This is a genomic window from Agathobaculum butyriciproducens, from assembly GCA_003096535.1.
GTDB classification, from domain to species: domain Bacteria; phylum Bacillota; class Clostridia; order Oscillospirales; family Butyricicoccaceae; genus Agathobaculum; species Agathobaculum butyriciproducens.
In genome coordinates this window covers 460,085-573,704 of the sequence record QEKJ01000001.1, presented here as the reverse complement: position 1 = coordinate 573,704, position 113,620 = coordinate 460,085, and the positions used below count along the sequence as shown (strand labels likewise).

Here is a 113,620-nt window from a genome sequence, read left to right as displayed (position 1 = left end):
AGGTTGATAGGTCAGGAGTGGAAGTGCAGTAATGTATGGAGCGGACTGATACTAATAGGCCGAGGGCTTGACCTTAAATGTTAGGTAACCTCGAAAGATAGCTTGCGAGTAGGATTGTTCAGTTTTGAGGGTGTAAATCTTCAAAAGTAGGTGTTAATGGTGACGAGGGTACACCTGTTCCCATTCCGAACACAGTAGTTAAGCTCGTTTACGGTGACAATACTTGGCTGGCGACGGCCCGGGAAGATAACTCAACGCCTACATCTAAGCAGCAACGAAAGTTGCTGCTTTTTCTTTTGCATAAAATGCAGGAGAATCTTTTCTTTTTCCCGATTTTCCTGTACAATAGAACTATCGAAAAATTTTTCGCCTGCTGTCGAAAAATCCACTGTTTCGTCGGCAGACCGATCAACGGAGGGAGAAATGTTATGTCGATTCAGGAAAACTGCCGTGTTGTAGAAAATACACGGCTGGGCGAGGGTCTGTATCTGATGGTGCTGGACGCGCCGGCAATCGTTAAACTGACGCAGTGCGGCCAGTTCGTCCACATTGCATGCGGTGAGGGGCATCTGCTGCGCCGCCCGATTTCGATCTGCACCTGGCAGGGCAGCCATCTGCGCATTGTTTTTCAGGTGAAGGGCGACGGCACGAAGTGGCTGAGCGAACGCAAGGTTGGCGATGTGCTCGACGTGCTTGGACCGCTCGGACACGGCTTTGACGTGCAGGCACTGGGCGACCGTCCGATTTTTATCGGCGGCGGCATTGGCGTACCGCCGATGCTTGGATGTGTTCGCACGGCAGCAGAAAAGGGTGCACAGCCTGCCGCAATCCTCGGTTTCCGCAACAAGGGTGCGGTGATCCTTGAGGGCGACTTCCGTGATGAATGCGAGACCTTTGTCACCACCGACGACGGCACCTACGCGCGTCACGGCTTTGTCACCGATGTGCTGAAGGAGCAGGTGGCAGGTGCGACCGGCGTGGCTGCCTGCGGTCCGAAGCCTATGCTGAAGGCGATTGCGGCGATTGCAAAGGAAGCCGGCGTGCCCTGTCAGGTTTCGATGGAGGAGCGCATGGGCTGCGGCATCGGTGCCTGTCTGGTGTGCGCGTGCGCGCTCAAGTCGGAAAACGGCGAAACCCGTTACGGTCATGTCTGCAAGGACGGTCCGGTGTTCAATGCTGAGGAGGTCGAGTGGTAATGGCAGATTTAAGAGTGAACTTTTGCGGTGTTGAGCTGAAAAACCCGATCACGACCGCATCCGGCACCTTTGGTTTCGGCCATGAGTACGGCGAATTTTTTGACCTGTCCCAGCTTGGCGGCATCGGCGTGAAGGGTCTGACACCGACCGAGCGTCTCGGCAATCCGGCGCCGCGCATCGCGGAGACCCCGCAGGGTATTCTCAACTGTGTCGGTCTGCAGAACCCGGGCATTGATCGTTTCATCGAGGAGCAGATTCCGTTCCTGCGCCAGTACGACACCAAAATTATCGCCAACGTCTCCGGCAACACGGTCGAGGAGTACGAGGGCATGGTCGAGAAGATTTCGGACGCGGATGTTGACCTCATCGAGATGAACATCTCCTGCCCGAACGTAAAATGCGGCGGCATGGCATTCGGCACCCAGCCGAAGATGGTCGAGGAGGTTGTTTCGGCAGCCAAGGCCAAGGCGAAGAAGCCGCTGATCGTCAAGCTGTCCCCGAATGTCACCGATATTGCGGAGATTGCACGCGCGGCGGAGTCCGCAGGTGCGGACGCGCTTTCGCTCATCAATACACTGCTCGGTATGCGCATTGATATCGAAAAGCGCAAGCCGATCCTGTCCAACGTAATGGGCGGTCTGTCCGGTCCGGCAGTGTTCCCGGTTGCGGTTCGCATGGTATATCAGGTGCGTAAGGCGGTTTCCGTGCCGATTCTCGGCATGGGCGGCATCCGAACCGGACGTGATATTGTCGAAATGATGCTTGCGGGCGCAGACGCGGTTGCCATGGGTACGGTGATGTTCAACGACCCGACCGCTCCGGTCAAGGCGCTTGCCGAGCTGAACGAGTGGCTGGATGCACACGGCGTGAAGTCTGTCACCGAGCTGTCCGGCGCGGTTGAGGTAGGCTGATGAGAACCACGGTCTACATCATCCGTCACGCTGAGGCAGAGGGCAATGTATACCGTCGGTGTCATGGTCAGTACAACGCGCTGCTGACCACGCGGGCATACAAGCAGCTGCCGTATCTGGCAAAGCGGTTTGAGAATGTGCCGCTTGCGGCGGTTTACTCGTCCGACCTGTTCCGCGCACGCGTAACGGCACAGGCTGTGGCAGAGCCGCATCATCTCTCGGTGGAGACCCGACCGGTGCTGCGCGAGATTGATATGGGAGACTGGGAGGACATTCCGTGGGCTGAGCTGCCGCACACATGGCCTGAGCAGTACGCGCTGTGGTGTGCCCATCCGTGGGAAGCAGCGCCGCCGCACGGCGAGACGGTCATGCAGGCCGGTCAGCGCATGCTGGACGGCGTGCGCGCAATTGTGCGCGAAAATGAGGGCAAAGAGGTCGCAGTAGTGACGCACGGCAGTGCGATTCGCGGCATGCTGACGATTGCACACGGCTTTGCACCCGAACAGATGGGCGAAATCGGCTGGGGTGACAACACCTGTGTTGCCAAGCTGGAATTTGACGAAAACGGCAATATCGACGTGGTTTACGAGAATGATGCCTCACATTTGCCGCAGGAATACTCCACGTTTGCGTCCATTGGCTGGACGAATACCAAGGGCATTCCGGCGTCGCCGCAGATCTGGTTCCGCCGCGCTGACCCAAAGAATCCACAGGATGTGGATAAAATTGTGGGATTCATGCGCGAGCTGCACAAGAATGCCTACGGCACGGATGCAAACCTCGATCCGGATGCGCTCATCCGCGATGTAGAGCGGGCACAGAAGGTTTCGCCGCGGGCGTGCACCTTCGGCTGTTTGGAAAGCGGCGAGGAAGTCGCGCTCGTTTACCTGAAAACCTGGTGGGAGGAGCAGCCGGAGATTGGTCTGGTCGGCGGCTTCTGCATTGCCGGTGACTACCGCGGCTGCGGTCTGAGCGGACAGATTCTCGGTCAGGCTATCAGTGTGTACCGTGCGCTCGGCAAGCGCGAGCTGTGTGCTCGTGTTGCCGAGAAAAACATGCGTGCACAGGGTTTTTATCATAAATTCGGTTTTCTGCAGCGCGGCGAGTACCGCGATGAGAACGGACTGCATTATCAGATGGTAAAGCCGATTTCGGTCGAATAAATAGGAAAAGCGCTCTGTTTTTGACAGAGCGCTTTTTGATTCGCAATGAGAAATTAGCAGTTGGTAATTGTATATGGCAGCGGAAAAGAAATCCCTTTCGGCTGCTTTTCGATTTTACAGCTTGAGCAGAACCGCACTGTATCGCGGCAGCGCAACCGTACACAGACTATCCTTGCGGGAGACGGCAAGCGTCTCTCCGGTGCCGCCGAACTCCGCGGCATTGCTGTCAAGCAGAATCGTAAACTTCGGCAGGGAAGTGGTGAATTCCTGTTCGCTGTCCGCGAAATTGCATAGGGCGAGCAGCGTTTCTCCGTTTGCGCGGCGCTCCATGCCGAATACGCAGGGCGCATCCGCATGATTTTCCGCCCACCGGAAATTATCCGGTGCATAATCTGCGTGCAGCGCGGGATTCTCCACATAAGTTTTGCACAGGCTGTGGAAAAATCGGTGGAACGGACGTTCTGCCAGTGCCCAGTCCAGTGTACCGGCTTCGCTCCATTCGTACAGCTGACCCAGCTCGTTGCCCATGAAATTCAGCTTTTTACCCGGATGCGTGAACATATACAGATACATCACACGCGCCTGCGCATACTTGTCGCATTCGTCCGCGCCCCACATTTTCTGCACGATTGCCGCCTTGCCGTGCACAACCTCGTCGTGCGAGAGCGGCAGCAGGTAGTGCTCGTTGGAAAAATAGTGCATCGACCAGAGCAGCTTGCCATGGTCGCGCGGACGCAGATCCGGCTGTGTTTGGCAGAACTCGAGCGTATCGTGCATCCAGCCGAGATCCCACTTGTAGTCGAAGCCCAAGCCGCCCTCGTCCACCGGACGGGTGACACCGGGATAGGCAGTCGAGTCCTCAGCGATGAGCAGAGCAGAGGGATGGCGGGCTTTCAGACCGCGGTTCATATTTTTGAGGAATTCGAGCGTGTCGCCGTTGACGCCGCGCGCGGGATCGCCCTGCCAGTAGATCAGGCGCGAGACCGCATCCATGCGCAGACCGTCAAAATGAAACTCAGTGAGCCAGTAATCGGCCGCAGACTGCAGAAAACAGCGTACTTCCCGTCTGGAATGAATGAAATTGTAGCTGCCCCATTCACTTTCGCCGACCGCGCTGTGCGGGTACTCGTACAGGTGCGTGCCGTCGTATTTCGCCAGACCGTAGGAGTCTACGGCAAAGTGTACCGGTACAAAATCCATGATCGCACCGATACCGGCATGATGCAGCTTGTCAATCAGCATTTTCAGCTGTGCCGGCGTGCCGTAGCGCGAGGTCGGAGCAAAAAATCCGGTGTTCTGGTAGCCCCAGGAGCCGTCAAACGGGTGCTCGGACAGCGGCAGAAACTCTACATGCGTGTAGCCGTTTTCCTGCAGATAGGGAATCAGTCGTCGGGCGATTTCATCGTAGGTGTACCAGCCGTTTGCGTCGTCCGGATTGCGTATCCACGAGCCGAGGTGCATCTCGTAGATATTAAGCGGTGCGTCCGGCGAAGCCGTGCGGCTGTTCATCCACGCTTCGTCTGTGAAGCGGTACTCCTCGAGGTCGGTGATGATCGAGCAGCAGGCAGGCCGCAGTTCCATTGCAAAGCCGTAGGGATCGCAGTGCTCGGTGACAGAGCCGTCCGGGCCGTAGATGCGGTATTTATAAAACTGGCCTGCGTGGGCGTTCGGCACAGAGACCGACCAGAAGCCGCTGCGGCCGTCCTGTACCAGATCGGTCTCGGTCCAGCCGTTGCACGCGCCGGTCAGCGTAATGCGGCTGGCATTGGGCGCAAAGGTACGGAAAACGACAGCGTTTTGCTCTATGTGAGCGCCAAACCAGCGATAGGCGTCGAAAATTTCGCCTGTGAAGAATTGGTGCTGATTCATGGAAGCACTTCCTTTCTTTTCCCCTAACGGGGGATGGTCGCTTGCGAAGTGAAAGAACTGCGGCGGTTTCGCCGGGGAAACCAAAAGGGTAGACACCTACGGTTTCTACCCTCTTGGGACTCCCGTTTCCCTTGGGGATAGCACGGCGAAAATTAGTGAACTGAGACTATAAGGACGCGACAGAGGATTTTCTCTACCGCAGGACGCGCTTTGCACGTCCATGTATCCGCATATTCGCAGTGTCGGATAGATTACTGCTACACATGTGGTATAATCAACGCAGAGTGCGGCATAACAGTGCCGCACAAATCTTTTGCGGGTTATTATAGACAGCACCTGCGCAGATAAATTGTATCTAACGGATAAATTCGTAGGTGCTGTCTATCACAACATGCTAACGAGTTGCGCGACACGGTTATCCCCCAGGGGACCTTCTCTTGCCCTTCGGGCAATTCACCTTGTGTCGCGCCTGCGTAGACTTTCCGACCTGTGTAGCAGTACGCTGTCTGTGAACTGCGAAAAGGCGGAGAAAGCCACGCAACGGTAACCCGACTGCCGTACCCCAATTTCGCAGCGGTCGCCGGTCTCCGGTTTGCGCCAGACCCTCCAAGGGAAAGCGGAAGATTCACAAGAAGGAGAAAACCGCAGGTTGTCTCCTTCTTGTGCCCTCGCCGGGCAGGCGAGTTAGGTTCGCTTCGCAAGCGACCACACGATACAGCGGCACAATCCAGATTTTATAAATTAAGTATAGAATACATACACGTTAAACGCAACCGTCAAAACTGTACAAAGTGTCCGTTAAATAAAAATGAACCAGCCCGCCGCTTCGCGGCTCTTATACTCGGGTGCGTCGAAGGACGCGGATTTCACTGAAAATAAAATGAACCGAATCCAAACTGGCTGCTCTTATATACAGACGCACCCAGGGAAAGGATAGAAAGTTATGAACGATAAAGAGCTTGTCAGCCGCATGCAGCACGGCGATATGCAGGCGTTCGATGAGCTGTACGAGCGCTACAAGGACGATGCATACCGCCTTGCGTGCCTGATCACCGGCAGCAGGACGGACGGCGAGGATCTGGCGCAGGAGGCCTTTGTCACCTGTGCACAGTCCATCAAATCCCTGCGGGACGGCAGCAAATTCCGGCCGTGGCTGCTCAGAACGCTGTCCCGCGCGGCATGGAAGTACTGCCGCAAAGCCAAACGGGAAACGCCGGTCTCAGAGTTTTTTGACGCAGGCGAGAGTGAAAGCGCACTGTCCGCCGTGCTGCGGACGGATGAGCAGCGCCGCCTGTATGCCGCACTCGATACGCTGGACGAAAAACGCCGCGTGACCGTGGTGCTGTATTACTTCGATGATCGCTCGGTGCGCGAGATCGCGCAGGCGACCGGCGTGACCGAGGGAACGGTGAAATCCCGCCTTTTTTCCGCTCGCCGTCATCTGCGGCAGGCGCTGACCGAAGAACGGAAGCCGAAGGAGGCTGCAAATCATGGATGAAATCAAAATGGAACGTGAAATCAAGGAAATGCTGCATCAGTGTGCAGATGAGCTGCATGCACCGGATTCGATGCAGGCGCGCGTCAAATTCGCACTGAACAATGCACCGGCACGCAAGCGTCATCTGTGGAGCAAACGCTTTGTGGCGGTTGCCGCTGTCGCTGCGATTGCGGTGACCGGCGCATTCGCAGCCGGCGGCATGGGCGGCATTTTCAGTAAGGGCTGGTCTGACCAGCGGCTGGATCTGTCGAGCACGCAGGCGCATCTGGCTGATGCCGGTGTAGCGCTCACGCTGCCGGACAAGATTGGCGAGTATACGTTCAGCTACGGCTCTGATGTGGATACCACGGCGCAGAACGACATGGGCGAGACCGAAAAAGTCAGCCAGGTGGACGCGACCTACACGAAGGATGGCGCGAAGCTGAATCTGTCCGCGCACAAGAGCTACACCGTGTTCACCGAGGACGAGATGGAGAATCCGGTTCCGGCAACGACTGCCGAGGTAAACGGTGTTACGCTGACCTATCGCAATGCCCATTATCGCTTCGTTCCGGACGACTACGAGAAGTCCGACGAGGAAAAGCAGCAGGAGAAGTCCGGCGAACTCGTTATCAGCTATTATGGCTCGGACGAGGTGGAGGATAAGATGTTCCAGTCCGTGCTCTGGGAGCAGGACGGCGCAACGTACCTCATCAGCGGCTATGATACCGGTCTGGATGCACAGACCATGTTCGATATGGCAGCTGAGCTTGTAAAGTAAATCACAGCAGACGAAATTTCACGAAAAAAGCATCGGAAACGCAGTTTCCGATGCTTTTTTATGCTTAGGGAGATGGTTTACTCCACCGAAATGATGTAGTAGTAAACCGGCTGACCGCCGTTGATGACGTTGATCTCCATCTCCTTATTTTCCTTGTGCAGCAGGTTCTCAACCTCAGCGGCCTGCTCCTCGGTAACGCCTTCGCCGAAGATAACGGTTGCAAACGCGCTGTCGTCGGATACCATCTCGCGCGCCAGCTTCTTGATGACCGAGGTTTCCTTGCCATTGGCGCACAGCTTGCCCTCGCACAGCGACAGATACTCACCCTGCTTGATCTTCTTGCCGTCAAACTCGCTGTCGCGGGCCGCGTAAGTCACCTGACCGCTGCGGACGTGCTTTGCCGCGTCCAGCATAGCAAGCGCCAGCTCGCTGTCCTGCTCGGCTTCCGGATCGACCGCCAGCATGGCCGAAATGCCCTGCGGGATGGTCTTGGTCGGTACGACGATCACCTTTTTCTCCTCGGAGAGATGAACCGCCTGCTCGGCAGCCATGATGATATTCTTGTTGTTCGGCAGCACGAAAACGATTTCTGCCGGAACGGCATCGACAGCGTGCAGAATGTCGTCGGTGGACGGGTTCATGGTCTGGCCACCCTGTACCACAACGTCTGCGCCGAGGTCGGTGAACAGGCTCTTGAGGCCCTCGCCGGCAGCAACGGCTACAAAGCCAAACTTCTTCTCTGCGGGGACGATCACGCGCTCCTTGGGCGCGTCCGCCGTGCCCTCGATGACCTTGGCGGTATGCTGCTCACGCATGTTTTCGATTTTAACGGTCAGCAGCGGACCGAATTTCAGGCCCTCCTCGAGCGCCTTGTTCGGCTGGTCGGTGTGAACGTGTACCTTGACGATATCATCATCCTCGACAACAACCAGCGAATCGCCGATCTCGTTCAGGATGGAGCGCAGACGAGCGACATTGCGTGCCTTGTCCTTGCGGGATGCGATGAACTCGGTGCAGTAGGTGAAGGTGATGTCCTCGTCGTTGATCGCAGCGAAGTCTGCGGTGGACTTGGTCGGCTCTGCCGCAACAGCACGTTCCTTGTGGATGCCGCGCAGCGCGTCCAACATGCCCTCGAAGATGGTGATAAAGCCGAAGCCACCGGCGTCAACCACGCCTGCCTTTTCGAGCACCGGATTCTGATGAACGGTTTCCTCAAGTGCGGTGTGGCCCTGCTCGATGATCGCTGCCAGAACCTGCTCTGCAGTGAGCGTCGGCTCGGCCTGACACAGCTCGACCGCGTGCTGTGCCGCAACGCGTGATACGGTCAGGATGGTGCCCTCAGCGGGCTTCATAACCGCCTTGTAGGCGGTGTCTACGCCCTCGCGCAGCGCAAGCGCGAGTGTGCGGCCGTCGGCCTCGTCGGTCTCGCGCAGCTTTTTCGCCATGCCGCGGAACAGCAGCGACAGGATAACACCCGAGTTGCCGCGCGCGCCGCGCAGCAGCGCGGAAGCGGTCGCATCCGCCGCTTTGGCGAGGGTCGGCTCGGCGAGCTTTTCCATCTCAGCCATTGCGGAACCCATCGTCATGGACATATTCGTGCCGGTATCGCCGTCCGGTACCGGGAATACGTTCAGTTCGTTTGCCTGTTCCTTCTTTTCTGCAATGGCGAGTGCGCCCTCGATCACCATGGACCGGTACAGCGCACCGTTGATTTTCTGATCTGCCATTTATCTAACTCTCCTAAAAGTAACCGCGCAGTTGCGCGTAATAAGATTTCGGTTTGCTTGCAAACCGTAACCGCATGACAGGATTTCCTTAGGGCAATCCGAGTCATTGGTTCCGTCCGCAGACGTCCGCGGTTGTACCGCGGTATTCAAACAGCGGCGTTATGCCGCAACAAAACCCGCGACATGAGCGTGGGTTTTGTTACTCCGACTCAGCGCCCTTGGGGCGTGTCGTTCGGGTATCGGAAGTCAGTTTCTACGGAACTGACTTCCGTATATAGGGGACTTGCGAAGTCCCCTATAGGTGTCAGTCCGCCTTGATGCTCTCTACATAGATATCGACGTTCTTTACGTCCACACCGGTCAGGCGCTCAACATGATAGCGTACCTCGCCGATGATAGAGCGGCAGACGGTGGCAATATTCACGCCGTGCTCGACTGCAATGTGCAGGTCGATGTTGACACCGCCGTCCACAGCCTCGGTGACCTTTACGCCGCGCGACTGGTTTTCCAGTCCGAGCAGGTGTGCCAGTCCGTCCGACATGGAGCGGATGGTCATGCCTTTGACACCGAAGCAGGAGGATGCTGCGTAACCGGCAATGCCGGCCAGCACCTCGTTGGTAATGTCGATATATCCGAGATCGGTCTTGATGGTCATATAAAAACCTCCCTGCGAGTTAAGGCAGAATGCGTCTGCCCCGCAATAATCAATACTTTTGCTGTTTATATGATATAACAAAATCATGTAAAATACAAGCAATGCGGTGATGAAACTGCGTTATTTTTCAACACGGCGGCAGAAAAATGGATAAATTGAAGAATAGTGTCGATTAACGCGGAAAATTCGTGCAGGTTAATGCAAACAAATGTTTGCTTATTGCAGCGGATTGCGGTATAATAAGGATAAAATTACGAACGTATGTTCCGACGGAAACAGCGAGGAGTGCCGAAAATGAAGAAGATTTCCGCCAAACAACAGCAGATACTGGATTATATAAGCAGTTATTCCCTTGAACACGGCTATCCGCCTTCGGTGCGTGAGATTGGTGCAGAGATGGGACTGCGGTCGCCGTCCACCGTGCATGCGCACCTGAAAAAGCTGCAGGAGGCCGGTTATCTGGAGCCGAATGAGCATAAATCGCGTGCGCTGACGCCGGTCAGCGGTCCTTCAATGGTGCCGCGCGTGCCGATTCTGGGCCGCGTCACCGCAGGTATGCCGATCCTCGCGGTAGAGGAGCATATCGGCTATGTGCCGTTCGAGCCGGCAGCGGGCGGCGGCGAGTATTACGCGCTGCGTATTCGCGGCGATTCGATGATCGGCGTGGGAATTATGGATGATGATCTGGTCATTATCCGGCAGGATATACAGGCGCGCAACGGCGATATCGTGATCGCGCTGCTCGAGGATGAGGCTACCTGCAAGACGCTCAACATCACGCCGGACGGCGTATGGCTCATGCCGGAGAATCCGGCGTATCCGCCGATCAACGGCACCGGGTGCCAGATTTTGGGCGTGGTCAAGGCGGTTTACCGCGAGTATTGAGAGCAGCCTTTTCCGGCACCGGCTGAGCGGGGGACGTGCGCTGACGCCGCGCGGGCGCACAAGAGGGTAGACAACCTACGGTTTTCCACCCTCTTGTGAATCACCCCTTTTCCCTTGGAGGGTCTGGCGCAGATTGCCGACATGTGACTGCTCCGAAAAAAGGGAACGGCAGAGGATTTTTTCTACCGTAGGGGAGCACAGTGTGCTCCCATGTCGAAACCTATACGCAGTGCCAGATACCGTTCTGCTACACATACGGGCTACTCTGCGCAGGGCGCGGCATGACAGTGCCGCGCAATTCGTGAGCGCGTTATGATAGATAGGGTCTGCGAAGATAAATTGTACCAAACGCTTAATTCGTAGGTGCCGTGCGTTACAACGCGCCAAAGAGTTGCGCAACACGGTCATGTTGCGCCTGCGTTGATTTAATCACATGTGTAGCAGAAAGGTATCTGACACTGCGAATGGGTTGAGAAATATACGGAAGAAAAAATCCTCTGCCGTACTCTTATTTTCGAAGCTGTCGCCGGTCTCTGGTCTGCGTCAGGCTATCAAATAAGGGAAAGGTAGGAGTTCAAAGAGGAAGGGAAACCGCAGGTGTCCCTTCCTTTTTGCCCACCGCCGTGGGTACGGCGTCGTCCTCGCCGCAGCGGCGGCGCATCCCTCGCTGAGGTTCAGCGAAAAACTCTCCGCCCCGTCAGGGCGAACCCGCTAACGCAGTTCGAGTACCCCGGCTTTCCGGTGCAGGAAAAAGCTGCCGCCCGTCAAGGGCGAACCGCCTGCGCGGTTCGTGCACCCCGTAAAGCGGGCGCTTTGCAAATCAAAATTCCCAAAGGAGAATCCCCATGCCATCGGTTGATGACAGCATCCAGTTCGTCAAGGGCATCGGCCCGAAAAAGGCGAAGTTGCTCGAAAAACTGCATATCCGCACGCTTCGTGACGCGCTCGAGACCTACCCGCGCGACTACGAGGACCGTACACACATCACGCCGATTGCGGAAATCGACATGGAGGACAAGTATGCTGTGCGCGCTGTGGTCGGCACCGAACCCAAGGTCAACCGTATCCGCAAGGGCCTGACGCTGGTCAAGTGCACGATTTACGACGAAACCGGCACGCTGAACGTCACCTATTTCAACAATCCGTATGCTGCAGCGCAGCTCCGCGTGGGACAGGAGTATGTGTTCTACGGCAAGGTGCAAGGATTCGGGCGCGGCCGCACAATGGTTTCCCCGCAGTCGGAGAAGGTCGCACCGGATGCTGACCACCCGGGACGCATCGTGCCGGTCTATCCGCTGACGGCGGGACTGACCCAGCGCGATCTCGAGCGTGTAACCGCTGCCGCGCTCGACACGCTGACCGGTGAATGGCCCGATCCGCTGCCCGAACTTTTGCGGGCGAAATACCGCCTGCCGGACGCAGTAGACGCACTTTCTGCAATTCACCGGCCGAAAACCAAGGACGATATGGCGCAGGCACGCCGACGTATGGTATTCGAGGAGCTGTTTTTGCTCTGCTGCGGTCTGCAGCAGCTGAAGGAGCGCCGAAAAGCGGATTCCGGCATTGTTTTTACCTCGAATGGATTGGATTCGTTCTTTGAAGCCCTGCCGTTTACGCCGACCGGTGCACAGCGGCGTGCGATTATGGAGATCGCGGCGGACTGTGCCTCCGGACGGCCGATGAACCGGCTGGTGCAGGGTGATGTCGGCTCGGGCAAGACAGTGGTAGCGGCCGGATTGTGTGCGCTGGCCGCGCAGAACGGCTGGCAGGCGGCTTTCATGGCGCCGACCGAAATCCTCGCCGCGCAGCACGCGGAGACGCTTGCACCTATGCTGGACAAGCTGGGCATCTCGTGCACGCTGCTCACCGGCTCGATGACTGCCGCGCAGAAACGTGCGGCACTGGCCGCCATCGAGACCGGTGCGGCGCAGGTGGTCGTGGGCACGCACGCGCTCATTCAGCAGGGTGTGCAGTTCCACCGGCTGGGTGCCGTTATCGCGGATGAGCAGCATCGGTTCGGTGTGGCGCAGCGTGCCGCGCTGAGCGCGAAAGGTGGCTCGCCGCATGTGCTCGTCATGTCGGCTACGCCGATTCCGCGCACGCTCGCACTCATCATGTACGGCGATCTGGATGTGTCCGTGCTGGACGAGATCCCGCCTGGAAGAAGTCCGGTTGAGACCTACGCCGTGGGCGAAAACATGCGCAAGCGTATTACTGCCTTCATTGATAAGCAGGTCGGTCTCGGCGGACAGGCTTACGTTGTGTGTCCGCTCATCGAGGACAGCGAAAATGCGGAAACAAAGCTGAAAAGCGCGGAGCAGCATGCAAAAGACCTGCAGAAGCTGCTTCCGCACCGGCGCGTGGCTGTACTGCACGGACGCATGAAAAACGCGGAAAAAGATCAGATCATGCGCGATTTTGCAGCGCAGAAATACGATATTCTGGTCGCAACAACGGTTATCGAGGTTGGTGTGGACGTGCCGAATGCCAATCTGATGGTGGTCGAGGACGCAGACCGGTTCGGTCTGTCGCAGCTGCACCAGCTGCGCGGACGTGTCGGCCGCGGTACACGGCAGTCGTACTGCGTGTTCTTCGGCGCGGACAAGGGACAGGTCGCGCGGGAGCGTCTGCGCATCCTGTGCAGGACCGGCGACGGTTTCGAGGTCGCACGCGCAGACCTCGCGCAGCGCGGTCCGGGTGACTTTTTCGGTCAGCGGCAGCACGGCCTGCCCGCACTGCACGTTGCGGATTTAGCGGCTGACCTTGCGCTCATGCAAAACGCCCGCGAGGAAGCGGAAGCGCTGCTGTCTGCCGATCCGACACTCGCCGGATATCCTATCCTGCTCGACCGTGTGCAGCGCATGTTCGCCGAACAAAATGATGAAGCGTTCAACTAAATAAAAAACAGGAGAGAACCTCGGTTCTCTCCTGTTTCAGTCTGTCAATAAAGTCCGGTTTCGCGGCAGTTATTTATACGGGTCATCCGGCTTGAGGTAGCAGCATTTCTTATACTTCTTGCCGCTGCCGCACGGGCACGGATCATTCGGGCCGGGCTTCTTGCCGGCACGCTTGGGCTCTGCCTTGACAGAACCGTCGGTTGCACCTGCTGCGCCGGTCTCCTTGGCTACCTGCTCACGCTTGGGTTCCTCGCGGGTGCGAACCTGTGCAAGGAAGATCATGCGGACGGTATCCTCACGGATGGAGTCGATCATCGCGTCAAACATATCAAAGCCTTCGCGCTTGTACTCGACAACCGGATCGTACTGACCGTATGCACGCAGGCCGATGCCGTTTCGCAGTTCGGTCATTGCATCGATGTGGTCCATCCACTTGCTGTCTACGTTCTTGAGCAGTACAACGCGCTCCAGCTCACGCATGATAGGCGAGCCGAGGGCCTGCTCCTTGGCTTCGTAGACCTTGTGCGCCTGATCGGACAGAATGTTGGTCAGCTGGTCAGCGGTCAGGTCATCGCACTCCTCAGGCGTGAAGGTGCAGTCCTCCGGACGCAGGAATACGCCGATGAACGGACGGCGCGCCTGTTCAACCATCTCGGTCGAAATCAGGTTATGCTCGCCGATGGCGGCATGAACCGCATGGGCGATTGTCTCGTCGATCATCTTGACGATGTTGTCCTTAACGTCCTTGCCCTCGAGCACCTGCAGACGCTGTGCGTAGATGGTCTGACGCTGGGTGTTCAGCACATCGTCATACTCAAGGACGTGCTTACGAACGCCGAAGTTGCGGGATTCGATCTTCTTCTGGGCATTTTCGATCGCGCCGGACAGAATCTTCTGGTCGATCGGCTCGTCATCGGCAATGCCGAGGGTGTCCATCATGTTCTGGATACGCTCGGAGCCGAACAGACGCATGAGGTCATCCTCCAGCGAAATGTAGAAGCTGGATTCGCCGGGGTCGCCCTGACGACCGGCACGGCCGCGCAGCTGGTTGTCGATTCGGCGGGATTCATGACGCTCGGTGCCGAGGATATACAGACCGCCTGCCGCACGAACCTTTTCGGCTGCCGCGTCGGTCTCGGTCTTGAACTGGCTGTACAGTTCCTCAAACTTGGCACGGATAGCGAGAACCTCCTGGTTGTCGGTGTCGGCATGGCCGTTTGCCTCGTAGATCATGTGGTCGATGTAGTCGTGCGCAACGCGCTCGTCCATCTCGCCCTTCTGCACACGGTCCTCGACCTCGTGACGGAGATACTTCTTAATTTCATCCAGCGCCATGGTCTCGGCGTTGCCGCCGAGCATGATATCGGTACCACGGCCTGCCATGTTGGTTGCAATGGTAACTGCGCCCGGCTTGCCGGCCTGTGCAACGATCTCTGCCTCGCGCTCGTGATACTTTGCGTTCAGGACGGTGTGCTTGATGCCCTTGGCCTTCAGGATCTTGCTCAGTTCCTCGGACTTTTCGATGGAAACCGTGCCGACCAGAATCGGCTGACCCTTTGCGTGGCACTGCTCAATGCGGGCAATGGTCGCCATGATCTTGCCGCGCTCGTTCTTGTAAACCGCATCCGGATTGTCCTTACGGGCGATCGGCTTGTTGGTCGGGATTTCGATAACATCCAGCTGATAGGTGTGGCGGAACTCCTCCTCCTCGGTCAGCGCGGTACCGGTCATGCCGGACAGCTTGCCGTAAAGACGGAAGTAGTTCTGGAAGGTGATGGTTGCCAGCGTCTTGCTCTCGTGCTCGACCTTTACGCCTTCCTTGGCCTCGATCGCCTGATGCAGACCCTCGTTGTAGCGGCGGCCGAACATCAGACGGCCGGTAAACTCATCAACAATGATGACCTGACCGTCACGGACAACGTAGTCTACGTCGCGCTGCATAACGCCGCGTGCCTTGATGGCCTGGTTGATGTGGTGCTGCAGCGTGGTATTCGCGGGATCGGACAGGTTTTCTACCTTAAAGTAAGCCTCGGCGCGCTTCTGACCGTGCGGGGTCAGCGTCGCGGTCTTGGCCTTTTCATCGACGATGTAATCGGCATCAATGTCGTCCTGCTCCTCCTTGGCATCCACTTCCTTGACGCGCAGGCAGGAAAGCTGAGCGGCAAAGCGGTCAGCAATCTCGTACAGCTGAGAGGACTTCTCGCCCTGACCGGAAATGATCAGCGGCGTACGCGCCTCATCAATCAGGATGGAGTCAACCTCATCGACGATGGCGAACGCATGGTCACGCTGAACCATTGCATTTTTGTAGATCGCCATGTTGTCGCGCAGGTAGTCGAAACCGAACTCATTGTTCGTGCCGTAGGTGATATCAGCGGCGTACATCGCCTTGCGGGCCTGCGGCGGAACCTCATGAATGACAAGACCGACCTTGAGACCGAGGAAGCGGTATACCTTGCCCATCCACTCACTGTCTCGCTTGGCGAGGTAGTCGTTGACGGTGACAATGTGTACGCCCTTGCCGGTCAGTGCGTTCAGATAAGCGGGAAGGGTAGCCACAAGGGTCTTGCCTTCACCGGTCTTCATTTCTGCGATACGGCCCTGATGCAGGACGATACCGCCGATGATCTGTACACGGTAATGACGCATACCGAGTACGCGCCATGCTGCTTCACGGCAGGTGGCAAATGCCTCCGGCAAAAGCTGGTCGAGCGTTTCGCCGTTCTGGTAGCGCTGCTTGAATTCGTCTGTCTTGGCGCGCAGCTCGTCGTCGGTCAGCTTTTTGAACTGCTCTTCGAGTGCGTCCACTTTATCCGCAATGGGGTAGATTTTTTTCAGCTCGTGCGACGAGTGCGTGCCGAAAATCTTGGTCAAAAAATTAGCCATTACTTTTCTTCAGCCTTTCAAAAGGGCGCAATAGCCCCATTTGTTACATATACGATAATATTATAGCATAAAGTGGACAGGATATAAATAAATTTTTTGTGAATAAGCAAATTGCTGATATTATAAAGCTGTTAAAGCGGCGGCTGTGGCGGCAAACACGGCGGCGGACGGGTCGTTTTCCCGTTCGGACAGGGGATGCCACAGGCGGTCAACACGCGCCATGCCGCCGGAAAGCCGGGTGTAGACTACCACCTGCTCCATGCCAAGCCGCACACCGGTCAGCCGCAGGTGCATCATGCAGCGGTTTTCGCTAAGATAGATGGGCTGGGTGCGGTGCAGTGCAACGTAGCCGCGCACGTTGGCCCAGCGGTAGATTTCGCTTTCGGCGAGGTCGTGGATGCTGCCGTGCTCACCGAGATGGACGGCGGTGCTGCTCAGCACCAGACTGCGGTCCACCGAGGTGACTTCGTCGTGACCGGTCAGCGGCCGTTCGTCCGCACCAAGCGTGCACAGCGCGATATTGTTGCGCAACGGGTAAAATCGCAGCGGAAGCGCGTTTATTTTAGCCGCTGCGGTGAAAACTGCTGTCTGCGTAAAAACTCCTCCGTTGCGGCGTGATTTTGCACGGATTTATCCACAGACTTGTGGACAATTAGATGACTCCATGCCGGTGCCGCGGAGTGTTATTGTATCACGCGGAATGCGCGGGATTTGTCAAAATGGAAATTTCAGCAAGCGGGATTTTCCGGGTGGAACCTTTTCAGCACCGACTGTGCGGGGATTCGCCGTCTGCGGACGGCGGGAACGTGCCGCGCCCCGCGGCGGGGCAAGAGGGTAGACACCAAGGTTTCTACCCTCTTAACTCCCACTTCCTTTTATTTCGTAGTCCGGCGCAGACCAGAGAACGGCGACCGCTTCGAAAAAGGGGAACGGCAGTCGGGTTACCACAGCGTGTCTTTCGTGAAATATTCGCAGTTCGCAGACAGCGTACTGCTACACATATCGCCTGCGCAGAGTAGCCGATATGTGTAGCAGTAGGGTAACCGAACTGCGAATAGGTAAAAGAAAAGGACGGACCCGAAGTAGGTCCGTCCTTATGAGAGGAAAAATCCTCTGTCGTTCCTCTTTTTCGAAGCGGTCGCCGGTCTCTGGTCTGCGCCAGACTAAGAAATAAAGGAAACGGGATTCACAAGGGTGGAAACCTTGGTGTCCATCCTTGTGCCCACCGCCGTGGGTACGGCGGTAACGCGAAGTGCGGTAAATTACATATTACCGCCCTTGCTGCCTTCCCACACGCCGGTAGCGAGTGCAGACAGGTATGCGTTGATAAAACCGTCAATATCGCCATCCATTACAGCGTTGATATTGGCGTTTTCAAAGCCGGTACGGGTATCCTTGGCAAGGGTATACGGCATGAAAACATAGGAGCGGATCTGGCTGCCCCATTCGATCTTCTGCTGAACGCCCTTAATGTCCGAGATTTTCTCGAGGTGCTCGCGCTCCTTGATCTCAACCAGCTTGGAACGCAGCATGCGCAGACAGTTCTCCTTATTCTGCAGCTGGCTTCGCTCGGTCTGGCAGGCTACAACAATGCCGGTTGCCTTGTGAATCAGTCGAACCGCAGACGAGGTCTTATTGATATGCTGACCGCCTGCACCGGACGAACGGTAAACCTGCATTTCGTAATCATCCGGCTTGATCTCAAAGTCCGTGGAGGTATCCGGAATGTCCGGAACGACCTCTACCGCCGAGAACGAGGTCTGACGGCGGCCGGATGCATCAAACGGAGAGATACGGACCAGACGGTGTACGCCGTTTTCACCCTTGAGGAAGCCGTAGGCGTTTTCGCCCTCAATGAGAATATCGGCGGACTTGATACCCGCGGTATCGCCATCCTGGTAGTCCATGATCTTATAGGTAAAGCCGTGACGCTCTGCCCAGCGGGTGTACATGCGGTACAGCATCGCGCACCAGTCCTGTGCCTCGGTGCCGCCGGCACCGGCGTGGAAGGATACGAGCGCGTTGTGGCTGTCGTACTCGCCGGTCAGCAGCGTGCGCAGCTTCTGCTCGGCAATGCCGTCCTCCAGCTCCTTGTAGCCGCTTTCCAGCTCCTCAAGCATGGATTCGTCGTTTTCTTCGATCGCCATTTCGCAGATGGTGAGCAGGTCATCGCACAGCTCGGTCATCTTGTTGTACGCTTCAACCTTGCCCTTGAGCGAGCCCATGCGGGAGACGATCTTCTGGCTCTCCTCCGGATTATCCCAGAAACCCGGCTGAGAGGACTTGATCTCCAGCTCCTCTACCTCACGCTTCGCCTGCTCCAGACCGAGCGAGGTGTACAGCTCCTCAAGCTCGGGCTTGAGGTTGTTCAGCTTGACCTTGTATTCCTCAAATTCCAGCATGAAAATGCTCCTTCACTTTCAGATTGTTCAAAATTTCAGTACCTTATAGTATATAGGTTCACGAGGGACTTGTAAAGATTTTTTCGTGAATTATAGCAGTTTAGATAAATAATGCAGCAAAAGTAACGTATACAGCGCGTAAAGAGCAAGGAAATTTTATGAAGCCATGCTAGGCGCATGGCGAATGAAATTGACGATGCTATTTGCGTGCTGTATGCGCGCACTTGTTGTAGTATTTGTCTGAACTGCTATAAGGGGCTGTCCCGTAAAGATTGTGTACATTTCCACAAGTTCGGCTTGACTAATCGCTTTTTTTCCCATATGATAGTTACTGTAAAAGGGAGTAGCTCACGCGAGAGCGCGTGGTCGGTGCCGACAAGCCCGATTGACGAAAAGTCAATCCGTACCGAGCCGTAAGCAGCAAGACTTTTACCGCAGTATGCGGTAAAAGTCTTTTTTTGTGCTCTGCAGCCGGAAATCGAGCGAAAACTCCCTCGTAAGCATGTACACTGTTGGGGACAAGGGCATTGCCGTGAAGGAGCGGTGCTGTCCGAGATTTTCCGGAAACGAAGGAGGAAACTGTATGCTGTCATTTGTATTTCTGGTGATCGGCTTTGCACTTATGATCTGGGGTGCGGATAAGTTTGTTGCGGGTGCATCCGCACTGGCGCGCAAGCTGGGCGTATCACCGCTGCTGATCGGTCTGACCATCGTTGCGTTCGGCACGTCCATGCCGGAGCTGGCGGTCAGTGTCACCGCGGCCCTGCGCGGTGCAAACGAGATTGCGGTCGGCAATGTTGTCGGCTCGAACATTTTTAATCTGCTGATGGTGGCTGGTCTGTCCGCCGCTGTCTGCCCGCTTGTGATGGATAAAACGCTGCTCCGCCGTGACTGGCCGCTGTCCATTCTCGCGGCTGTGCTGCTGCTGGGCGCCATCGCACCCGACCTGACCATCGCCCGCTGGGAAGGCGTTGTACTGCTGATTATATTCGCATTCATCCTGACATACCAGATTCGCACCGCACTGCAGAACCGCGAGCAGCTTGCTGCCGCAGCTGCAGAAGCCGAGGCCGAGGAAGCGGAAGCACCCATGTCCGCTGCGATGATCTGGGTGAATATCCTGCTCGGTCTGGCGTGCATCGTGATCGGCGGTCAGCTGGCCGTAAACGGCGCGACCGGCATTGCGCGTATGTTCGGCCTGAGTGAAACGCTCATCGGTCTGACCATTGTGGCCATGGGCACCAGCCTGCCTGAGCTTGTTACCTCCATCGTTGCTGCCCGCAAGGGTCAGAACGATATTGCGATGGGTAATGTTATCGGCTCAAACCTGTTTAATATTTTCCTCATTCTCGGCGTTTCGTCGGTCATCACGCCGATTCCGGTACAGGCGACCTCTATCGTTGACTGTCTGTTCCTGATTGCCATCAGCGCGGTATTTTATCTGCCGGCGCGCAAGGGCAAGCTCGGACGTGTGCCGGGTATCGCCATGGTAGCAACGTATGCTGTCTATACAGTGTATCTTATTATGCGATAATCTATCGCGGGTTTGCCGCACCCGCAGCTGGGGCGAAAAGGAAGGGACACCTGCGGTCAGTCTGTCAATAAAGTCCGTTTTCGCGATGCTGACGCTGCCGCGCGGCAGCGCACATGAAATAGTATTATTTGCGAAGCAAATGCATGAAAACCGGGGCGTGTACCTCGGTTTTCGTGCTTTCTGAAGTTATGCGTGCGAAACCTTTCGCATATGCCGCAGATAGACGATCAGCAGCGCTCCGCCGGTGAACACCCACGAGGCAACGTAAACGTCCATCAGCATCTCGAACGTGGGCACGAGACGGAAAACTGTCGCCATCCAGATGAGTCGGAATACAACTGTGCCGAGCACGGTGAAGATGGCAGGCTCGAGCGATTTGCCCATGCCGCGGAGCGCCGCGCTTTCGACCTCATAGGTGGCGGTGAGACCCTCGAGCGAGCAGACGTGCCGCATGCGGCTGATGGCAAACGCCGCGACGGCGCTGCTCGTGGTGTAAATGCTGACAAAAAAGTCGTCCCAGATCATGAATACCGCACTGAGAATCTCGGTAAACACCACGCCGAACAGCATGCAGTAACGGAAAATCTTTTTGCAGCGACTGAGGTCACCTGCGCCGTAGTTCTGGCTGGTGAAGGTGACAGCCGCCTGCGCGAAGGCGTTGGCAATATCGTAGGTGAAATACTCAAAATTCAGTGCGAGAGATGAACCTGCGATGGCATTTTCACCGAATGAGTTGATGCCGCTCTGGATAAATACGTTGGATATCGAGAAAATCGCACCCTGAATACCGGCGGGAATGCCGATCTGCAGAATGCGGAGGAGCGGCGTTTTTTCAATGTGCATACGTCGGAACCGGAACGCGAAATCGTCATTCCGGCGTGCAAGGTGGGTGAGCACCATACCTGCGCTCAGCACATTGGAGATAACGGTCGCGATCGCCACACCGGCCACACCAAGCTGCAGCGCAATGACGAGAAACAGGTTGAGGATGACATTCACCGTGCCGGAGATAAGCAGGTAGTACATGGGGCGGCGGCTGTCGCCGTAGCTGCGCAGAACGGCTGAGCCGAAGTTGTACACCAGCATGAACGGGATGCTCAAAAAGTAGATAAATATGTACAGCAGCGCCTGATCGAGCACGCTTTCCGGCGTGCCGGACAGCACGAGAATGGGCTTTGCCGTCAGCCAGCCGACAATCATCAGTCCTACGCCGAGCGCCGCGCCGAATGTGATAACAGTGTGCAGTGTGCGGTTGATCTCCTCGCGGTTGTTCTGCCCGATGAGCAGCGCGAGCACGGCATTCGGCCCGACCGACAGTCCGACGATCAGGTTGACAAAAATACCGACGAGCGCCACACAGCTGCCGACCGCCGCCAGCGCCGTATCACCCGCAAACCGGCCGACAACGGCCACATCTGCCGAGTTGAAAAGCTGCTGCAGAATGCTGCTGAACGCCAGCGGCAGCGCGAAAAGAATGAGTTTTCCGGCCAGACCGCCGTGCAGCATGTCCATCTCCTTGTGTTTTGTTTGTGCCATGAAACAGGATTCTCCTTGCATGAGGGTTACAGCATTATCTTATCATGCGGCGGACAGCGGCGCAATACGCGGGAAACGGATTTCATCATTGTAATTTTTCCTCGGAAATTGTATAATATTTTTGTATAGAAAAGCAATTTGCGTGCCGAATCTATCGTTTTGCGCCGCAGAGGAGGATAGAGGACATGAAATTTTTTGAAGCCGTGCCGGACGAGCTGTTTTCGCCGCTGGCGTCACCGAACCGTGCGCTGTACGCGGATGCACTCGATGTGCTGTACACGGCGTACCGCGAAAAGCTGAAGCTGCCCGAGGACATGCTGTATTCCATGCTGCGGAGCCGTCTCGAGCAGCAGCTGTCCGAGGCTACCTTCGAGGGCGAGGACATCGACGAGGATGAGCTGCGCGATATTTCCGGCCGTGCCCGTTTCCTCATCCGCAAGCTGGGCAGCAAGGGCTGGTTTGAAAAGGAGCGCGGCACAGACTTTCGGGAATACATTACGGTTCCGGGCTGCAGCAGCCGTCTGCTCGAGCTGTTCCACGCGCTGCGCGAGGACACGCCTGCACGCGGCTATTCGTATGTGTTCGGCACCTATTCCACGCTCAAGGTCGCGCATGAGTCGGACAACGTGTATGACAAAATGGCTGCTGTCTACGGCGCATATGACAACACGCGCGCGCTCATCAATCTGCTGCAGATGGTGTATCATAACGTCAAGCATTATTTCCAGATGCAGATCGACATGCACAATGTCGGGGAAGTGCTTGCATCGCACTTTGATGATTTCGGGCAGAAGGTGATGGAGGCGTACATCCGTCCGCTCAAGATCAAGGATTCCGTGCCGAAATACCGCATTTCCATCCAGAATGTATTAAACGACTGGGCGGAGAACGATGAACTGCTCATCGCCATGGCGAATGCCGCTTTGGCTGACCGCCGAGGCGACACGCCGGAGAACTGCCGCGCCGATCTTCTTCGCAAAATTTACTGGATACAGGAGTGCTACGACAATCTCGAGCGCGATTATCTGGATGAGATCGATGCACAGGTACGCCGCTACACGCGTGCGGCTACGCAGAAGATCGAAAACCTGACCAACCGAGATCAGAATATCCGCGGCAACCTGCACACGGTGCTGACCGCGCTGTCGCGCAACCGGCGTGCCGCCGATCTGGTGGACACGATTCAGCCGGTATTCCGGCTGTATGAGCAGACCTGCCTGTCCGAGAGCAGCCTGTGGTACCGCAAGCGTCCGGGCAAGCGGACAAAGGCCGCGCCTGTGCTCGTGCAGGAGACCGAAGCGGATACGGCAGCCGCCGCAAAGGCGGCTGCACTTTTGCGCTCGGAGTATGGCCGCGGCGCCATCGCAGCGTATGTGCAGGGCTGGCTCGGTGAAAGCGATGTGTGCCGCTCGGAGGATATTCCGCTCGAGAATGATAAGGACTATGTAATGAGCCTGCTGGCGGTGCTGACTGGCGGCGACCGCTCGGCGGATTTCACGGTGCAGGAGCTGGACGGCGAACGCCGGGAAAACGGCTATGCTATTCCGGAGCTGCAGATCAGCCGGAAGGAGAACAACGAATGAATTTGGAATTTCTGAATACCGCTACCGCAAAGGAGCTGGAGCAGTTCAAAGCGGTGTGCAATCAGCTGCTCAGCCGCACCTATGTGGTGCGCACGCTGTACCGTCCGGGCAGGGGACGGGTGAGCAACCCGGACTACACCTTTTTGTCCATTCATTATGAGTCCGTGCGCGAGTATCTCAGCCTGCTTGACTGGGATTTGCGGCGCGACGACATAAACGGCTACTTTTATGTGCTGAACACAGATGAAGCCAACCGGTGCATCCTGTCCAAGCGCGAGACCGCGATTCTGCTCGCTCTGCGCATGCTGTACGACGAAAGCCAGGAGCGCTTGGGACTCGAGCAGGACGCGCTCTGCAGCGTGCGCGAGGTGCTCGAAAAGATCGTGACCGACTACGCCATCCTGCCGGCTAAGCCGAATATGGAGGAGGTCAAGCGGGCGCTGACCGTGTTTGAAAACCACTCGATTCTGCAGCGCATCGAGGGAAAATTTAATCAGGCTGACTGCAGATTTGCCATCCTGCCGACCATTCAGACTGCCGTTTCGAGCGAACGATTGAATGAGGTCGCAGCCGTGCTGCGAAAGGAGGAGACCGCCGATGAAGAAACTGAAGAAGATTCTGCTGATTAACTGGTTGTATTTCAGCAAGGAGGTCATCGAGGTCGGTGATGTGAACTTTCTGACCGGCAAAAACGGCGCCGGCAAGTCCACGGTAATTGATGCGCTGCAGATCGTTCTGCTTGGTGAGACCAATGCGCGCAACTTCAATCTGGCGGCCAATGAGCGCTCACAGCGCACGCTGGACGGCTATCTGCGTGCCGATATGGACGAGAATAACCCGTATTCCCGCAGAGGCAAGGACTTTTCGACCTATATTGTCTGTGAATTTGAGGACGATGTGGAGCACAATAGTTTCGTGTGCGGCGTGATGTTCGATTGTCGCAGTGACGGCAGCAAGCACGATCATTTCTTTATCTATGTCGGAAAACTGCCGGAAAACTGCTTTGTCGAGGACGGCGAGGCGATGGATATTCACGACCTGCGCAAATTCCTCAAGCAGAATTTCTCTCGCGCCGAGGTGTACGATACCCAGTGGGAGTACCGCCGCAATATGCTCTCGCGGTGGAACGTGCACAACGAGCAGGTGCTCCGCATGATGAAAAAGGCGGTGTCGTTCCGCCCAATCGTGGATATTCAGCAGTTTATCACCGAAAATATCTGCGATATTCCGGATAAGCCGGATATCGAAGCCATGCAGCAGAACATCCGCAACTACAAGCGGCACGAGCAGCTGGCGCAGCAGCAGGAGGAAAAGCTGACCGCGCTGCAGGAGATCAGCACGCTGTACCGCGAAATGACGCGCTCGGTGGACCGCTGGCGCGTGCAGTCTTTCCTTGTGCAGTGGGCGCAGAAGGAGGACATGCAGGCGCAGATCGACAGCCGCGAGCAGGAAAAGCGAAACTGCCTGTCCGAGCTGACCGCGGCGGACACCGCGATTGAGGATTTGGCCGGGCAGGTGCAGGCGAAGGAGGAACGCCGCCGTCAGCTGGACCGCGATTATGCACAGAGCGACACCTATCAGGAGCGCGAGCGGCTGGGCAACCAGAAGCAGTCGCTGCTGACCGAGCAGAGCAAGCTGGTGCAGGAGATGGAGCGCGACGCACTTGAGATCAAGCGGGAGGCGCTGCGGCTGACGCACCTGTGCGAGACCGCGCTTGCATGGGACGCCGAGGAGGTGCTCATTCCAGTGCAGCAGGCGGCAGAGCAGGTGCAGCGTACCTACGCACGGCTGTCGAGCGGCGAATGCGCAATCTTCTCGCAGGAGCAGACCGTATTCGAGGACGCCCGGCAGGCGGCAGCGGCCCTGTCGGACGCGCTGGCGAAGGCGGCGCATCAGCTTGGCGATAAGGTTGCAGAGCTGCAGCAGCAGCTGACCGAAAAGCAGACTGCGCTTGCCGATCTGCGCAGAAACATCAAGGACTATCCGCGCGGACTGCTGCCGTTCCGTGCCAAGTTGGAGGAGGAACTGGAGCAGCAGGCGGGAACGCCGGTTGCGGTAGATATTCTCGCGGATGTGCTGGAAATTGAAGATGAGCGCTGGCGCGGTGCCGTGGAAGGCTATCTCAACAACCAGAAGTTTTATTTTCTGGTTGAACCGGCATATTACGAGCAGGCTTTGCGTATTTACAACAAACTCAAGTGGGAAAAAAGCCTGAACGCCTACGGTCTGGTCGATATCGGCACGCTGCGCGAGCGTGAGCATATCGACCCGCAGAGCGGCAGTCTTGCGGAAAAGGTGGAGACCGGAAACGCGCTTGCGCGAACCTACATGGATTATCTGCTCGGGCGCGTGATGTGCTGCGACACGGTTGAGCAGCTGCGCGGGTATCGGACCGCCATCACGGATGAGGGTATGCTGTATCAGGGCTATGTGGCGCGTGCGCTTCGCAGAGACCGTATGGAGGATGCGTTCATCGGCCGTCATGCGGTCACGCTGCGTATCGCTCGTCTGGAGGAGGAGGCCGCCGGACTGCAGACCGAGATTTCGCACCGGAAACCCATCTGGCAGGCAGTTTCTCAGCAGAAAGCGCCCATGCTGACACCATATTATGTGCGAAACATCGTACCGCAGCGGCAGGCGGATTTTCTGTACCGCGCGGAACTGGAGGAGGAGATCAACGCGATCGACGAGCAGGTTTCCCATCTCGACCTGCTGTGGCTGGATCAGCAGAAGCAGCTGATCGCCGAGATCAGCGACGAGATTGCGGCGCTGAGTCATCAGCGCGAGGTGCAGATCGCACACAAGGCCAAGCTGGAGGAGCGTATTCGTCAGCTGGACGAGGAAATCCTGCCCGAGCAGTATCACAGCCGCACCGAAATGGAGCGCAGGCTGGCGGAAACCTTCTCGGAGACCTACCGCGACGATATCGGTCTGCCGCGCTATCGTCAGGAGCTGGAGCGTCTGCATCGGCCGGATATCGTGTACCGCAATTTCAGCAGCCACCATGCACAGGTTGTCAACGAGATGGAGAACGCCCGCGCGGCACTCCTGCGGGCGCGCCGAGAATATGTCGAGCGGTTGGGGCCGTGCTCGTTCCGCGTGGAGGCAGATGACAATGCGGAGTTCGATGCGGAACGCCGTGTGCTCGAGGAAAGCGAGCTGCCGCAGTACCGCACCAAAATCCGTGCCGCACGCGAGAGTGCGATGGAGCAGTTCCAGAACGACTTCCTGTCCAGGCTGAAAAGCAGCATCGAGCAGGTGCAGGATCAGGTCAAGAACCTCAATCGGGCACTGCGGCAGGCGCAGTTCGGCACGGACAGCTACCAGTTCCGTGTGGACCGCAATCCGGATTACGCCGAATATTACGACATGATTATGGCGCCGGAGCTGATGGAAGGCGATATTACGCTGTTTTCCGCACAGTTTCAGGAGAAATACGGTCCGCTGATCGACAAGCTGTTCAGCCAGATCACCATGGCGGACGATACCCAGCTCAACGCCCGCAAGCAGAGTGAGCTGCAGGAGAACATCGAGCGGTACACCGACTTCCGCACCTATCTGAAGTTCGATCTGGAGACCACCGATCAGAACGGCTCCAAGCAGCTGCTGTCGCAGACGCTCAACACCAAGTCGGGCGGCGAAACGCAGACGCCGTTCTATATCGCGGTTCTGGCGTCGTTTGCGCAGCTGTACCGCGTGAGCGATACGTCCAGCTTTGGCAACACCGTGCGTCTGGTCGTGTTCGATGAGGCATTCAACAAGATGGACAGCGAACGCATCATCGAAAGCGTGCGTCTGCTGCGCAAAATGGGTCTGCAGGCGATCATCTGCACCCCGCCGGATAAGGTTTCGGATATCATGCCGATCGCGGATAGAACGCTGCTGGTCGATAAGCATAAGTATCGGATGCACATTCTGCCGTTCAGCAAGGAGAATGCACAGTAAAGAAAAATCCCGCTTTCTCGCGTGAGAAGGCGGGATTTTTGTGTGATTTCGGACAGGCTGCCCCGTTGGACAGGCGAAGTCCTTCTATACGGCTGGATATTCTGACTTTATTGTACTTTGCGGGCAGAATATCTTACAATTCACCGCACATGAGTGCGCCGAGCGCGTCCTCGAAGGTACGGCTGCCGAGAGAAATCGCACCGAGTGCTTCGGCACGGCGTCCGACCTCGTATTTGTGCAGGTGCACACCGCCTTCCGGGCACTGTGTGGTGATATACACGCGCGTACCGCTTTGGATCAGGTCGCGCACGGCGGATTCCAGACGGGCGGGTACGCCGCCTGCACCGAAGGCTTCGAGTACGACCTTGGGGTAGCCGAGCAGCACGGAGAAGAATGACGGGTCGAGATCGGGGGACAGGCGCACCGGAAGAATGTGGGTGTCGATTTGTTCTACAAGTTTCGGTTCACCGGAGGAGACAGACGCAGGTGTGTTCCAGTGTACTTCACTCTCACGGATTTCGCCTGCCGGTGCGGCATTTGCCGAGAGAAATGCGTCAATCTCAGTCGAATGCTGCTTGAAAACATGGCTGCCGTGCAGAATTTGACCGTTCATCACGGCGTACACGCCTGCGCGTCCGTCTGCCGCAGTGCGGAACGCATCCAGCAGATTGCGCGGCGCATCCGAGTCCGGCACGCCCATCGGCAGCATGGAGCCGGTCAGCACGAGCGGCTTATCGAAATGCGGCAGCAGGTGGGTGAGCAGCGCGGCGGTGTACGCAAGCGTATCCGTGCCGTGCGTGAGCACAAAGCCGTCGAATTTCTCACGGTTTTGCCAGACCGCCTGTGCCATGCGCTGACGGTCGGCGGCGGTTACGTCGGTCGAGTCCAGCTGCATGAGATCGAGCGTTTCAACTGTGCACAGCGCAGACAGTTCGGGCAGTGCGCCGAGCAGCGCGGCGCTGTCCAGAGCGGGGGAAAGACCGTGTACGGTCTCACAGCATGCAATCGTGCCGCCGGTGGCGATCATTAAAATATGAGGCATGATTTTCCTCCTGAAAGTTGTTTTTACGGATAGAAAGCCGGATTAACGGCACTGTGCCTGATAATTTTCTCCCCATTTCCACAGGGCGTCCATCACGGGTTTCAGGCTGTACCCGAGTTCGGTCAGCGTGTATTCCACACGCGGCGGCACCTCGGCATAGACCTTGCGCGTCAGCAGACCGCTGGCCTCCATCTGGCGCAGCTGTGCGGTCAGAACCTTCTGCGTGACGTGCCCGATGGACTTTTTCAGTTCGCCGAAACGCAGGGTGCCGTTCATCAGGTCACGCAGGATGAGCACCTTCCATTTATCGCTGATGAGCGTCAGTGTGGTCTCGACAGGGCAGGCGGGCAGCTCCTGTTTTGCGGTCGATTCGGTCAGTTCCATGAGAAAAACCTCCTTGTTAACGCGATTTACGCCAATAGTATCTTTTGGGTAACTACACCACAATATTGTGCTTACTTTACAGATTGTCACTACGGCTTTATTATAGAATCACCGAAAGGGAAAAGCAATCCCAATATAGAAAAAGAAAATAAAATTTTCATGGAGGTATTTATCATGAGCAAGGTCGTAGAATTTCTGCAGGCAAATCCGGTACAGTATCTGGCAACCGTAGGCCGTGACGGTAAGGCAAAGTGCCGTCCGTTCATGTTCTCGGGCGAGATGGACGGCAAGCTGTGGTTCTGCACGAACAACACTAAGGACGTTTACAAGGACATGCGGAGCAATCCGGAGATCGAAATCTCGGTTTCCAGCCCGGAGTACGCATGGATTCGCCTGCACGGCAAGGCTGTTTTCGAGAACAACATGGCTGCCAAGGAGATGTGCATCCAGAACCCGATCGTCAAGAGCCAGTACGGCGAGGCGACCAACCCGATCTTTGAGGTGTTCTATCTCGAGGATGCACACGGCAGTATCGCTGATTTCTCCGGAAATCCGCCGTATCAGTTCTAAACAGTCCCAATCAGCCTGCAAAGAGCCTGCAGGCTGATTTCTTTTTCCCTCTGCACGAACTGAGTATTGAACTGACTGGCAGGAATAGTGTATACTAATATTCGGTTTAATAAGGGGGTAAAACAATGGATTTTATCAAGAAAAACGGCGCCGGAATGCTGCTGTGCCTGTGCATTGCGATTCCGGCGTGGCTGCTGGGACAGGCGGTGCCGGTTGTCGGCGGACCGGTATTCTCCATCCTGATCGGCATGGTGCTCACGCTGTTCTGGAAGAACAAGACCAAGGTGCAGCCGGGCATCGGTTTTACATCGAAAAAGGTGCTGCAGTACGCGGTTATCCTGCTCGGCTTCGGTCTTAACCTGTCCGAGATTGCAAAGGTCGGCGCACAGTCGCTGCCGATCATCGTTTCGACCATCAGCACCTCGCTCATCGTGTCGTTCGTGCTGTGCAAGGCGATGAAGGTGCCGTCGAACATCTCGACGCTGGTCGGTGTCGGCTCGTCCATCTGCGGCGGCTCAGCGATCGCGGCAACCGCTCCGGTTATCGGCGCGGACGATGAGGAGATCGCGCAGGCGATTTCGGTTATTTTTCTGTTCAACGTCATCGCGGCGCTGACCTTCCCGACGCTCGGCGGCATGCTCGGCATGACTGACCACGGCTTCGGTCTGTTTGCGGGCACGGCGGTCAACGATACCTCGTCCGTAACGGCAGCCGCTTCCGCGTGGGACGGCATCCACGGCAGCAATACGCTGGAAATCGCTACTATCGTCAAGCTGACGCGCACGCTGGCGATCATCCCGATCACGCTCGTACTGGCGCTGTGGCGCACCCACAAGGCCAAGACCGAGCAGAGCCAGGGCGGCGAAGCCTTCTCGCTCAAGCGCGCGTTCCCGATGTTTATCCTGTACTTCGTGCTCGCGTCCATCATCACCACGGTGTGCACCACGGTCGGCGTACCGGCAGGCGTGTTTACGCCGCTCAAGACGCTGTCCAAGTTCTTTATCGTTATGGCGATGGCGGCTATCGGCATGAATACCAATATCGTAAAGCTGGTCAAGACCGGCGGCAAGCCGATTTTCATGGGATTCTGCTGCTGGGTCGCTATCGCGTGCGTCAGCATCGCGATGCAGCACTTGCTCGGGTTCCTCTAAGCGAAAAGAAAAGCACAAAGGACTAATGTCCTTTGTGCTTTTCGCGTTTTTGCTGCTGTTTGAGTGCATAAAGCCGTTTGGCATCGGTCTGTTTGCGCGCACGGCTCCGGCGCTTGCGCACTTGCTTATTCTGCTCCTGCTGGAGCTGCAGCGCCTGCTGCGATTTGGTGCCGATGCCGACTTGCGCGGTCTGCCGTCCGGCTTCCCGCTGTGCCCGTTTGGGATTGCGGTGTGCAGGCTTTACGGCAGTCTCAACAGCCGGACTGAATTGCAATCGGTAGTAGTGCCGCAGCAGGTAAATCAGCAGCTCCGGCTCCTTCGGCTCTGCGCCGAAGGTTACCTTTGCCGCGAATAACCTGCCGTTTTCGATCCGCTCGAATACACCGACCCAGAACGGGTCCTCAAAAAATACGGTCAGTCTGCCAATTACTTTGTCCATTGTTTTTCCCTCCTGAAAAATAAATGAACAAAGAATGGACAACCCGGAGGGGCAGGTTACTTACCCTGCAAAAGCAGGACGGCCGGGCTACCTACCGGCTCTGGTGCACGGAGTGCACGTTGCGTTTTTATCTTTGCAGTTTTATTATAGCATGGAAATGCAGGATGCGGTTGAAGATTTTGATTTGCAGGTTCGATATGCCTGCCTCATAGCATAACAGAAGTCCCTGTACCATACAGCACAGGGACTTGAAAGAAAGAGAGATTTAGGCGTTTTCCATGATGGCCTTAACGGCGGTTGCGGTATCGGTCAGCGGGAACAGCTCATAGCCGACACGGCCGGTGTAGCCGCACTCCTCGAGGTGACGGATAACCTTCTTATAGTTGATCTCACCAGTGCCCGGCTCATGACGGCCCGGAGCATCAGCAACGTGGATGTGGCCGAACGTATCGCCGTAGTTGGAGATGGTATCGCAGATGCAGCCCTCGTTGATCTGCATGTGGTATACATCATACAGCAGCTTGAGACGCGGAGAGCCGATCAGACGAACGATTTCAGCGCCCATCTGGGTGGTAGCGAGGAAGTTGCCGACGTGGTCGGTGGTGATGTTCAGCGCCTCGAGGTTGAGGTTGATCTCTTCCTTCTCGGCCAGCTCAGCGCAGGCGAGCAGCGTGTCGTACATCGAGCACAGCTTTACGGTGTGGGACAGGTTGTCGTAGTGGTTTACTACAATGCCGCCGTCACCCAGTGCGTTGGAGTGGATGGTAACGCTGGCTGCGCCAACCTTCTTAGCCGCTGCGATGGACTCCTTCAGGTAGTCCAGATACTTCTGCTTGTGGGTCGGGTCTACGAGCGAGTAATCCGCGTCGCCGTTGAAGCCGGAAATTGCAATGCCGGCCTTTTCAGCAGCCTCGCGGGTCGCATCCAGATCGCGGATGCGCCAGTCCCAGAACTCTACGGCCTCAAAGCCGTCGTTCTTTGCAGCCTGGAAACGGTCGAGCCAGTCCAGCTCGGTGTAAAGGGTATCGATGCAAGCGCATTTTCTCAGTGCCATAATAAATTACCTCCAAATTTTCTTGTTTCGGTTGTCTTACTCTTGTAAATTGATGATACATCAAGCGCAGCGGATATGCAACGCTGTTTTCCCAAAATTATGCTCCGATGCCGAGCGGAGAGAATGCCAGATAAACCAGCAGCACGCACACGATAACGATCACGCTGACCAGCTTGCTGTACTTCCACGGGGTCAGGTCTACCGCGCCGACATCCTGCTGCACCCAAACCTCAGCGCCCTTGCTCTTGTTGCGGCGGTGCATGAGGTACATGATGAGCATCTCGAGCGGCCACAGGATAGATACGGCGTACAGGTAGTGGATGCTGCCCTCATTGCCGCCGAACAGCGAGTAGCTCGGGGACAGGAGCATGAAACCGCCGTAGCAGATGATGTGGAACACCATGATGAAGCGGGCGCTGTACTTGGGCAGGCAGTTGAAGAAGAAGCCGCCGAATACGCCGGACAGAACCGGCAGGCCAACCAGCATAACGAACGAGTCGAGGAAGGTCTTGAGACCGGCAGGGAAGAAGTAAACCATCGGACCGACGATCACGGAGAAGATGGCGAACACGATGCCGATGTTCTTGCCGACCGAAACCAGCTTGCTCTCGCTTGCATTCTTGTTGATGAATTCCTTGTAGATATCCATGGTGAACATGGTGTTGACCGAGTTGAGAACCGAGTTGAACGAGGACAGGATCGCGCCGAACATAACAGCGGCGAAGAAGCCCATGATTGGCTGCGGTACAACGCGGGTGATGAGTGCCGGGTAGGCATCGTCCATCATGGAAACCTGCGTGCCCTCGATGTTGAAGATCGCGTAAGCGATAACACCCGGCAGAGCGAGGAACATAAAGCCAAGGATTTTCAGGAACGCGCAGTAGAGTGCGCCCTTCTGTGCTTCCTTGAGGTTTTCAGCGGCGAGTACGCGCTGGATGAACGACTGGTGGGTACACCACGACTGGAAGCCGAGGAATACCAGACCGAGGAACACGGTCGGCCACGGAACGGCCGGTGCTTCACTCTGCGCCGGAGCGATAGAGTTGAGCATATCGGCGTGGTTGCGAACGAGGTAGCGCACGCCGTCCATGATGGCCACGCTGCTCTCGCTGCCGGAGGCATGACCGAGCACGTTGAGTGCCAGGAACGGGATCATCAGACCGCCGATCAGCAGGCCCACGCCGTTGATGGTATCCGATACTGCAACAGCCTTCAGACCGCCGAAGATAGCGTAAATCGAGCCGATGATAGTGATAAGGATACACAGGATAACGATGGACTGGAACTTGGTAATGCCGAGGATACCGGACAGATTGAAAATGTTTTCAAACACCAGCGAACCGGAGTAAAGGATTACCGGGATCTGCACGAACAGATACAGAATAATGTAAGCGATGGAGAACCACAGCTTGGTGGGTCGGTCGTAGCGCTCGCCGAGCAGCTGCGGGATGGTGGTGATGCCGCTCTTCAGGTAGCGCGGTGCGGCGAACAGCGCCAGCACGATGAGTGCGGTGGCCGCCATTACTTCGAACGCCATTGGACTCATGCCAATCGCCCAGGTCTGGCCGTTTGTGCCGACAAGCTGCTCTGCAGAAAGGTTGGTCAGCAGCAGCGAGCCTGCGATAACGACACCCGGCAGACCGCGGCCTGCCAGAAAGTAGCCGTCAGCGGTGGTCTGGTCATCGCCCTTGGTCTTAACATAGGAGATGACCGCAACTAAAATCGTAAAAATACAAAGGTTACGCAAGTGAATAACATTTTCTCTGTTCTAACTCCCTCAAATTTGCATAGAAAAACCGTTGGTGCATAGCGCACCAACGGTTTTAGCACATTGCTTAGACTGTGTGCGTGGTGTGAAAATTAAGTTGTGATTAAGCCTCGATCTCGGAGATCTTGACCGGACGGCCCTCGTGCAGAGACTTGGTAGCAGCAGCTGCCATCAGTACCGGATACAGACCGTCCTCGCCGGTAACCGGAGTCTCCTTGTCATTGATAACGGCATCTGCGAACGCCTGCATCTCGGCAACGAATGCGCCGGTGTAGCGGTCCCACATTACCTTGTAGGCTACGCCGTGTACAGCGCCGTCTGCGGTGGACAGAACAGCGGTGTTCGGGGTGTCGTTCTGGTCCTCGGCACAGCCTTCGGAGCCGAATACCTCAACGCGCTGGTCGTAACCGTAAACTGCCTTGCGGCTGTTGTCGATCACGCCGATCGCGCCGTTTGCGAACTTGAGGGTAACGAGCGCGGTATCAACGTCGCCGGCCTCACCGATGCCCGGATCGACCAGAACGGAACCAACTGCATTTACCTCGGTAACTTCGCTGCCTGCGAGGAAGCGGGCCATATCGAAGTCGTGGATCATCATATCGTAGAAGATACCGCCGGAAACCTTAACATAGGATACCGGAGGCGGCTCCGGATCGCGGGAGGAAATCTTGATGATGTTGACCTTGCCGACCTTGCCGTCACGAACCATGTCGTAAACTGCGCGGTGGTTGTGGTCGAAGCGGCGGCAGAAACCGATCTGCAGCTTAACGCCGGCTTCCTTGGCCGCGTTGATGGCAGCGTGAACCTTCTCCAGATCATAATCGATCGGCTTCTCGCAGAAGATGTTCTTGCCTGCGTGAGCAGCCTCGATGATGTACTTGGAATGGGTGTCGGTAGAGGAGCAAATCAGAACTGCATCGATCTCGGGATCGTTCAGAATGTCGTTTGCGTCCTTGGTGGTGTTCGGAATGCCGCAGGACTTGGCAAAAGCCTCGGTCTGCTCATTCATAAACGGGTCAGCGATGGTCTTGATCTCCATCTCCGGTACGAACATGGAAATATTCTTCGCATGTACCTTACCGATACGACCCGCACCGATAATACCTACTTTCATGGGTGTTCCTCCTTAAATGAACATTTGGAATAAAAAGAGAGGTTTGTATGAAGCGTTGGAGCGCGTTTCCATACATAGTTTCCGCCGCAGGCGGTATTAAATCGTGAAGGCGTTGCCTTCACAAAAAAACGCGGAGCATGTATCTGCGTTTTTTTACAAGTAAGAAAATCGGTGTGCCGCTGTGCGACACGCTGATTTTCGCCCGGGAATCATCCGCGGCAAAGCCGCGGTGTTTCCCATCTCCTTGAAATGCGTGCATTTCAAGGAATTATTTCAGCCAGTCTGCGAAGTTATCCAGACGAGCCTGTGCGTTGTCCTTGGTGATGATCTCGGTGCCGGTGTCTACGTCGCCGTACTCCTCGCCGTTCAGGATCTTCACGATGGTCTCAACTGCCTTGTAGCCGATGTCGAAGTTGTTCTGTGCAGCGGTCATGGTCAGCTCACCGTTCAGAACGGCTTCTACTGCGGACTTCTGGCCGTCAAAGCCGAGAAAGATGGTTTTTGCATAGTTCGGATTGTCCTTTGCGGTACGGGCAGCTGCCAGCGCCATATCGTCGTTGTTGGAGCAGATGATGGCAACGCCTTCCGGATACTTGCTCATGATGCCTTCCATCGCGGTTACAGCGAGGTCAGCAGTTGCGTTAGCGTACTGGGTCTCTGCATCAAGGAACTCGCCGCCGGCTTCGTTTACGCCTTCGCGGTAGCCTTCCATGCGGGCGGTGTTGGTTGCGTCACCCTGAACGCCTGCGATCTCGATGCACTTGATATCGGTCCAGCCGGCTGCCTTTGCAGCTTCAACAGCGGCCTTGCCGCCCTCCTTGGCTGCTTCCTTGTTGCCAGTGCCGACGAATGCGAGGCACTTGTCGGAATCAATGCGGGTATCGTATGCTACAACCGGCTTGTCGGTGTTTGCGATAGCGGTTGCAACAGCCTCGGACTGCAGCGGAGCGATCAGGTAACCGTCGTAGGACTCAACCGCAAGGTCGGTCTGGATGGTGTTGAGCTGCTCCTCGTAGTAGGTCTCAGCCGGAGGACCCTTGATGTCCAGGCTGACCTGATCCGGGTGCTCATCCTCATATGCCTCAGCGCCTGCCTGAACAATGTTCCAGAACTCGGCAGCGTTGGTCTTGAGCACCATGCTGATCTTGTACGGGCCGTCATGGGTGGAGGCGGTGTCGCCGCCGTCGGTTGCGGAAGAATCGGTGCCGCCGCCGCAAGCGGTCAGGCTGAGTGCGAGGGCGCTGGTGAGCAGGGCTGCTAACAGTCTCTTTTTCATAGTGTGTCTCCCTTTCTTTTTTCGTTTTTCTTCTCTTGTCTCTCTCTCAGCACTGTGCGATTGTGTGCTATGTGCTGTTTATGTGCTTATTATAGCGAGCGGGTACGAAAGTGTCAACAGGTAATTTGCCGGTGTGGAAATCGTTCGAATGAAAAAATGTCAAAATAAGCGGATAAAATGCGCGTAAAATGCGTATAAATCGAAAAATACAAAACAAATATGCGGGAAACAAGGGCAGTCACAAGGTTCGATGTGTGTAATTGTATATGTCGTACAAAGCACACATTCTGTGAAAAACACAGAATATCGCACATAGTTTTGAAAAAAATGAAAAATAGAGCATAAAGCACCGGATATATCGGAAAACTTGTGCCAAAAGCGGTATGTGCAAATGCACAGAAAGAAGGAAAGCACAGATCCTGTCTTCACAAAGCACAGAAATATGGTATAATAAGCACAGAGAAAAGAAACATCGCAAAGATGCAGGATAATATTAAAGAGTAATTACGAAAAGGTGAAGGACTATGAACAAAAGACCAACGATTCAAACGATTGCTGAGCTTGCGGGTGTTTCCCGCGGCACGGTAGACCGTGTATTAAATAATCGTTCGTATGTGCGCGCGGATGTGCGTGCGCGTGTGCTGAATGCCATTCAGGAGACCGGTTATCTTTCTCCGAAGGAGGCGCATCGGCAGGCCGCAGAGGCAAAGCTGCCGCTCAAACCTGTGCGTTTGGGTGTGCTTTTGCCAAACTGGAGCGGTCCGTTCCACGAGGATGTCCCGAGAGGCATTCAGGCTGCGCGTTCCGAGCTGGAAAAGCGCGATGTTGAGGTGCGTGTGTGCACTTGTGAAACAGATATTCCGCGCGAGACGATCGAGCTGCTGGACGAGCTGGTAAACTGGGGTGCGCAGGGCATCGCACTGTGTGCATTAAATGATATTTCGATCGAAGCACGCATCGGAGAATTGGCCGAACAGGGCATTCCGTGCATCACGTTCAACTCGGATCTGCCGAACAGCCGCCGTCTGTGCTTTGTAGGTCAAAATTACACACAAAGCGGCCGTATTGCCGCCGAGCTGCTCAGCAAGTGCGTGCCGAAAAACGCGCGTGTGCTGGCGATGGCGGGTAATCTGGAGTACGATGGCCACCGCACCCGTTTAGACGGCTTCTGCGAGCATCTAAAGAAAAAGGGCTTCTCTTCCTCGCAGATCGAGATTGAGGAGACCTATAACGACTACCGTTTGACCTATAACCGCGTCACGGCGGCGCTGCAGTCAGACAATCCGCCGGCGGCCATCTATATGGCAAACCGCAGCGTTACCGGCTGCGTGGACGCACTCAAAGCTGCAGGCATGGATCAGCAGGTGCGTGTGATCGCACATGATATGTCGCCGCGCCGCAAGCAAATGCTGCTCGACGGCTCGCTTGATCTGACCATCACACAGGATCTGTTCCGGCAAGGCAGCCAGCCGCTGCGCCTGCTCGCAGACCTGCTGCAGAAGAATATTCAGCCGGAAAACAGTAATAAGGGTTCGGAAATTTCCATTATCTGCGCACAGAATATCGAATAAATAAGCGAAACGGCACAGCGTTGGCTGTGCCGTTTTTCTGTCTCTTTTTGCACCGAATAGATGGGGTACGCGAACTGCGCAGGCGTGTTCGTTCCTAACGGGCGGGGAGTTTTTCACTGAATCTCAGCGAAAGAGTTGCGCTCTGCGGAGCGCGGGAGAGTGCGGCACCCGCCGCAGGGGCAAAAAGGAAGGAACACCTGCGGTTTCCCTTCCTCTTTGAACTCCTGCCTTTCCCTTGTTAGATAGTCTGGCGAAAATCGGAGAGCGGTGACCGCTTCGAAAAAGGGGGAACGGCAGAGGATTTTTCTACCGTAGGGGAGCACAGTGTGCTCCCATTTCGTTACCTCTACGCAGTGCCGGATTCCTTGCTGCTACACAGGTGGTTCAATCAACGCAGGAGTGTTGCGCAACTTTTTCGCACGTTGTAACGCACGGCACCTACGAAGATAAATGGTATTAAATATCTAAATTCGCAGGTGCTGTCTATTATATAACGTGCCAACGAATTGTGCGGCACTATTATCCCCCAGGGGACCTTCTCTTGCCCTACGGGCAATTCACCTTGTGCCGCACCCAGCGTAGACTAACCGCATGTGTAGCAGTACGAAAACAGCTTGAGCGGCTAAGAAAAAGAAATGGGCGGACCCAAAGGTCCGCCCTGCGGAAGAGGAACCGTACGCTCGTTCCTTTATAGTCTCAGTTCTGAACAGCCGCCGTGCTATCCCAAAAGGGAAATGGGAGATTCACAAGAGGGTAAAAACCGTAGGTTGTTATCCTCTTGTGCCCTCAGCGGGAAGCGTTCATCTGCCATGCGAAATGGTCGCAATGCAGCAATTCCTCCGCTCTGTGCGAGCACGGCTCATCCAGATACTCACGGTACAACGCCTGAACCGCCGGATTTTCGTGCGAAAAACGCAGCGGTGCATTCTGATCGAGTCGGAACAAAACCTTGCCGCGGTCGGCGGCCTTTTCGCGGTCGGTGCCGTCCACCGGCTGACCGCCGCCGCCTGCACAGCCGCCCGGACATGCCATGATCTCCACAAACTCATAGTGTACCTCACGGCGCTGCAGCGAGTGCAGAAGCTGACGTGCGTTGCCCAGTCCGCTTGCTACCGCGCAGCGCACAGTCCGGCCTGCCAGCTCGAACGTCGCTTCGCGCCACGGCAGCGGAGAAATCGTGCCGTCGTCACGCACCTCGCGGAATGCATCCGGCGACGGATTTTCGCCGGTGGTGAGGAAGTACGCCGAACGCAGCGCGGCCTCCATAACGCCGCCGGTCGCGCCGAAAATAACGCCTGCGCCGGTGCCGTCGCCCAGCGGAGAATCAAACGCGGATTCCGCGATGTTTTCCACATCGAGGTGCTCGGCACGCGCCATGCGCGCCAGCTCTCGGGTGGTGATGACCAGATCGACATCGCTGCCGTGACCGGCCGAATCCATGCTCGGCAGCTCGCGCTCGGCCTTTTTTGCGATGCACGGCATGATGGAGATGCTGTAAATTTTGTCCGCATCCACGCCGAGGTTGTGTGCCAGCCAGGTCTTGCCGACCGCGCCGAACATCTGCTGCGGCGACTTAGCGGTGGACAGACGGCCGGTCATTTCCGGGAACTGCGACTTCAAAAAGCGCACCCAGCCCGGGCAGCACGAGGTAAACATCGGCTGATTGTCCAGATCGCCCGCCTGAAGACGCTGGAGCAGCTCGGTGCCCTCTTCCATGATGGTCAGATCGGCGGAAAACGTGGTGTCGAACACATAATCTGCGCCCAGCTTGCGCAGAACGGACACCAGCTGACCGACGGTTGCCTTGCCGGTCGGCATGCCGAAGGCTTCGCCCCATGCAGCACGCACGGCCGGAGCAATCTGCACAATGGTCACGCGGTCCGGATCGCCAAGCGCAGCATATGCCTTCTGCGTGTCATCGCGTTCGCGCAGAGCGCCGGTCGGACAGTGCGTGATGCACTGTCCGCACAGCGAGCAGTCCGCCTGCTTGATCACGCGGTTTCCCGAAACATCAATGGTGGTGCGCGCACCCGAGCCGCTGATATCCCAGACGGACAGCGACTGCACCTTGTCGCATACCTGAATGCAGCGCATGCACTTGATGCACTTGTTTACATCGCGGTAGAGCGGGAACGTGGTCGTCCAGTCTGCCTTTTTGCCGCGTGCAAGGTCGGTGGGGTAGGAAACACCCAGAATGCCCATATCGTTTGCAATCTTCTGCAGCTGGCAGGTGCCCGAGCGGATACAGGTCGCGCACTTGTTGTCGTGCTGCGAGAGAATAAGCTCCATATTGACGCGGCGCGCCTCGAGTGCACGCGGAGAATTGGTGCGGATGACCATGCCTTCACGCACAACGTTGTTGCACGAGGGAACCAGCTTGCCCTCGCCCTCGACCTCGACACAGCAGACGCGGCAGGCGGAGATTTCGTTCAGCTCTTTTAGGTAGCACAGGCTGGGGATTTCGATATCGACAGAGGCGGCGGCATCCAGAATGGTGGTGCCTTCCGGTACAGTCACCGGGATAGAATTGATCGTCAGATTTACCATTTAGAAGAACGCCCTCCCTTGAAAATACCGTAGCCGAAGTGGTCGCAGCGCAGACAGCGGGAGGTCTCCTGATGAACCTCCTGCTCGGTCATGCCGCACTTTACCAGATCAAAGTTGCCGACGCACTCCTCGGCGGGTCTGCTGCGCAGCTCGATGCGGCCGCAGGCCGGCATGTTGGTCAGATGCGGTGCCGGAATCTCAACATCGCTCTTGATAACGTGACGGAAGCCGAGGTGTGCGTCAATGTTGGCCGCAGCCACCTTGCCGGCGGCTACCGCGCGGATAACGGTCGCCGGACCGGTAACGGCATCGCCGCCCGCGAATACATGCGGGGTGTTCGGCACAAATGCGTCGGATTCGGCCTGAATCTTGCCGCGCACGACCGGAGCGATCTGCTCGAACGGCTTTGCGTCGATGGACTGGCCGATGGCTACGATAACGACATCGCACGGTGTGCGGAGCAGCGGCTGATCGGCATCGTAGGGACGCGGACGACCGTCCTTGCCGTAGGCGCCGATGACCTGCGGACGCGTCCACAGAGCGGTAACGCGGCCTGTTTCATCGGTCTCAATGTGATCGGGCGCCTGCAGCGAGAGAATCTGGCAGCCTTCACTCTGTGCTTCCTCGATCTCCTCTGCGAGTGCGGTCATATCGGTCACGCGCCGGCGGTAGACGCACGTTACTGCGGAGGCACCGAGACGGATTGCGGTTCGGGTTGCATCCATCGACACGTTGCCGCCGCCGATGACGCAGACGCGCTTGCCCTTGAAGTCCGGCACGCGGCCCTCGCCGATGTCGCGGAGCAGCTGCACCGCGGAGTGTACGCCGACTGCGTCCTCGCCGGGAATGCCAATCTTCTTGTCGTTATGCGCACCGATGGAGATGTAAACCGCATCGTACTGGTTCTCAATCTCAGCGAACGAAATATCGCGGCCGATGGAAACGCCGGTATGCACCTCAATGCCGGTGGACAGGATGAAGTCGATGTCCGCATCCAGCTTGTCCTGCGGCAGACGATAATCCGGAATGCCGTAGCGCAGCATGCCGCCGAGCTTGGGACGCTGGTCATAGACTACGACCTGGTGACCCATCAGCGACAGAAAATACGCCGCCGACAGACCGCCCGGTCCGCCGCCGATGATGCCGATGCGCTTGCCGGTCGAAGGTGCGGAATCCGGCGGCGTGGTGTTGTCCGCGTGGTCGCACGCGAAACGCTTGATGCCGCAGATGTTGACCGCATCGTCCACCATGCTGCGGCGGCAGTGTGCCTCGCACGGGTGCTCGCAGACATAGCCGCATACGGTCGGGAAGGGGTTGTCCTTGCGGATCAGGCGCACGGCGTCATTGTAACGGCCGGCACGCACGAGTGCAATGTAGCCCGGAATATCCACTCCGGCCGGGCACAGTGCCACACACGGCACCGGATGATCCCAGCCGAACAGGCAGCGGCCGCTCTCCACATGGGAGAGGTAGTCATCGCGAAAGCCCTGCACGCCCTGCAGAACCATGCGGGCAGCCTCATAGCCGATGGCGCAGTCCGCCGTATCCTGAATAACACGGGCGGTTTTCTCGATCAGGTCAATGGTCTCCGGTGTTGCGGTGGAGTCCAGCACCTGCTCGAGCAGAGTGGTCAACTGCCCCAGACCGATGCGGCACGGAACACATTTGCCGCAGGTCTGTGCATGGCACAGACGCAGGAACGACAGCGACATATCCACCGGACACAGACCCGGAGGACTGGCGCTGATGCGCCGCTCGATATCGCGGTACAAGCCGGCAATGACGGTCTCAGCCTTGCCCGGCGTTTCAATGGATAAACGACTCAAAAAAGTCCCCTCCCTTTCTTGTAGAAACATATTAAAATAATAGAACTTTTTGGCAGATAAGTCAATCGTAACTCAGCGATTTTGGAGAAAATACCAATAAAAAGCTGCTTATAGTGGCGGCTGGAGAACGGATATGCTATACTGACAGAAAAAGAGAAGGAGAGCGAAGCTATGCGCATCATCAATTTCGGTTCGCTGAATATAGATAAGGTATATCAGGTGGAGCAGTTTGTACGGCCGGGACAGACCATCACCGCGAAGGACTATGCCGTGGCTGCGGGCGGCAAGGGGCTCAACCAGTCACTGGCAGCGGCTCGAGCGGGCGCAGAGGTGCTGCACGCGGGCGCGATCGGCGCGGAAGGCCGCTTTATGGCCGATCTGCTGCGGGAATCCGGTGCGGATACCTCGCTGCTGCGCGAGGTGGACGGGCCGTCCGGACATGCCGTTATCGAGATAAGCGCCGCCGGTCAGAACCGGATTATCGTGTTCGGCGGCGCAAACCGAAGCATGACGAGCGAGTATATCGAGCGGGTGCTCGACACCGCGCAGCCGGACGACTGGGTGCTGCTGCAGAATGAGGTCAACCTCGTGCCGGAGATCATCCGCCGTGCGCATGAAAAGGGACTGCGGGTGGTGTTCAATCCGTCTCCCGTGCCGGAGAATACCGAAAAGCTGCCGCTTGCGTGCGTCAGCCTGTTTATGGTGAATGAAATCGAAGCGGCACAGCTTGCGGGAACGGATGCAAATGCAGATTTCGAGGATACGCTGACGGCTTTGCGGGCAAAATATCCGAATGCGTCGGTCGTTATGACCGTCGGCGCGGACGGTGTGCTGTATGATGGAGAGGAAGGTCGGTTTCAGCTTCCTGCATTTAAGGTAAAGGCCGTGGACACCACCGCTGCCGGAGATACCTTCTGCGGATACTTTCTTGCGGCGGTCAGCGCAGGGAAATCGGTGCAGACCGCACTGCAGGAGGCTTCGGCGGCATCCGCTCTCGCAGTCTCGCGCACAGGCGCGGCTCCCTCGGTGCCGACAGCAGACGAAGTACGGGAATTTCTGCGCAGGCACGCATAAATCATCGGAAACGGGGCAAACTGAATTTCCGAAAGGAGTGTATCGGTATGCACATTACAATCGAACGAGACGGCTGTATTTCCTGCGGTCTGTGTGAAGGAACCTGTCCTTCCGTGTTCCGCATTGCGGAGGACGGCCTTGCCGAAGTCCATCATCAGCCGGAGACCGCAGAGGAGCAGGCGGGTGCGCAGGAGGCCGCAGGCGGCTGTCCGGTGGCCGTCATTCATGTCAGCTGAGAACGTAAGCGTAAAGGCAGACCGTCGGGTCTGCCTTTTTACATCGACCGCAAGAATTTGAAAGTTTGCCCGAGAGCTCCGCTCATATCCCGCCAATAGGGGCGTTCTTTTCGCAAGAATGCTCTGTTTTTTCAGTCCCCGAAACGCTACAATAGAATCATCAAATGGAGAGCGGCAAAACCGCCGCGTAAGAGAGAGAGAGAGTTACATATAAAAAAGGAGAGAATATACCATGAAAACTGTTAAGGTTGGTTCGGTAGGTCTGGGTCGTCTGGGTTATGAGCACGCGAAGAACCTTGCAACGCAGGTTCCGGGCTGCGAACTGGCAGCTATCTGCGACGTAGATGCAAACCGCGTAAAGGAAGTTGCGGCAGAGCTCGGCGTGCCGAATACTTACACTGATTTTGAGGAAATGTGCAAGAATCCGGAGCTGGACGCGATCGTTATCGTTTCCCCGTCCTTCCTGCACTGCCAGCAGATTGAAATTGCCATGAACCACGGCAAGCATGTGTTCTGCGAGAAGCCGCTCGGCACGGATGTTGCACAGTGCAAGGCTGCCGAGAAGGTCATCGAGGCACATCCTGACCTGATTTTCCAGCTTGGCTTCATGCGCCGCTTTGACAAGTCCTACGCCGAGGCAAAGCGCAGGATTGACAACGGCGATATCGGCAAGGTTGTTCTGGTTCGCTCCTACACGCAGGACCCGCGTTCCACCATCGAGTCTACCCTCAAGTTTGCACCGCACTCCGGCGGTCAGTACCTCGATATGTGCGTACATGATATCGACCTCATCCGCTGGTTCACCGGCTCGGATGTCAAGAATGTATGGGCAATCGGCGGCGTATTCGAGTTCGACCTGTACAAGGAGCTGAACGATGCGGACAACGCAGCTGCTACCATCCAGATGGAGAACGGCGCAATGGGCTTCATGTTCACCAACCGCACCCATGCCGCAGGCTGCAATGTCGAGACCGAGATTATCGGCACCCACGGCACGCTGCGCATTGCAAACGTCGGCGCAAAGAACCTGCTGAATATCGTGGACGAGCACGGCTCCCGCGAGGAGTATTATCCGGACTTCATGAGCCGCTGGCACGAGGCTTTCGTAGCCGAGATGGCTGCCTTCACCGGCCATGTCCGCGACAACACCAAGCCGGCTGACCTCACCGTTTATGACGGCACCGCCGTTTCCGAGGCTGCTTACCGCTGCAAGGAATCCTTCGAGACCGGCAAGATGCTGCCGATTCGATAAAATCAGCATAGAGAAAGCCTGTCACCATAGGTGGCAGGCTTTCTGTTATCCGCAGCCCTGCCGGACCGCAGCGGGCGAAGCGCTGCATTGAGTTTTCATCGCAGGAGCGCTATAATGAGTTTATCTGATTATATGTACCGCGATCTGACAAAAGGCAGTATCGCCAAAGGTTTGATCTGGTTTGCGCTGGCAGGGCCGGTCGGTGAGGTTGGTATCCGGATTGCTATCCCGACCGGCTGGTTTTTCACGGATACTATCTCCGTCGCAGAAAGGCGCTTTTGCCGCGAAATTGAGGGAAAAGGAGCGTTTTTATGATTCAATGCTTTGTGAAAAAGGAATATGAAGCGCCATTCGGTCTGACGCAGATGCCGCGTCTGTTTTCGGTCAGCCGCACAGATGAGAAGGCATCGGCGCATCCGCGCGTTATGCACGCACATGATGATTTAGTGGAAATTGTACTCGTGCGAGGCGGCGAGAGCCGCTATTTTGTCGGCGGCACGCCGTATGAGGCACGCCGCGGCGATCTGTTTATCTTCAACAGCCGCGTCGTGCACGATGAGCCGTCCGGACCGGATCGTCCGGTGGCAACCTCGAGTCTGGCGCTTGGCGGACTGGCTGTGCCCGGACTGCGCGAAAATACGCTGATCGCGGAGGATTCGTGTCCGGTGTGCCGCCTGATCGAGCCGCAGACCGTGCGGCTGGAGCATCTGTACGACGTGCTTTACAATGAACTGACCGAGGGCAACGACGACGGTGCACATCATCTTCTGCTTGCGATCCTGACGCTTGTGCAGCAGTTCCGCGCGACCGCAGCCGAGGGCAGCACGCACAGCGGCAATGCCTTTGCACAGCGTATCAAGGATTACATCGACAAGCATTTTGCGGACGAATTTTCTCTGCAGCAGATGGCGGATGCGCTGCACGTCAGTCCGTACTATCTGGCGCATATCTGCAAGGAAGTGACCGGATATTCGCCGCTGCAGTATGTTCTGCGCCGCAGGATTGGCGAAGCGCAGACGCTGCTCATCACAACTGATTTGCCGGTAACGCGGATTGCATCGCAGGTGGGGTATGACAACCCGAGCCATTTCAATGCGCAGTTTTCCAAGGCGGTTGGTATGGCACCGAGGACTTTCAGAAAAGAGTATGTTTTTCATAAGTAACCGCCATACCCACGGCGGTGGGCAAGAGGATAGACACCTGCGGTTTCTACCCTCTTGTGCGCACCGCCGCGCAGGCGAGTTCCGTTCGCCTTTCAGGCGGAAACCCTGTGTATCAGCACAGACTATATGGTATACAAAAGGCTCCCATTCCAACCGGAACGGGAGCCTTTCTATATAAGAGGTGCAAAGAGTATGTGTTATTCGGTCTTCATATACAGCATGCGGATCGAATTGAGCACGCACAGCATAGCCACGCCGGTATCGGCGAATACGGCCAGCCACATGGATGCGATACCGAACAGACCGAGGATCATAACGAGGATCTTGACCGCGAGTGCAAACACGATGTTCTCCTTGGAGACGATATTCGCCTTGCGGGCGATCTTGACCGAGATCGGGATGGAAGTCAGGTCGGCCTTCATGAACACCACATCTGCGGCCTCGATTGCCGCATCTGCGCCGCTGCCCATTGCCGCGCCGACGTCTGCACCGGCGAGTACGGGAGCATCGTTGATGCCGTCACCGACGAACATAACCGCACCGCGCTTCTCGCGGATATCGGTCAGCGCCGATAGCTTATCCTGCGGGAGCAGGCGGGCACGCACTTCGTCAATGCCGACTTCCTGCGCAACCGCGTCCGCACTGGCCTGACCGTCACCGGTCAGCATGGCGGTGGTGAGTCCCTGAGCCTTCATGCGGCTGATTGCGGAGTTGGCATCTGCCTTGATGGTATCGGAAATGTCAACATGACCGAGAAAGTGACCGTCCATCGCCAGCAGCACTTCCGTGCTGCCCGGGGTGCCGTGGTAGCCGGAAAGGTCGATATTATTGCGCTCCATCAGCTTTACGTTGCCGCAGAGTATAGTTTTGCCTTCAAGCTCGGCGAAAACGCCTTCGCCGGCCTGCTCGCGGATGTTCTCAACCGTTGCACCAACGGCAACAAGAGAAAAGTCGCCGGCCTTTGCCGCGGACGTTTTGCGCTCCTCGTAGGAGTTGATGATGGACTTGGCGATCGGGTGGGTGGAAGCGCCTTCACAGGCGGCAGCCAGCCACAGAAGCTCATTCTCATCGAGCGGAACGCCCTGCGCCGGAACGACCTTCTGTACCACAAAGTTGCCCTTGGTGATGGTGCCGGTCTTATCCATAACGATGGTCTTAACGTTATTCAGTGCTTCCAGAGAAGCGCCGCCCTTGAACAGGATACCGCGTCTGGAGCCTGCGCCGATGCCGGAGAAGTAGGTCAGCGGTACGCTGAGCACCAGTGCGCACGGGCAGGAGATTACAAGGAAGGTCATCGCGGTGTAGACCCACTTGTGCCACTCGCCGGTAACAAGGCTCGGGATAATGGCGGTCAGCAGGGCAATCGCAACAACAGCCGGGGTGTAAACGCGGGAGAAACGGGTGATAAAGCGGTCGATCTTCGGCTTGCGGGCCGCTGCATTCTCCACGCTGTCGAGAATACGCTGTACCATGCTCTCAGCGAGAATGTGGGTAACACGCAGCTTGATCGCACCGTCGGTGTTGACACAGCCGGAGGTTGCCTTGTCGCCGGCAGCGACACGAACCGGAACCGGCTCACCGGTAACAGCCGAGGTATCCAGACGGCTTTCGCCTTCGACAACCTCGCCGTCCAGCGGAACGCGGTCGCCCGGGCGCACCAGAACAATGTCGCCCTCCTGTGCGTCCTCGGCCGGAATAACCTCGATTTTGCCGTTGTCCTTGACCAGATTTACCGTCTCGGGACGCAGGTCGATCGCGTCCATGATCTGCTTGCGCGAACGGTCAACCGCACGATCCTCAAAGTATTCGCCGACTCGGTAGAACAGCATAACGCCGACAGCCTCGTCGAACGAGCCGACCGCCCATGCACCGATGGTTGCAACGGCCATCAGGAAGTTTTCGTCAAATACCTGACCGCGGCCGATGTTCTTGACAGCCGTCAGCAGGACATGGCGGCCGAGCAGCAGGTAAGCCGCGATGAGCAGCACCAGCTTGACAGCCATGGCCGGAATGAGCAGACCGGCAACGAACAGCACTGCACCGATGAGCATTTCGGCAAGCGGATGGCTGCTGCTCTCTTCCTTTTCCTCCTCGGGAGCGATTACCTTGACTTCGCTCTCGATATTTGAGCAGATTTTACGGATTTCGGGAAGCAGTGCATCAGGATTGTCGCCCTTGACGCGCAGCTGCTTGGTCTCATAAACCAGTACGCAGTCATCGATACCGTCGAGCTGACTGATCTGGTGCTGCATTTTCGCGGCACAGTGCGCACAGCCAAGGTTTTCGAGCGTGTAAACGCGCTGACCGTCCTTGCCGTAGTGCTTGGGCCTGGGTGCAATGACCTTGGCTTCACTCTCAATGCCGGAGCAGATTTTGCGGATTTCAGGCAGGAGCGCATCCGGATTTTCGCCGGTTACGCGCAGCTGCTTGGTCTCAAATACGAGAACGCAGTCCTCCACGCCCTCGAGTTCGCTGATGCGCTGCTCCATTTTTGCCGCGCAGTGTGCACAGCCGACATTCTGCAGCGTGTAAACGCGCTTGACGCTGTGCGCGCCTGCAGAATGTTCGTGGTGGTGGTGCTCGTGCTCTTCGTCCTCATCGTGGTGGTGATGGTGTCCGCAGCCGCAATCGCAGTCATCGTCATGATGGTGGTGGTGGTGCTCGTGCTCCTCGTCCTCATCGTGGTGATGATGATGTCCGCAGCCGCAGTCGCAGTCATCGTCATGATGGTGGTGCTCGTGCTCCTCGTCCTCATCGTGGTGGTGATGGTGTCCGCAGCCGCAGTCGCATTCATCGTCATGATGATGGTGGTGCTCGTGCTCCTCGTCCTCATCGTGGTGATGATGGTGTTCGCAGCCGCAGTCGCAGTCATCGTCATGATGGTGGTGGTGCTCGTGCTCCTCGTCCTCATCGTGGTGGTGATGGTGTCCGCAGCCGCAGTCGCAGTCATCGTCATGATGATGGTGGTGCTCGTGCTCCTCGTCCTCATCGTGGTGGTGATGGTGTCCGCAGCCGCAATCGCATTCATCTTTATCGTGTTCGTGATGATGATGTTCGTGCTCATGCACTTTTTCATTTAATAAGGTATCCTCATGCTTGTGTTCGTCTGCCATTTCGGATCGCCTCCTGTCGGTGATGGTTGATGATATATGAACAATTGTTCATATGTTCATGTATTCATATTATAACCGAAGAAAGGGAAAGTCAATAGCAGTATACGAAAAATGTGCACAAAAGGCAGAGGGCAAAACTTCGCATTTTGCGCGCAGTTCAGCCGGTTTTGCGAAAAATGCAAGCCGGAAAGGGAATACCTGCATCCGTTTAAACTGACTGAACCCGAGCGTTATTCACAAAGAAAAAGCGGATAAAAATGATAGACTTAACAAGATGTACAAAGTTTATCTGTATTTTATTCGATTTTTTTTTGCTTTTGGTCTTGCCAATACTGTACAAAAAACAGTATAATCTATACTGTAAGGCTATGCTCCACGCGTAGCCAGCCAATTTCTGAAGAAGAGGAAGCCGGGCGCGCGTCCGGTTCTTCTTGCGCAAAATATTAGAGAGGTGAAAGAAATGGCGTATTCGTTCCGTGGCGGCATACACCCGGGTACTCACGCAGACCCGGGCTATAAATCCGCGACAAACACCAAGCCGATCGAGAAGCTGGCATTGCCTGATGAGGTAATCCTGCCGGTTTCCATGCACATCGGCGCACCGGCAAAGCCGATCGTTTCGGTCGGCGACACCGTGGACCTGGGACAGCCTATCGCGGAAGCCGGCGGCTTTGTCAGCGCTCCTGTCCATGCTACCGTTTCCGGCAAGGTAAAGGCAATCGAGCCTCGCCTGCATCCGAACGGCAGCAAGGTTCTGTCCATCGTAATTGAAAATGATGGCGAGGACCGCAAGCACGAGTCCGTGCATCCCTACGACTTCGCTTCCATGAGCAATGAGGAGCGTATCGAGTGCATCCGTTCTGCCGGCATCGTCGGCCATGGCGGTGCAACCTTCCCGACCCATGTCAAGATCCAGTCCGGTATCGGCAAGTGCGACACGGTCATCATCAACGCTGCAGAGTGTGAGCCGTACATCACGTCCGACCATCGCCTGCTGCTCGAGCGTCCGGAAGAGACCATCGGCGGCCTGAAGATGCTGGCCGACATCATGGGCGTACAGACCGCGATCATTGCGATCGAGGAAAACAAGAAGGATACCTTCGCCAAGATCGAAGAGCTGATCGCGGATGATCCGCGCCTCAAGCTGTATCCGCTGACCTGCAAGTACCCGCAGGGTGCTGAGAAGCAGCTGATCAATGCCTGCACCGGCCGTGAAGTTCCGTCCGGCAAGCTGCCGGCAGACGCCGGCTGCGCGGTATTCAACGTAGATACCGCAGGTGCGGTTTACCGCCGCTTCACCACCGGCATGCCGGTCATCCGCCGTATCGTTACCATCTCCGGTTCCGCTGTTGCCGAGCCGAAGAACCTCGAAGCACGCATCGGCACCCCGATCGAAAAGCTGATCGATGCCTGCGGCGGCTTCAAGGAAGCTCCGAACAAGCTCCTTGCCGGCGGCCCGATGATGGGCAACGCCCAGTTCTCTCTGGATGCCCCGGTTGTCAAGGGCACCAACGCATTCCTCGCCTTTGCAGGCAATGAGGATAAGCGCGTTAAGGATCCCCAGTGTATCCGCTGCGGCAAGTGCATCAACGCCTGCCCGATGCATCTCCTGCCGATCTACATGAATGTATACGGCAAGCAGGAGGATCTGGACAACGCCGTTGACTGCGGCATGATGGACTGCATCGAGTGCGGCTCCTGCGCTTACGTCTGCCCGGCTCGTATCCCGCTGGTTGCACAGTTCCGTCTGACCAAGGGCAAGATCCAGGCTAAGCGTGCTGCAGAGCGCGCCAAGGCTGAGGCTGAGAAGAAAAAGGCCGAGGCGGAGGCTGCTGCAAAGGCAGAGGCTGAAAAGCCCGCAGAGAACAAGTAAGGAGGAAAACGAAAATGGCTTATGATCTTAGCAAAGTAGTCGTAACCTCCTCGCCGCATATCAAGGCGGATGATGACACCCGGAGCCTTATGCTCGATGTGCTCATCGCACTTGTTCCGGCACTGGCGGTTGCAGTTTACACCTTCGGCGCTCGTGCGCTGATCCATGTTGTTATTGCAATGGTGGCAAGCCTTGTGTTTGAGACCATTTACAACAAAATCGTTCATCACCCGAACACCGTAGGCGACCTGTCCTGCCTGGTTACGGGCGTACTTATCGCATTCAACATTCCGGTTGCAGCTCCGCTGTGGCTGAGCGCTTTCGGTGCTCTGTTCGGCATCATCGTTGTTAAGATGCTGTTCGGCGGCATCGGCAAGAACTTTATGAACCCGGCACTCGGTGCCCGTGCGTTCATGATGGCATCCTGGGCCGGTTTCATGACCACCTGGACTGCTCCGCATGCAAACCTGCCGCTGTTCGGCAACGTAACCGTTACCGACGCAATCTCCACCGCAACTCCGCTGGCTACCCTCAAGACCGGTGCTGTACCGGCTGATACCGGCCTGCTGGAGATGCTGCTCGGCCAGACCGGCGGCGTTATCGGTGAGACCTCCGCGCTGGCTCTGCTGGCAGGCGGCGTTTACCTGCTGTGGCGCAAGGTTATCACCATCAACATTCCGGCAGCTTACATCCTTACTGTTGCTGTCATCACCTTCCTGTTCCCGCTGTCCGGCGATGTTTCCCGCGTACAGTGGATGCTCAGCCAGGTACTGTCCGGCGGCCTGATGCTCGGCGCGATCTTCATGGCTACCGACTACGTTACCAGCCCGGTTACCCCGAAGGGCCAGATCATCTTCGGCGTTGGCTGCGGTCTGCTGACGGTATTCATCCGCTACTTCGGCGGTCTGCCGGAGGGCGTATCCTACTCCATTCTGATCATGAACACGCTGGTTTGGGCAATCGACAAGAAGACCCATCCGCGCAAGTTCGGCTATCAGCTTGACAAGGCTAAGAAGGAGGCGCAGTAAATCATGGATAACAGCAAAAAGGAAGGCGGCATCGTACAGCTTGTCGTCGTACTGGGCCTCATCACGTTCATCTGTGCACTGCTGCTGGGCGTTATCAACGGTGTAACCGCGGATAAGATCACCCAGAACGGTATCGAAACCCGCAACGCAGCAATGGCAGAGATCATCCCGGACGCTGATTTCGAGGATCTCGGCACCGCACTGTCCGCTGAGGACGTTGCAGCCGCTGGCGTAACCCTGCCGGCAGGCCGTACCGCTGCTCAGATCGACGGCGTTTACAAGGCAACCAAGGACGGCGAAGAGATCGGCTACTGCGTACAGGTTGAGCCGAAGGGCTTCGGCGGCAACCTGACGATGATCGTCGGCATCAATGCGGACGGCACCGTTGCAGGTGCAAAGGTAACCTCTCACGCTGAGACCCCGGGCCTCGGTGCGAAGAGCCAGGCAGACCCGAACTGGATCACCCAGTTTGCAGGTCAGACTGCTGACGGTCAGCTCAAGGTGGCCAAGGACGGCGGCACGATCAATGCGATCACCGGCGCTACCATCACCTCCCGTGCTGTAACCGACGGCGTTAATACTGCGGCAGCATATGTCGCTACTCTGGGTTAAGGAGGAAAAGCCAAATGAAATTTTCTGAACAGCTGAAATCGGGCGTTATCCTCGATAACCCGGTTTTCATGCAGACGATCGGTCTTTGCCCGACGCTGGCAACCACCACTTCTCTGCAGAATGCGATCGGCATGGGCGCGGCGGCTACCGTCGTTCTCATCTGCTCCAATATCGTTATTTCCGCGATGCGCAGAATTATCCCGGATAAGATCCGTATCGCAGCATTCATCACGATCATCGCAACCTTCGTAACCATGATCGACCTGTCCATGCAGGCATTCCTGCCGTCGCTGGCATCGTCCCTTGGTCTGTTCCTGCCGCTGATCGTAGTAAACTGCATCATCCTCGGCCGTGCCGAGGCGTATGCTTCCAAGAACAAGGTTCTGCCGTCCGCACTCGACGGTGTTGTAATGGGTCTGGGCTTCACCTTCGCTCTGGTACTCATGGGCTTCTTCCGTGAGCTGCTCGGCGCAGGCACCATCCTGTCCGGTTACGTTAACGGCGTAAACGGCATCGCAGTTCCGTTCTTCCACTCCAACCCGATGGTCATGATGATCCTGCCGGCCGGCGGCTTCCTCATGATGGGCTTCATCCTGGCTGCGATCCAGAAGATCATGGCTCGAAAGGAGGACAAGTAAGTGTTTAATTTACCTGCCTCTATGGGTTTGACCGATATCCTGTCGCTCGCAATCGCGGCAATCCTGGTCAACAACTACATTCTCGTTCAGTTCCTCGGCTGCTGCTCGTTCTTCGGCGTATCCAAGAAGACCGACACCGCGCTCGGCATGGGCATGGCGGTTATCTTCGTTATGGCGATCGCTTCCGCAGCATCCTGGGCTGTACAGTACTTCATTCTCGAACCCCTGGGTCTGGGCTACATGCAGACCATCGCGTTCATTCTCGTAATTGCAACGCTGGTTCAGTTCGTCGAGATGTTCATGAAGAAGGCTATGCCGTCGCTGTACTCTGCGCTCGGTATCTTCCTGCCGCTGATCACCACCAACTGTGCGGTGCTCGGTGCTGCTAAGACCAACATTTCCAACAGCTATTCTTTCATCGGCTCTCTGGTATACGGCGTTGCAGCCGGTGTCGGCTACACGCTGGCAATCGTGCTGTTCGCTTCCATCCGTGAGCGTCTGGACGCTACTTCCAAGTGCCCGAAGTGCTTTGAAGGCTTCCCGATCTCGCTGGTTGCAGCAGCGCTGCTGGCTATGTCCTTCATGGGCTTCTCCGGCCTGTCGATTTGGTAAGGGAGGACACAAGAAATGGATATGCAAAATGTTATTTACGCGGTAGCGGTACTGTTCATCATGGGTATCGTTTTCGCAATCCTGCTCGGCGTTGCCGCTAAGGTTTTCGCCGTAGAGGTTGACGAGCGCGTACCGCTGGTACGCGAGTGCCTGCCGGGCGCTAACTGCGGCGGTTGCGGCTTCCCGGGCTGTGACGGTCTGGCTGCTGCAATCGTAGAGGGCCGTGCGCCGGTAAATGGCTGCCCGGTCGGCGGTGCTGCTGCGGCTGAGAAGATCGCAAAGGTACTCGGCGTTGAGGTTGCTGCCGGCGACCGTCAGGTTGCACACGTTTACTGCAACGGCGGCTGCAACGCAAAGGACAAGGCAAACTACGAGGGTCTGCAGGACTGCAACGCTGCAATGCGTGTAGCAAGCGGCCCGAAGGCATGCTCCTTTGGCTGCATGGGTCTCGGCTCCTGTGTAAAGGCCTGTGCGTTTGACGCAATCCACATTGTGGACGGCGTTGCAAAGGTTGATACCGACAAGTGTGTTGCTTGCGGCAAGTGTGTTTCCACCTGCCCGAAGAAGATCATCAACCTGGTATCCGAGGTCAAGAAGGTTCACGTTAACTGCGTGAACAAGGACAAGGGTCCGGAAGTAATGAAGGTTTGCTCCAACGGCTGTATCGGCTGTAAGATGTGCGAGAAGACCTGTAAGTTCGATGCAATTCACGTAGTAGACGGCGTTGCCAAGATCGACTACGACAAGTGCAAGAACTGCAAGATGTGCACCAAGGTATGCCCGAAGGGCTGCATCGAGCCGGTTCCGACCGAGGAAGAGAAGGCCAAGTTCAAGGAAATGCAGGCTAAGCAGGCTGCTGCTGCCAAGGCTAAGGCTGAGGCTGCAAAGCAGGCCGCTGAAGCAAAGGCTGCTGAGGACAAGTAATGACCGATCATCTGCACCCTGTGCTGGATGACGCTGCGATCGCCCGCATGACGAGTCTTGCACTCGCCCATGTGGGCGACGCTGTTTATGAGATACTCGTGCGCACGCATCTGGCGTGCGGCGGCACTCAGACCGCGAAAAATCTGCACAGCCGTACGATCCAGCTCGTTCGTGCGTCCGCGCAGGCGGAAGCGGTAAAGCGCATTCAGCCTATGCTCGATGAAGACGAGCAGACCGTTCTGCGTCACGGACGCAACGCAAAGCCGAAATCCGTGCCGAAGTCGGCCTCCGTGGCAGAGTATGCCTACGCGACTGCACTCGAGGCGCTGTTCGGCTGGCTGTACCTCAAGGGACGCTATGAGCGTATCAATGAGCTGTTTGAGGTTATCTGTCAAGGGTTTGACGCGAAATGAGCAAAGAGAACCGCGGAAGCGGTTCTCTTTTTGTTTGCAGTAATTGAGAATGGAAAATGGAGAATTGACCAGATGGTTTTCATTCTCCATTTTTGCATTTTACGGGTGTTTTTTCGTTAGAAAAGGTGCGCCGAGTCGGCGCACCCTACGGTATAACATTTATCATCAGATGAAATTCGCAGGTGCTGTCTGTAGCTGCCAGGCCAATGAGTTGCGCGACACTATTGTGTCGCGCCTGCGGAGAGTAAACCGTCTGTGTAGCAGTAAGCTATCTGTGAACTGCGAATATTTCACGAAAGATACGCAAGAGTAACCCGACTGCCGTTCTCCTTCTCGAAGCGGTCGCCGGTCTCTGGTCTGCGTCAGATTAGGAATAAAGGAAGCGGGATTCACAAGGGTGGAAACCTTGGTGTCCATCCTTGTGCCCCAGCGGGCAGCGTCCCCAGCGGGCAGCGAAATTTGTGATGTTTCTGTGTTTTCGCTTGTGCCTGTTCCGAAATAGTGTTATACTGATAGCGTTCGTAAAATACAGAAAAGGGAGCATAGTAATATGAGCAAGTTAGTGCAGCGCATCGTTGCGCTGGTCGTTATGCTGGCTGTCGTTATGAGCGCAACCGCATACGGCGCATCCACCTTTGTGGTGGATTATCAGGAGCTGAAAAGCGATGCACCGGTCGTTATGACGGTCAACGGCGAGGAAATCCACGCAGATGAGTATGCAAGCTATATGATGAGCCAGATCATCAATTATCAGCAGATGTACGCTATGTACGGTCTCTCTGAGAAGAATATGGCATCTACATTCGGCGATGCCGCAAAGGAGTCCGCAAAGCAGCAGGTCGCTCTGATCCATATCGTTAAGCAAAAGATGGATGAGCTGGGCCTGTCCCTGTCGTACAGCCAGAAGAAGAACATTGTTACGGCAAACAAGCAGAATGCGGAGCAGCTTGGCGGCGAGGACGCTTATCTGCAGCGCCTGGCTTCGATCGGCTTTGACATGGACCACTACAATAACTACCAGTATGTCAGCGCATGCGCACAGGTGCTGAAGGATTACTACTTCGGCGAGAACGGCGTAAGTGTTCCGAGCGATGACGAGCTGCAGAAGTATTTCGATGACAACTACATCACTGCAAAGCACATCCTCATTCTGACTAAGAATCCGTCCACCGGCGAGACCACCCGCACCGATGAGGAAGCAAAGAAGGAAGCACAGGCTGTTCTGGATCGCCTGAACAACGGCGAGGACTTTGATGCGCTGCTGACCGAGAAGAACGAGGATGCAGGCGAAGCACAGTATGCCAAGGGCTATACCTTCACCGAGGGTCAGATGGTAGACGAGTTCTACAACGCTGCCAAGGCGCTGCAGGAAGGCGAAGTTTCCGGCCTGGTCAAGAGCAAGTACGGCTACCACATCATCAAGCGCTGCGAGCTGAATCAGGATGAGTTCGAGAACATGCGCGATTCCATCATTGCGGCTGTTGCTTCCGAAAAGGGCACTGCCGGCTCGATCGACGAGATGATGCAGCAGTGGATCGACGAGGCTGACATCCAGACCACCGATGCTTACGACGAGATCACCTATGATAACACCAAGGACTATCTGCCGGCTGACGTGCAGACTGTTCTGAACAGCGATACATCGGATGATGACGGCAATGCGCAGACTGAGGACGCACAGAGCAAAGACCAGACCTCGACCGACAGCCAGACCGCGACTGACGAGGCGCAGACGGCTACTACCGAGTCTGCTCAGTAAAACCGCAAAAACAGAAAGGACGCTCAAGGAGCGTCCTTTTTCATGTCTGCGTGAGGTTTAGAAGCCAAACGCCGCATAATCCTCTGGCGTAAAGCGGTGATAGACGGCATCACCGTCATCATCCAGCTTGATGCAGTAGCGGTAGCTGTCCGGTGTGCCGTCCTCGAAGTACACGAGGTAGTCAAACTCCTCGTTGCCCTCGAGCTTCTCACAGTGCACCTTGTCGGAAAACTGATGGAACACCGCAAGAATATCGTCAAAGCTGACCGTCAGGCCGCGCATTACCTGCAGAAATGCACGCAGAAACGCGGGTTCCGGCAGTTGTTCATGCACATACTGTGTGCCTTCTGCGGAAATGTGGAAGCAGAAACGCTTGTCATCGCGGGTGACTTGGATTGCGCCGAGCGTGTCGGCGGTGTGCGCGGAAAGGGAAGCGAGCGCACGCTCGGTGCTGTCCGCGTCCTCCTCCGGTGTGCCGAGCAGACGCGCCACGGATTCCGTGGGATAATACAGCGTGATCGGGTGGTGGTCGTAGCCAATCTTGAGCTGTGCTTCCTGAATGACATCGGTCAGGCTCTTTTCCAGTCGTTTATAGTTCACAGAGTTCATAGAGAACACCTCGATAGTTTTTGATTCTATACGATTATAGCATACGATAGGAGAACGCGCAATATCCCGTCAAATGCCGGAAAAGTGTCGAATACACACGAATATGCTTGCATATTTCCGGAAAATTCGATATAATATAAATCTGCGACGCTTATCCGAACAAAAATGGCGGGTAAGCGCCTTCTCTTGTCCGAAAGAGAAGAAAAGTGAGGAAGGAATCGGATACATGGAAGTATTTGTTGCATTAATGAACAAAATCGACAGCTGGATCTGGGGGCTGCCCATGCTGGTGCTGCTGTGCGGTACGCATATTTTTATGACGTTCCGCACGGGCTTCATCCAGCGCAAGACCTTCACCGGTATCCGCCTGTCGGTGACAAAGGACCCGGATTCGCCGGGTGACGTCAGTCAGTTTCAGGCGCTGACGACTGCACTCGCATCGACCATCGGCACGGGCAACATCATCGGTGTCGGCACGGCCATCTATCTCGGCGGACCGGGTGCTGTGCTGTGGTGCTGGCTGACCGGCGTGTTCGGCATTGCCACCAAGTACGCGGAGAGCCTGATCGCGGTCAAGTACCGCGTGCAGACCGCGGACGGCCGCATGATGGGCGGTGCGATGTACGCGCTTGAGCGCGGCCTCAAGTGGAAGAAGTTCGGCAAGGTGATGGCGGTGCTGTTTGCGCTGTTTGCTATGCTCGCCTCGTTCGGCATCGGCTGCGGCACGCAGATCAACGCCATTGCCGAGGTACTGGAGACCAACCTTCCCATCAGCCTGCCGCGTATCGCAATCGGCATTGTTTTCGGCATTATCACCGCGATTATCATTATTGGCGGCATTGAATCCATTGCAGTTGTGTGCGAAAAGCTGGTGCCGCTGATGGCGCTGTTCTATGTGGTCGGCTGCATTGTTATTCTGTGCACCAATTACGATTTTCTGCTGCCGGCTCTCAAGGCCATTTTCGTGCTGGCGTTCAAGCCGGGCGCCGTGACCGGCGGACTGGTCGGCGGCGGCATCCGTCTGGCGCTGCAGTACGGCGTGGCACGCGGCTTGTTCTCGAATGAGTCCGGCATGGGTTCGGCACCGCTGGTTGCCAGCGCGGCACAGACGCGCAATCCGGTGCGGCAGGCGCTCGTTTCTGCGACCGGCACCTTCTGGACGACGGTTGTCGTGTGCCTGATGACCGGTCTGGTGCTTGTCTCCTCAATGATGAAAAATCCTGCGGTCAATGCGGAAAATATGGCAAACGGCGGTCAGATGACCACCGCAGCATTCGCACAGATTCCGTATATCGGTCCGCTGATTTTGATGATCAGCATCATTACGTTCGCGTACTCCACCATCCTCGGATGGTCGTACTACGGCGAGCGTGCCGCCGAGTATCTGCTCGGCAAAAAGGCGATTCTGCCGTATAAGGTGCTGTTTATCGCGGTCGTTGTGTGTGCACCCGTGCTTGCGCTCGACCTTGTGTGGACTATTGCGGACGTGCTGAATGCATTCATGGCCATCCCGAACCTGATCGCTGTACTGCTGCTCTCCGGCGTGATCGCGGCAGAGACAAAGCATTATCTGAAGCATCTGGATGAAAAGGATGAGTCCGAGATTCCGGTTGTGGATCGGTAAGTAATTGAAAATGGAGAATGAAATCATTTCATTCTCCATTTTTTCGTTTTGCGATTCGTTTTCGCCCACCATATGTACGAATGAATAACATGGACAAATGCAATTCGCAGGTGCCGTCCGTAATATCCAGATAAACGAGTTGCGCGACACGGGTATGTCGCGCTTGCGTGGAGTAGCCGATATGTGTAGCAGAATGGTATCTGACACTGCGTATAGGTAGAGAAATGGGCGCACACTGTGCGCCCCTACGGTAGAAAAGCTCCTCTGCCGTTCCCCGTTTCGAAGCGGTCGCCGGTCTCTGGTCTGCGTCAGATTAAGAAATAAAGGGAAACGGGAGTCAAGAGGGTAGAAACCGTAGGTGTCTACCCTTTTGCCCCCACGCCGTGGGTACGGCGAACTCCCGCCGCCCGCAGGTGGTAACTCTTCGCTCGGAAACAACATACCGCTTGCGCGCTTCGCGTACCCAGTCTTGTGGGTGCACAAGTTTTCTTCTGAGGGCATTTCCCTTGCGTAAACGCGCAAAAAGAGGTATACTAACTCTATCTGGACTATTCCACTGGAAGGAGCATCACCGATGCGAGATGGATTTATCAAAATTGCCGCAGCAACGCCTGATCTGCACGCTGCGGACTGCGCATATAATACCTCTGAGATCGTAAAGCTGGCGAAGGAGGCCGCTGCCAAAGGCGCGAAGCTCATCACGTTCCCCGAGCTGTGCCTGACCGGCTATACCTGCGGCGACCTGTTTTTGCAGGAGACCCTGCTCGAAGGTGCGCTGGATGCGCTGCGCACGGTCTGCCGCGAGACCGCAGAGCTTGCGGCTGTCATCGTAGTCGGTCTGCCGCTGCGCGTGCGCGGCAAGCTGTATAACGTGGCCGCTGTCGTAAATGCCGGTGATGTGCTGGCGTTCGTGCCGAAAACCCATCTTCCGAACTACTCCGAGTTCTACGAGCAGCGCCATTTCGTATCGGCAGATACGTTGGGTTCGATCGAGAGCGTAACGCTTACTGATACAGCTGGTGAGCCGCGCTATGTACCGATTGTGACCGACAGCATTTTTCAGTGCGATGAGCAGCCGCTGTTCACCTTCGGCGTAGAAATTTGCGAGGATCTGTGGGTGCCGAATCCGCCGTCTACTACGCTGGCGCAGATGGGCGCGCACATTATCGTCAACCTGTCCGCATCGGATGAGATCATCGGCAAGGCGGGCTATCGCCGCGACCTTGTTCGTCAGCAGTCCGGCCGTCTGCTGTGCGCGTACCTGTATGCGGACGCCGGCTTCGGCGAGTCCACGCAGGACCTTGTTTTCGCGGGTCACGACCTCATCGCGGAGAACGGTGCGCTGCTGTCCGAGAGCAAGATGTTCTCGCAGGGCATCATTTACGCGGATATCGACCTCCAGCGTCTGGCGCATGAGCGTCAGCGCATGAACACATTCGAGTCTATCGAGGGCAGCGTGTTCTCGTTCTCGCTCGAGCCGGTGGAGAACGACCTTGTTGACCGGACCTTCCCGCGCACGCCATTCGTTCCGGCGAACAAGGCGCTCCGCGATGAGCGCTGCGAGGAGATCCTGACGCTTCAGGCGACCGGCCTTGCCACCCGTCTGCGCCATACGCATGCCAAGACGGCAGTTGTCGGCCTGTCCGGCGGCCTGGATTCCACGCTGGCTCTCATCGTGCTCGTACATGCGTTTGATATGCTCGAACTCGACCGCAAGGGCATTCTGGCTGTCACCATGCCGTGCTTCGGCACGACCGCCCGCACCAAGGGCAACGCGGAAAAGCTGGCGGAAGCCTACGGCGTCACGTTGGAAACCGTGGACATCAAAGCGGCAGTCGATCAGCATTTCATGGACATCGGCCAGTCCAAGGATGATCTTTCCGTTACCTTTGAGAACGGTCAGGCGCGCATGCGCACGCTGGTGCTGATGAACCTCGCCAACAAGAACGGCGGCATGGTGGTCGGCACGGGCGACCTGTCCGAGCTGGCGCTCGGCTGGGCGACCTACAACGGCGACCACATGAGTATGTACGGCGTCAACGGCTCTATCCCGAAAACGCTGGTGCGCTACCTTGTTGCCTATGAGGCCGACCGCACGCTCGGCGAGCTGTCTGACGTTTTGCAGGATGTGCTCGATACCCCGGTATCGCCCGAGCTGCTGCCGCCCAAGGACGGCGAGATCAGCCAAAAGACCGAGGATCTGGTCGGCCCGTATGAGCTGCACGACTTTTTCCTGTATTATATGCTGCGCTTCGGTTATCCGCCGCGCAAGATCTTCCGCGCCGCGCACAAGACCTTTGCGGGCGTGTATGACGATGCGACCATCAAGAAGTGGCTGACGACCTTCATGCGCCGCTTCTTTACGCAGCAGTTCAAGCGCTCCTGCCTGCCGGACGGCCCGAAGGTCGGTACCGTAACGCTTTCGCCGCGCGGCGACTGGCGTATGCCGTCGGACGCAGTATCCGCGCTGTGGCTCAAGGAAGCGGAGAGTCTGTAACAGAATTTATGACATAGGGCGGGTACTCCCGCCCTATGATATTCCAATACAAAGGAGAATCTCCTTTTGAAGAATTTGATTCGCGGCATAGCGGTACTGCTGACAGCGGTATTTCTGTGCTTCAACATCTATTATGAGTTAGCACCCGGAATCACCGTTGCACCCGAGCAGAAATTCGTGTTTGCAGCGATTTTTGCGGTGCTTTTGCGTGCTGCGCTGTTCTGCGGCGTGCCGGACAATACGCGTCCGATACGGCGGCGGCTGTATATGCTGGCGCTGTTTCTGTACTACATATGGGTGCTGCTGAATGTGCTGTTTTTCGATAACGCGTTCGGCCGCGGATTTGGTCATACCTCGCTCGATATGGTGAATCTGGAGCCGCTCCGCACGGTGAAAAATTACCTGTTAGCCTACGGCTACGGCAATATCTCGCTGCGGCTTGTGGTGCTCAATCTGGCAGGCAATTTGATTGCGTTCGCGCCGATGGGCGTGTTCCTGCCCGCACTGTTCCGCTGGCAGAGAAGCATTTTCTTCTTCACGGCGTCGCTCGCGCTGAGCATCACGGCGGTGGAGGTGCTGCAGGTGTACACCGGAACGGGCTCGTGCGATGTGGATGATCTTATCCTCAATCTCGCGGGTGCGCTGCTCGTTTTTATCGTGTGCAGAGTGACACCGCTTTGGCATCGCATTTGCAGCGTTAATCCAAGACCAAAAAAATAATGGAGAATTGAGAATGGAAAATGGAGAATGAACGCGATGGCTTCATCTCTTTGTGATAAGTTTTTATCTCAACATTCATTTTCAATTCTCCATCTTCAATTCTCAATTTTATTTGACAAACCCTGTCTGCCGTTATAAACTTTAACTGAATAAAAAACAAAAGACAGGGGGAACCCATTCATGTTTGATACCGTACTCATCGCCGGTCTGGGCCTGATGGGCGGCTCGATGGCGAAAACCATCAAGGCGCGCACACTCAGCCGCGTTTTAGGCTGGAACCGCACGCGCGCGACCGCAGAGCAGGCACTGGCTGACGGCTCGATTGACGCGATTGCGACCGAAGCGCTGTACAAGGAGGCTGACCTTGTTATCATCGGTCTGTACCCGCAGGCAACGGTGGACTGGCTGCTCGAGAACATGCCGAAGATGAAAAAGGGCTGCGTGATCGTCGATATGGTCGGCGTCAAGCAGTTTATGGTCGATCATCTGGAACAGGCGGCGCTTGACGCCGGTGTGCACTACGTCGGCGGTCACCCGATGGCGGGCCGTGAGTTCTCCGGTCTGGATTATTCGCTGCCGACCCTGTTTGACGGTGCGAGCATGATCTTTGTGCCGACCAAGAGCAGCACCGAGCGTGTGCTTGAACAGCTGGAGGCGTACTTCATGTCGCTCGGCTTCGGCCAGACCGTGCGCTGTACCGCGCAGCAGCACGATCACATGATCGCGTTTACCTCGCAGCTGGCGCATGTGGTTTCCTCGGCGTACATCAAAAGTCCGGAGGCGGACAAGCACAACGGCTACTCGGCGGGCAGCTACAAGGATCTGACGCGTGTTGCCAAGCTGAATGAGACCATGTGGAGCGAGCTGTTCCTGTGCAACGCAGAGCCGCTCGCGCAGGAGATTGACGAGGTCATCAAGCACCTTGACGAATACCGCAAGGCCATCCGTGCAGGAGACCGCGAGGAACTGACCATTCTGCTGAGAGACGGACGCGAGCGCAAGGAAAGACTGGGTTAATCAGAAATTCGAAACGATACGAAAAGGGACAATGCCTGTGTGCGTTGTTCCTTTCCTTTTGCGCGGATTCGGGAAATTGTTAAGGAAACAGGTCGCAGAACGTAAATTTTTGCGCATACCTCCAAAATCCTGCGTCTGTCCGCGCAATCCATTTACATAGGAATTTGTTTTTGTTATAATTTATTTGCATGAAATCAGAAAGTGTTTTGCTAAGGGGAATGAATGGCACGGCACTTTACAGGACAACACAAAGGAGTGTGGGTATGCAAGAGAAAATTTCTATGGACGCAGCGCACGATTTTGAGGCAAAAATGCCTCTGTCGCGCAAGATTCCGCTGGGACTGCAGCACGTTTTTGCGATGTTCGTCGGCAACCTGACGCCGCTGCTCATCATCATGGGTGCGTGCGGCATTGCAGGCGGCGAGTTCGCGGACCTGCAGGTAAGCGTTCTGCAGAACGCGATGTTCGTGGCCGGCGTGGTAACGCTGGTGCAGCTGTTTTCCATCGGCCCAATCGGCGGCAAGGTGCCGATCATCATGGGTACAAGCTCGGGTTTTATCGGCGTGTTCAACAGCGTTGCGGCTACCATGGGCGGCGGTGTGATTGCGTATGGCGCGATTATGGGCGCGTCCATTCTCGGCGGCCTGTTTGAGACGGTACTTGGCTTTTTCCTCAAGCCGCTGCGCAAATTCTTTCCGGCGGTCGTTACCGGCACGGTCGTGCTGAGTATCGGTCTGTCGCTGATCTCGGTCGGCATCAATTCCTTCGGCGGCGGCAACTCCGCGAAGGATTTCGGCTCGATGGAAAATCTGCTGCTGGCGCTGTTCGTGCTGGTGGTTATTCTGGTCGTCAAGCACGGCTGCAAGGGCTTCCTTGGCTCGTCCGCGATCTTTGTCGGCATTATTGCAGGCTACATTGCGGCAATCATCATGGGTTTTGTTCTGCCGACCACCGCGGTTGACGCGGACGGTGTAGAATTTACCAAGGCATGGGTACTCAACTGGGACAAGGTAGCACAGGCCGGCTGGTTTTCCATCCCGAAGCTGATGCCGGTAAAGCCGGTGTTTGATCTGCGCGCCATCCTGCCGGTGCTGGTTATGTTTATTGTTACCGCAGTCGAGACCGTCGGCGATATTTCGGGCGTTATGGAAGGCGGCATGGGCCGTGAGGCAACTGACAAGGAGCTGTCCGGCGGCGTAGCCTGCGACGGTATCGGTTCGTCGTTTGCGGCGCTGTTCGGCGTACTGCCGAATACCTCGTTCAGCCAGAACGTAGGCCTTGTTACCATGACCAAGGTTGTCAACCGCGGTGCCCTGTCCGTCGGTGCAATCTTCCTCATTCTGTGCGGTCTGATTCCGAAGCTGGGCGCGATCGTGTCCATTATGCCGCAGTCCGTGCTCGGCGGTGCGGCTGTTATGATGTTCTCGTCCATCGTTATCAGCGGTATCCAGCTGATCACCAAGGAGGAGATGACGCCGCGTAATCTGACCATCGTGTCGGTTGCTCTGGGTGTCGGCTACGGCATGGGTGCCAATATGACCATTCTGGCACAGGCGCCGCAGGCGGTTCAGCTGATTTTTGGCGGTTCCGGTATTGTACCGGCAGCATTTGTTGCGATTCTGCTCAATATCGTGCTCCCGAAGGATAAGAAAACCGAAGCATAATGCAAAACCCCGGAAAGAAGTTCTTTCCGGGGTTTTTAATTGAGAATGGAGAATTGAGGATGGAAAATGATCGTAACAGTCAACCATTCGCCATTCCGATTGAGAGAGGCGTAAAATGATACTGTAGGGTGCGACGACCTCGGCGCACCGTGTAAACCGACTGCACAAACGTAACCGTAGGGGCGCACAATGTGCGCCTGCATAACGCCGCATCAAATGGTTGGCATTACCGATAAAATGAATCGTTTTGAAAAATCAATTTTAATTCTGCGAGAACGTCCGGTGTATCCGCGTCCATCAATTCCGCCGGATGTCGAGCAGGAAACAGCGTTACCCTTTCCGCATGCCGCTTGACGACCGCGCCGCCGCCCCTGCCCTCGGGAAGAGAACGCAGTTCCTCAAAATAATCTGCGCCGAACAGCACCGGACTGCCCGGCGTACCGCTTTGCGGCTCGCATAGACGGAAAATCTGCGATTTCCGGTCGGGTTCCGCGCAGAATGCCGACACCATACAGCAGAGCGTTTTCCTCGTCAGCAGCGGCTGATCACCCGGCAGAAACACGCAGCCGGACATGGCAGGAAACCGCGGCAGCAGGTACTCCAGTCCAAGCCGCACGGTGTCGCTGCGAAGTGGATGGGCATGGTGCAGGACGGGAATGCCGTATTTTTCACACAATGCCTGCATCTCGGTCGAGCGGGTAACGACTACGCGGTGCAACCCCTCTGTCACGGCAAACGCACGGCAGAGCAGCGGTTTTCCGTCAAATTCGGCGAGCAGCTTGTTGGAGCCAAACCGTTTTGCCAGGCCGGATGCCATGATCACACATCCGATTTCACTTTTCATCGGGGAAAAACTGCGGATAGAGCTGTTTTCCTGCCTGTTTGCAGGCGTCACGATACTGCTCATAGCGATAGAGAAACTCCTTTGCCTCGTCAGTGAGTACGCTGCCGCCGCCGCCTTTGCCGCCGATTTTGCGCTCGGTGAGTGCAAAACCGAGCACCTGCTCGGCATGACGGACGAGTCCGAGCGCCTTGGTATATGCCATCTGCATGGACTGCGCGGCGGCGCGAAGCGATCCGGTCTGCTCGATGGCATGCAGCAGACGGCACGGTCCCTCACCGAAAAAGCGCTCGCCGTCCTCATCGAACAGCATCACGCGGATATTTGGCTGCATGGCGGCTCCTTTCCCACAACTTTTTCTTTTCGTTGTATTTTGATATTCACAACGGCATTATAGCAGATTTTGTGGTAAAATAAAAGTAGTATACTGAAAAGATAACACATTCCCCTGAAAGAGAGAGGATATAACGTATGTTGACGATACGGGAATACAAAAAAGTCGAGTCGCTCGAGGAAGCGTATACGCTCAACCAGAAAAAGTCCAACCGCGTGATCGGCGGCATGATCTGGCTCAAAATGGAGACGCTGAATGTCGGCACGGCAATCGACCTGTCCGGTCTGGGATTGGACACCATCGAGGAAACCGAAACCGAGTTCCGGATCGGTGCGATGGCCTCGCTGCGCGCGCTGGAGCTGCACGAAGGACTGGCAGCCTACACGAACGGTGCTATGCGCGAATCCGTGCGCCACATTGTCGGCGTGCAGCTTCGCAATCTGGCGACCGTCGGCGGCAGCCTGTACAGCCGGTTCGGCTTTTCCGATGTGCTGACCATGTTCCTCGTGCTGGACGCACAGGTAGAGCTGTACAAGGGCGGCATTGTGCCGCTTTCCGAGTACGCCGAAAGACCCAAGGACCGCGATATTCTGGTGCGCATTATCGTGCCCAAGAAAAATGCGAAATTCAACTACCAGTCCGTGCGCATCAGCCAGACCGACATTCCGGTGCTGACCTGTGCGTCCGTTAAGGATGAGAACGGCTATCGGTTCGCCATCGGTGCCCGTCCGGCGCGCGCACAGATTTATGCACAGCCTGTGGATAAAACGGCGGAGCAGATGGCGGAAGCCGTTCGGGCGGAAATCAAGACCGGCAGCAGTCTGCGCGGCAGTGCGGAGTATCGCAGACACCTCGCGGGTGTGCTGGTGCGCCGCGCGGCACACGCGCTCGATGCAGAGTAAGGGGGAACGGATATGCTGATCACAATGACATTGAATGGAAAGAAAGTAGCAGACGATGTGGCGGCGGACACGCTGCTCATCGACTTTGTTCGCAATCATGGCTGTCTGAGCGTCAAGCGCGGCTGCGAGACCGCAAACTGCGGTCTGTGCACCGTATTTATGGACGAAAAGCCGGTGCTGTCCTGCTCGGTGCTGGCAGCGCGTGCAAGCGGACATACAATCACGACCTTGGAGGGCTTGCAGGGCGAAGCCGCCGAATTCGGCGCGTTCATCGCGGATCAGGGTGCGGAGCAGTGCGGCTTCTGCAATCCCGGCTTTATGATGAACGCGATCGCGCTGTTCCGCGAAAAGCAGGACCCGACCGATGAGGAGATCAAGGAATATCTGGCGGGCAATCTGTGCCGCTGCTCGGGTTATGAGGGACAGCTGCGCGGTATCCGCGCATATCTCGACTGGAAAAAGCAGAGAGAGGAGGACGCACAGTGAAGGTAGTCAATCAGCCGCTCCGCAAAAAGGATGCGATGCAGCTCGTCACCGGCCAGCCGGTGTATGTGGACGATGTAACGCCGCGCGACTGCCTGTGCGTCAAGCTGCTGCGCTCGCCGCACGCGAACGCCATCGTCAAGTCTATCAACAAGACCGCCGCGATGAAAGTCCCCGGCATGGAGGCCATCTTCACATGGGAGGACGTAGACCAGGACGGCCGCCGCTACACGCAGGCCGGCCAGACCTATCCGGAGGCGAGTCCGTATGACCGCCTTGTTATCGACCGCCATGTGCGCTTTGTAGGCGATGTGGTGGCGATTCTCGCCGGTGCGGACGAAAAATGCGTTGATAAGGCGATGAAGCTGGTTAAGGTGGAGTACGAGGTGCTCGAGCCGGTGCTCGATTTCCACACCGCAAAGGACAATCCGGTGCTCGTGCATCCGGAGGACAACTGGGAGAGCCTTGCGCCGGTCGGCGCGGACAACAGGCGCAACCTGTGCGCGCACGATGAATGCGGCAACGGCGATATCGATGCGGTCCTCGCGGACTGCGATGTCGTTATCGACCGCGTGTACCACACGCAGGCATGCCAGCAGGCGATGATGGAAACCTTCCGCACCTACTGCGAGATCGACACCTACGGCCGCCTGCATATCATCAGCTCGACGCAGATCGTGTTCCATACGCGCCGAATCGTGGCGAACGCACTGCATATCCCGAAAAGCAAGGTGCGCGTCACCAAGCCGCGCATCGGCGGCGGCTTCGGCGCCAAGCAGACCGCGGTCAGCGCGGTGTATCCGGCGTTTGTCACCTGGATGACGAAAAAGCCGTCCAAGATCATCTTCAGCCGCGTGGAGAGCCAGATTGCATCTTCGCCGCGCCACGAGATGGAAATGCACGTCCGTCTGGGCGCAAACAAGGACGGCATCGTGCGCGGCATCGACCTGCACACGCTGTCCAACACGGGCGCTTACGGCGAACACGGCCCGACAACGGTCGGTCTGTCCGGTCATAAGTCGATTCCGCTGTACGGCAAGGCCGAGGCATTCCGCTTTACGAGTGACGTTGTGTACACCAATCACATGTCGGCGGGCGCGTACCGTGGCTATGGCGCAACACAGGGCCTGTTCGCGGTGGAGAGCGCGGTAAACGAGCTGGCGAACATCCTCGGCATGGACCCGTTCAAAATCCGTGAGATGAATATTACGCACGAGGGTGAGATTATGCCCGCGTACTACGGTCAGCTGAACACAAGCTGTGCGCTCGACCGCTGTCTGGCGCGCGTGCACGACATGATCGACTGGGATAACAAGTATCCGTGCCGGGACATGGGAAACGGCAAGATTCGTGCGGTCGGCATGGGCATGGCGATGCAGGGCTCGGGCATCACGAGCATGGACGTCGGCAGTGCGACGCTCAAGGTCAACGATGAGGGCTTTTACACGCTGCTCATCGGCGCGGCTGACATGGGCACCGGCTGTGATACCACGCTTGCGCAGATCGCGGCAGAGGTGCTTGAGTGTCCGCTTGACAACATTACCACGCTGAGTGCGGACACCGACTGGTCGCCGTATGACTCGGGCTCGTATGCCTCGAGCACGATCTACGTCACCGGCAAGGCGACCGAGAAGTGCGCGCTCGAGCTGCGCGGCAAAATCTGTGCGCTCGGCGCAAAGCTGCTCGGCTGCGATAAGGAGCAGGTCAGCTTCGACGGCAGGGAAGTCCGCGTAGAGGAAGGCGAAAATGCAGGCAAGACCATTAGCCTGAGTGATATTGCGACGGCTTCCATGAACGGCAACAGCATCGAGCTGCAGGCGACGGTTACGCATTCGTCCGAGATTTCGCCTCCGCCGTATATGGTCGGTGCGGCTGAGATCGAGGTGGATACCGAAACTGGCGAGGTAACCCTGCTGGATTATGCTGCGGCAGTGGACTGCGGTACGCCCATCAACCCGAATCTGACGCGCGTGCAGGCCGAGGGCGGCATTGCGCAGGGCATCGGCATGACGCTGACCGAGAGCGTCACCTACGACGACCGCGGCTATCCGATGGAAAATTCGCTTTTCCAGTACAAGATTCCCGCACGCGTGGACATTGGCAAGATCCGCGTGGAGTTCGAGAACAGCTACGAGGGCGAAGGCCCGTTCGGTGCGAAATCCATCGGCGAGGTTGTTATCAATACACCGCTGCCGGCGATTTCGGATGCAATCCGAAATGCCGTAGGCAAGCGGTTCTATGAGCTTCCCATTACGCCGGAAAAGATTGCGATGGCAGCGCTGGAGAAGAAATAAGCATGAAAAAGGGACGTATCCGATTAATTCGGCACCCATAACGAAGTATTATAAAGCAGTGGCACAGTTTCACATTTGTGGACTGTGCCGCTGCTGTTTTTATGTGGTGATTGCCTGCTTGCTGCTGCGCTGGATGTCCTCCATAGCGGCTTTCATCTCGGTTTCGGTCGGAATATTTACCATCCCAACGGCAGTAAAGTAAATGTCTACCTTCACTCGATTGCGTCCGTTTACCTTCTGCTGCTGAGCGTTTTTAAGCTCTAACTTCCAGTTCTCTACCGATGCAGTCAGATTCTTCTGCTCTTTTTTGTAACTTGCGGTCATCTTGATAAAGCGCTCATCCGTGATTTTTCCACAGATATAGGCCTCAAACAGTTCTTCAATAGCCTTGTCGATCTGCCGGATACGCTGCTCGCCTTTGTCAATGGACTGCCGGAACACTTTCAAATTTATTTGATGCTCCGCGTTATTCTGCATAGCGAGGAAATACAGAAACACCGGCTCATAGCAGCGCACATAATCCGCCAGACTGCTGACTGCTTCCAGAACAATTTTCTCCAGCACCACGTTGCAGGTGTAGTGGATTTTGCATGTTTCGCGTCCGGAATTGTAGTTGGCACAGCGATAAAATTCCTGATTCGGTTTCAGGCTTTTCGACGCACAGAAATGAAGTTTTGCGCCGCCGTCCGGGCAGTAAAGCAAACCTGCAAACAGGCTTTGCCTGCCGCTGATGTCAAAATGCGTGCTCACCTCGTATTCGGTGCCGCTGATATTCATTCGGAAATTGTTTCCCTGCTCAGTCCATAACTCGTTCATGCTGCACCTCATCGTTCCTGTTCGCGCCGCCGCTGAAATTTCCGATAATGTTCACAGGCCTTCTTTGCCCTCAAAAACTGACAAAACCGTTTTAGAAATTTTTATGAACGCCAATCTAAGCAGCAAAAACCGGAGCGTACAGCCTGAAATTCAGCTGTGCGCTCCGGTTTGTTTTGATGGTGCCAATATTGAGTTTTTGGGGTAGAAGATGTCGTAACAAGCAACGGATTTGATTGTTCAAATCCAGCCCCGCAGGGAATTTTACGGTGATCCTTACTGCCTTTTTGCAGCGACTCGATATTTTTCTTCATCTTGCGCGACGGCACATCGGGTAAAAACGAAAGAAAGCAGCAATGCAGCCTCCAAATACGAGGCGCATCACTGCTTTGGTTTTCTGTTTTTTGAAATTCGGTGTGGTTTACAGCTCTTCCACCGACACAATTCCCTCGCGTCTGCCGACAAGTGTCAGTAGCTTTTCTACGCCGCAGCTGCGCGGCAGGCGCAGCGAAAAGATAGCGCAGGCGTTATGCTCACCGTTTTCTGCCGAGCGCGTAATCTGGATGTTCAGCACTTTAATATTGTAGCTGCGGTAGAGCTGAAGCACATCATCCAGACAGTGCTTGTCCTCGTATTCCATATACAGATTGATCTCCGGCACATTTTCGAGCACGCGGTACTCGATACGCGAGAACACAAGCTCGGCGAGCATGATGAACACGGTCGCGAGAATGCCGCCCTCGTAGAAGCCGCCGCCAAAGGTGAGGCCGATGATGGCCGAGGTCCAGAGACCAGCCGCCGTGGTCAGACCCTTGACGCGCTGCCGCTTGGTAACGATGATGGTGCCCGCACCGATGAAGCCGATACCCGCAACAACTTGTGCACCGAGGCGCGCCATATCTGTAAAATAGTGCATATTCAGATACAGATACTGACTCGTCAGCGTGGTGATGGCCGCGCCGATGCAGATGAGGATGTGCGTGCGGAAGCCGGCCGGGCGGCGCTTGTACGAGCGCTCGATACCGATAATGCCGCCGCAGATGAGCGCGCAGGCCAGACGCACGAACACGGAAAGCGTCGTCACGTCGCGCAGGCCGTCAAAAACAGATAACATAGCAGTCCACTCCTTACAGCTCTTCGATCACGCAAAAGCAGTCCAACTCCGCCAGATCGGAGAGAAGCTGCGTGTGCGGTATTTTTTCATTGAGGCGGATCGAGAAGATCGCACTTGGGTGCAGCGCCTCGCCACTTTTGTTCCGCTCGATATCGATGTCGTAGATCTGCACGTTCTGCGATTTCAGCTGATTGATGATGGTGCTGATGTCCCCGAGCGAATAGAACTCCATGTACAGATTGATGTCACGCGCGTTCTCCTGTATGTACGCATCCACAATTGGGAACAGGCGGATGCTGAGAAATATCATCGCGAATGCGATGAGCACGCACTCGTAAAATCCTGCGCCGACCGCAAGGCCAGTGCAGGCCGACGCCCACAGACCAGCGGCAGTGGTCAGGCCCTTGACCTGCTGGCGGCCGGTAACGAGAATGGTTCCTGCGCCCAGAAAGCCGATGCCGTTGATGACCTGTGCGCCGAAACGCGAAACGTCGGTTTTTATGCCGATCTCTGCGCAAATATCCGACCACGGCCCTGTCACCATGGTAAATTCGTACAGGCTGAGCAGCACGGTCAGCGCCGCGCCGAGACAGACAAGCATATAGGTGCGGAAACCGGCCGGACGGCGCTTGCGTCCGCGCTCCAGACCGATGCAGCCGCCGAGCAGCATCGCAAGGGCGAGCCGCACTACGACCGAGGCGAAATGAAGTTCGCGCAGGTATTGTATCATTCCACTCATTTGATGTAGGTTCTCCTCACTCGATAAAAAGTGCACACGCTGTCAATATGTGTGCAGCGTGTGCAGCTTTCTACAATAGATTTTAGTATTTATTTTGCGAATCGACAGTCTGCCCAGCAGGCGTTGTGGTCGGACAGCTCGGGACCTGTGAACTTCGCCAGCGCGCTGCCCGGCTCGGCCCAGGTGCAGTCCTTCGTCTCAGTCGAGACCGTGCCGTGGTCGACGCATTCCATGCCGCGCGCCATCAGCCAGTCCAGCTTGAGCAGCATGCTCTTGCCGCCCGGCATCGGCTTGCGGCGCGTGCCTTCGGTGCTGCTGAACTCGCGGTAGGAGAAGCCGTTCTCCTCTGCCTGCGGCAGGACGCGCTCGTACTTTTCGACCGCCGCCATGTGCTTGGCAAGGCGCTCCGGGTCGTTGAACAGCTTGGTGAAGCCCGGGATGTCGTTGCCGTCAAACGTATTGGTGTTCAGGTCGCCGCCGATCATGACCGGCGTGTCCGGCGCGAACGACTTTTTGATCTCATCATACACGACTGCCATCTGGGCTTCGCGGCCCTCGCTGTCCGCGCGGTTCTCCAGATGGACGCTGACCGCGCCGACTTCCCGGCCGCCGATGTCGAGCGAGCAGACAATGGCAACGCGCGCGCCGATGCGCTTCTGACGGTCATAGTACCAGTTGTACTGCTCGGGCATGTGAACGACCTTCGCCCAGCGGATCGGCCAGCGCGAGAACAGGGCGTTGCCGTGGAAACCCTTGTTGTCGTCCGGGTTGACCAGCTCGATGAACTCCAGACCATAGGCATAGTTCATGCCGATGGACTTGGCGATCTCATACGCCACGTTGCAGTTGCCCGAGCGGACCGCGCCGTCATCGAGCTCGTTCGCGTAGATGATGTCCATGTTCTTGAAGTCCGGACACATGTTGAGGAAGTCGATGGTTTCGTGCAGCGTCTGACCACGTTCGATGTTGAACACGACATGGCGCAGCACCTCGGGCACCTCAGCCGGTGCCTCGACCAGATTGTGCACCTCGCACTGCTGGTACTGCGGAATTTTATCCATTACCTTGAACTGACCGATCGTCGGTACCAGATTGCCGAGGGCGATACGGTTTTCATAGGACATAGTTTCCATTTGTTTGTTACACGCCTTTCAAGTTTGTTATGCGCCGGGATAGGGCCATGCGTAATAAGGGGCAGCCGGCAGAATACATGACTCCGCCGGCTGTTGCCATATAAGGGAAGAAAAAAGATGATTAATGAGTGTCAGAGTATGTCTGAGTTATGCGTTTGCAGCGGCCTTTTCTGCCTCAGCAGCCTCGCGCTGCTTCATCTCGGTAATAATGCGCGGATAGATCTTATCGAGCTTGTAGAAGATCAGCAGAACGCCGATGCCGCCCCAGGCAATGATGTTGCCGATGATGTAGATACCGATCAGCATCTGAGACTGTGCTGCGTTGATCGTCACGGTGCCGGCGAAACCTACGAGGCTCATCAGACCGCCGAAGATTGCGCTGGTCATGCCGGAGCCGAACTTCTGGCCGGCGGTGGTAGCAGATACCATCAGGCCCTGTACACGGATGCCGCTCTTCCATGCGCCGTACTCGATAACGTCAGCGAGCATGGAGTACTTGACGCCGCGGAAGCAGCCCTTGCCGATGCCGCGCATGACGCAGGCAAACAGTGCAAGATTGAGGGCGCTCGGGTTGATGAACAGGGAGACCGTGCCGATAACGGCGACGACCGCACCGATCAGCGCTACATTGCGCTTGCCGAACTTTGCGATGAACGGAGACAGAACAAGAACGGTAACGATCTGCGGAATGGACTCGAACGATGCGAGTGCGCCGAGCAGGTCGCGGTTGCCGAGAATGTACTGTGCGTAGTATGCGTTGCAGGTGCCGGTAACTGCCTCATAGAAGGACAGGAACACAGCGAGCATGAAGAACATGATGAAGTACTTGTTGGTGACGCAGAGCTTGATGCCCATCCAGAGCGGAACGTTCTTGCCGTCCTTGGTCTTGGTCTCTTCCTTGACGCGCTCATGGCAGTTCTTGAAGCAGATGAACAGCATGATGATGGAAACGATGGCGTAGAGGATGGAAACCTCGATCCATGCCTGCTGGGTGTCACCCAGACGGGTAACCAGCGGGAAGGTTACTGCGGTGATGACCATGTTGCCGAGGGCGGACATGCCGGTACGGAACAGGTTGACAACGGCGCGCTGGTCGGTGTCGCGGGTCATCAGCGTTGCCAGCGTTGCATACGGGAGGTTCAGTGCGGTGTAAACAACGGTGGTGCAGAAGTTATAAGTAATGAAAACGTAAATGCCCTTTACGATCGGCGTAGCAGGCGGAACGGTGAACAGCAGGATTGCTGCGATGCCGTACGGAATCATCATCCAGAGGATCCATGCACGGGACTTGCCGTGCTTGGAATGCGTGCGGTCAACCAGGTGACCGATCAGTACGTCGGAAATACCATCGAAGAAACGCGAGAACAGCATGATGGTACCGATCATTACTGCGGAGATGCCGACTACGTTGGTGTAGAAGTAAATCAGCAGCGAGGTTGTCAGGGCGTAGACAACGTTACAGGCAACGTCGCCGAGGCCGTAGGAAAACTTTTCTTTGAGATGGATCTTCTCAAATTCCTTATCACCCGCGAAAGTCGGGTTGCTGGATTTGCCCATGGTTTTGCTCAGTCCTTTTTTTATTTTTCTTTTTTGCCAGTTGGAGCTGCGCGGCCCTTTATCGAGCACTGAACGTGCTTTTTCGGGGAACCGCAGTTTGAGAAGTTGTCCGGACGTAATCTCTTGCTTCAGCTTTTACCCTTTCAATGGAACTCTAATCCATTGACTGTAATCAAGTATAGCACTGCATGAAATAAAATTCAATAATTCATCTTGCAAAAAGAATAATGTTTATTTTTGTACATTCTTCACAAACTGGAAGAATTGTGTTACAATGAAAATATAATATGACACAGATAAAAGGTGAGCGTATGGATAAAAACGTTTATGCTGCAATCCAGTCGCAATATGCGACTTTTTCCAAGGTTGGAAAGCGGATTGCTGACCATATCATAGCCGATCCGGTACATATTACCTCGATCAGCATTCAGCAGATGGCCGCCGAGCTAGGCATCGCAGAATCAAGTATTATTCGATTTTGCAAGATCCTCGGCTGCACCGGGTTCAGCGAGATGAAGCTGCTGCTCGCGAAGTATTCGCCCAAATCAGTTCGAACAATATTCGAAGATTTGTCTGAAACCGACAGTATTCAGACCATTTCCGAGAGTGTGTTTGGCCGCAACATCGACACGCTCGAGCGTGCACTCCAGCTGCTTGACTTCCAGAAGATCGTGCAGGCGGTCGATGTGCTCAGTCGCGCCGAAAACATCCTCATTCTCGGTGTCGGCGCATCCGGCACCATCGCAGAGGACTTCTACATCCGTCTGATGCGCATCGGCTTCCGTGCGGTGTCGCTGACCGACTCGCATCTGATGCAGATTCAAGCGAGCCTGTGTATGCCGAATACCGCCGTGATCGCTATCTCGCACACCGGCAAGACATGTGAGATCGTTTCCGCCGTCCGTACGGCGAAAGAGCACGGCGCGCAGACCATCGGCATCACCGGCTTCCCGGATACGCCACTTAAGCAGGTGTGTGATATCTGCCTGGAACTGTATTCTCCGGAACAGCTTTTCGTTTCGCCGCGTGTTGCACAGTTCTCGCTGATCGATTCGCTGTATGTCAGCCTTGCTGTTCGCCGCAAGGATAGCGTTGTGCAGAATATTCAGCGCATGAATGAAGTGCTCCAGCCGCTCCGCATGGAGTAAAAGACGAGAAAACACGGCTTTCGACAAACAAAAATGCAAATGTAGCGCCGACGAATGAACACGGAACCGCTGAGATATGTTGCAGCGATAGTAATTGGCGGCAAAGGCAATAAGATCACGCCGACCGGTGCAGTTGTACCCGAGAATACGGATTCACGCTGACTATCGGTCAGAGTGTTACCGACAAAAACGTTCGTCTGCTGCACGTGCTGGACAACAATGGTTCGAGTAAAATTGCAAACGGCAGGCTTACAACGCGGCGGACGGCGTGGCAGAAGTGACTGCAAGTATAGTATCCTCACGGAGGATAAGGCATCTTCAGGCCATCACAGCTCCGCTTTTGTCGATGTGTCTGCTGATGCTTACCGCGAAGATGCTGTCCTCTGAGCGACTGTGTGTTGTCAGCGGTATGAACGCAAGCCATTGTGCAGCGGACGCAAGCTGCATCAGAGCGCGGATTATGACTTGCCTGTGGAGATTGCACACAGGTAAATGATAAAATAAGGGGCACAGGGATTTCCCTGCGGGTTGGATTTGCTGGGGCAAATCCGTTGCTTGTTAGACCGATACTGCACGATTTTGCCCTAAAGCGAACCCGGAGTTCAGGCCGCAAACGGCAGTCTGAACTCCGGGTTCTACTCAGTTGTAAATCAGTTCTGAATTGACGATTTCTCTGACGCGGCTTCGGATGCTGTCCGTGCGGCGCACCCATTCCATCCGGCCAGCTGCTTTGAGTGCTTCGGTGACACCTTCGGCTGCCGTCATCTGTTTGGTAAGCTGAGCGAACATCTCGTTGGCGGTATGGTCAATCTCATGCAAATGCGCGTCCAGCTTAACGGTCAAGAATAGATACTGATACAAGCAGCGTTTGTTCTGACAAAGATAGCGCCGATGGCTCAAATAGGCGATGTACGAAAAATCCCCTGCCGAGAAATATTCTCAGCAGGGGATTCGTGTCTTTACGGCTCTTGTGCGCTGATTTTGAATTGCTTCGTTATCAGCGCTGTTCATTGGATACGTTCTTTTTCTTTGGGTTAGCTGGGTGTGATATTTGTAGGGCGGGGTGAGGTCACCTCGCCCTGTACGTTGCGTTGGTGCATATCCGATCACGTTAAGATGTCAACCCACAAATCATTATAGTATTGGTTGATTTCCGTCGGCAGATTGGTATATGCCTCGGTCGGATACTGCGTAATATCCGGGAAATACAACGGGTCGCTGGTGATTTCCTCGTCCAGTTCGTTATAGACCTCGGTCTGCGGGCTGGAATAGCCGACATACTCCCAGTTTGCCATCGCCGCCTCGGTTGAGCACATGAAGTTGATGAACTTCTCCGCACCCGAAACGTTCTTCGCGTTCTTCGGGATGCACATGGCATCGACAAACAGGTTGGTACCCTCCTTCGGAACGTAGAATGCGAGGTCGGGATTTTCGTCGATCATGGTGACGGCATCGCCGTTATAGTACGGTGCAGCCACAATTTCCTCACTCGGCAGCTTTTCGAGAATCTGGTCCATCCAGATGCCCTGATATACCGGTTTTCCGGCGATGATAAGGTCAGCCGCTTCGCGCAGCTCGTCCTTGTCGGTGGTGTTGAGCGAATAGCCGAGGTACATCAGCGCAATGCCGAGCGCATCACGCGAGTTGTTGAACATCGCGGTGCGGTTGGTGTATTTGGGGTTCCACAGCAAATCCCACGAGCCGATATCCGCTTTATCAACGTACTTGGTGTTGTACACGATGCCGACCACGCCCCAGGTATAGGGCACGGAATACTTCTGCTCCGGATCGAAGTCCAGATGCGTGTATTTCTCGTCAATCAGCTTCATATTCGGAATATGATCGTAGTTGAGCGGTTGGAGCATATCCTCGTCGATAAAGCGCGAAATCGCGTAGTCGGACGGGATAATGACGTCATAGCTCGTGGTCTGGATGCGCGAATACAGGTTTTCGTTGGAATCGAAGGTGTTGTAGATAACCTTGATGCCGGTTTCCTCTTCGAACTGGTCGATGAGGTCGGTGTCGATGTACTCACCCCAGTTATACACGTTGAGCACCTCTGCCGAGGACGCATTGCCGCAGCCGGAGAGCAGCCCGGCGCACATTGCGCTGCACAGCAGCAGGGAAAGCATACGTTTTTTCACGGCTGCATCGCTCCTTTCCGGCGGGCGGCTTCGCGGCGCTTTTCGTCGCGGGACTGACGCACATTGATGACGATGAGCAGCGCCAGCACGATCAAAAACAGAATGGTCGAGATGGCGTTGATCTTCGGTGTCATGCGGTGGCGGGTCATCGAGTAGATCACGACCGACAGCGGCTGGCTGGTCGTGCCGGCGGTAAAGTAGGACACCACGAAATCGTCGATTGACATAGTGAACGCCATGATAGCGCCCGTGACGATGCCCGGCATAATCTCCGGCAGGATGACCTTGTGGAGCGCCTGATGTGGTGTAGCGCCGAGGTCGAGCGCGGCCTCATAGGCGTTTTTGTCCAGCTGGCGCAGCTTGGGCATGACATTGAGCACGACATACGGCGTGCAGAACGTAACGTGCGCGAGGATAAGGGTCAGGTAGCCCTTGTCCAGACCGATGGCGGCAAACAGCAGCATGAACGTTACGCCCATGATGGTATCCGACGAGGACATCGGGATGTTGTTGACGGTCAGGTAAGCCGCCTTGGCTCTGCGGCCCATGTTGTGGATGCCGATGGCGGCAATCGTGCCGAGCACGGTTGCAATCGCGGCAGCGGCAACGGCTACGAGCAGCGTGACATACAGTGAATGGAGAATATCCGCATCGCGGAACAGCTCGACATACCAGCGGGTCGTAAAGCCGTTCCACAGGCGGCGCGATTTGGAATCGTTGAACGAAAAGATCATCAGCACAACGATAGGCGCGTACAGGAACAGGAAGATCAGCAGCAGATAGAAGTTCTTGAAAAACTTTTTCATAGCAGCAGCCCTCCTTCCTCGGAGGAGCCGTCATCGAACTTGTTCATGATCCACATACAGATGAAGATGAGAATGATCATCACGAGCGCGATAGCCGAGCCGAGATGCGGGTTGTACGCACCGCCCATGAACTGAAGGTCGATCAGGTCGCCGACGAGCAGATTCTTGCCGCTGCCGAGCATCTGCGAAATAACGAAGGTGGAGACAGACGGCACAAATACCATTGTAATGCCGGAAATCACACCGGGAATGCTCAGCGGGAAGATCACACGGCGGAACACTAGATAGGTCGGTGCGCCGAGGTCCTGCGCGGCTTCGATCAGCTTGCGGTCGAGCTTGATGAGAACGGTGTAGATCGGCAGCACCATGAACGGCAGAAAGTTGTACACCATGCCGAGCACGATCGCGCCCTGCGTGTTGATGAGCGGGATATAATCCAGCGAATAGCCGAAATGGCTTTGCAGGAACGAGATAAGTCCGATGGAGCGGAAAAACTGGTTGATAAAGCCGTTGTTCTCCAGAATGGACATCCATGCGTAGGTGCGGAGCAGGAAGTTTATCCACATCGGGAGCATGATGAGCATCATGCAAAGGCTCTGTTTGCTGGCGGACAGGCGGCTCATGAGGTACGCCATCGGGTAGCCGAGCGCAAGGCACACCACGGTAGAGAGAAACGCCAGCCAGAATGACCGCCCGAAAATCGGCAGGTAGCCGGGCAGATAGCTGAAATTATGCAGGGTGAAGCCGCCGTCTGCGTTAAGGAACGCATAGACAACGACCATGAGTATGGGCGCGAGGATGAACACCGCCAGCCACACGCCGTAGGGATAGGCAAAGGATTTTTTCACGCTTCCGCCTCCGCACTCTTGTGCATGATGTGGATGTCAAACGGAATGACGGACAGACCGACCGTCTTGCCGACCGACTCTGCCATGGTGGAATGCACCATGAAGGTGAAGAACTGGGTGCGAACCATCATCTCGTAGTGCACGCCCTTGAATACGATGGACTCAACAACGCCCTGCAGCAGGCCGTCGCCGGCGTAGACGATCTTGAGATCCTCCGGACGGATAACGACATCGACCGGCGCATTCTTCTCGAAGCCCTTGTCCACGCACTCGAAGGTGCGGCCGCAGAACTCGACCTTGCAGTCCTCGAGCATCACGCCGTCAATGATATTGGATTCGCCGATGAAATCCGCAACAAAGGCGTTGACCGGCTCGTTGTAGATATCGGTCGGGCTGCCGACCTGCTGGATAACGCCGTGGTTCATGACAACCACGCGGTCGCTCATAGTGAGCGCCTCTTCCTGATCGTGGGTGACGTAGATAAAGGTGATGCCGGTGCGCTGCTGGATGCGCTTCAGCTCGATCTGCATGTCCTTGCGCAGCTTGAGGTCGAGGGCGCCGAGCGGCTCGTCGAGCAGCAGCACACGCGGCTCGCACACCAGTGCACGCGCGATGGCGACACGCTGCTGCTGGCCACCGGAAAGACTGGTCACATCGCGGTTTTCAAAGCCGCGCAGGCCGACCAGCTCGAGCATTTCTGCGGTTTTGCGCTTGATATCTGCGCGGTCCAGCTTTTTGATGTGCAGACCGAATGCAATATTCTCCGCAACATTCAGGTGTGGGAACAGCGCATAACGCTGGAACACGGTGTTGATCTCGCGCTGGTAGGGCGGAACATCGTTCAGGCGCTTGCCGTCAAAGAATACATCGCCGGAATCCGGCTGCTCAAAGCCGCCGATGATGCGCAGTGTGGTCGTTTTGCCGCAGCCGGACGGGCCGAGCAGGGTCACGAACTCGCGGCGCTTGATGGACAGCGAAATGCCGCGCAGCACAGGCGTTCCGTCAAATTCTTTTTTCAGGTTTTGCAGATCGACCAGATTTTGATTCAATCCTCATCACTCTCCCCAAACAGGTAGCAGCCCCAAACCGAGCGGGTCAGGCTCTGTTTGGGGTTGCTCTATATCTATATTGTAGTAAATAATTTTTATCATATAAATAGTATAGGGAAATGCCGTAAAAGTCAAGGTGATACGCAGATTCTGCTCGCAAAAAAGCAGGGAAATTCGAGGGGAGGATGCTCGATTTGGATAATTTGCCAGCTTTGTTATGTAAAGCGCACAAGCTGAAATGGTTTGATTTGTACACTTCGCAAACAGATACTGTTAAATATGCACAAAAAGATTGTGCTTCAATTGGTGAAGGTTCATAAAATATGGCTCTTGTAACAGAGCCGGTTATCGTGTATTATAATACCTGTGATCAGGAAATGATCCAAACACAAAAACGTAATTTAGTCATTAACTTTTAAGGAGTTGTATATATCATGATGAAGGATTTCTTTAATGGTCTGGTAAGCGCACGCATGATGGAGCTGGATAGCAGCCGTTCTTTCGCTAAGGCTCGCAAGGCTGAGCGCACTGCTAAGTAAGCGGTAATCAAACCGAATTTATAAAGGCTTCCCGGAACAGATGGCCGGGAGGCCTTTTTCTTTGTGTGACAGGATTGTGTTGGCTTTTACCGATAGAATGTGGTACACTTAAAAACATACGGTATTCAGGGATAAAGGGGATAGGACGTTGCAGTTTATCAAACGGTTTCGGGTAGGCCAGCGCGCCATCAAGACTGCGATATCAGTCGGTCTGGCGCTTGCACTGGCGATGGTGCTGGGTTCCAGCCTGCCTATTTTTGCAGCTATTGGTGCAATCTCGGTGATGAGCCGTACCTGGGTGGATTCACTCAAGGAGAGCCTTAATCAGATAGCGGGTACATTTCTCGGCTATCTGATTGCATGTGTGTTTGTTACCGTGCTGCCCAATCCAACGTTTTTCGTGTGGATGGCGCTCGGCGTGCTGTGTGTGATTTCACTGTGTATCGGTCTCAAGCTGAATTTTGCGATTCCGCTGGCGAGCATTGTGTTTGCGGATGTGTGCCTGTATACCGGCGGAGATTCAATTGTGTACGGCTTCCACCGATTTACCGATACACTGGTCGGTCTGGTCGTGGCGCTGCTCGTCAATGTGGTAATCCGGCCGTATAACAACCGTCAGAAGATCATCAATATGATGAACGAGATTCAGAAAATGTTTCTGCCGCTGCTGCAGTCGCGCGTGCTCGAGCATCGTTATCCGGATCTGACGCCGCTGACCGAGAGAATGACCGCGCTTGCGTCCGAGCTGCGTATTTTCGAGAAGCAGCCGGTAGCGCTGTGGCAGCATGCAGTCCGCGTGGCGGCCCGACGGCAGGAGGCGGCTTATCTGCGCGGCTGTGAGCAGCTGCTTGCTAAAATGTGCGGTGAGCTGGCGGCGCTGTGCAATATGGATTCCAATCCGGCACCGGGTGAGAAAAGCATAGAGCGGCTGACCGCGCACGGCCTTACCGCACCGGAAAACCTCAAGGATTACTGCCGGTGCTCGCCGGTGGATGCGCAGGTGATGGATTTCCATATCGGCAATCTGCTCGATGCGTATGATTTTCTGACCGCGTTTCATCATGTGTAAGACGAGTATGCCTTGACAAATGAGCGGTCAGGCGCGTATAATAAAGGTACAAAAAGGACGCTGTTTTAGCAGTCAGCCCTTTACTTGGTCAACTTTTTTGATGACCGTTCGGTGGCCGCCGGACGGTCATCGCGCTTTTATAAAGAAGATGTACAGTACGATGACCGCACAAATAAAAAGCTGGAGTGCTTTCCTCTTCATCTGCGCTCACCTCCTTTCACCCACAGACTGTGGGGAGGGAGAAGGGCTGACCGCCGTTGCAACAGCGTCCTGTGGAATGACAAGCATTCCACGAGTTCATTATAGCATGAATTGTCGAACTTTGTCTATATAGGTGAACAGGTCAAAACGCCTTCTGCACCGGTCGGCTTGACTTCTCCTCACAAAATGGTTATAATAGAACCATTATAATCGTTATTTATGCGATGACGCAGGAAAAGTAACCGGCTCGCCTTGCGCGAAAGAGAGAGGCTCCTCGGCTGAAAGGGCTTTGCGCGGGAAACGGTGAAGTGCGCCTGCCGAGCAACAGGGTCAAACGCCTTGCGGGAAGTGCCCGTTACCGCACTGCACGAGCGAAAAATCGGAGTGGAACCGCGTTTGTACGCCTCCCGAGGGAAGAATATCCCCTGGGAGGCTTTTTTATTCCCGAAACTCCGCATAGCTTTCCTGAAAACCATCAAAAGGAGATAAAAATCATGAAACTCTACAACACGCTGACCCGTCAGAAGGAGGAATTCGTTCCGATCACGCCGGGCGAGGTAAAGATGTATTCCTGCGGCCCGACGGTGTACAACTACTTCCATGTCGGCAACGCACGTCCGTTCATCATTTTCGATCTGCTGCGCCGTTACTTCGAGTACCGCGGCTACAAGGTTGAGTTCGTGCAGAACTTCACTGACATTGACGACAAGGTAATCAACAAGGCGAACGAGGAAGGCGTGGACTTCAACACCATCGCCGAGCGTTATATTAAGGAATACTTTGTTGATGCACAGGGTCTGGGCGTCAAGAAGGCGACCGTGCACCCGCGTGCAACCGAGACCATGGACGCGATCATCGACATTGTTGAGCGCCTGATCGAGAACGGCCACGCTTACGTTGCTGAGAACGGTGACGTTTACTTCCGCACCAAGTCCTTCCCGGAGTACGGCAAGCTGTGCCATCAGCCGATGGAGGAGCTGCAGGCCGGTGCCCGCATTTCTGTCGGCGAGGTAAAGGAAGACCCGATGGACTTCGCGGTCTGGAAGGCTGCAAAGCCGGGCGAGCCGGCTTGGGATACGCCGTGGGGCAGCAAGGGCCGTCCGGGCTGGCACATTGAGTGCTCGGCTATGGCGAACAAGTACCTCGGCAAGACCATCGACATCCATTCCGGCGGTCTTGATCTGATTTTCCCGCATCACGAGAACGAGATCGCACAGTCCGAGTGTGCAAACGGCTGCACCTTCGCGCATTACTGGCTGCACAACGGCTTCCTGACCATCGACAATGAGAAAATGTCCAAGTCCAAGGGCAACTTCTTCATGGTGCGCGATGCCGCCAAGCAGTTCGGCTATGAGACCATCCGCATGTTTATGCTGAGCGCGCACTACCGCACGCCGCTTAACTACTCTGCTGAGTCGCTTGAGATGAACAAGGCATCTCTTGCCCGTCTGTACGAGGCCCGCAATAATATGGAGTTCCGCATCGAAAAGGCATCCGGCGACACCATGACCGCTGAGGAGACCGAGAAGCTGGAGGCTCTGAAGGGCTACAAGCAGAAGTTCATCGATGCAATGGACGACGACCTGAACACCGCAGACGCACTGTCCGCTATCTTCGAGCTGACCCGTGAGATCAATGCGTACAACGGCTCGCATCAGGACGCAACCAAGGCATTCCTGACCGCAGCGCATGATCTGTTCATGGAGCTGACCGGCGTGCTCAATCTGGTGCAGAACCGTGACGAAGCGGTTGATCCGGACGCAGAGAAGATCGAGGAGCTGATCGCGCAGCGCGCCGCAGCCAAGAAGGAGAAGAACTTCGCTGAGGCAGACCGTATCCGCGGTGTACTGGCTGATATGGGCGTTACCATTAAGGATACCCGCCAGGGCACGCAGTGGAGCCGCAATTAAATTGTGAATCCCGACTATTTGATAGAGAAAGTCCTCTGTTCGTGTGCGAATAGGGGACTTTTTGCGTATTTTCTGCACTGGCAGGGCATCTTGCTGACGCAGCCCGCATGTGTCGGTCAACCGGTACTAAGGAACGCTACTGGTGACTTTTTCGCTTCAAATTGATAAAATCTTTGCACGCCGCGCACAAAAAACTTGCGTGATATCAGGATGAACAAGCGGAAAACCTGCGAAAAAGCGGTTTTTGTCGGTTTATACAAGTGTCGTTGATTGACATTTTTGCAGGATTGCGGTACAATATATTCATTATCTGATTTATTGGGACGGAAAGGAGAAGGCGGAATGACGATTCAGCCTGATTATGTAAAGGAAGAACTTTTGCATGAACTGAGTGAGAGCTTTCGTATGCACAACCAGCTCCCACCTGATCTGTTTACGCGCTACCGCATCAAGCGCGGCTTGCGTAACGCAGACGGTACCGGTGTTCTGGTCGGCGCATCGCATCTGGGCAACGTACACGGCTATATTCTGAACGAGGGCGAGCGCGAGCCGATCGAAGGCCGCCTGACCTATCGAGGATATAATGTATACGATCTGATTCACGGTCTGGAGCAGGAAAACCGCTTCGGCTTTGAGGAGATCGGTTATCTGCTTATGTGCGGCAAGCTGCCGAGCCGCCGTCAGCTGGCGGAATTTCAGCACACCATCGGTCTGGAGCGTGCCCTGCCGGACAACTTCACCGAGGATATGATCATGCGTGCGCCGAGCCGCGACATCATGAACAAGCTGGCAAGCGCAACGCTGGCACTGTATTCCTATGATGCGAACCCGGATGAAACCACGGTCGAGAACATTATGCGTCAGGGCATCAGCCTGATGGCCAAGTTCCCGGTTATCATTTCGCATGCGTATCAGGCAAAACGCCGCTACTTTGATAATGATTCCATGTTCCTGCATGTGCCGGATCCGAACCGTTCGACTGCAGAGAATATTCTGCACCTCATCCGTCCGACCGGCGAATTCAACGATGACGAGGCTAAGCTGCTCGACCGCTGTCTGATCCTGCACGCCGAGCATGGCGGCGGTAACAACTCGTCTTTCACCGTGCGTGTTACTTCTTCGTCCGGTACGGATACCTATTCGGCGATCGCGGCTGCGGTTTCCTCGCTGAAGGGCCCGCGCCACGGCGGTGCAAACCTGCGCGTCGTCAAGCAGTTTGAGGAGATGAAGGAGAATATCCACAACTGGAAGGACGAGACCGAGGTCGGCAATTATCTGCGCAAGATTCTGAATAAGGAAGCAGGCGACGGCTCCGGCCTGATCTACGGCATGGGTCATGCAATTTACACCTTGAGCGACCCGCGTGCCGTTGCACTGAAAAAGGCTGCTCGTCCGCTGGCGGAAAAGACCGGCTATTCGGACGAGATGGATTTGATCGAGCTGGTAGAAAAGCTGACGCCGGGTGTCTTTGCCGAAATCAAGGGCAGCGACAAGCCGATGTGCGCAAACGTCGATATGTATTCCGGCTTTGTTTACAAAATGCTCGGACTGCCCAAGTCGCTGTATACGCCGCTGTTCGCTACCGCGCGTATCGTCGGCTGGATGGCACACCGCCTTGAGGAAGTTACCACCGGCGGTAAGATCATCCGTCCGGCGTATAAGCCTGTTGCGAAGAATATCGAGTACGTTAATATTGATGAGCGGAATGACGGTCCGATCAACGACTGATTTTTAATTAAATTAGCAGTTAGTAATTGGAGTGGAGGGTATAGTGCTCTCCGCTCTATTTATATTGTGCAGAGGATAATTATATGGGAATGCTCAGCTTAGCAGATATCCTATTAACAGATGCGCAGGTATCTTATAAAGAAAACCGTATCATCCTATATTTCAAGTCGGATGCGGAAGTGAATCCGATATTCAAGGAGCACGTCAGATCGCTGTATGCCAAATTCGTTAAACAGGAAAGCGTTTCGGTGACTATCGGGGAACATTCCTTTGAATCTCATATTATTTCACTGGCCAGTGCTGCGTCTCCGGAGGAATATGTATCGGACGATCCCGTTGAATGGCTTATGTGCGGTGATGAATTTACCATTACAGTTGAAAACAATGGTCATATCGCAGAGAATACCACGGAACAGAGGGTATCAAAAGCCGGCACTGCACCTCTAATCCTGAAGGAATGATATTTAATAAAAATTTTTGAAAAAAGTGTTGACAACCCGCTTTATATGCGTTATACTAAATGAGCTTGGTCAAAGACAGCTGGCGCCGCAAGGCTTAAATGGCGATTTGTTCGCCGCCCGCCGAGGTCAACACAGACATGTTTGTTATCATATTTGATTATGTTTTCTGTGTACCCTCCCTGTGTCTTTGCACCGGGAGGGTACTTTTATTTTACAGGAGGTGAAAATGATGCCGAACGCAAAGATTCTGGAAGAGAAGAAGGCTCTGGTCGCTTCCCTGGTAGAGAAGATCAAGAATTCTCCGGCAGGTGTACTGGTCGACTACAAGGGCATCAACGTAGAGGATGATACCAAGCTCCGCAAGCAGCTCCGTGAAGCTGGCGTTGAGTATGCTGTCATCAAGAACACTCTGATCCGCTTTGCAGCTAAGGAACTGGGTTTTGACGAGCTGGATGCGTGCCTGCACGGTACCACCGCTCTGGCAATCTCCACCACCGACGACGTTGTCGCTCCGGCGAAGATCCTGGCTGACTTTGCTAAGACCCACGAGAACTTCACCCTGAAGGCTGGTTACCTGGAAGGTAAGGCCATCGGTGAGGACGAGGTCAAGAAGCTGGCTGCTATGCCGAGCAAGGAAACCCTTATCGCTCAGGTACTGTACAGCTTCAACTACCCCATTATGCAGCTCGCTATTGCTTGCGATGCTATCGTTAAGAAGGCAGAGGGCAATGAGGAAATGAAGGTTGCTGAACTGGTAGCCCCGAAGGAAGCTGCAGCAGAAGAAGCTGCTGAGTAATTTCCCCCGCACTGACTGATTTATTCGGTCAGGAACACATTTTAACTTAAAAATTATCTAAAATTGGAGGTTTAATCCCATGACTGTTGCTGAGATTATGGAAGCTGTAAAAGAGCTCAAGGTTATGGAGCTCTCTGAGCTGGTAAAGGCTCTCGAGGAAGAATTTGGTGTATCCGCTACGCCGGTAGCTGTTGCAGGTGCTGTAGCAGGCGGCGACGGCGCAGCTGCTGCTGACGCTAAGACCGACTTCGACGTAGTTCTGGTTGACGCTGGCTCTTCCAAGATCAACGTTATCAAGGCTGTTCGCGAGATCACCGGCCTGGGCCTGAAGGAAGCTAAGGAGAAGGTTGACACCGCTCCGCAGACCATCAAGGAGGCTGCTCCGGAGGCTGAGGCTAACGAGATCAAGGAGAAGCTCGAGGCTGCTGGCGCTAAGGTTGAGCTGAAGTAAGGTTTCCTTACCGAACCAACTGCTTGCAATCAAGCAATTCCAAAGACGCAGAGTGTTTGCTCTGCGTCTTTTTCTATGCCAAATTTTCCGTCAGTCAGTGGTGACAAACCCGAAATTGTGCGGTATAATAAAATAGAATAATAATGTGGACAAGAAGGAGAATCTCATGCCGAAATTAGGACTTATTTCGCTCGGCTGCGCGAAAAACCTCGTGGACAGCGAGCACATGCTGGCCCGGCTGCGGGACGCAGGCTGGGAGATCACCGAGGATATGACCGAAGCAGACGTTGGCGTTGTCAACACCTGCGGCTTCATCGAAGCCGCTAAGACCGAGGCTATCGAAACCATTCTGGAGACCGCCCAGAACAAGCAGACCGGCAATATGAAGGGTCTGGTCGTGACCGGCTGTCTGGTGCAGCGCTATGCTGACGAGATGCGCGCTGAGCTGCCCGAGATCGACGTATTCTGCGGAACGGGCAGCTATGATGACATCGTGGACGCGGCCAATGCGGCGCTCAAGGGGCAGCAGGCGGCGTACATGGCTGATATGACCTCTGCTGCACTCGACGGCAGCCGTGACCGCCTGACACCCTCGTACACCGCATACTTTAAGATTGCGGAGGGCTGCTCGAACACCTGCGCGTACTGTATCATCCCCAAGCTGCGCGGCCGTTACCGCAGCCGTGAGATGGCATCGCTGCTCGAGGAAGCGCGTGCGCTCTCTGACGCAGGCGTTAAGGAGCTGATCGTCATCGCGCAGGACATCACCAAGTACGGTATGGACCTGCCCGAGCACAAGCGTCTGCTGCCCGAGCTGCTCCGCGAGCTGTGCAAGATGGACTTTACCTGGATTCGTCTGCACTATCTCTATCCCGACCAGATTACGGACGAGCTGATCGACGTGATTGCGGATGAGCCGAAAATCGTAAAGTATCTGGATATTCCGCTGCAGCATGTCTCTAAGCGCATTCTGCGTGCCATGCACCGTCCGGGTGACGGCGCGGAATTTACCAGGCTGATCGAGGATATGCGCGAGCGTATTCCGGGTCTTGTACTGCGTACAAGCCTGATCGTCGGTCTGCCGGGCGAGACCGAGGACGAGTTTGCCGAGCTGTGTGAGTTCCTGCAGAATGTCGGCATTGAGCGTGTCGGTGTGTTCGAGTATTCGCCGGAGGAAGGCACGGAGGCTGCAGAGCTGCCCGACCAGATCGACGACGAGACCAAGCAGAACCGCCGTCTGATCGTCGAAGAGCTGCAGTCCGGTGTGCTCGACGACTACAATACCTCCCGCCACGGTGAGGTCATGCAGGTGCTCTGCGAGGGCTTTGACGAGGAGCAGGACCTGTGGTATGGCCGTACCTACGCGGATTCGGTCGAGGTAGACGGCCACGTCTACTTTGACGCGGCGGATAACGAACCGGCAGAAGGCGAGTTTGTGTCCGTTCTCATCACTGAAAGCCTTGGACCCGACCTGCTCGGTGTCCGTCAGAAGGAGGCATAATTTCCTATGACAACCGCAAACAAAATCACGCTGACCCGCATTGCGATGATTCCGTTTTTCATCTATTTTGCGGCGCAGCCCATGCTGATCATCGATGAGACCCGGTATCTCGCCGCGTTCCCGACCAGCACGGTCATCGCGCTCGTGCTGTTCTGCGTGGCATCGTTCACGGATTTTCTGGACGGCTATGTGGCGCGAAAGTACAATCAGGTGACGGATTTCGGCAAATTTGTCGATCCGCTGGCCGATAAGCTGCTCGTAGCGTCCGCGCTCATCCTGTTCGTAGAGCAGAAGGCGATGGCAGGCTGGATGGTCTGCGTTATCCTCGCGCGTGAGCTGATCATCACGTCTCTGCGCGTGGTTGCAGCCAATAAGGGCCGCGTGCTCGCCGCAACGTGGACGGGTAAGGTCAAGACCTGTGTGCAGATTGGCGGTATCATCGTCGTTTATCTGTATTATATCATCATGGGTGCGCTGGCAAACGGTATCGCCTTCGCGGACGGCGATGGTGTTACCGCTGTTATGTTCATCCCTCATGCGGATGGTATGCCGCTGCTGCTGACCATTGTCGGCTGGGTGGTAACGCTGGTTACCATTTACTCCGGCTATGATTATCTCAAGAAAAACTGGGATTTGATCAAGGACGGCGCAGTGAAAGCAAAATAAGTACAATTTGATACGATTTGCGGAAGAGGTTCACGAGAGTGAGCCTCTTTTTGTTTTGCTCTGCACCGGCCATCTGGGGTACGCGAACTGCGTCAGCGTGTTCGCCCTATCCGGGCGGCAGTTCTTTTCTGCACCGATTGTGCGGAGGCACGAGGCGCGCAGGCGGTTCGCCCGAACGGGCGGGGCGTTTTTCGCTGAACCTCAGCGTGGGGAGTTGCCGCGCCCGCGGCGGGGGGCAAGAGGGTAGACACCTGCGGTTTCTACCCTCTTGTGCCCCTGCCGGGCAGGCAAGTTCGGTTCGCTTCGCATGCGGAAAATCCTGCGGGTTTTCTCATGAAAAGTTCCCTTTCTTATTTTCGCAAAATGTGTGCACGGGCATATTCGCACGATAAAATCGGGTAAGAATTTCCGCCGGTTTTTTGATGCTTTTCGGAATGAAATTGATATTCAGCAAGGTGCTCAAACGTCTGTGCTTTTATGTGTGCAATCCATACAATGCCAGAATGAAAAGAGTAATTTTTGTATAGAACAGAGTTATACAGTGCATTGCGATATAACTCTTCCGCAGCTATAATATAGTCAAACAAACGAAAACACCGAAAGTTAAAACAAAACAAAAAAACTTCCGGTAAATCGTGAAAAGAGTATGTCTAAGATTTAAATGTCAAGGAGGAAATTATCATGAAAGAAATCCGTATTGGTCTGGTAGGTTCCGGCTGGATGGGCAAGGCTCATTCCTCTGCACTGGCTGACGCTGAGATGCTGTTTGGTCCTGACTACGGCACCGCATCCTTCGAGATCGTAGCTGACGCTAACGAAGAGGCTGCAAAGTCCGCACAGAAGAAGATCGGCTTCAAGCGCATCTCCACCGACTGGCACGATGTAGTTACCGACCCGAACGTAGACCTGGTTGATATCGCTACCCCGAACGCTTTCCACTATGTAGTTGCTAAGGCTGCTCTGGAGAACGGCAAGAACGTATACTGCGAGAAGCCGCTGTCCATCTCCGCTGAGGAGTCCAGAGAGCTGGCTGAGCTGGCTGCCGAGAAGGGCGTAGTTAACTACGTTGGCTTTAACAACACCCAGAACCCGGCAAATGCTTACGTTCGTGAGCTCGTTCAGTCCGGCGCTCTCGGCAAGATCATGCGCTTCACCGGCACTTACGATCAGGACCAGCTGCTCGACGAGTCCCTCCCGATCACCTGGCGCCACATCAACAAGCTGGCTGGCTGCGGTGCTCTGGGCGACCTCGGTTCCCACCTGCTGTCCATCTCTCAGTTCATCATGGGCGACATCACCAAGGTAAACGCAGTTGCTACCACCGTATTCCCGAAGCGTCCGAAGTCCGCAGGCTCCACCGAGATGGTTGACGTTGAGAACGAGGACATCATGACCTTCATGGCTGAGTACGCTAACGGCGCTATCGGTCAGATCGCTTGCTCGCGTGTTGCTACCGGCCGCAAGAACTACCTGACCTACGAGATTCAGGGCACCAAGGGTTCTGTTCGTTACGATCTGGAGCGCATGGGCGAAGTTCAGGTTTACTTCCAGTCTGACAACGAGCGCGACCGCGGCTTCCGCACCGTACTGCTCAACCCGCTGATGAAGGGCTACTCCGCATTCCAGCCGGCAGGCGGTATCTCCATCGCTTACAACGACATGAAGATCCTCGAGGTTCACGCTCTGTTCGACGCTATCACCAATGGCGCTGACTATGTAACCGACTTCGAGTTCGGCTACAAGATCGACCGCACCGTAGCTGCTGTTATCGAGTCCTCCAAGACTCACGAGTGGGTTGACGTTAAGTAAGTTGTCCGCTTACATCAATTAAAACATAATGCCGAAACGGTCTCCGGCGGGAGCGATCCCGCCGAGACCGAAAAGGCTGACAGTTTCCTGAATAATTTGACAGGGAGGATATAATTATGGCTATCAAGATTGGTATTGCACCGGACTCCTGGGGTGTATGGTTCCCGGCAAGCGATCCGAACAACGCAAAACAGCCCCAGTGGTGGCGCTGCCTGGACGAAATGAAGGTTGCCGGCTACGAGGGCTGCGAGATCGGTCCCTGGGGCTACATGCCGAACGACGATCCCAAGGTTCTCAAGAACGCTATGGATGCGCGCGGCCTGACTCTGGTAGGCGCTACCGAGGGCGGCAACTTCCTCGACGACGCTGCTGTTGAGGGTATGCTGAAGGATATCGACGATATTTCCAAGCTGCTGAAGGCTTTCCCGTCCGCTAAGTATATCGTTCTGCTGCCTCCGATGTACACCAACCTCGCTACCGGCGAGCTGGAGATGAATCCGGAGCTGACCGACGAGGAGTGGGCTACCTACTGCAAGAATGTACAGAAGTGCGCTGACCGCTGCGCTGCGAACGGCTTTGTTGGCCTGTTCCACCCGCACGTTGACAGCCACGTTCAGACCGAGGAGCAGATCGAGCGCTTCCTGAATGATACCAACGTTGATCTGTGCTTCGACACCGGCCACCATGTATACGGCGGCGGCGAGCCGATCTCCTTCTACAAGAAGTGGGCAAAGCGCATCCCGTACATCCACTTCAAAGACTGCGATCTGGCTGTTAAGGCTAAGATGGACGAGAACAAGTGGTCCTTCGCTAAGGCTGTAACCGAGGATATCATGGTTGAGCCGGGCAAGGGCAGCATCGACTTCACTGCAATGCATAAGGCACTCGACGAGTGCGGCTACGACGGCTGGTGCGTCGTAGAGCAGGATCTGTTCCCGGTTAAGTCCTTCGACGTACCGCTCGAAAAGGCTACCATCGGTCGTGAGAACCTGCGCAAGGCAGGCTTCTAATGAAATAGTAATCACATACCCATTTTACAATCGCATCTACACTATTCCCGTTTTCATTATTTTGTTATCCGGTCCCTCTTGAATTTCATCCAACAGAAAATCAAGAGGGACTGCTGATAAAGAGTACACGCAAGTGTGAAATACACAAGCGTAAAAGGGCGCTGAGAGAGCAGGGCCCGGAAAAAAGAGAGGAGAAGAAATTATGAACAAGAAGAGAGTGTTAGCGATGTTGCTGGCAGGAGCGATGGCATTGTCGATGACCGCATGCGGCGGCGGCAATTCTGCCTCGACCGATGGCAGCAGTAATGACGGTGGCGCATCCGCTTCCGGCGGCAGCTACAAGGTCAGCGTTATCCTGAAGACTCTGGCTGCCGAGTACTGGCAGTATGTAAAGTCGGGCGCTGAGGATTATGCTTCCGAGCATTCGGACAAGGTTACGGTAGAGGTTAAGGGCCCAAGTTCTGAGACCGCATTCGATGAAATGCAGAACATGATCGAGACCGACCTCAGCTCCGGCACGTATGACGGCATTGTTATTTCTCCGCTGCAGTCGGATACGGCAGCGCAGCTGGTCAGCGGCACCAAGCTGCCGATTGTTGCTATCGACACCAACTTCACGGCACCGGAGGTTAAGTCCTTCGTAGGTACCGGTAACGAAGCTGCTGCCAAGAAGGGCGGCGAGGCTGCTGTAGAGGCTGCCAAGGCTGCCGGATGGACCGACATCAAGTGCATTGAGATCGCAGGCGTACAGGGCGACCAGACCAACACCGCTCGTATGAACGGCTACAAGGCTGGCGTTGAAGAAGCAGGCGGCACCTTCCTGAGCGATGAAGTACAGTACGCAGATGCAACTGCTGACCGCGCTACCACCGCTATGGAAGCTATCATGCAGACACATCCGGAAGGCATCGCAATCATTTGCGCAAACAACGACGATATGGCTATGGCAGCAGCCCGTGCAGCGCAGGGCCATGACGCATATAAGAACACCATCTTCCTCGGCTTCAATGGTGACCGCGCTGCTTGTGAAGCAATCCTGGACGGTCAGATGACGATGTCTGTTGCCCAGATGGCTTACGAGATGGGCTACAAGGCTGTTGAGACCATGGTTCAGGTTCTGGACGGCGAGACCGTTGACGAGTTCGTTGACTCCGGTTCTGACGTAGTTACCCCGGACAACGCGCAGGAGCGTCTGGATACCCTGAAGACGCAGCTCCACTAAGAAAACTGCATTTCGCACAAACGCAGATTGTGCGATAATGTTCACGCGTAAGATCCTCTCTCCGGATCGGCAGGAAAACGCTCCAACGTTCTGCCAATCCGATATGGATATAACGCAAATTTCAAAGATCCTTTCTCTCATTCTATTTCTCTATATGGTGGTGCCCCCTGCTCCTGCCCAAGCAGGATTAGGGGGCATTGCTATGGAATGAAGTTGGATGAGATATACAAAATTAGCAATTCCGTACAGATTATCCTGTAGGCTGCAGAGAAAAAGAGGGACACGCTGCTGCAAATACCCGTGGCAGCGTATTTACACAGCAAACAAGAGGGGTTTCAAGAAAATGGTATTTACACTGGGTTCATTTGTGCTTGTCACTGTAGCAGTGGCATTCGTAAGCTGGCTTAAAACCAAGGGAACGGACGAGACCAGCAAAGACGGTTACTTCCTTGGAGGCCGAAGCCTGAGCGGTCTGGTTATCTTTGGTTCTCTGATGATGACCAACCTGTCCGCGGAGCAGCTGGTAGGCCGCAACGGTCAGGGTTATGCAGCCGGCATGACTGCAATGGGCTGGGAGACCATGTGCCCAATCGCATTGACGCTGATGGCACTGTTCTTCATCCCGAAGTATTTCAAGCTAGGCATTTCCACTATCCCGGAATTTCTGGAAAGCCGCTTTGACCGCGCAACCCGCGTCATTGTATCGTTCATTTTCCTTGTCGCTTATATTGTAACCATGCTGCCGCTGGTGCTGTACGCAGGCTCGGTAGCGATGGAGCGTATCTTCGGTATTACCGCACTGATGGGCGGCAACCGTTTCATGGCAACCACCGTAATGTGCGTCGCACTCGGCATAATCGGCGGTATCTATGCAATCTTCGGCGGCCTGAAGGCCGTAGCCGTATCAGACTCTCTGAACGGCATCATCTTTATCATCGGCGCGGTCATCCTGATCCCGGTTCTGGCATTTATCGCGCTGGGCGACGGCAGCATCGCAGAAGGCATCCGTCTTTTCGCTACCTCCTCTCCGGAGCACCTGAATGCGATCCAGCCTGCCAACGCACAGCCGCCGTACATTCCGTGGCCGATGATCGTACTTGGCTGTGGTATCAACCATATCTCTTACTGGTGCACCAACCAGTCCATCATGCAGCGCGTACTCGGCGCGAAGAACCTGAAGGAAGCGCAGAAAGGCTCGCTGCTGACCGGTCTTACCTGCGTATTCTGCCCGATCTTTCTGGTAGCGCCCGGCGTGATCCAGTTCATCCGTGACGGCGGCGTACTGACCGACTTCGATATGGCGTACCCGTCTCTGATCAAGGACATCCTGCCGACTCCGGTACTGGGTTTCTTTGCAGCAGTCATGTTCGGTGCGATCCTGTCCTCCTTTAACTCGGTACTGAACAGCTCCATGACGCTGTTCACCCTGGACATCCTTCCGGTTATCTCCAAGAGGAAGCGCACGGATGCACAGCTGATCACCATTGCAAAGCGTTTCGGCATCGTGCTGTGTCTGGCATCCATTATTATCGCACCGTTCCTGCTGTATCTGCCGGCCGGCATCAGCACCTTCCTCAATCAGATGTGGGGCTACTACGGCGTTCCGGTTCTGGCCATCGTTGTTATGGGTATTCTGGCTCCGCGCATGCCGAGCTTTGCACCGAAGGTTGCCATCATTGTCCATATCGTATGCTATGGCCTGATGATGAACCTTCTGCCGTTCCACTTCCTGTACTTTGAAGTAGGCGCATTCGTAATTGACCTGATCCTGATGGCGATTCTGACCAAGGCTGCACCGCGCAAGGAAGCGTATGTACTGCCTGACCTCGAGGTTGTTGATATGACCCCGTGGAAGTACCGCAAGCCGGTTATCGCAGTTACGTTCATCCTGCTGGCAGGCATTTATGTGCTGTTCTCTCCTCTGGGTCTGGGCGGCTGATAAAGCAAACCGAAATAAAAGACAGATCACTGTTGCGGTCTGTCTTTTTTGCGTTCAGATATTCGGCACCGGCTTTCTGGGGCACACGAACCGCGCAGGCGGTTCGCCCGAACGGGCGGGGTGTTTTTCGCTGAACCTCAGCGAGAGGATTTGCCGCGCTCGGCGGCGGGGGCAAGAGGGTAGACACCTGCGGTTTCTACCCTCTTAACTCCCGTTTCACTTTATTTCTTAGTCTGGCGCATACCAGAGACTGGCGACCGCTCCGAAATAGGGGAACGGCAGAGGATTTTTACTACCGTGTCTTTCTCAACCTATTCGAAGGGTCGGATACCTTGCTGCTACACATACGGTTTCATCAACGCAAGGTGCGGCATAGCAGTGCTGCACAATTTGTCGGCACGTGGTAATAGAAAGCACCTGCGCGGCTAAACGGTTCTAAATAGATAAATTCGCAGGTGCTGTCTGTCATATCCAGACTAACGAGTTGCGCGACACGGGTATGTCGCGCCTGCTGAGATGAAACCGCCTGTGTAGCGGTAAGTTATCTGTGAACTGCGAAAAGGCGGAGAAAGACTCGCAACGGTCACCCGACTGCCGTTCCCAAATTTCGAAGCGGTCGCCGCTCTCCGATTTTCGCCAGACAAACAAATAAAGGAAACTGGAGTCCCAAGAGGATAGTACTCGTTTAATCCGCGCACGGCGCGGGAACAAGGTTTAGTGGCCTACGGGCAAACTTTGGTGTCTATCCTTTTGGAACCCCAGCTAAGGGTTAGCACCCATTCCGTATTCTTTAGCACACAGATAACGTCTGATATGGTAAAATCAGAACGAAATAGCCCGGAACGCCGTTGGCGAAATATCCGTCTCCTGCCGGAATGCCCGCGCAAAGTGCGATGCACTGTTGAAGCCGCAGTCCTCGGCAATCTGTTCAACGGTCAGGTCGCTGGACAGCAGCAGACGCTTGGACTGACGCAGACGGTACTGCAGCAGATACTCATGCGGCGTACAGCCGACGTATCGCTTGAAGCTGCGGATAAAGTGCGATTTGCTGATGCCGCACATCCCGGCAAGGTCGTCCAGCGAAATATCATCGGCAAAATGACCGTGAATGTACGCCAGTGCCGGTGCAAGCAGCTCACTGGTGACGGTGGTTCGCACGGTCTGCGACGCCAGACCACCCAGAATGCTGTGTACCGCAATGGAAATCTGGTGCTCGTTCATGGAGGCAAACTGCGTGCTCATGCCGTACTGCGCCGAGTGCACGACCGTGCGGAACTGATCCTTGAGCGACAGCATCGGCTGCTTTTCGTGCACAAGGCCGAATCGCTCGGTCAGATATTCGGTGTACTGCTTGCTGCCCGCACCGTTGAAGTGAAACCAGTAGAAGTCAACCTTGTCCGGACACCAGTAGCAGTGCGGCTTGCGGCAGTCGAACAGCGCTATTTCGCCCTCATGCGCCTCGGCGGTCATACCGTCTGTGCGGATGCAGAGCGAACCACTGTTGATGTAGATCAGCAGGTATTGGTCAATGCCGTTTCGTTCGATCCGGTAATCGCTGTTGCAGATGAACTGACCGAACTGCGGGCAGTAATACAGCGCGCTTTTCGCAAATTCGGACGGCAGTGAGAAGTCCATGAAGGACGGGGTCAGTACGCCGGTATCTACAATTTGCATAAAATCCCTGCTTTCATTTGTTCTCGATAGCTTTGCTGCTTTTATCCTACCACCTTCGGCAGTTCAGAGCAACCCCGAAGCAAAAAAACGTCCGACCGGACGGTAATTGCGGAGATGGATAAAATAAATGACCGTTCGGCTGGTACCGAGCGGTCATTATGGTTTTGGTGATGGGCTGCAGGGAGCGGCTGCTGCACAGCCTTCCCTTCGCAGTTGTTACGCTTATTGCACCGTCTTTGGCACAGGCGGTTTTACTCCGCCAGCTTATAAATCTCGATGATAGCCTGTTCGTCGAGTGCGGAATAGCTCTTGACCGGACCCTTGACCGTGCGGACGGTATTCGCTGCCAGCTGTGCGTAATTCTCCGGCTTGATGCCCAGCTGCGCCAGATGCGTCGGCATGCCGATCTCCTCAAAGAAGCGCTTCATGGTCAGGATGCCTTCGCGCGCGGTGCGCTCGGGATGATGGAAATCCATCTCCACGCCAAATACGCGGTTCGCCAGCTGAGCAAAGCGCGGAAAATCGTTCTTCATTTCGTACAGCGCCCAGGCCGGGAACAGCACGGACAGACCGGCACCGTGTGCAATCTCATCGCGGAACGCGGACAGCTCATGCTCGAGCTTATGCACCGGGAACAGACGCTTGCGGCCGCAGCCGGTGTAATCGTTATGTGAAACGCTGCCCGCCCACATCAGGGACGCACGCGCCTCATAATCGCGCGGATTGGCGATAGCGCGGCGGCCGGCATCGCGCACGGCAATGAGCAGACCCTCGGCAATGCGGTCGGTAATGTCGCTTTCGCCGCCTTCCGGCGTGAGGTAACGCTCGAGCGTGTGCATCATGATGTCCACAATGCCGCAGCCGGTCTGGAATTTGGACACGGTATAGGTGTTCTCCGGATCAAGGAAGCTGATGCGCGGACGGTTGGTCTCGCTCGTGATACCGCGCTTCTCCTTGGTCTCCTCATTGGTGAGTACGCAGGAGTTGCTGCTTTCCGAGCCGGAGGCTGCCAGCGTCAGTACAGTGCCGACCGGCAGGGTGGTATCCGGCTTTGTGCCGGTAGATGCAAACTGCCACGGATCGGTTTTTGTGGCAACGCCCATGGCGATGGCCTTCGCCGAGTCGATTACCGAGCCGCCGCCGACTGCCAGCACAAAGTCGATGCCCTCTCGCTCTGCCAGTGCAATGCCCTTGCGGACAAGCGATACCTTCGGGTTCGGTGATACACCGCCCAGTTCAACAAAGGCAAGACCCGCCGCAAACAGGCTTTTTTCCACACGGTCGAGCAGACCGGAGGTGCGGGCGCTCGAGCCGCCGAAGTGTACGAGGATGCGATGTGCGCCGAGTTCTTTCAGGCGCGGGCCGATCTGTTCCTCAATATCTTTGCCAAATACGACCTCGGTCGTGGTGTGCAGATTAAAATTCAGCATTAGGCGTTCCTACCCTTCCTATTAAAATGGTATGATTCTATTATATCGTTCCCCTTGCAAAAAGTCAAAAAATTCGATAGAATAAATAGATGAGAAATCCAAATCATGAGGAGTGAGAGCGTGTATTACAGTTATTCCGCTGCCCAGTGGCTGCTGGTTTTCTACCTGTACTGTATGCTCGGCTGGTGCTTTGAGTCCACCGTGGTCTCGGTAGGACAGCGCAGACTGGTCAACCGCGGCTTCCTGCGCGGCCTCATGCTGCCGATTTACGGCTTCGGCGCCGTGATCCTGCTGCATGTTTCTCTGCCGTTAAAGCAGCATCCGGTGTGGCTGTATCTGGCGAGCATGATCGCGGCGACTGTGTTTGAATACATTGTCGGTGTGGTGATGGAGAAGATATTCAAGGTAAAATACTGGGATTACTCCAAGCAGAGATTCCAGTTTCAGGGCTATATCTGCCTGCGCTCGTCACTGTGCTGGGGCTTTCTCGGCCTGATCCTGACGAGCGTCATTCACCCGCCGATTGAAAAGCTGGTGCTCGGTCTGCCGTTTATCGGGTTGATCGTGATCGACGTTCTGTTTTCGGCGGCATTTATCAGCGATGTGATCGTATCCGTACGCAGCGCACTCGATCTCGCCAAGGTGCTCGAGGAACTCGACCGTTTGCGCGAGCAGGGAGCCGAGCTGCGACAGCAGCTGTCCGAGACTGCGCTTGTCGGTCTGACAAACCTGTCCTACCGTGTAGAGGAAGCGCACGGCGAATTCACTGAGAAGGTGGGCGAGGCGAAGGCACAGCTTGCCGAGCGTGTGGACGATGCCAGGGAGCAGCTTGCCGACGCGAAAGCGCAGCTCTCCGAGAAAATGGACGATGCGAAGGAGCAGCTTGCCGCCGTGCATGAGATGCGCTCCGACGAGCGCAGGGCGCAGACCGAAGCCGCACGCGAGCAGCTGCAGGCCAAGCTCGACGAGCTGCAGCGCCGCTTTGACGAGCGGGCAGCCGCACTCGGCCGCACCCGCAAGAGCCTGCTGCGCGGCAACCCGACCGCCCGCTCCGAGCGTTATACCGAGGTGCTCGAACGGCTGAAAAAGCGCCTCGATACGCACACGCACCGGTAAAACAAAGCTAACCTCCTTATAAAACTACACAAAATGCACAAACTAATGCAAAATGCAGCAGGATATGCGTGCTGTTTCGTCAGTTTTTCACTTGCTAAAATACCCGTTTCGGGTGTATATTAATAGTACCCGCTGAACCTATCATTTTACTCGGGTTTTCGCGCGTCGAAAACCGTCTGTTCAGCTTGTGTTTAAGACAACCTTTTTGGACAAAGAAAGGCAGATATACTATGGAAAAGAGATTTGTATATGCGGATAACGCGGCGACGACCCCGATGTCCGAAACTGCGTTCAACGCTATGAAGCCGTGGCTGACCGAGAACTACGGCAACCCGTCCTCTCTGTACCGCATCGGCCGTGCGGCAAAGGAAGCGCTCAACGATGCGCGTACCGTTGTCGGCAAGTGCCTGAACGCGGCAGAGCCGGTCAACGAGAAGAACGACTATGCACCGGGTGAGATTGTATTCACCGGCGGCGGCTCGCAGGCGGACAACCTTGCGATCCGCGGCTTTATGCACGGTCCGTCTTCCAAGGGCCGCAAGCACATCATCACCTCCAAGATCGAGCATCATGCAGTGCTTTACACCTGCGAGGCGCTTGAGAAGGAAGGCTACCGCGTTACCTATCTGAATGTGGATAAGGAAGGCCGTGTAGATCTTGAGCAGCTGAAAGCAGAGCTGTCTGAGGACACCGCACTGGTTTCCGTTATGGCGGCAAACAACGAGATCGGCACGATTCAGCCGATCAAGCAGATTGCCGAGCTGGCGCATTCGGTTGGCGCAAAGTTCCACACCGACGCGGTTCAGGCTGTTGGCCATATGCACATTGACGTGCAGGAGATGGGCATCGACATGCTGTCCCTGTCCGGTCATAAGTTCCGCGGTCCGCGCGGCACCGGCGTGCTGTATGTGAAAAAGGGCATCACCCTTGAGCCGCTGGTATACGGCGGCGGTCAGGAGCGCGGTCTGGTTTCCGGTACCGAGAACACCGCAGGCTGCATCGGTCTGGCGGCAGCGATGAAGGAGGCCGTTGAAGGCCTGGATGAGAAGATGGGCTACGTCAAGAAGCTGACGGACAAGCTCGTTAAGGGCATCATGGAGAACATTCCGTACTCCCACTATACCGGCGATCCGGTAAACCGTCTGCCGGGCACCGCTTCGTTCGTCTTTGAGGCGATTGAGGGCGAGGGCCTGATCCTGCGACTGGATAACGCAGGCGTATGCGGCTCCACCGGTTCGGCATGCTCCACCGGTTCGCTCGATCCGTCTCATGTTCTGATGGCGATCGGTCTGCCGCACGAGATCGCGCACGGCTCTCTGCGCCTGACCCTTGGCGAGCAGAACACCGAGGAGGACGTTGATTATATCATCGAGACGGTCACCGATGTTGTTAAGACCCTGCGCTCGATGAGCCCGGTTTGGGAGAACGGTCATCCTAACCTGACCGCTGCAACCGAGCTGCACGCACATTAAGATAAGCGGAAACGTATCCCGTAGGGCGCGACGACTCGGCGCGCCGGGGTCGTCGCGCCCTACGATTGATTTTCCTGCAATATATTCATTTGATTGGACAAAAAGGAGATAGATTTTATGCAGTACAGTGAAAAGGTGCTCGACCACTTTACGCATCCGCGCAATGTTGGCGAGATTGAGGACGCAAACGGTGTCGGCGAGGTCGGCAACGCAAAGTGCGGCGATATTATGAAGATTTACCTCAAGGTGTCGGACGACGGCATCATCGAGGATGTTAAGTTCAAGACCTTCGGCTGCGGCGCGGCAATCGCAACCAGCTCGATGGCTACCGAGATGGTAAAGGGCAAGAGCCTGGAGGAAGCGCTCAAGCTGACCAACAAGGCCGTTGCTGAGGCTCTGGACGGTCTGCCGCCGGTAAAGATGCACTGCTCCGTGCTGGCAGAGGAAGCGCTGCGCTCTGCAATTTCTGACTATTACAAGCGTCTGGGCAAGGACCCGGCGGAGATTCTCGGCTGCGATGCAGACTGTGAGACCTGCCACAAGGCAGACTAACACGCATATTCCGCAAAAAATACGCATAACATTAGGGCAGATTGAGAAATCTGCCCTTTTGGTGTCTCAATAATTAAGAATGAATAATGGAGAATTGCGAATTAGCGCTATCCTTGCGCAGACTTCAGTCGCGCTGCGCTGGTATCGCGCTTTGCGCGATTATTCGATAACCGCCTGTACAGGCGGACTCCTCCATTTTCCATTATGAAAGGGAGGTGAACCTCTTGAACGAAATTACAAAAAGTATAACTTTTCTAAAAGAATACAAACAGTTAAAACAAGCCGTTGATGAGAGCAAAACTCCGGTGCTGGCGGTTGGCTTATCAGCCATCCACAAGGCGCATCTGGCAGCGGCGTTAGGACTGGATACAGATCGTCCGGTACTGGTTTTGACCGACGATGACAACACTGCGAATCGATTTGCCGCTGATCTGCGCGGTTTTTCCGAGCGTGACATTGTACAGCTGCCCTCTCGTGAGCTGGTGATGGCGGATGTAGTCGGTGTGTCGCGCGGCTACGAGCAGCGCCGTCTGGCAGCACTGGACGAGCTGACGGAAGCGCATTTTGCGGTCGCGTCCGTGCAGGCGGCAGCTCAGCGCACCATGCCGCCGGAGGCGCTCAAGGCGGCAATCGTGTCGCTGGCCACCGGTGAAACCGCGCCGCTGGATGAGCTGGCACAGTCGCTCACGCGCGCAGGCTACGAGCGCTGTGTACAGGTCGAAGGCACTGGTCAGTTTTCCATTCGCGGCGGCATCCTCGATGTGTTTCCGCCGCAGGCGGAGCACCCGTACCGCGTGGAATTCTGGGACGATGAGATTGACTCAATCTCCACGTTCGACGTCGGCAGTCAGCGCCGGTTGGAGCAGTGCGAGTGCTTGCGCTGTCTGCCGTGCATGGAATCCATTCCGGCACTGGCGAAGGGCGGTGCGGCAGGACTGGCAAAGGCTGTTCTGGCACTCACCTCGACCCGCCGGAAGAAGCAGCACGCGGATTTGCAGACTAACCTTGAACGGGACGCAGAACGTCTGCGCGAGACCGGTTCGCTGCCCGCAGCGGACAAGTATATGCCGCTCATTTATCCCGAAATGGCGACCGCGTTCGACTATCTGCCCGAAAATGCCATCGTCATCATCGAGGACACGCCCCGTCTGCGCGATGCGGTGCGCGATTTTCACGCGCGTGTAGCCGACGACGTAACTGCTCTGCTCGAGCGCGGCGAAATGCCGCCCGCCCTCGGTGAGTATGCGCTCGATTTTGTCGGCGTATGCAGCATGAAACGCCAGATTCTGCGTCTGGACAGCTTTCTCAACAACGTAGTCGAGCTGACGCCGCAGCATCTGGAAAACTTTATCGCCAACCAGATGAACGCCTACGGCGGCAACCTCGACATGGCGTCTGCCGATATCCGCAGCTATACCGAGCAGGGACGCGCGGTGGCGGTCGTGTGCGGCAGTGCGCTGCGCTGTCAGAACATGCTGGACGCGCTGACCGACACCGGTCTCAACGTAAAAATCAGCGATCTGCTGCCCAAGGGCGGCTGTGTCAACATCATGGAGGGCACGCTGTCTGCCGGCTTTGAGTATCCCGATCTCGGTCTTGTTGTCATGACCGAGGGACAGGTTCTTGCCCGGCGGAAGAAAACGCAGGTCAAGAAGTCCAACCGTGATAAGGTGAAGTCGTACACCGACCTGACACCGGGTGATCTGGTCGTGCATGAGCACCACGGTATCGGTCGGTTTATCGGCATGGAGCGCATGACGGTGGACGGTTCCGAGCGCGATTTTATCAAAATTGCGTTTGCGGGCACGGATTTTCTGTATGTTCCGGCAACCTCGCTCGACCTCATCTCCAAATACATCGGCGGCGGCGACAACGAGCGCGTGCGGCTGAACAAGCTCGGCGGCGCGGACTGGAGCAAGGCGAAAGCACGCGCCAAAGCGGCTGCAAAGGAGCTGGCCGAGGGTCTCATCAAGCTGTATGCCGAGCGCGCCAAGGTCAAGGGCTACGCCTTCCCGCCGGATGACGCGTGGCAGCGCGAGTTTGAGGAGGATTTTCCCTACGAGGAGACCGACGATCAGCTCCGCTGCATTGCCGAGATCAAGGACGATATGCAGTCCGACCGGCCGATGGACCGCCTGCTGTGCGGCGACGTTGGCTTCGGCAAGACCGAGGTCGCGCTGCGTGCCGTGATGAAGTGCATTCTCGCGGGCAAGCAGGCGGCTATCCTCGTACCGACGACCGTGCTTGCGCGGCAGCATTATCTGACCGCGATGCAGCGTTTTCAGGGTCACCCGATCACGATCGAGCTGTTAACGCGCTATAAGACCGGTTCGGAGCAGACTGCGCTGCTCAAAAAGCTGGAGGCGGGCTCGGTCGATCTGGTTATCGGCACGCACAAGCTGTTCAACAAGAAGATCAAGTTCAAGGATCTCGGTCTGCTCGTCGTGGACGAGGAACAGCGGTTCGGCGTCGGGCACAAGGAAACGCTCAAGGAAATGAGCAAAAACGTGGATGTGCTCACGCTGTCGGCAACGCCGATCCCACGCACGCTCAACATGGCGCTGTCCGGTATCCGCGATATGTCCTCCATCGAGGAGCCGCCGCAGAACCGTCATCCGGTGCAGACGTTCGTGCTTGAGCAGAACGACGGCGTGCTGCTTGATGCCATCCGGCGTGAGCTGGGACGCGGCGGACAGGTATACTATCTGCACAACCGCGTGGAGTCCATCGAGCGATGTGCGAACATGTGGCAGCAGCGGCTTCCGGATGCGCGAATCGGCATCGTTCACGGCAAAATGGGTCAGAAAGAGATCGCAAAGGTTATGAACGAGATGGCGGACGGCGAGATTGATATTCTGGTCTGCACCACGATTATTGAAACCGGCATTGATATTCCGAACGCGAACACGCTTATCATCGAGAATGCAGACAATATGGGTCTGGCGCAGCTGCACCAGATTCGCGGCCGTGTCGGTCGTTCGTCGCGCCATGCGTATGCGTACCTGTGCTATCGGCATGGCAAGGCGCTCAGTGAGATCGCGCAGAAGCGCCTTGGTGCAATTCGTGAGTTCGCGGCGTTCGGCTCGGGCTTCAAGATTGCCATGCGTGATCTGGAAATTCGCGGTGCCGGCAATGTGCTTGGTCCCGAGCAGTCCGGCCACATGATGAGCGTCGGCTATGATCTGTACCTCAAGCTGCTCGAAGAGGCTGTGCAGGAGGAGAAGGGCGAAACACCCAAGCCGCGTGTTGATTGTGCGGCCGAGCTGCTGATTTCTGCCAATCTTCCCGCTGATTATGTTGCGGATGCGGGGCAGCGTGTCGATCTGTACCGCCGTATCGCGCTCATCCGCACGGACGAGCAGCGCAGTGATATGCTCGATGAGCTGATCGACCGCTTCGGTGAGCCGCCTGCGGAGGCCATCGCGCTGCTGGATATCGCGCTGCTGCGTGCCAAGGCCAGCGAGCAGGGGATTGCGGAGATCAAGCAGCAGGACGGACGACTGCTGCTCACCTTCTCCGAGACCGATTTCGCGCGCCTGTCTGCGCTCTGCGGCGACAGTGAATTCAAGGGCCGCCTGCTGCTCAATGCCGGTTCGACACCGTATCTGTCGCTGCGCCTGAATAAGGGCGAGACAGCGATGGAAATGGCGCAGACGCTGGTTGATAAGTACGCTGCCACGGCAAAATAAGAACGAGAATGATAGAAAGCGCGATTCATTGCAGTCAATTTGCTTCACTGCACTTGCAGAGAGGGGAGCGGCTGTATTTGCACAAAAAAAGAGCGAAACCATACGGTTTCGCTCTTTTTCTCATTCTTCGCCGGAATTCTGTTCCGGAGCACCGTTTTCGCCATTCGGCTTGCGGCGGCGTCTTCCGCCTCTGCGGCGGCGACGGCGCGGCGCACCTTCACCGTCCGGCGACAGCTCATTCTGAGCATCTTCGGGCAGTTCATCTCCTGCAGTCTGCTGCGGGGCAGGCTTGCGCGGCGGACGCGGCTGCTGCGGCTTCTGATGCGGAGTCTCGCTCTTTTTCGGTGCATCCTTTTTGGGTGCGGGAGCGGCAGCATCCTCCTGATCCTCGCGCTTGCGGCGTTCCTCGGCCATAGCGGCGGCATTCTGACGGTTGCGGCACGCACCCTTTACCATGCAGCACTGCGTGCACTGGAACTCGGTCAGCGAGTGCTCCGGACTGTCGTCCAGCTGCACCTTGCAGGTGCCGCGCAGCATCTGGGTGGAAATCACCTTGCCGCGGCCTTCCGGCGTATCGACCACGCTGCCCTGACGCGGCGTGACCTTCTGCAGTTCGGCGTAGGCCTCATGCTCATACTTGAGACAGCACATCAGACGGCCGCACACACCGGAAATTTTCGCCGGATTGAGCGACAGGTTCTGATCCTTTGCCATATTGATGGAGACCGGATGGAAATCATCGAGATACGAGCTGCAGCACAGCTCGCGGCCGCAGCAGCCCAGACCGCCGATCATCTTCGCCTCATCGCGCACGCCGATCTGGCGCAGCTCAATGCGGGTACGGAACACGCTCGCAAGGTCCTTAACCAGTTCGCGGAAGTCCACGCGGCCGTCTGCGGTGAAGTAAAACAGCAGCTTGTTCATATCAAAGGTGCATTCCGCGGTGACAAGGTTCATTTCCAGACCGCGGTCCTCGATCTTCTGCTTGCAGATAATAAACGCCTCGTCGGCACGCTTTTTGTTGCGCTCGAGCGTTTTCATATCGGTCTCGGTTGCCACACGGACCACGCGCTTGAGCGGCTGCACGACCTGCTGATCGGGCACATCGGTGTTGCCCTGCACGCAGTCGCCGTATTCCACGCCGCGTGCCGTCTCGACGATCACACCCGTACCGGGTGCGATTTCCAGACCCTGCGGGTCGAAATAATACATTTTTCCGTTCGATTTGAAACGAACTCCGATTATTGTTGTCAAAAAGTTTTCCTCCTGTATGATGGAAACGCTTAGGAAGCGTAACAGATGCGGTAAATATCGCTCGTTAATGCACAGGTGACAGCCGCGGATGCCGCATTGCGCGACACACGGTCGATCAGCACATCAATAAAATCGTAGACCGCCAACAGACGTTCCATACTGACGGCGCCGGCGAGTGCCTGCGTCTGCTTGCGGAGCGCAGGCTGCAGCGGCTTTTGCGGCAGAGCCTTCGAGACAAAAATCGCGTCCCGGACAGCGGCCTGCAGAATGCCGAGCACGCCTGAGAGTGCGCGGCGCGGCGTCTTTTCCAGACCCATTGCACTGAGCATCATGCGGTCCTCGCGCCGTTCGGCAACCGCAGAGAGATAGGGTGCAAGCAGGGTTGCCGCTTCCTCGTCCGACACCGCCGCCTGCGACGGCTCGAGCGCGAATTTAGTGCAGCGCGAGCGCACGGTCTGCAGCAGCGAATCCGGCTGCTCGGCGGTCAGAATGAAGAACGCATACGCAGGCGGCTCCTCCAGCTCCTTGAGCAGCGCATTCTGCGCCATGGGATTGAGATTCTGCGCATGGTGAATGACTGTCACACGGCGTTCGCCGTCGTTTGGGATAATGGCGTTTTCTGCCTTGAGCTGACGCGCCAGATCGACCTTGAGTTCGGCCTCTCCTTCGTCCACGATCATCAGATCCGGGTGCACACCCTGCTCCACCTTGCGGCACGGCAGACAGTTTCCGCACGGATGACTGCCCGCGCCTTCGCATAAAATACCGGCCGCGAGTACAGTCGCAAGGGTTTTGAGCGCTGCCGGATCGTCACCGGACAGCAGCACGGTCTGCGGAAACCGCTCGTTCAGCGCATGCTTCAGGCTGTTTTTGAGCGCATTGTTGCCCGCAAGTGCGTCAAATGAAATCACAGCTTTTCAAAACGCTCGACGTTGAGTACAAATACGGTTGCGCCGCCGACTTCGACCTGCACCGGCGTGGACGGGAAAAAGCCCATGCCGAGCTCAGCGGTTGCCGGCATGATCTGCTTGCGGGAGGAGGAGTGCTCGCGGATGATGTCAAAGCACTCATCCAGCTTGCTCTCGTCCAGACCAATCAGGATCGTGACGTTGCCTGCTTTGAGGAAACCGCCGGTGGTCGCCAGCTTGGTGATGGAGAAGCCTGCTTTCATCAGGCTGGAGATAACATCCTGCGAATCATCATAATTGATGATAGCCAGTACCATTTTCATAATAGTAACCCCCTATACGCATTGCTGCGCGGAAACATATCGTTTGCTTGGATGAGATGCGTTATTGATGGACAACAACGGTTATTTCATCTATTGTATTGTACCATCTTTCACGGATAAGTGCAATGTGCGCTCCTGTAATTTTCTCGCCGGGCCAGAGCAGCGGCACACCGGGCGGATACGGCGTGACCGGACGGGCGCAGACCAGACCCTCGGCAGCGGCAGGCTGGACTCTGCCGGTCTGTGAGAACCATGCGTCGCGCACGCTCATCACGCGCTCGGCGGGCGGAAACGGTGCGGACAGGGACGGCAGGGGAATCAGCTCGCGCCGTCTGGAAATGCGCCGCAGACCGCGTTTCAGACGGCTGATCGCACCGTTCGGGTCGGAGCCGGTGAGGATGAACACAACATTGCGGTCGTCCGCCATCTCGCACGCCACGCCGCATTCGCTCCACAGCGTATCGGCCAGCTGGTGACCGGTGATGTCGGTTCCGGCGGTGCACACCGTCAGACGGCATGGGTCAAGCGCCGGAAAATGATCCTCGGTCAGTGCGGTGAACATGGTTCGGTGCTGCACATAGGCACGCAGTTCGGCGCAGGTTTCCGCCGAGCGGCGGTACTCCGCGTGACCGGGCCCCTCGGTGTAGGCACGCGCAAGGTCAATGGATGCCATAATGGGATAGGACGGACTGGATGTGCCGAACAGCATGGTGTTTTCGCGCAGCGCGCGGCGGTCCACGCCTGCCGCGGAGAGCAGAACGGCGCCCTGTCCCATGCACGTCAGCGTTTTGTGCATGGAGAGCACGGCCATATCCGCACCTTCCGCGACCGGCGTCGGCAGGCCGACGGCAGGGAAGTGTGCACCGTGTGCACCGTCTACGAGCAGCAGCTTGCCGTGCGCGCGGCACAGATCGGCAAACTCAGGAATCGCCCGCCGGATGCCGTAATAGGTCGGAGAGGTCAGAAGGATTGCCTTGATCTCCGGATGCGCAATCAGCTGTGCTTCCGCATCCTTGACCGGAAGCGCGCCGGAAACCGCGAATGGCTCGATCAGCGGTGCAGAAAAGAAATACGGCGTAATGCCGAGCAGCGCGCAGCCGTAGCAGACGGACTTGTGTACCTCACGGTCGAGCAGGACAGCGCCGCCGCGTCCGACCGCTGTGCCGAGCATAGCGAGAATGCCCTGTGTCGAGCCGCCGGTCAGAAAAAAGCAGTCCTCCGAGCCGAAATACCGCGCGGCGGCAACCTCTGCATCGCGGATAGGACCTTCGCCGGTGTACAGGTTGCCGGTGCCGTAGGTTTCGGTAAAGTCGATGGCAAAAATATCCGCGTATGTGTTGAAAACCGGCTCACCCTTGTGACCGGGCATGTGAAACCGCGCGGAGTCGCCGGTCTCGAGCAGCTGCAGAGCATGGAACAGCGGCGCCGTCGTGAACGGCATCAGGCGGTTGATCTGTCTGTGATTGGGACGGTGGCTGTGCGGCGCAGCCGGTCGGCGGTGGTGCATAATACAGTTGACTCCTCACTATTATAACTGACTATCAGTATAGCAGAAGGGGAGTAGGTTGGCAAATTGAGAATAACGCAGTATAGGCAACACCGCACAATTAAAGCGGCGGTGCTTTGCGGAAATTTTGTGTCCTGACTTTGTTGCAGTTTCACGGTAATACATCAAGTATTACCGCAAAACTGTGCCTCGTCAGTACGCAAAATTTACTCGCAAATCACTCTTGTTCAATTATGCGGTATTGCCTATAATATTTTCTAAAAGTGTTAGTGCAGGGCGGGTGGGGTCACCCCGCCCTGCAGTAGTCCGGATAAACAGTCATAAGAGAGAACATGGGTGCAGTCCATATTCGCAGCCGTACATTTACCTATCACAAAAAATTACTGATTTTTGATTACGCATTACTAATTTTCATGAACTGTCCACAATGTGCAGACAATCAATCATTCATTGCGAATTTTTTGGGACATTTTTCGGTAGCAAACGGCAGAGCTTTGTATTATAATAAATAATACGTTCCATTCATAAAAGTAATATCACCGCGACAGACTGTGATATGTAAACCGGGAACGTCTTTACGCTTATATTTGAAAGGCAGGCTATTCACTATGGCAGACAATCGTATCTACAATTTTTCCGCAGGCCCCTCCATGCTTCCGGTTCCGGTGCTTGAGCGCTGTGCAGCCGACATGCTGAACTATCAGGGCTCCGGTATGTCAGTCATGGAGATGAGTCACCGTTCAAAGGTATATGACGGCATCATCAAGGAGACCGAGGCTACGCTGCGCCGCGTACTCTCTATTCCGGATAACTACAAGGTTCTGTTCCTGCAGGGCGGCGCTACCACCCAGTTTGCAGCGATCCCGATGAACCTGCTGAAGACCGGCAAGGCTGACTACGCGCTGACCGGCAGCTTCGCTTTCAAGGCCTACAAGGAAGCACAGAAGTTCGGCGACATGCACGCTGCATTCTCCTCCAAGGAGACCAACTTCGACCACGTTCCGACGCAGGATGAGCTGGATATCCGTCCGGATGCCGACTACTTCTACATCTGCGCCAACAACACCATCTACGGCACCGAGTATCAGTACGATCCCGAGACCCCGGCAGGCGTTGAGCTGGTAGCGGATATGTCCTCCAACATCCTGTCCAAGCCGGTTGATGTTTCCAAGTACGGCGTTATCTACGCCGGCGCACAGAAGAACATGGGCCCGGCCGGTGTTACCGTTGTCATCGTCCGCGAGGATCTGCTCGGCAACTATCCGCTCGAGAAGTATCCGGTTATGCTGGACTGGAAGACCATGGCTGATAAGGATTCCATGTACAACACGCCTCCCACGTACGGCATCTATGTACTCGGTCTGGTTGCCAAGTGGGTTGAAGACATGGGCGGCGTAAAGGCTATGCAGGAGCGTGCTGAAAAGCGTTCCTCCATGCTGTACGATTACCTCGATTCTCAGGACTTCTACAAAACTGTAGCCGCAAAGGATTCCCGCAGCCACATGAACGTAACCTTCCGCACCGGCAACGACGAGCTGGACGCAAAGTTTGCCAAGGAGTCCATGGCAGCCGGCATGTCCAACCTGAAGGGCCACCGTTCGGTAGGCGGCATGCGTGCTTCCATCTATAACGCAATGCCGATCGAGGGCGTTGAGAAGCTCATCGACTTCATGAAGAAATTCGCTGAAGAAAACAAGTAATTTCTATCCATATAGGAACATGATTCCGTAGGGCGCGCCGAGTCGTCGCGCCCTACGGTTAATGATCGAACAAAGAGGAGTATTCCGATTATGTATAATGTAAAACTCTACAACAAGATCTCGAAGGTAGGTCTGGACGATCTCGATCCGGCAAAGTACACCTGCGCCGAGGATTTCACCGATTATGATGCCGTTCTGGTTCGTTCTGCCAAGCTGCATGACGTCGAGTTCCCGAAGAACCTGCGCTGCATCGCGCGTGCAGGCGCCGGTGTCAACAACATTCCGATCGACCGCTGCTCCGAGAAAGGCATCGTAGTCTTCAACACGCCGGGTGCAAACGCTAACGCCGTTAAGGAGCTGGTTATCTGTGCACTGCTGCTGGCTTCCCGCAAGGTGGTACAGGGCGCAAACTGGGTTAAGGGCCTCAAGGGCACGCCGGATATCGGTCCTGCTGCAGAGAAGGGCAAGTCCACCTACGCAGGCCCGGAAATCGCCGGCAAGAAGCTGGGCATCATCGGTCTGGGTGCGATCGGCGTTAAGGTTGCAAACGCGGCTGTTGGCCTGGATATGGAGGTCTGGGGCTATGACCCGTACCTGTCGGTTGACGGCGCACTCAAGCTCGACCGCTCGGTCAAGCACGTTACCGAGCTGGACGAGATTTTCGCAAACTGCGACTACATCACCATTCATGTTCCGCTGAACGCTGACACGAAGAACACCATCAGCGCAGAGGCGATCGAGAAGATGAAGGACGGCGTTCGCGTCATCAACCTTGCGCGCGGCGAGCTGGTTGACACCAAGGCAATGGCGAAGGCACTCGAGAGCGGCAAGGTTGCAGCATACGTTTCCGACTTTGCTTCCGACGAGATTCTTGAGCAGGAGAATGCCATCACGCTCCCGCATCTGGGTGCGTCCACGCCGGAGAGCGAGGACAACTGCGCTAAGATGGCCGTTTACGAGATCACCGAGTACCTCGAGAAGGGCACCATCCGCAATTCGGTCAACTTCCCGAACCTCAAGGTTCCGTACGAAGGCGGCTACCGCATCTGCATGATCCACAAGAACATCCCGAACATGATCGCGTCCATCACCTCCGCTGTTCGCTGCAACATCGAGAATATGGGCAATCGTTCCAAGGGTGACTATGCGTACACCATCATCGATACCGCAGAGGCTCCGACCGAGGCCAACCTCGACGAGCTGCGCGCAATCGAAGGTATGATCTCTGTCCGCACGATCTGATTGCCATAAAACCGATAAAACCGCTCTGAATGCAGATTCAGAGCGGTTTTTTGTTGCTTTTCTGTGCAAATTGAATATTGTCGAATTTGGTCGAATTTTCGTAGAATATGGAAATGCAGGATAAGACAGCACCGCAGCTTTCAGTGTGCGGTGCTGCCGAATGCTGCAGGATGACTATTTTTACAGGAGGCTTCTCAATGGAGAACATACGCATTTACGAGGAGGACGG

The 113,620-nt window shown here is 55.9% G+C and carries 94 protein-coding genes, 1 rRNA gene and 1 other annotated feature (1 of these 96 only partly in view); of the genes, 59 read left to right on the top strand and 36 right to left on the bottom strand.

The genetic code is table 11. The features are described 5' to 3' along the window. The first annotated feature begins 146 nt into the window (after nucleotides 1-146). From rrf to C7386_RS02595, 4 genes are all read left to right on the top strand, one after another. Nucleotides 147-263, top strand: a 5S ribosomal RNA gene (rrf, locus tag C7386_RS02610). A gap of 165 nt (nucleotides 264-428) precedes the next feature. Continuing rightward, nucleotides 429-1,196: a dihydroorotate dehydrogenase electron transfer subunit gene (locus C7386_RS02605; protein WP_116704765.1), complete on the top strand. Its 768-nt coding sequence runs from the start codon at nucleotides 429-431 to the stop codon at nucleotides 1,194-1,196. Then, nucleotides 1,196-2,107, top strand: a complete 912-nt coding sequence (locus C7386_RS02600) for a dihydroorotate dehydrogenase (RefSeq protein WP_116704764.1) — start codon at nucleotides 1,196-1,198, stop codon at nucleotides 2,105-2,107. Before C7386_RS02605 ends, C7386_RS02600 begins: the two co-directional genes overlap by 1 nt. Continuing rightward, nucleotides 2,107-3,270: a bifunctional histidine phosphatase family protein/GNAT family N-acetyltransferase gene (locus C7386_RS02595; protein WP_116704763.1), complete on the top strand. Its 1,164-nt coding sequence runs from the start codon at nucleotides 2,107-2,109 to the stop codon at nucleotides 3,268-3,270. Before C7386_RS02600 ends, C7386_RS02595 begins: the two co-directional genes overlap by 1 nt. A 114-nt stretch (nucleotides 3,271-3,384) precedes the next feature. Here the strand turns inward: C7386_RS02595 and glgB are convergent, their stop codons facing one another. Then, complete coding sequence (gene glgB / locus C7386_RS02590; RefSeq protein ID WP_116704762.1) at nucleotides 3,385-5,139, bottom strand: 1,4-alpha-glucan branching protein GlgB; 1,755 nt, start codon at nucleotides 5,137-5,139, stop codon at nucleotides 3,385-3,387. Nucleotides 5,140-6,082: 943 nt separating this feature from the next. On the opposite strand from glgB, the gene C7386_RS02585 reads away from it, so the two are divergent. Both C7386_RS02585 and C7386_RS02580 read left to right on the top strand, forming a co-directional pair. After that, nucleotides 6,083-6,637, top strand: coding sequence for an RNA polymerase sigma factor (locus C7386_RS02585; protein WP_116704761.1), 555 nt, complete (start codon nucleotides 6,083-6,085; stop codon nucleotides 6,635-6,637). Then, nucleotides 6,630-7,397 (top strand): hypothetical protein, encoded by a 768-nt coding sequence (locus C7386_RS02580; protein ID WP_110435520.1) that lies wholly within the window; start codon nucleotides 6,630-6,632, stop codon nucleotides 7,395-7,397. Before C7386_RS02585 ends, C7386_RS02580 begins: the two co-directional genes overlap by 8 nt. Before the next feature lie 77 nt (nucleotides 7,398-7,474). Here the strand turns inward: C7386_RS02580 and C7386_RS02575 are convergent, their stop codons facing one another. Both C7386_RS02575 and C7386_RS02570 read right to left on the bottom strand, forming a co-directional pair. Further along, complete coding sequence (locus C7386_RS02575; RefSeq protein ID WP_110435519.1) at nucleotides 7,475-9,124, bottom strand: DAK2 domain-containing protein; 1,650 nt, start codon at nucleotides 9,122-9,124, stop codon at nucleotides 7,475-7,477. Between the two features lie 304 nt (nucleotides 9,125-9,428). Further along, entirely contained in the window at nucleotides 9,429-9,779 is a 351-nt protein-coding gene (locus C7386_RS02570) for an Asp23/Gls24 family envelope stress response protein (protein WP_110435518.1), read from the bottom strand. Between the two features lie 294 nt (nucleotides 9,780-10,073). Here C7386_RS02570 and lexA point away from each other — a divergent pair, with 294 nt between their 5' ends. Continuing rightward, nucleotides 10,074-10,664 carry a transcriptional repressor LexA gene (gene lexA, locus C7386_RS02565; protein ID WP_110435517.1) on the top strand — a complete coding sequence of 197 codons (591 nt, stop codon included), beginning with the start codon at nucleotides 10,074-10,076 and terminating at the stop codon, nucleotides 10,662-10,664. 839 nt (nucleotides 10,665-11,503) lie between these two features. After that, entirely contained in the window at nucleotides 11,504-13,561 is a 2,058-nt protein-coding gene (gene recG, locus C7386_RS02560; protein WP_286051022.1) for an ATP-dependent DNA helicase RecG, read from the top strand. Nucleotides 13,562-13,630: 69 nt separating this feature from the next. Here recG and secA read toward each other — a convergent pair whose 3' ends face one another. The 3 genes from secA to prfB form a co-directional block, all read right to left on the bottom strand. After that, nucleotides 13,631-16,447: a preprotein translocase subunit SecA gene (secA, locus tag C7386_RS02555; protein WP_116704760.1), complete on the bottom strand. Its 2,817-nt coding sequence runs from the start codon at nucleotides 16,445-16,447 to the stop codon at nucleotides 13,631-13,633. A 120-nt stretch (nucleotides 16,448-16,567) separates the two neighbouring features. Continuing rightward, nucleotides 16,568-16,978 carry a hypothetical protein gene (locus tag C7386_RS02550; protein ID WP_133241561.1) on the bottom strand — a complete coding sequence of 137 codons (411 nt, stop codon included), beginning with the start codon at nucleotides 16,976-16,978 and terminating at the stop codon, nucleotides 16,568-16,570. A gap of 731 nt (nucleotides 16,979-17,709) precedes the next feature. Beyond that, nucleotides 17,710-18,849, bottom strand: a complete 1,140-nt coding sequence (gene prfB, locus C7386_RS02545) for a peptide chain release factor 2 (protein ID WP_110435513.1) — start codon at nucleotides 18,847-18,849, stop codon at nucleotides 17,710-17,712. 583 nt (nucleotides 18,850-19,432) lie between these two features. On the opposite strand from prfB, the gene C7386_RS02540 reads away from it, so the two are divergent. Beyond that, the gene (locus C7386_RS02540) at nucleotides 19,433-20,383 is read left to right on the top strand and encodes a calcium/sodium antiporter (protein ID WP_110435512.1); all 951 of its coding nucleotides are present in this window, start codon (nucleotides 19,433-19,435) and stop codon (nucleotides 20,381-20,383) included. A gap of 186 nt (nucleotides 20,384-20,569) precedes the next feature. Here the strand turns inward: C7386_RS02540 and C7386_RS02535 are convergent, their stop codons facing one another. Beyond that, nucleotides 20,570-21,919: an MATE family efflux transporter gene (locus C7386_RS02535; RefSeq protein ID WP_110435511.1), complete on the bottom strand. Its 1,350-nt coding sequence runs from the start codon at nucleotides 21,917-21,919 to the stop codon at nucleotides 20,570-20,572. A gap of 185 nt (nucleotides 21,920-22,104) precedes the next feature. Here C7386_RS02535 and C7386_RS02530 point away from each other — a divergent pair, with 185 nt between their 5' ends. The 3 genes from C7386_RS02530 to C7386_RS02520 are packed head-to-tail and all read left to right on the top strand — an operon-like array spanning nucleotide 22,105 to nucleotide 27,447. After that, nucleotides 22,105-23,502, top strand: a complete 1,398-nt coding sequence (locus tag C7386_RS02530) for a Wadjet anti-phage system protein JetA family protein (protein ID WP_110435510.1) — start codon at nucleotides 22,105-22,107, stop codon at nucleotides 23,500-23,502. After that, nucleotides 23,499-24,131 (top strand): DUF4194 domain-containing protein, encoded by a 633-nt coding sequence (locus C7386_RS02525; RefSeq protein ID WP_110435509.1) that lies wholly within the window; start codon nucleotides 23,499-23,501, stop codon nucleotides 24,129-24,131. The genes C7386_RS02530 and C7386_RS02525 overlap by 4 nt, the downstream gene beginning before the upstream one ends. Then, a complete protein-coding gene (locus C7386_RS02520; RefSeq protein ID WP_110435508.1) occupies nucleotides 24,100-27,447 on the top strand; it encodes an ATP-binding protein in 3,348 nt (1,115 codons plus the stop codon). Before C7386_RS02525 ends, C7386_RS02520 begins: the two co-directional genes overlap by 32 nt. A gap of 133 nt (nucleotides 27,448-27,580) precedes the next feature. On the opposite strand, the gene C7386_RS02515 is transcribed toward C7386_RS02520, so the two are convergent. After that, a complete protein-coding gene (locus tag C7386_RS02515) occupies nucleotides 27,581-28,489 on the bottom strand; it encodes an asparaginase (protein ID WP_116704758.1) in 909 nt (302 codons plus the stop codon). Nucleotides 28,490-28,531: 42 nt separating this feature from the next. Continuing rightward, nucleotides 28,532-28,873 (bottom strand): winged helix-turn-helix transcriptional regulator, encoded by a 342-nt coding sequence (locus tag C7386_RS02510; RefSeq protein WP_110435506.1) that lies wholly within the window; start codon nucleotides 28,871-28,873, stop codon nucleotides 28,532-28,534. A 174-nt stretch (nucleotides 28,874-29,047) separates the two neighbouring features. Between C7386_RS02510 and C7386_RS02505 the strand changes: the two genes are divergently transcribed. Together C7386_RS02505 and C7386_RS02500 are read left to right on the top strand one after the other, a co-directional pair. Beyond that, entirely contained in the window at nucleotides 29,048-29,443 is a 396-nt protein-coding gene (locus C7386_RS02505) for a pyridoxamine 5'-phosphate oxidase family protein (RefSeq protein ID WP_110435505.1), read from the top strand. A 125-nt stretch (nucleotides 29,444-29,568) separates the two neighbouring features. After that, entirely contained in the window at nucleotides 29,569-30,594 is a 1,026-nt protein-coding gene (locus C7386_RS02500) for a YeiH family protein (RefSeq protein WP_116704757.1), read from the top strand. Between the two features lie 22 nt (nucleotides 30,595-30,616). On the opposite strand, the gene C7386_RS02495 is transcribed toward C7386_RS02500, so the two are convergent. Continuing rightward, nucleotides 30,617-31,033 (bottom strand): YjdF family protein, encoded by a 417-nt coding sequence (locus C7386_RS02495; RefSeq protein WP_110435503.1) that lies wholly within the window; start codon nucleotides 31,031-31,033, stop codon nucleotides 30,617-30,619. A gap of 34 nt (nucleotides 31,034-31,067) precedes the next feature. Here C7386_RS02495 and C7386_RS13360 point away from each other — a divergent pair, with 34 nt between their 5' ends. Then, complete coding sequence (locus C7386_RS13360; RefSeq protein WP_165815437.1) at nucleotides 31,068-31,250, top strand: hypothetical protein; 183 nt, start codon at nucleotides 31,068-31,070, stop codon at nucleotides 31,248-31,250. 48 nt (nucleotides 31,251-31,298) lie between these two features. On the opposite strand, the gene C7386_RS02490 is transcribed toward C7386_RS13360, so the two are convergent. From C7386_RS02490 to C7386_RS02475, 4 genes are all read right to left on the bottom strand, one after another. Next, on the bottom strand, nucleotides 31,299-32,087 hold the full coding sequence (locus C7386_RS02490) for a TIM barrel protein (protein WP_110435502.1): 789 nt from the start codon (nucleotides 32,085-32,087) through the stop codon (nucleotides 31,299-31,301). A 97-nt stretch (nucleotides 32,088-32,184) separates the two neighbouring features. Then, nucleotides 32,185-33,834: a solute:sodium symporter family transporter gene (locus tag C7386_RS02485; protein WP_165815436.1), complete on the bottom strand. Its 1,650-nt coding sequence runs from the start codon at nucleotides 33,832-33,834 to the stop codon at nucleotides 32,185-32,187. A 124-nt stretch (nucleotides 33,835-33,958) separates the two neighbouring features. Next, nucleotides 33,959-34,969, bottom strand: coding sequence for an inositol 2-dehydrogenase (iolG, locus tag C7386_RS02480; RefSeq protein WP_110435500.1), 1,011 nt, complete (start codon nucleotides 34,967-34,969; stop codon nucleotides 33,959-33,961). A gap of 268 nt (nucleotides 34,970-35,237) precedes the next feature. Continuing rightward, the gene (locus tag C7386_RS02475) at nucleotides 35,238-36,245 is read right to left on the bottom strand and encodes a sugar ABC transporter substrate-binding protein (RefSeq protein WP_110435499.1); all 1,008 of its coding nucleotides are present in this window, start codon (nucleotides 36,243-36,245) and stop codon (nucleotides 35,238-35,240) included. 524 nt (nucleotides 36,246-36,769) lie between these two features. Here C7386_RS02475 and C7386_RS02470 point away from each other — a divergent pair. Beyond that, nucleotides 36,770-37,816, top strand: coding sequence for a LacI family DNA-binding transcriptional regulator (locus C7386_RS02470; RefSeq protein ID WP_110435498.1), 1,047 nt, complete (start codon nucleotides 36,770-36,772; stop codon nucleotides 37,814-37,816). Nucleotides 37,817-38,602: 786 nt separating this feature from the next. Here the strand turns inward: C7386_RS02470 and C7386_RS02465 are convergent. Both C7386_RS02465 and C7386_RS02460 read right to left on the bottom strand, forming a co-directional pair. After that, nucleotides 38,603-40,363, bottom strand: coding sequence for a [FeFe] hydrogenase, group A (locus tag C7386_RS02465; RefSeq protein ID WP_110435497.1), 1,761 nt, complete (start codon nucleotides 40,361-40,363; stop codon nucleotides 38,603-38,605). Continuing rightward, nucleotides 40,357-42,189, bottom strand: coding sequence for an NAD(P)-binding protein (locus tag C7386_RS02460; protein ID WP_110435496.1), 1,833 nt, complete (start codon nucleotides 42,187-42,189; stop codon nucleotides 40,357-40,359). Before C7386_RS02460 ends, C7386_RS02465 begins: the two co-directional genes overlap by 7 nt. A gap of 171 nt (nucleotides 42,190-42,360) precedes the next feature. On the opposite strand from C7386_RS02460, the gene C7386_RS02455 reads away from it, so the two are divergent. The 5 genes from C7386_RS02455 to C7386_RS02435 all read left to right on the top strand — a co-directional run bounded on the left by C7386_RS02455 (nucleotide 42,361) and on the right by C7386_RS02435 (nucleotide 45,914). Then, nucleotides 42,361-43,263 (top strand): ribokinase, encoded by a 903-nt coding sequence (locus tag C7386_RS02455; protein ID WP_110435495.1) that lies wholly within the window; start codon nucleotides 42,361-42,363, stop codon nucleotides 43,261-43,263. A gap of 47 nt (nucleotides 43,264-43,310) precedes the next feature. Then, the gene (locus C7386_RS02450) at nucleotides 43,311-43,499 is read left to right on the top strand and encodes a ferredoxin (RefSeq protein WP_110435494.1); all 189 of its coding nucleotides are present in this window, start codon (nucleotides 43,311-43,313) and stop codon (nucleotides 43,497-43,499) included. 232 nt (nucleotides 43,500-43,731) lie between these two features. Next, nucleotides 43,732-44,751 (top strand): Gfo/Idh/MocA family oxidoreductase, encoded by a 1,020-nt coding sequence (locus tag C7386_RS02445; RefSeq protein WP_110435493.1) that lies wholly within the window; start codon nucleotides 43,732-43,734, stop codon nucleotides 44,749-44,751. 30 nt (nucleotides 44,752-44,781) lie between these two features. Next, nucleotides 44,782-45,066 (top strand): hypothetical protein, encoded by a 285-nt coding sequence (locus C7386_RS02440; RefSeq protein WP_165815435.1) that lies wholly within the window; start codon nucleotides 44,782-44,784, stop codon nucleotides 45,064-45,066. Continuing rightward, nucleotides 45,063-45,914 (top strand): helix-turn-helix transcriptional regulator, encoded by an 852-nt coding sequence (locus C7386_RS02435; protein ID WP_116704756.1) that lies wholly within the window; start codon nucleotides 45,063-45,065, stop codon nucleotides 45,912-45,914. The genes C7386_RS02440 and C7386_RS02435 overlap by 4 nt, the downstream gene beginning before the upstream one ends. Nucleotides 45,915-46,111: 197 nt before the next feature. On the opposite strand, the gene C7386_RS02430 is transcribed toward C7386_RS02435, so the two are convergent. Beyond that, complete coding sequence (locus tag C7386_RS02430; RefSeq protein ID WP_116704755.1) at nucleotides 46,112-49,027, bottom strand: heavy metal translocating P-type ATPase; 2,916 nt, start codon at nucleotides 49,025-49,027, stop codon at nucleotides 46,112-46,114. Nucleotides 49,028-49,487: 460 nt separating this feature from the next. On the opposite strand from C7386_RS02430, the gene rsxC reads away from it, so the two are divergent. The 8 genes from rsxC to C7386_RS02390 all read left to right on the top strand — a co-directional run bounded on the left by rsxC (nucleotide 49,488) and on the right by C7386_RS02390 (nucleotide 56,886). Continuing rightward, the gene (gene rsxC / locus C7386_RS02425; protein ID WP_110435489.1) at nucleotides 49,488-50,900 is read left to right on the top strand and encodes an electron transport complex subunit RsxC; all 1,413 of its coding nucleotides are present in this window, start codon (nucleotides 49,488-49,490) and stop codon (nucleotides 50,898-50,900) included. Between the two features lie 14 nt (nucleotides 50,901-50,914). Then, nucleotides 50,915-51,928, top strand: coding sequence for an RnfABCDGE type electron transport complex subunit D (locus C7386_RS02420; protein ID WP_110435488.1), 1,014 nt, complete (start codon nucleotides 50,915-50,917; stop codon nucleotides 51,926-51,928). 3 nt (nucleotides 51,929-51,931) lie between these two features. Beyond that, complete coding sequence (locus C7386_RS02415) at nucleotides 51,932-52,540, top strand: RnfABCDGE type electron transport complex subunit G (protein ID WP_110435487.1); 609 nt, start codon at nucleotides 51,932-51,934, stop codon at nucleotides 52,538-52,540. Nucleotides 52,541-52,554: 14 nt separating this feature from the next. Beyond that, nucleotides 52,555-53,178, top strand: coding sequence for an electron transport complex subunit RsxE (gene rsxE / locus C7386_RS02410; protein ID WP_110435486.1), 624 nt, complete (start codon nucleotides 52,555-52,557; stop codon nucleotides 53,176-53,178). 21 nt (nucleotides 53,179-53,199) lie between these two features. Next, on the top strand, nucleotides 53,200-53,790 hold the full coding sequence (gene rsxA, locus C7386_RS02405) for an electron transport complex subunit RsxA (RefSeq protein ID WP_110435485.1): 591 nt from the start codon (nucleotides 53,200-53,202) through the stop codon (nucleotides 53,788-53,790). 15 nt (nucleotides 53,791-53,805) lie between these two features. After that, nucleotides 53,806-54,714 (top strand): RnfABCDGE type electron transport complex subunit B, encoded by a 909-nt coding sequence (locus C7386_RS02400; RefSeq protein WP_110435484.1) that lies wholly within the window; start codon nucleotides 53,806-53,808, stop codon nucleotides 54,712-54,714. Continuing rightward, a complete protein-coding gene (locus tag C7386_RS02395; RefSeq protein WP_110435483.1) occupies nucleotides 54,714-55,127 on the top strand; it encodes a Mini-ribonuclease 3 in 414 nt (137 codons plus the stop codon). The genes C7386_RS02400 and C7386_RS02395 overlap by 1 nt, the downstream gene beginning before the upstream one ends. Before the next feature lie 550 nt (nucleotides 55,128-55,677). Next, nucleotides 55,678-56,886 (top strand): peptidylprolyl isomerase, encoded by a 1,209-nt coding sequence (locus C7386_RS02390; RefSeq protein WP_116704754.1) that lies wholly within the window; start codon nucleotides 55,678-55,680, stop codon nucleotides 56,884-56,886. A 57-nt stretch (nucleotides 56,887-56,943) separates the two neighbouring features. On the opposite strand, the gene C7386_RS02385 is transcribed toward C7386_RS02390, so the two are convergent. Beyond that, nucleotides 56,944-57,486, bottom strand: coding sequence for a DUF3877 family protein (locus C7386_RS02385; protein ID WP_165815434.1), 543 nt, complete (start codon nucleotides 57,484-57,486; stop codon nucleotides 56,944-56,946). 235 nt (nucleotides 57,487-57,721) lie between these two features. On the opposite strand from C7386_RS02385, the gene C7386_RS02380 reads away from it, so the two are divergent. From C7386_RS02380 to C7386_RS02360, 5 genes are all read left to right on the top strand, one after another. Beyond that, on the top strand, nucleotides 57,722-59,119 hold the full coding sequence (locus tag C7386_RS02380) for an alanine/glycine:cation symporter family protein (RefSeq protein WP_116704752.1): 1,398 nt from the start codon (nucleotides 57,722-57,724) through the stop codon (nucleotides 59,117-59,119). 574 nt (nucleotides 59,120-59,693) lie between these two features. Continuing rightward, entirely contained in the window at nucleotides 59,694-61,616 is a 1,923-nt protein-coding gene (locus C7386_RS02375) for an NAD(+) synthase (protein WP_116704751.1), read from the top strand. Nucleotides 61,617-61,682: 66 nt separating this feature from the next. Continuing rightward, nucleotides 61,683-62,336: a VanZ family protein gene (locus tag C7386_RS02370; RefSeq protein WP_110435478.1), complete on the top strand. Its 654-nt coding sequence runs from the start codon at nucleotides 61,683-61,685 to the stop codon at nucleotides 62,334-62,336. A 180-nt stretch (nucleotides 62,337-62,516) separates the two neighbouring features. Next, nucleotides 62,517-63,353 (top strand): prephenate dehydrogenase, encoded by an 837-nt coding sequence (locus tag C7386_RS02365; RefSeq protein ID WP_110435477.1) that lies wholly within the window; start codon nucleotides 62,517-62,519, stop codon nucleotides 63,351-63,353. 263 nt (nucleotides 63,354-63,616) lie between these two features. Continuing rightward, a complete protein-coding gene (locus tag C7386_RS02360; RefSeq protein WP_110435476.1) occupies nucleotides 63,617-65,017 on the top strand; it encodes a uracil-xanthine permease family protein in 1,401 nt (466 codons plus the stop codon). A gap of 226 nt (nucleotides 65,018-65,243) precedes the next feature. Here C7386_RS02360 and C7386_RS02355 read toward each other — a convergent pair whose 3' ends face one another. Both C7386_RS02355 and C7386_RS02350 read right to left on the bottom strand, forming a co-directional pair. Beyond that, nucleotides 65,244-65,861: a nucleotidyltransferase family protein gene (locus tag C7386_RS02355; protein WP_318261167.1), complete on the bottom strand. Its 618-nt coding sequence runs from the start codon at nucleotides 65,859-65,861 to the stop codon at nucleotides 65,244-65,246. Next, entirely contained in the window at nucleotides 65,851-66,192 is a 342-nt protein-coding gene (locus C7386_RS02350) for a winged helix-turn-helix domain-containing protein (RefSeq protein WP_110435475.1), read from the bottom strand. Before C7386_RS02350 ends, C7386_RS02355 begins: the two co-directional genes overlap by 11 nt. 137 nt (nucleotides 66,193-66,329) lie before the next feature. Between C7386_RS02350 and C7386_RS02345 the strand changes: the two genes are divergently transcribed. From C7386_RS02345 to C7386_RS02335, 3 genes are read left to right on the top strand one after another with little or no spacing between them, the layout of a single operon-like run. Beyond that, nucleotides 66,330-67,094, top strand: a complete 765-nt coding sequence (locus C7386_RS02345) for an FAD binding domain-containing protein (RefSeq protein ID WP_110435474.1) — start codon at nucleotides 66,330-66,332, stop codon at nucleotides 67,092-67,094. 12 nt (nucleotides 67,095-67,106) lie between these two features. Continuing rightward, the gene (locus tag C7386_RS02340; protein WP_110435473.1) at nucleotides 67,107-67,580 is read left to right on the top strand and encodes a (2Fe-2S)-binding protein; all 474 of its coding nucleotides are present in this window, start codon (nucleotides 67,107-67,109) and stop codon (nucleotides 67,578-67,580) included. Next, nucleotides 67,577-69,871 carry a xanthine dehydrogenase family protein molybdopterin-binding subunit gene (locus tag C7386_RS02335; RefSeq protein ID WP_110435472.1) on the top strand — a complete coding sequence of 765 codons (2,295 nt, stop codon included), beginning with the start codon at nucleotides 67,577-67,579 and terminating at the stop codon, nucleotides 69,869-69,871. The genes C7386_RS02340 and C7386_RS02335 overlap by 4 nt, the downstream gene beginning before the upstream one ends. Before the next feature lie 99 nt (nucleotides 69,872-69,970). Here C7386_RS02335 and C7386_RS02330 read toward each other — a convergent pair whose 3' ends face one another. Then, nucleotides 69,971-70,687, bottom strand: a complete 717-nt coding sequence (locus C7386_RS02330) for a recombinase zinc ribbon domain-containing protein (RefSeq protein ID WP_165815433.1) — start codon at nucleotides 70,685-70,687, stop codon at nucleotides 69,971-69,973. Between C7386_RS02330 and C7386_RS13355 the strand changes: the two genes are divergently transcribed. Then, on the top strand, nucleotides 70,686-70,892 hold the full coding sequence (locus C7386_RS13355) for a hypothetical protein (protein ID WP_165815432.1): 207 nt from the start codon (nucleotides 70,686-70,688) through the stop codon (nucleotides 70,890-70,892). The two genes, C7386_RS02330 and C7386_RS13355, sit on opposite strands and share 2 nt — an antisense overlap. Nucleotides 70,893-71,105: 213 nt before the next feature. On the opposite strand, the gene C7386_RS02325 is transcribed toward C7386_RS13355, so the two are convergent. From C7386_RS02325 to C7386_RS02310, 4 genes are all read right to left on the bottom strand, one after another. Further along, a complete protein-coding gene (locus tag C7386_RS02325; RefSeq protein ID WP_110435470.1) occupies nucleotides 71,106-71,798 on the bottom strand; it encodes an MgtC/SapB family protein in 693 nt (230 codons plus the stop codon). 13 nt (nucleotides 71,799-71,811) lie between these two features. After that, the gene (locus tag C7386_RS02320; protein WP_110435469.1) at nucleotides 71,812-72,537 is read right to left on the bottom strand and encodes an MgtC/SapB family protein; all 726 of its coding nucleotides are present in this window, start codon (nucleotides 72,535-72,537) and stop codon (nucleotides 71,812-71,814) included. An 89-nt stretch (nucleotides 72,538-72,626) separates the two neighbouring features. Beyond that, on the bottom strand, nucleotides 72,627-73,661 hold the full coding sequence (locus tag C7386_RS02315) for an endonuclease/exonuclease/phosphatase family protein (protein WP_147357276.1): 1,035 nt from the start codon (nucleotides 73,659-73,661) through the stop codon (nucleotides 72,627-72,629). Between the two features lie 156 nt (nucleotides 73,662-73,817). Next, nucleotides 73,818-75,227 (bottom strand): MFS transporter, encoded by a 1,410-nt coding sequence (locus C7386_RS02310; protein ID WP_110435467.1) that lies wholly within the window; start codon nucleotides 75,225-75,227, stop codon nucleotides 73,818-73,820. A gap of 287 nt (nucleotides 75,228-75,514) precedes the next feature. On the opposite strand from C7386_RS02310, the gene C7386_RS02305 reads away from it, so the two are divergent. After that, a complete protein-coding gene (locus tag C7386_RS02305; RefSeq protein ID WP_116704749.1) occupies nucleotides 75,515-76,375 on the top strand; it encodes a MurR/RpiR family transcriptional regulator in 861 nt (286 codons plus the stop codon). Nucleotides 76,376-77,014: 639 nt separating this feature from the next. Here C7386_RS02305 and C7386_RS02300 read toward each other — a convergent pair. The 5 genes from C7386_RS02300 to potA form a co-directional block, all read right to left on the bottom strand. Then, complete coding sequence (locus C7386_RS02300; protein WP_275945115.1) at nucleotides 77,015-77,275, bottom strand: TnpV protein; 261 nt, start codon at nucleotides 77,273-77,275, stop codon at nucleotides 77,015-77,017. Between the two features lie 206 nt (nucleotides 77,276-77,481). Then, nucleotides 77,482-78,519: an ABC transporter substrate-binding protein gene (locus tag C7386_RS02295; RefSeq protein ID WP_110435464.1), complete on the bottom strand. Its 1,038-nt coding sequence runs from the start codon at nucleotides 78,517-78,519 to the stop codon at nucleotides 77,482-77,484. Then, nucleotides 78,516-79,325, bottom strand: a complete 810-nt coding sequence (locus tag C7386_RS02290) for an ABC transporter permease (protein WP_110435463.1) — start codon at nucleotides 79,323-79,325, stop codon at nucleotides 78,516-78,518. Before C7386_RS02290 ends, C7386_RS02295 begins: the two co-directional genes overlap by 4 nt. Continuing rightward, nucleotides 79,322-80,173, bottom strand: a complete 852-nt coding sequence (locus tag C7386_RS02285; RefSeq protein WP_286050255.1) for an ABC transporter permease — start codon at nucleotides 80,171-80,173, stop codon at nucleotides 79,322-79,324. Before C7386_RS02285 ends, C7386_RS02290 begins: the two co-directional genes overlap by 4 nt. Next, nucleotides 80,170-81,222 carry a spermidine/putrescine ABC transporter ATP-binding protein gene (potA, locus tag C7386_RS02280; protein ID WP_110435462.1) on the bottom strand — a complete coding sequence of 351 codons (1,053 nt, stop codon included), beginning with the start codon at nucleotides 81,220-81,222 and terminating at the stop codon, nucleotides 80,170-80,172. Before potA ends, C7386_RS02285 begins: the two co-directional genes overlap by 4 nt. 194 nt (nucleotides 81,223-81,416) lie before the next feature. On the opposite strand from potA, the gene C7386_RS13640 reads away from it, so the two are divergent. The 13 genes from C7386_RS13640 to C7386_RS02220 all read left to right on the top strand — a co-directional run bounded on the left by C7386_RS13640 (nucleotide 81,417) and on the right by C7386_RS02220 (nucleotide 96,524). After that, nucleotides 81,417-81,542 (top strand): hypothetical protein, encoded by a 126-nt coding sequence (locus C7386_RS13640; RefSeq protein ID WP_275945114.1) that lies wholly within the window; start codon nucleotides 81,417-81,419, stop codon nucleotides 81,540-81,542. A 367-nt stretch (nucleotides 81,543-81,909) separates the two neighbouring features. Then, nucleotides 81,910-82,830, top strand: coding sequence for an FUSC family protein (locus C7386_RS02275; RefSeq protein WP_110435461.1), 921 nt, complete (start codon nucleotides 81,910-81,912; stop codon nucleotides 82,828-82,830). A gap of 695 nt (nucleotides 82,831-83,525) precedes the next feature. Next, nucleotides 83,526-84,941 carry a cysteine--tRNA ligase gene (cysS, locus tag C7386_RS02270; protein WP_110435460.1) on the top strand — a complete coding sequence of 472 codons (1,416 nt, stop codon included), beginning with the start codon at nucleotides 83,526-83,528 and terminating at the stop codon, nucleotides 84,939-84,941. A gap of 342 nt (nucleotides 84,942-85,283) precedes the next feature. Continuing rightward, nucleotides 85,284-86,669, top strand: a complete 1,386-nt coding sequence (locus tag C7386_RS02265; RefSeq protein ID WP_110435459.1) for a citrate/2-methylcitrate synthase — start codon at nucleotides 85,284-85,286, stop codon at nucleotides 86,667-86,669. Between the two features lie 83 nt (nucleotides 86,670-86,752). Beyond that, nucleotides 86,753-87,130, top strand: coding sequence for a hypothetical protein (locus tag C7386_RS02260; protein WP_110435458.1), 378 nt, complete (start codon nucleotides 86,753-86,755; stop codon nucleotides 87,128-87,130). Between the two features lie 51 nt (nucleotides 87,131-87,181). Beyond that, nucleotides 87,182-87,349: a sequence feature (ribosomal protein L10 leader region), on the top strand. A 10-nt stretch (nucleotides 87,350-87,359) separates the two neighbouring features. Beyond that, entirely contained in the window at nucleotides 87,360-87,926 is a 567-nt protein-coding gene (gene rplJ, locus C7386_RS02255) for a 50S ribosomal protein L10 (RefSeq protein ID WP_110435457.1), read from the top strand. 79 nt (nucleotides 87,927-88,005) lie between these two features. Next, nucleotides 88,006-88,377 carry a 50S ribosomal protein L7/L12 gene (gene rplL, locus C7386_RS02250; RefSeq protein WP_116704748.1) on the top strand — a complete coding sequence of 124 codons (372 nt, stop codon included), beginning with the start codon at nucleotides 88,006-88,008 and terminating at the stop codon, nucleotides 88,375-88,377. Nucleotides 88,378-88,543: 166 nt separating this feature from the next. Continuing rightward, nucleotides 88,544-89,878 carry a 30S ribosomal protein S12 methylthiotransferase RimO gene (rimO, locus tag C7386_RS02245; protein WP_116704747.1) on the top strand — a complete coding sequence of 445 codons (1,335 nt, stop codon included), beginning with the start codon at nucleotides 88,544-88,546 and terminating at the stop codon, nucleotides 89,876-89,878. 6 nt (nucleotides 89,879-89,884) lie between these two features. Then, the gene (gene pgsA / locus C7386_RS02240) at nucleotides 89,885-90,544 is read left to right on the top strand and encodes a CDP-diacylglycerol--glycerol-3-phosphate 3-phosphatidyltransferase (RefSeq protein WP_110435454.1); all 660 of its coding nucleotides are present in this window, start codon (nucleotides 89,885-89,887) and stop codon (nucleotides 90,542-90,544) included. A 681-nt stretch (nucleotides 90,545-91,225) separates the two neighbouring features. Continuing rightward, the gene (locus C7386_RS02235; RefSeq protein WP_110435453.1) at nucleotides 91,226-92,353 is read left to right on the top strand and encodes a Gfo/Idh/MocA family protein; all 1,128 of its coding nucleotides are present in this window, start codon (nucleotides 91,226-91,228) and stop codon (nucleotides 92,351-92,353) included. A 116-nt stretch (nucleotides 92,354-92,469) separates the two neighbouring features. Further along, nucleotides 92,470-93,363 (top strand): TIM barrel protein, encoded by an 894-nt coding sequence (locus C7386_RS02230; protein ID WP_110435452.1) that lies wholly within the window; start codon nucleotides 92,470-92,472, stop codon nucleotides 93,361-93,363. A gap of 202 nt (nucleotides 93,364-93,565) precedes the next feature. Next, on the top strand, nucleotides 93,566-94,585 hold the full coding sequence (locus C7386_RS02225) for a sugar ABC transporter substrate-binding protein (RefSeq protein ID WP_110435451.1): 1,020 nt from the start codon (nucleotides 93,566-93,568) through the stop codon (nucleotides 94,583-94,585). 343 nt (nucleotides 94,586-94,928) lie between these two features. Further along, nucleotides 94,929-96,524, top strand: coding sequence for a solute:sodium symporter family transporter (locus C7386_RS02220; protein WP_110435450.1), 1,596 nt, complete (start codon nucleotides 94,929-94,931; stop codon nucleotides 96,522-96,524). Between the two features lie 822 nt (nucleotides 96,525-97,346). Here the strand turns inward: C7386_RS02220 and C7386_RS02215 are convergent. Further along, complete coding sequence (locus C7386_RS02215) at nucleotides 97,347-98,198, bottom strand: AraC family transcriptional regulator (RefSeq protein WP_110435449.1); 852 nt, start codon at nucleotides 98,196-98,198, stop codon at nucleotides 97,347-97,349. Nucleotides 98,199-98,449: 251 nt separating this feature from the next. Beyond that, nucleotides 98,450-99,628: an iron-containing alcohol dehydrogenase gene (locus C7386_RS02210; RefSeq protein WP_110435448.1), complete on the bottom strand. Its 1,179-nt coding sequence runs from the start codon at nucleotides 99,626-99,628 to the stop codon at nucleotides 98,450-98,452. A gap of 120 nt (nucleotides 99,629-99,748) precedes the next feature. Here C7386_RS02210 and C7386_RS02205 point away from each other — a divergent pair, with 120 nt between their 5' ends. From C7386_RS02205 to mfd, 4 genes are all read left to right on the top strand, one after another. Next, entirely contained in the window at nucleotides 99,749-100,744 is a 996-nt protein-coding gene (locus C7386_RS02205; protein ID WP_165815431.1) for a putative ABC transporter permease, read from the top strand. Between the two features lie 230 nt (nucleotides 100,745-100,974). Beyond that, nucleotides 100,975-102,216, top strand: coding sequence for a cysteine desulfurase family protein (locus C7386_RS02200; protein WP_110435446.1), 1,242 nt, complete (start codon nucleotides 100,975-100,977; stop codon nucleotides 102,214-102,216). Between the two features lie 117 nt (nucleotides 102,217-102,333). Continuing rightward, entirely contained in the window at nucleotides 102,334-102,768 is a 435-nt protein-coding gene (gene nifU, locus C7386_RS02195) for a Fe-S cluster assembly scaffold protein NifU (protein WP_110435445.1), read from the top strand. Nucleotides 102,769-102,992: 224 nt separating this feature from the next. Continuing rightward, complete coding sequence (gene mfd, locus C7386_RS02190; RefSeq protein WP_116704745.1) at nucleotides 102,993-106,457, top strand: transcription-repair coupling factor; 3,465 nt, start codon at nucleotides 102,993-102,995, stop codon at nucleotides 106,455-106,457. Nucleotides 106,458-106,577: 120 nt separating this feature from the next. Here mfd and C7386_RS02185 read toward each other — a convergent pair whose 3' ends face one another. The 4 genes from C7386_RS02185 to C7386_RS02170 form a co-directional block, all read right to left on the bottom strand. Beyond that, nucleotides 106,578-107,711 (bottom strand): PSP1 domain-containing protein, encoded by a 1,134-nt coding sequence (locus C7386_RS02185; RefSeq protein WP_110435423.1) that lies wholly within the window; start codon nucleotides 107,709-107,711, stop codon nucleotides 106,578-106,580. A gap of 29 nt (nucleotides 107,712-107,740) precedes the next feature. Beyond that, entirely contained in the window at nucleotides 107,741-108,622 is an 882-nt protein-coding gene (locus C7386_RS02180; protein ID WP_110435422.1) for a DNA polymerase III delta subunit-related protein, read from the bottom strand. Further along, nucleotides 108,619-108,942, bottom strand: coding sequence for a cyclic-di-AMP receptor (locus C7386_RS02175; RefSeq protein WP_110435421.1), 324 nt, complete (start codon nucleotides 108,940-108,942; stop codon nucleotides 108,619-108,621). Before C7386_RS02175 ends, C7386_RS02180 begins: the two co-directional genes overlap by 4 nt. 61 nt (nucleotides 108,943-109,003) lie before the next feature. Next, a complete protein-coding gene (locus C7386_RS02170) occupies nucleotides 109,004-110,449 on the bottom strand; it encodes an aminotransferase class I/II-fold pyridoxal phosphate-dependent enzyme (RefSeq protein ID WP_116704744.1) in 1,446 nt (481 codons plus the stop codon). A gap of 608 nt (nucleotides 110,450-111,057) precedes the next feature. Between C7386_RS02170 and serC the strand changes: the two genes are divergently transcribed. The 3 genes from serC to C7386_RS02155 all read left to right on the top strand — a co-directional run. Further along, nucleotides 111,058-112,149 (top strand): 3-phosphoserine/phosphohydroxythreonine transaminase, encoded by a 1,092-nt coding sequence (serC, locus tag C7386_RS02165; protein ID WP_116704743.1) that lies wholly within the window; start codon nucleotides 111,058-111,060, stop codon nucleotides 112,147-112,149. A gap of 90 nt (nucleotides 112,150-112,239) precedes the next feature. Then, entirely contained in the window at nucleotides 112,240-113,391 is a 1,152-nt protein-coding gene (locus C7386_RS02160; protein WP_116704742.1) for a 3-phosphoglycerate dehydrogenase family protein, read from the top strand. Between the two features lie 197 nt (nucleotides 113,392-113,588). Continuing rightward, nucleotides 113,589-113,620, top strand: partial view of a tyrosine-type recombinase/integrase gene (locus C7386_RS02155; RefSeq protein ID WP_158557246.1) — the 5' portion only. The gene runs 1,003 nt beyond the window's last position; the window shows 32 of its 1,035 coding nt (coding positions 1-32); its start codon is at nucleotides 113,589-113,591; its stop codon lies off the right edge, out of view.

Excerpts from the sequence above, each read along its gene's own strand:
- C7386_RS02310 (WP_110435467.1), bottom strand. The coding sequence starts at position 75,227 with ATGGGCAAATCCAGCAACCCGACTTTCGCGGGTGATAAGGAATTTGAG.
- C7386_RS02290 (WP_110435463.1), bottom strand. The coding sequence starts at position 79,325 with ATGAAAAAGTTTTTCAAGAACTTCTATCTGCTGCTGATCTTCCTGTTC.
- serC (WP_116704743.1), top strand. The coding sequence starts at position 111,058 with ATGGCAGACAATCGTATCTACAATTTTTCCGCAGGCCCCTCCATGCTT.
- C7386_RS02230 (WP_110435452.1), top strand. The coding sequence starts at position 92,470 with ATGGCTATCAAGATTGGTATTGCACCGGACTCCTGGGGTGTATGGTTC.
- C7386_RS02490 (WP_110435502.1), bottom strand. The coding sequence starts at position 32,087 with ATGGCACTGAGAAAATGCGCTTGCATCGATACCCTTTACACCGAGCTG.
- C7386_RS13355 (WP_165815432.1), top strand. The coding sequence starts at position 70,686 with ATGCTGCACCTCATCGTTCCTGTTCGCGCCGCCGCTGAAATTTCCGAT.
- C7386_RS02260 (WP_110435458.1), top strand. The coding sequence starts at position 86,753 with ATGGGAATGCTCAGCTTAGCAGATATCCTATTAACAGATGCGCAGGTA.
- C7386_RS02600 (WP_116704764.1), top strand. The coding sequence starts at position 1,196 with ATGGCAGATTTAAGAGTGAACTTTTGCGGTGTTGAGCTGAAAAACCCG.
- C7386_RS02500 (WP_116704757.1), top strand. The coding sequence starts at position 29,569 with ATGGATTTTATCAAGAAAAACGGCGCCGGAATGCTGCTGTGCCTGTGC.
- C7386_RS02235 (WP_110435453.1), top strand. The coding sequence starts at position 91,226 with ATGAAAGAAATCCGTATTGGTCTGGTAGGTTCCGGCTGGATGGGCAAG.
- C7386_RS02320 (WP_110435469.1), bottom strand. The coding sequence starts at position 72,537 with ATGAGTGGAATGATACAATACCTGCGCGAACTTCATTTCGCCTCGGTC.
- iolG (WP_110435500.1), bottom strand. The coding sequence starts at position 34,969 with ATGAAAGTAGGTATTATCGGTGCGGGTCGTATCGGTAAGGTACATGCG.
- C7386_RS02605 (WP_116704765.1), top strand. The coding sequence starts at position 429 with ATGTCGATTCAGGAAAACTGCCGTGTTGTAGAAAATACACGGCTGGGC.
- nifU (WP_110435445.1), top strand. The coding sequence starts at position 102,334 with ATGCAGTACAGTGAAAAGGTGCTCGACCACTTTACGCATCCGCGCAAT.
- C7386_RS02465 (WP_110435497.1), bottom strand. The coding sequence starts at position 40,363 with ATGGTAAATCTGACGATCAATTCTATCCCGGTGACTGTACCGGAAGGC.
- cysS (WP_110435460.1), top strand. The coding sequence starts at position 83,526 with ATGAAACTCTACAACACGCTGACCCGTCAGAAGGAGGAATTCGTTCCG.
- lexA (WP_110435517.1), top strand. The coding sequence starts at position 10,074 with ATGAAGAAGATTTCCGCCAAACAACAGCAGATACTGGATTATATAAGC.
- C7386_RS02525 (WP_110435509.1), top strand. The coding sequence starts at position 23,499 with ATGAATTTGGAATTTCTGAATACCGCTACCGCAAAGGAGCTGGAGCAG.
- C7386_RS02355 (WP_318261167.1), bottom strand. The coding sequence starts at position 65,861 with ATGAAAAGTGAAATCGGATGTGTGATCATGGCATCCGGCCTGGCAAAA.
- rplL (WP_116704748.1), top strand. The coding sequence starts at position 88,006 with ATGACTGTTGCTGAGATTATGGAAGCTGTAAAAGAGCTCAAGGTTATG.
- C7386_RS02325 (WP_110435470.1), bottom strand. The coding sequence starts at position 71,798 with ATGTTATCTGTTTTTGACGGCCTGCGCGACGTGACGACGCTTTCCGTG.
- C7386_RS02575 (WP_110435519.1), bottom strand. The coding sequence starts at position 9,124 with ATGGCAGATCAGAAAATCAACGGTGCGCTGTACCGGTCCATGGTGATC.
- C7386_RS02510 (WP_110435506.1), bottom strand. The coding sequence starts at position 28,873 with ATGGAACTGACCGAATCGACCGCAAAACAGGAGCTGCCCGCCTGCCCT.
- pgsA (WP_110435454.1), top strand. The coding sequence starts at position 89,885 with ATGACAACCGCAAACAAAATCACGCTGACCCGCATTGCGATGATTCCG.
- C7386_RS02505 (WP_110435505.1), top strand. The coding sequence starts at position 29,048 with ATGAGCAAGGTCGTAGAATTTCTGCAGGCAAATCCGGTACAGTATCTG.
- C7386_RS02265 (WP_110435459.1), top strand. The coding sequence starts at position 85,284 with ATGACGATTCAGCCTGATTATGTAAAGGAAGAACTTTTGCATGAACTG.
- C7386_RS02175 (WP_110435421.1), bottom strand. The coding sequence starts at position 108,942 with ATGAAAATGGTACTGGCTATCATCAATTATGATGATTCGCAGGATGTT.
- C7386_RS02445 (WP_110435493.1), top strand. The coding sequence starts at position 43,732 with ATGAAAACTGTTAAGGTTGGTTCGGTAGGTCTGGGTCGTCTGGGTTAT.
- rsxA (WP_110435485.1), top strand. The coding sequence starts at position 53,200 with ATGGGTTTGACCGATATCCTGTCGCTCGCAATCGCGGCAATCCTGGTC.
- C7386_RS02580 (WP_110435520.1), top strand. The coding sequence starts at position 6,630 with ATGGATGAAATCAAAATGGAACGTGAAATCAAGGAAATGCTGCATCAG.
- C7386_RS02595 (WP_116704763.1), top strand. The coding sequence starts at position 2,107 with ATGAGAACCACGGTCTACATCATCCGTCACGCTGAGGCAGAGGGCAAT.
- C7386_RS02170 (WP_116704744.1), bottom strand. The coding sequence starts at position 110,449 with ATGCACCACCGCCGACCGGCTGCGCCGCACAGCCACCGTCCCAATCAC.
- C7386_RS02420 (WP_110435488.1), top strand. The coding sequence starts at position 50,915 with ATGGCTTATGATCTTAGCAAAGTAGTCGTAACCTCCTCGCCGCATATC.
- C7386_RS02330 (WP_165815433.1), bottom strand. The coding sequence starts at position 70,687 with ATGAACGAGTTATGGACTGAGCAGGGAAACAATTTCCGAATGAATATC.
- C7386_RS02400 (WP_110435484.1), top strand. The coding sequence starts at position 53,806 with ATGGATATGCAAAATGTTATTTACGCGGTAGCGGTACTGTTCATCATG.
- C7386_RS02225 (WP_110435451.1), top strand. The coding sequence starts at position 93,566 with ATGAACAAGAAGAGAGTGTTAGCGATGTTGCTGGCAGGAGCGATGGCA.
- C7386_RS02570 (WP_110435518.1), bottom strand. The coding sequence starts at position 9,779 with ATGACCATCAAGACCGATCTCGGATATATCGACATTACCAACGAGGTG.
- C7386_RS02380 (WP_116704752.1), top strand. The coding sequence starts at position 57,722 with ATGGAAGTATTTGTTGCATTAATGAACAAAATCGACAGCTGGATCTGG.
- rimO (WP_116704747.1), top strand. The coding sequence starts at position 88,544 with ATGCCGAAATTAGGACTTATTTCGCTCGGCTGCGCGAAAAACCTCGTG.
- C7386_RS02345 (WP_110435474.1), top strand. The coding sequence starts at position 66,330 with ATGTTGACGATACGGGAATACAAAAAAGTCGAGTCGCTCGAGGAAGCG.
- C7386_RS02315 (WP_147357276.1), bottom strand. The coding sequence starts at position 73,661 with ATGTCCTATGAAAACCGTATCGCCCTCGGCAATCTGGTACCGACGATC.
- C7386_RS02340 (WP_110435473.1), top strand. The coding sequence starts at position 67,107 with ATGCTGATCACAATGACATTGAATGGAAAGAAAGTAGCAGACGATGTG.
- rplJ (WP_110435457.1), top strand. The coding sequence starts at position 87,360 with ATGCCGAACGCAAAGATTCTGGAAGAGAAGAAGGCTCTGGTCGCTTCC.
- C7386_RS02430 (WP_116704755.1), bottom strand. The coding sequence starts at position 49,027 with ATGGCAGACGAACACAAGCATGAGGATACCTTATTAAATGAAAAAGTG.
- C7386_RS02360 (WP_110435476.1), top strand. The coding sequence starts at position 63,617 with ATGCAAGAGAAAATTTCTATGGACGCAGCGCACGATTTTGAGGCAAAA.
- C7386_RS02365 (WP_110435477.1), top strand. The coding sequence starts at position 62,517 with ATGTTTGATACCGTACTCATCGCCGGTCTGGGCCTGATGGGCGGCTCG.
- C7386_RS02415 (WP_110435487.1), top strand. The coding sequence starts at position 51,932 with ATGGATAACAGCAAAAAGGAAGGCGGCATCGTACAGCTTGTCGTCGTA.
- C7386_RS02530 (WP_110435510.1), top strand. The coding sequence starts at position 22,105 with ATGAAATTTTTTGAAGCCGTGCCGGACGAGCTGTTTTCGCCGCTGGCG.
- C7386_RS02475 (WP_110435499.1), bottom strand. The coding sequence starts at position 36,245 with ATGAAAAAGAGACTGTTAGCAGCCCTGCTCACCAGCGCCCTCGCACTC.
- C7386_RS02200 (WP_110435446.1), top strand. The coding sequence starts at position 100,975 with ATGGAAAAGAGATTTGTATATGCGGATAACGCGGCGACGACCCCGATG.
- C7386_RS02585 (WP_116704761.1), top strand. The coding sequence starts at position 6,083 with ATGAACGATAAAGAGCTTGTCAGCCGCATGCAGCACGGCGATATGCAG.
- C7386_RS02540 (WP_110435512.1), top strand. The coding sequence starts at position 19,433 with ATGCTGTCATTTGTATTTCTGGTGATCGGCTTTGCACTTATGATCTGG.
- C7386_RS02435 (WP_116704756.1), top strand. The coding sequence starts at position 45,063 with ATGATTCAATGCTTTGTGAAAAAGGAATATGAAGCGCCATTCGGTCTG.
- rsxE (WP_110435486.1), top strand. The coding sequence starts at position 52,555 with ATGAAATTTTCTGAACAGCTGAAATCGGGCGTTATCCTCGATAACCCG.
- C7386_RS02535 (WP_110435511.1), bottom strand. The coding sequence starts at position 21,919 with ATGGCACAAACAAAACACAAGGAGATGGACATGCTGCACGGCGGTCTG.
- C7386_RS02220 (WP_110435450.1), top strand. The coding sequence starts at position 94,929 with ATGGTATTTACACTGGGTTCATTTGTGCTTGTCACTGTAGCAGTGGCA.
- C7386_RS02495 (WP_110435503.1), bottom strand. The coding sequence starts at position 31,033 with ATGGACAAAGTAATTGGCAGACTGACCGTATTTTTTGAGGACCCGTTC.
- C7386_RS02395 (WP_110435483.1), top strand. The coding sequence starts at position 54,714 with ATGACCGATCATCTGCACCCTGTGCTGGATGACGCTGCGATCGCCCGC.
- C7386_RS02515 (WP_116704758.1), bottom strand. The coding sequence starts at position 28,489 with ATGCCTCATATTTTAATGATCGCCACCGGCGGCACGATTGCATGCTGT.
- C7386_RS02210 (WP_110435448.1), bottom strand. The coding sequence starts at position 99,628 with ATGCTGAATTTTAATCTGCACACCACGACCGAGGTCGTATTTGGCAAA.
- C7386_RS02470 (WP_110435498.1), top strand. The coding sequence starts at position 36,770 with ATGAACAAAAGACCAACGATTCAAACGATTGCTGAGCTTGCGGGTGTT.
- C7386_RS02390 (WP_116704754.1), top strand. The coding sequence starts at position 55,678 with ATGAGCAAGTTAGTGCAGCGCATCGTTGCGCTGGTCGTTATGCTGGCT.
- C7386_RS02450 (WP_110435494.1), top strand. The coding sequence starts at position 43,311 with ATGCACATTACAATCGAACGAGACGGCTGTATTTCCTGCGGTCTGTGT.
- C7386_RS02520 (WP_110435508.1), top strand. The coding sequence starts at position 24,100 with ATGAAGAAACTGAAGAAGATTCTGCTGATTAACTGGTTGTATTTCAGC.
- C7386_RS02350 (WP_110435475.1), bottom strand. The coding sequence starts at position 66,192 with ATGCAGCCAAATATCCGCGTGATGCTGTTCGATGAGGACGGCGAGCGC.
- C7386_RS02375 (WP_116704751.1), top strand. The coding sequence starts at position 59,694 with ATGCGAGATGGATTTATCAAAATTGCCGCAGCAACGCCTGATCTGCAC.
- C7386_RS02455 (WP_110435495.1), top strand. The coding sequence starts at position 42,361 with ATGCGCATCATCAATTTCGGTTCGCTGAATATAGATAAGGTATATCAG.
- C7386_RS02305 (WP_116704749.1), top strand. The coding sequence starts at position 75,515 with ATGACACAGATAAAAGGTGAGCGTATGGATAAAAACGTTTATGCTGCA.
- C7386_RS02215 (WP_110435449.1), bottom strand. The coding sequence starts at position 98,198 with ATGCAAATTGTAGATACCGGCGTACTGACCCCGTCCTTCATGGACTTC.
- prfB (WP_110435513.1), bottom strand. The coding sequence starts at position 18,849 with ATGCTGGAATTTGAGGAATACAAGGTCAAGCTGAACAACCTCAAGCCC.
- secA (WP_116704760.1), bottom strand. The coding sequence starts at position 16,447 with ATGGCTAATTTTTTGACCAAGATTTTCGGCACGCACTCGTCGCACGAG.
- rsxC (WP_110435489.1), top strand. The coding sequence starts at position 49,488 with ATGGCGTATTCGTTCCGTGGCGGCATACACCCGGGTACTCACGCAGAC.
- glgB (WP_116704762.1), bottom strand. The coding sequence starts at position 5,139 with ATGAATCAGCACCAATTCTTCACAGGCGAAATTTTCGACGCCTATCGC.
- C7386_RS02160 (WP_116704742.1), top strand. The coding sequence starts at position 112,240 with ATGTATAATGTAAAACTCTACAACAAGATCTCGAAGGTAGGTCTGGAC.
- C7386_RS13360 (WP_165815437.1), top strand. The coding sequence starts at position 31,068 with ATGGACAACCCGGAGGGGCAGGTTACTTACCCTGCAAAAGCAGGACGG.